Source organism: Bradyrhizobium sp. URHC0002 (assembly GCF_054059515.1).
In genome coordinates this window covers 5830216-5945558 of record NZ_JBSSCF010000001.1, presented here as the reverse complement: position 1 = coordinate 5945558, position 115343 = coordinate 5830216, and the positions used below count along the sequence as shown (strand labels likewise).

Here is a 115343-nt window from a genome sequence, read left to right as displayed (position 1 = left end):
AAAATAACCGCGGCGTTCCTAGCGAGGTTCGACAGGACCGCCAGCTCCTGCGGCTCATAGCTGCCGTCTAGAAACGCGATGTTCGGCGCCGTACGGACGTCTTCCGGATCCCAAACGAATTGTGCGCCATTGGCTAGCTTGAGCTTCAGTTCGTCCGCGTCGATCTCGATGGCTGCGATGGCTCCGTTGCCAACCATTGGCTGCAATTGCCGCAGTTGCGCGGCTTTCTGGGAAGCTTGCCGCCAGAACGTGTTGCGGTCTAGTCGCCCCTCGGCACGCTCGACCTTCAGGTCGTTGATTGCGATCGGCGACGGCGCGCTTGCGACGGGGAGGGGGTTGGTGATCGAAGCAAAATTCACCCGCTCTCGTTCGATCACCAGGGGCCGTTTTCGCACCTGCGAATGGATCGCGACGATGTACTCACCGATGAAGCCGAGCACGAATAGGAAAATGCCGGAAAAGAACGCCACCATCATCGTCAGCAGTGGAATGCCGGGTGGAGCGAATTCCCGATAGTGAACGGCGCTGAAGATGAACAGGATTACCGTCGCCAGCACGCTGAGCGCCGCGATGACGAAACCTCCGGCGAGAACCAGCCGCATCGGCACGTTGCTGAAGGAGATGATCCCGTTCAGGCCCTGCTCGACCAGACGGACCAAGGTCGACGAGGAGACACCGTGGCGACGGCGGGTCCAGGTATAGGGAACGCCGGTTGCCTTGAAGCCGCAATAGGCGATCATGCCGCGGACGAAGGGAAAGTGGTCGTCCATCTTGATGACGTGTTCAGCCACCGCGCGGTCGATCAACTGGTATTCGCCGACGTTCTCAGGGACGAAGAACGGAGAGAACGAGTTGACGAGACGGTAGAAAACCTTGCGGCTGGCGCGCAGCAGCCACGCTTCCTCGCGCTGTTGCCGGATGCCGTAGACGACTTCGTAGCCTTCCTCCCACAGCCGGACGAAATCGACCATGACGGCCGGAGGATCCTGCAGATCTGCCGCCAACATCACCACCACTGCGTCGCCTGAAGCCGCGGTAAGGCCGTTGAAGATATTGGCGAACGCACCGAAATTGCGCGAATTGACGATCAGCTTGACGCGCCCGTCCCGCTCGGCAATCGCGCGGACTTTGCCGACGGTATCGTCCGCCGACGAATTGTCGCAGAAGATGTGCTCGTAGTCGTACCTGCTGAGTGGGCCCTCGAACAGGGCACGTACCTGGGCATAGCATTCGTCGACGTTAAGTTCTTCGTTATAGCAGGGCGTTACAACACTGATCTTGCGCATGTCGATGGTCCGGATGGCGGTGGCTGGCGCTTGCCCGAACACGACGGGCGCATCAGTCAGAAACTAAAGGAAGTGAGGTCGCTCAATAGCGACGACGGAAGCAGGCCATCATGATCGGCGCATCGAGGCCGGCCTGGGATAGTCCACAAAGCGGTTTCCTGCCGCGTAATCCTCATCGTCGAGATATGGAAATTGATCGTTGATGGGACGGCCCATTTCGAGTTTCGGCTCGATCAGGGTGTGTTCGCTCAGGATTACGTCAATCACGATCGGCCCGCCCGAAAACAGGTTTGGGTCGAGCTGATCGACGCGCTCGATACGGGCATAGCGCAAGCCGTAAGCTGCCGCCAATGCCCCGAAATCAGGAAAGCTGAGGCCGTCGCGGGAGGCCGTGTAGCGGCCCTGCATGTAGCTGTCCTGGAACTGTTTGATGATCCCGTATGACCCATTGTTCATCACAACGATCGCGACATCGAGATTGTTATGCTTGATCGTTTGTAGTTCCTGTATGTTGAGGTGAAAGCCGCCATCGCCGTTGTACGAGACGACCTGACGGTCGGGACAGGAGATCTTGGCGCCGATCGCCGCCGGAAGCGCATATCCCATCGGCGAGTTACCGCCCGGATTGAACAATGTGTGCTTCTTGACGCGGAACGACTGATACAACCAGCAGATCGCAGCACCGGTGTCGCCGATCACGATGGCATCCTCGGCAACGATCTCGTTCATGCGACGCACGACATCGTAAGGCGACAGCGAATTCAGCCGCGCGGCGGAGGTGCTGATCTCCTTGCCGTAATGGCGTTGCTTCATCTCGGCGACGTAATCCGTCCATTGATTGTTGGTGGGCGGAATCGAGATGCCGCGGAGCACCGCGGGCAATCCTGTGAAGTCGAGGTGAGAGACGCGGTAACCCTCGTTGCGATACTTGATGAGCTCTTCCTGGTCGACATCAACTACGTGGACGGTCGCACCGACCGCGAAATTGGCGGCGTTTCCGGACCGCTGGCGGTTGTCCAGCCGGCTTCCGAGCACAATTACAGTATCGGCGTTCTGCAGCACGAAATTGGCGCCGCGATTGCCATAAACCCCGATTTGCCCGACGAAACCGGGATGCTTGTGGTCGAAGAAGCCTAGTCCCGCCCAGCTCGAAACGAACGGTAAACGCGTTTTTTGCAGCCAGTCGGCTACCTCACGTTCGATTCCCGCAAGCCCGATGCCTGCACCCCACAGGACCACCGGACGCTTTGCGGCCGCAAGAGTCTGACTCAGTTCCGCGGTCGCTTTCGAGGGCGAGTCTGCCTGGATCGGCAGTTGCTGCGGCAGCAAGATATCGCCATCGATTTCGGCCTGCTGGATATCCATCGGGACATCGATCAGGACCGGGCCCATCCGACCCGAGATCGCCAGCGAGAATGCCTTGGCCATTTCCTTTCGCAGCTCATCGCCGCTTGTCACCATGACGGCGTATTTGGTGATCGGTTTCACCATGTCGACGATCTTGGTCTCTTGGAAACCGGCCTGCCGAACGTTGGCGCCGTGAACGGCGCTACTCTCGCGCTGATTCACCTGACCAGTGATGTGCACCGATGGGATCGAATCGAAATAGGAGCAGGCGATGCCGGTGATGAGGTTGGTCGCGCCGGGCCCCGACGTTGCCATAGAAACGCCGACCCTTCGGTTAACGCGCCAGCGCGCGTCGGCAGCCATCGCCGCTGCCTGCTCATGTTGAAAGCAGGTGTAGCGCAGTCCCGGATGCTGCGCGACCGCATCGATCATGAAAGCACAGGCGCCGCCGGTCATCAGGAATATGTGGTTGCTTCCGACCCGCGAGAGAAATTCGGCGATATACTGGGCCCCCGTCATGACATTTGCCTCACCACCGCGTCAGCGAGCCTGCGCGAGGCAGAACTCGCTGATGACCTCGAGCACATAATTGACGTGTTCCTCGCCAAGACCCGGATAGACTCCGATCCAGAACGTCTGGTTCATGATCCTGTCGCTGTTGGCAAGCGAGCCATGGGTCCGGAAGTTGCGGTCCTTCATGTATGGCTGGCGCACCAGATTGCCGCCAAACAGCAGTCGCGTGCCGATCCTGCGATCGTTAAGGTGATGCACTAGATCGTCCCGTTTGAACGGAGCGTCGTCACGAACGGTAAGCACGAATCCGAACCAGGAGGGATCGCTGTTGGGCGTTGCCTCCGGAAGCACAAAGAATTGTTCCAGCGGCCTTAGTCCATTCTTCAGCAAATCGAAATTCCGGCGTCGCGCGGCTATGAAGTCATCGAGATGTTCGAGCTGCGCGAGGCCGACGGCCGCCTGCATATCGGTGATCTTCAAATTGAAGCCGAGATGACTGTAGATGTACTTGTGGTCGTAACCGTAGGGCAGGTCGCCGAGCTGCCAATCGAAGCGTCGCTGACAGGTGTTGTCTTTGCCGGGCTCGCAGTAACAGTCGCGGCCCCAGTCGCGAAACGTTTCCATGGCGCGCCGCAGCGCCGGATGGCTGGTAAACACCGCGCCGCCTTCGCCCATCGTGATGTGATGGGCCGGGTAGAAGCTCAATGTGCCGACTTCCCCGAACGTACCAACATGGCGGCCGTCGAACGTGGCACCCAGCGCATCGCAACAATCCTCGATAAGCCACAGGTTATGCTTCTTTGCGATCGCAGAGAGCCGGCCGGCGTCGAACGGATTGCCCAGCGTGTGCGCGACCATGATCGCCCTGGTGCTGGGCGTGATGGCCTCCTCGACCAGATCCGGAATGATGTTATAGGTCGGAATATCGACGTCGACAAAGACGGGAACCATGCCTTGCGTGATCGCGGGATTGACCGTCGTGGGAAATCCCGTCGCTGCGGTAATGACTTCGCTGCCGGGCGCGATCCGGCGCTCGCGAAGCAATGGCGATGTGAGAGCGGAGAACGCGACGAGATTGGCGGAGGAGCCGGAGTTCACCGTCATGGCGTACCGCGCGCCCACTCGTTTCGCGAGGCTCGTCTGGAACTGGTCGTTGAACCGGCCTGCGGTCAGCCAGAAATCGAGCGCCGAATCCACCAGCGATTTGACGTCGCTCGAGTCGAAAACGCGGCCGGAGACGGGAACGGCTGACTTTCCTCCGACGAACGGCTTCGTCGCATGCGCAAGGTCGGAATACTGCCCGACCAGATCCATGATCGATGTCCTGAGATTTTCCAGTGTCTCGTGGTCCGGCTGGACCGGCGATGGTGCGGAGGTCATACGAAGCGTTTCTGGTTGGATTCTGATTGTTCACTGTAGGAATGGCCGGCTGCCCGGTTCGTCGCATGTTCCAGAACGTAGTCGATCTGATCAAGCGAGAAGTCTCGAAGGTCGTCGCCGCGCACAGCAGCCTTATACCAGTTGACGGTGAGTTCCAATCCGAGTGCCAAATTCAGGTGCGGCGTCCAGTTCAGGCGCGTGCGGGCCTTGTGACAGTCGAGCTTGAGATAGGCGGCCTCGCGCACGTGCGGCCCGCCGTCTACCTCCCATCGCGCGCCGTCGCCCCACGATTTCAAAAGGCGCTCTACGATCTCGCGTACCGTCACCTCGCTCTCGGCACCGGGACCGAAGTTCCAGCCGCCGGCGAAGCTGTCGTCTTCGCTCAGTTTTTCCACCAGCAATAGATAGCCGAGCACCGGATCCAGAACATGCTGCCAAGGCCGCACCGCATCCGGATTTCGAATCCGTAGTGGATTGCTATCGAGGAATGCCTGCATGGCGTCCGGTACCAGACGGTCGCGCGCCCAGTCCCCGCCGCCAAAAACGTTACCCGCGCGAGCCGTCGCGACGCGGGCCGTATCGGACGCTTGATAAAAGCTACGCCGGTAAGCGTCGGTTACCAGTTCGGCGCAGGCCTTGCTGTTGCTGTAGGGATCACTGCCGCCAAGGCGATCATCCTCGCGAAACCCTGCTTGATGTGCGTGGTTCTCATAGCACTTGTCGCTGGTAACGATCAGGATTGCCCGGAGAGAGGAAAGATCGCGGGCAGCCTCCAGCAGGTTCACGGTCCCCATGATGTTGGTTGCAAAGGTCTCGACCGGTTCGGCGTAGGACTGACGCACCAGCGCCTGCGCGGCCATATGAATGACGATGTCAGGCCGCGCCTTCGACAGCGCTTCGCGCAAGGCATGAAGGTCGCGTATGTCGGCGACGCAATGGTGGACGTCACCGGCAATGTTGGCTGCCACGAAAAGCGATGACGGGTGAGTTGGCGGCAGGGCATATCCGTGGACCTCTGCGCCAAGCCGCTTCAGCAGCAGGGCGGTCCATGCCCCCTTGAACCCGGTGTGCCCAGTAAGGAAAACCTTCTTGCCACGCCAGAAGCTGGCATTGATCACCAGATCCTCCATTGGGCGCGACCATTCACCCATTCTTCCTCGAGGAAGTTGCGGTCGCGCAGCGTGTCCATCGGGTGCCAGAAACCGTGATGGACGTAGGCGCCGAGCTGCCTTTCCTGCGCGAGTTGCTCCATGGGTTCACGCTCCCAGATGGTCGCATCGCCATCGATATAATTCTTGACGTCGGGCGATAGCAGGAAGAACCCGCCATTGATCCAGCCGCCGTCCTCGTTGGGCTTCTCCTTGAAGCTGGTAACGCAGGTGCCGTCGACTGCAATCGCACCGAACCGCTTGGCCGGGCGAACTGCGGTGACGGTGGCCTTGGAGGGGTGGGCTTGATGAAACGCGATCAGGGCGGGCAGGTCGATGTCGGCGACGCCGTCCCCATAGGTGAGCGCGAAGAACGGATCATTCTCCACATACGGGATCGCGCGCTTGATGCGTCCGCCGGTCTGCGTCGCTTCGCCGGTATCGATCAACGTCACGCGCCATGGCTCCGCGGTCTCGCGATGGACCTCCATGCGATTTTCCGCGAGATGCAGGGTGACGTCGGACATATGGAGAAAATAGTTCGCGAAGTATTCTTTGAGCAGGTAACCCTTGTAACCGAGGCAAATGATGAAATCATTGTGCCCATAGTGACTGTAGATCTTCATGATGTGCCAGATAATTGGCTTGCCGCCGATCTCCACGAGCGGCTTTGGCTTCACGGTCGTTTCTTCGGAAATTCGCGAGCCCAGGCCGCCCGCTAGAATTACCACCTTCATTTTCAAAATTCTCGGAGCGTGTTTGTTTTCGCGGGCAAAGAAGGCCCAGCATTGGCGTTTGGGAATTCGCTGCGCATCGGGTCGAGACTTTCGACACCAAACCATCAAGTTATACATCATTCAACCTAAGAATGATCGGTGCAAGCACTTGATTTTCTAACAGGCTTGGGGTTTCTGGCGATCTGCGTCGCGGCGGGTGGGCCAGCCTCGGGAGCAGCTAAGGACTCTGCGATGGGTTCCCATCAATTCGCGGCTCAAGACCGCCAGCGTACGCTGTTTGCACGCTTCGCCGAGGCTGGCGCGTGGATATTGGCTTGTTTGGTTCCGGCTGCATTTCTAGCTCGCCTGTTCGGACTGACGTTCTACGCGATTCCGGAATCAGATGATTTTTGCCTGTCCTACCTCAACGCGACAAGCGGTTTCGTCGAAACCACCCGGATCTGGTATCTGAGCGCGGTCGGGCGCGTCGTTCCGCTGCTTCTCATTCAAATCCCCAATGCGATTAGCGATGCCTCAGGCATCGATTATTTCCTTAGTTACACGGCAACATTGGCCGCTTTCGAAATATGCTTCGCAGCCGCTGTGATGCTGGTGGCGTTCCGGCTCTGGCCGCAGGCGAAGCCGTGGCAAAATGTTTTTATGGCAGCGGCGTTGCTGGCAACGATTCTGACCCGGCTGCCGAGCCTTCGAGAAATGCTTTATTGGCTGCCGGGGGTGGCGTGCTACACGCTGCCCGGTGCTATCGTTGCTATCGTGCTTGTGGAGTTTGCTCGGGCCGCCGAGGATGATACCCAGATTGGCCCTCGCACGACGTCTATGCTGGCAATCGCCAGCTTTATTGCGTCGTTGTGCAATGAATTCACTCCGGCTTGGCTGATTGGCCTGTTGCTCTGTTCGCTGATCTTTCGCGCGATGTTCCGCCAAAACCTCCAGGTCGGAACACACGCGATCGTTGGCGTCGCCGCGTTGCTGGGTTTCCTGATCATGTTGTTCGCTTCAGGCAATGCCGTTCGCATGGCGCAGTTTCCCTTGGCCGGCAATATCGAGCGTTCGATCAGCGAGGCCTACGTCCACTCAAGATCATATTTCAGACTCCTCTTTTTGGGGTGGCCGGCGTGGCTGGCCGTCGTTGCGGTTTTCAGCGCATCGCAGCCGGAGGCAGTCAAGGTCTCGGGCACGAAACGGCTGCTTCTGGCCGTGCTGGTCCCAATTTTTTGCCTTGCCTGCGGCTATCTAGCCCATTTTGTGGCTCAATATTCGACCGGCAGTGTATTGGCGACGCGCGCACAAAATCAGGTGCTAATGTTGCTTGTTGTCGGATCGACGATTGGCGTCGCGGCGCTGTCTCGGGCAATTCGCTTCGCGAGGCCGTTTCCGATGGCATCTTCGCGCAGGTCTTATTCGGCAGTGACTGCAATCTTGCTGGGTACACTCCTGGTACTGCCGCTCTACTACAGCCCAACAATGAAGCTCCTGCGATCGGAGCGGGATTCTTTGCGTATCTTTTGGCTGGAAAGCATGGCGCGCCATGCGCAACTGAGCCTGTCAACCGAAGCCGATATCATGGTCGCGAAGCACAGTGCTTTGCCGTCAGCGTTGTCGGGCGAAGATGTCCATGACGATCCCGGGAGGTTACCCAATGACTGCATCGCTCGATTCTACGGAAAGAGAACTGTCAAATTGGCAATTCCGAAGGAGACAGTTGCCGACGTAGTTCCTCTGATTGCCACACTGATCCGCGAGGTCCGCGCCAAGCAGGGCGCGTCGCAAGGTCAAGACTTAGTGCCACCGCCGATACTTAGCCGCGGTCAAAATTTATCGCCTCTGTTGGGGCGCATTGTGTTGACGCGATCGATGGGCACCAGCATGTTGGATTTCTATTCTTTACCGACAAACGTCTGTCGCGAATTGCTTTTCGAAGTGAGCAAGCTTGAGGGAGTTTTACGAGTCGCAGGCTCGGGACGATCCGCAGACGAAAAGATCGCTCCGATAGGTCGGGATGTTTCGGAACGAAGCTGTTCGGGGGATGGAACGTTCGCGAGAGTGATTCTGGACACGGCGCCCTGAATTCGGCCGCATGGCTGGTGGTGTTTCCTCGCGCTCAGCCCTGCAGCAGCCCCGCCGACTCTCGGTGCTGTCCTGTTTGGGAAATCGCAACCAAAGCGTCCTTAAAGGACGCCTTCTTCAGGCTGACATCGGCGAGCCGACCGATGCCCATCTTTTCCTGCTTTCCTGCCCACTGGTAATTCACGACCCAGCTCCGGCCGCCGATGCCAGTAACGCGGAGATAGAGCCCGCCGCCGTCGCAATGCGCGCCGTCGGGGAGGGACTGGAGTTTTCCCGGGGGTTCAGGGCTTGCCTCAGCGGCGATGCAGGAGCCGCAACACTTGGGATGCATTTCGGGCATCACCCGTTTGGGTGAGGGGGCGCCTTCATTGATGCCAGCTCTTGCTGAAAGGCGCGCGCCTATTCCAGAACCTGAAGCCTGGTTCGAGGAAAACGACCCGGAAGCTAACGCTGGTTTTGGTCGCCGCCTTCTTCGTGAGATCGATTTCGCGGCTCATCGCTTAGCTTAGGCCGGTGGATACGAGTGTTATATTGGCCTTAGGGGAGGGTTGCGAGGCCCTGCGCTATCGATTTAGGCTGTCACCATTGGCTCAAGAGGAGATTGGTCAGTGGCGATAGGTACTGTTAAGTGGTTTAACCCGACGAAGGGATATGGATTCATTCAACCCGACAACGGCGGCAAGGATGTCTTCGTGCACATCTCGGCCGTCGAAAAAGCGGGACTGAGTAACCTCAATGAAGGTGCCAAGGTGAGCTATGAAGAAGTGAGCAACCGTGGCAAGACGTCCGCCGAAAATCTGAGAGTCGGATAAAATCAACTCCGTCGGCTCGCCGGAATCTGAAACAGGAAACGGCCCCAGATTAGAATCTGGGGCCGCCAACCTGGAGGCAGGTTTTCATCCAGCCCTGAGGGCCGACAGCGAAGCGTCGGCTTGACCAGCGGAAGCGTCCCACTGGACGCTTGCCGCAAGGGGTCGTGGATTGCCCACTACACTATTTTGAAGACCAGACACGGCAACAACAGCCGGGCCGGCCTGCTTTGTCATACCCGGAGCTCTGGCGGGGTAATCCCTTCGACAGAAAAGCTCAGTGGAATTTGACGCCGATCAAGTGCTCAGTTCGCCATATCACCTTGCACACGCATCTTGAGCGATCAGCAACGATCAGAAGGGTAAATTGCGCCGGGATGCCCCGTGGGCTGACAACCTCCAGCGATGCCCCGGTGTCGGACTGGCTACGAATGAGACAGGCGATCGTGCGCCCGTTGAACTCGATGCTTCCAGACTTCAAAGCGCTTCATTCCAACTCGGCATTACCTCGTCTACCGCAATCCGAACGCACTGTCGGTTCGCCAGCGAACAAAGCGTTGGCCGAAGCGCGCCCCGCGTTTGACCCGCGAAACTCATCGGGGACGGAGGTAGCCAAGCTCTCCAGATTTGATTGCTCTTCTGTCAAGCGTTTTTGGACAAACTGCCGTTCAAGTTCTGTCAGGCTGGTCTGCAATAGGTTGCGATAGCGTTGAATATTACTGCGATGGGTACGCAAGCGAGCCAACTGTTGATCAATCATCTATCGTCGTCCTTTGACGAGTGGGTTTATTTTCTTGCTTAAGGCCACAAGGCTGGCCGAGCGGAACATCTTCGCTCGGCGGCAGTGGCATTTCCCGGCCGGCTCCTAAAATGCCGGCTCACTAAGTCTGTCGCAGGTTCGTGACGCTTTGATTACAAGAGGCGAGCAGGGCGCTGGGGCCGTTTTGATTTCTGAAGCGAGGACAGTAACGCTCAGGCAATAAATAGCCGCAGGCATTGGCGCGCTGCGGCTTTAGCCGGGCAAATATTCCAATTCATGGGTGAAATTGACGAACCGCCGGCTCCGGCTTCCAGAAACTGATCCAAACATGGATATCTGAGGAGTCTTGTTTTCCATTTCGCCAACGGAACTGCGCAAGTGTTGCCGCCATGCAATAGGAAATGATCAGAGCGTTCAACCTACGCTGATCATTTATAGCTTTGAGAGTTAGGCTGGCATTCGATGCAACCTCGGACGACGCTTCGGCCGGCGGTGAGTGGGTTAGCACTCACAAAACGAGGCGGGCCATCCTACGCAACCGCTTTGACTCGGGATTCTCCCGGGAAATGTTGGGCGCAAATAGTTCCTATGTCGAGCTGGGTATGGTCCTGGATATTGTTAAATAGTTCGGCGAGGCAATTTTTGAATGCATATAGCGAGGCTGGCGTAATCGAAAGCCGCGCCGATAGCCAAGGAACGAGATCGTTCTCCAGCCAATCGTGACAATTCTCTCGCTAGCTCTGCAGCGACCTTTGACAACGAAAGACAGTTGAACTGATACGGCAGTTTCACGATCGGAGCAGGCATCGTCCACGTCCTCGATTTTGAAGACCACCGAGCATCTCGTGCAGAACAAAGCACGAAGCGGCCGTGCACGATCCGTGTATCATCGACAAGGCGGGACTAAACGGGAAAGCCTGAAACTAAGGGTTTTCTTCAAGACGAGGTGAGACCCAGAAAGCGCAGGAACAGAACGCGTAAAGCATTGAAAAACCTGGCGATCCCAGCAGGATTCGAACCTGCAACCCACGGAGTAGAAATCCGTTACTCTATCCAGTTGAGCTATGGGACCGTCGGGGCAGTGACCGCCCGTGGTGTCAGCCTTATAGGCTTTCCTTATCTAGCACTGCCAATATGAAAAATCCGCTGCCCCGCCAAGTCGGTCGAACCGATTTCCTCAACTTCGCGACTAAGGCAGACGGTGGGCCATAGCCTATGGTCCGCCCCTGACATAAAGCCAGCCACCGGCACCCCCGCCGGGCGGGTCGGCCGGGACCGTTTGGACTGCCAGCGCCATGCATGCGACCTATTCGCAAGCCGTTTCGACCGTCATCAGTCCGTCACCTTTTCGCGCATTTTTCGACGTTACGCGGCTGATGTCCGCGGCAAGGAGCCCATCATGATCGGTTTGGTTCGCGCCACTGTGATTTGCGCCACGCTGGCGCTTGGCCTGACGGCGGCAGGCGCCGCGGACAAGGCGTTCAAGCGCGACGAGCTGGCCGATTCGGCCGTCAAGCTGGAAGCGCAGATCAAGAGCGAGGCGGGGCCGGTCGCCAAATCCTCCGCAACCCTGCGGGGCGACGCCGACGCCGCTTTCAGGCGCGCCGATTTCCGCGTCGGCCTGCAGATCCTCGGGCAGATCGCCGCCACCACGCCCGAAGACGGCGCCAATTGGCTCAGACTCGCCAAAACCATCTTCCAGATCCGCGCCGCCAGTTCCAGCGAACAGACCTTCCTGTACGAGCGCGCCTCGACCGCGGCCTACATCGCCTATCAGCGCGCCGGCAACCAGGCCGAGGAGGCCGATGCCCTGGCCGTGCTGGGCCGGGCGATGTCCGAACGCAAGCTGTGGCGTCCGGCGCTGGATAGCTTGCGGCTGTCGCTCGATATGCGCGAGGTTGCCGAGGTCCGCGGCCAGTACGAGAAGATGCGCGACCAGCACGGCTTCCGGCTGCTGGATTATACCGTGGATTCCGACGGCGCTTCGCCGCGCGCCTGCTTCCAGTTCTCCGAGGACCTCGCCAAACGGGTCGACTTCGCGCCTTTCCTGGCGCTGGCCGGCACCGACAAGCCGGCGCTGACGAGTGAGGGCAAGCAGCTCTGCGTCGACGGGCTGAAGCACGGCGAGCGCTACAACATCAATCTGCGCGCGGGGCTGCCGTCCACCGTCAAGGAGTCCTTACCGAAATCCGCCGAGTTCAACATCTATGTGCGCGACCGCAAGCCGTTCGTGCGCTTCACGGGACGCGCCTATGTGCTGCCGCGGACCGGCCAGCGCGGCATCCCGCTGGTCAGCGTCAATACGCCGTCGGTGAACGTCAACGTGTTCCGGATCGGCGACCGTAATCTGATCAATACGGTGGTGGACAGCGATTTTCAGAAGACGCTCTCCAGCTACCAGCTCTCGGATTTGGGCAACGAGCGCGGCGTAAAAGTCTGGACGGGCGAACTTGCGACCGCCTCGACGCTGAACCAGGACGTCGTGACGGCGTTCCCGGTCGACCAGGCGCTCGGCGATCTGCAACCCGGCGTCTATGTGATGACGGCGTCGGCCAAGGGCCCCGGCAGCGGCGACGATGACGGCTCGCTGGCGACGCAATGGTTCATCGTGTCAGACATGGGGCTGACGGCGTTTTCGGGTAATGACGGCATCCATGTGTTCGTCAATTCGCTGGCCTCGACGGAGGCGGTCGCAAAGGCCGAAGTGCGGCTGGTCGCGCGCAACAATGAGATCCTCGCCACCCGCAAGACCGACGATGCCGGCCATGTGCTGTTCGAGGCGGGACTGGCGCGCGGTGAGGGCGGGCTGTCGCCGGCGCTTTTGACAGTCATGAGCGACAAGGCGGACTATGCCTTCCTCAGCCTGAAGACCAATGCCTTCGACCTCACCGACCGCGGCGTATCGGGGCGGGTGGTGCCGGCAGGCGCCGACGCCTTCGTCTATGCCGAGCGCGGCGTCTACCGGTCGAACGAAACCGTCTATCTGACCGCGCTGCTGCGCGACGGGCAGGGCAACGCCATGTCCGGCGGGCCGCTGACGCTGGTGATCGAGCGGCCCGACGGCGTCGAATTCCGCCGCGCCCAGCTCCCCGACCAGGGCGCGGGCGGCCGCTCTCTTGTCCTGCCGCTCAATTCCGCGGTCCCGACCGGCACCTGGCGGGTGCGGGCCTTTACCGACCCCAAGGGTTCGTCCGTCGGCGAGACCACCTTCATGGTCGAGGACTACATCCCCGAACGGATCGAGTTCGACGTCTCGGCCAAGGAGAAGATGATCAAGGCTGAGACCCCGGTTGAACTGAAGGTCGCCGGCAAGTTCCTCTATGGTGCCCCGGCCTCGGGCCTGCAGCTCGAGGGCGACATGCTGGTCGCGCCTGCGGCCTCCGGGCGGCCGGGTTATCCCGGCTACCAGTTCGGCGTGGCGGATGAGGAGACCGCCTCCAACGAGCGCACCCCGATCGAGAACCTCCCCGAGGCCGACGCCAATGGCGTTGCGACCTTCCCGGTGTCGCTGGCCAAGGCGCCGACGTCCACCCGTCCGCAGGAGGCCCAGATCTTCATCCGCATGGTGGAGACGGGCGGCCGCGCCGTCGAGCGCAAGCTGGTGCTTCCCGTGGCGCCTCAAGCGGCGCTGATCGGCATCAAGCCGCTATTCGCTGACAAGAGCGTCGCCGAGGGCGACAAGGCCGAGTTCGACGTCGTGTTCGTCGGTCCCGACGGCAAGCAACTGCCGCGCGATGGCCTGCGCTACGAATTGCTCAAGATGGAGTCGCGGTACCAGTGGTATCGCCAGAACTCGTCCTGGGAATATGAGCCGGTCAAATCGACCAAGCGTGTCGCCGACGGCGACCTGACGCTGACATCTGACAAGGCGGCGCGGGTGTCGGTCGCGCCGCAGCCGGGCCGCTACCGCCTCGATGTCAAATCGACCGAGGCGGACGGACCGGTCACGTCGGTGCAGTTCGACGTCGGCTGGTACTCCGACGGCAGCGCCGATACGCCGGACCTTTTGGAAACCTCGATCGACAAGCCGGAATACGCGTCCGGCGACACGATGGTGGTGTCGGTCAATGCCCGTACCGCCGGCAAGCTCACCATCAACGTGCTCGGCGACCGGCTGCTGACGACGCAGACCCTCGACGTCAAGGAAGGCACCCAGCAGGTGAAGCTGACCGTCGGCAAGGACTGGGGCACCGGCGCCTATGTGCTCGCGACGCTGCGCCGTCCGCTCGACGCGGCAGCGCTGCGGATGCCGGGACGTGCGATAGGGCTAAAATGGTTCGGCATCGACAAGAAGACGCGCACGCTGCAGGTCGCGCTGTCGCCGCCGCCTCTGGTTCGGCCCGGTACGGCGCTGAAGATCCCGGTCAAACTCGGCGTGCTCAATCCCGGCGAGGACGCCAAGATCGTGGTGGCTGCCGTCGATGTCGGCATTCTCAACCTGACCAACTACAAGCCGCCCGCGCCGGATGACTACTATCTCGGCCAGCGCCGCCTCACGTCCGAAATCCGTGACCTCTATGGGCAATTGATCGACGGCATGCAGGGCACGCGCGGCCAGATCCGGACCGGCGGCGATTCCGCCGGCGCCGAGCTGCAGGGCTCGCCGCCCACGCAAAAGCCGCTGGCGCTCTATTCAGGGATCGTCACGGTCGGCGCCGACGGATCAGCGGAAATCAGTTTTGACATTCCGGAATTCGCCGGCACCGCGCGGGTCATGGCGGTGGCGTGGAATTCGACCAAGCTCGGCCGCGCCGCCATCGACGTCACGGTGCGCGATCCCGTGGTGCTGACGGCGACGCTGCCGCGCTTCCTGCTCAACGGCGACAAGGGCACCATGAGTTTCGATCTCGACAATGTCGAGGGTGCGCCCGGCGATTACAGCATCAGCGTGAAAACGTCGGGACCGGTGAAAGTGACGGGCAATCCAACCACCACTGTCAAGCTCGCCGCCAAGCAGCGGACCTCGATGGCGTTGGCGCTCGACGCCGGCGGCGCGGGTACCGCCAATCTCGATGTCGACATCAAGGGGCCGAACGGACTGACGCTGGCCCGGCACTATGCGCTCGACGTCAAGGCGGCGACGCAGGTGCTGGCGCGGCGCTCGATCCGAACGCTGGCAAAGGGTGAGAGCCTGACGCTGACGCCGGACATGTTCTCCGACCTGGTGTCGGGCACCGGCAGCGTGTCGCTGTCGGTCGGCCTGTCCACCGCGCTCGATGCGGCGACCATTTTGAAGGCGCTGGATCGCTATCCGCACGGCTGTTCCGAGCAGATCACCAGCCGCGCGATGCCGCTGCTCTATGTCAACGACCTCGCGGCCGGCGCGCATCTGGCGATGGATACCGCGGTCGACCAGCGCATCAGGGATGCGATCGACCGGCTGCTGGCCCGCCAAGGCTCGAACGGCTCGTTCGGCCTGTGGTCGGCCGGTGGCGACGATTCCTGGCTCGATGCCTACGTGACCGACTTCCTGACCCGCGCCCGCGAAAAGGGATTTGCGGTGCCGGACGTGCTGTTCAAGAACGCGCTCGATCGCATCAGGAACTCCGTGGTCAACGCCAACGAGCCGGAAAAGGACGGCGGCCGCGATCTGGCCTACGGCCTCTATGTGCTCGCCCGCAATGGCGCGGCGCCGATCGGCGATCTGCGCTATCTCGCGGACACCAAGCTCTCCAATCTCGCCACGCCGATTGCGAAGTCGCAGCTCGCGGCGGCGCTGGCCTTGGTCGGCGACAAGACGCGGGCGGAGCGGGTCTATGGGGCAGCGCTCGATGCGCTGGCGCCAAAGCCCGTGCTCGAGTTCGGCCGCACCGACTACGGCTCGGCGCTACGCGATGCGGCGGCGCTGGTCTCGCTCGCCAGCGAAGGCAACGCGCCGCGGGCGACGCTGACGCAGGCCGTCCAGCGGGTCGAAGTGGCGCGGGGGCTTTCGCCCTACACCTCGACGCAGGAGAACGCGTGGCTGGTGCTGGCCGCGCGTGCGCTGTCGAAGGAAACGCTGGCGCTGGATATCGATGGCACGCCTGCCAAGGCTGCCGTGTACCGGAGCTACAAGGCCGATGCGGTGGCCGGCAAGCCGGTCAAGGTCACCAATACCGGCGATGCGCCGCTGCAGGCGGTGGTCTCGGTGTCGGGTTCGCCTGTTACCCCGGAGCCCGCAGCCTCCAACGGCTTCAAGATCGAGCGCAGTTACTTCACGCTCGACGGCAAGCCCGCGGACGTCACCAAGGCCAAGCAGAACGACCGCTTCGCGGTGGTGCTGAAGATCACCGAGGCCAAGCCGGAATACGGGCACATCATGGTGGCCGACTATCTCCCGGCCGGGCTCGAGATCGACAACCCGCATCTGGTGTCGTCGGGCGATAGCGGCACGCTGGACTGGATCGAGGATGGCGAGGAGCCGGAGCATACCGAGTTCCGCGACGACCGCTTCACGGCGGCCATCGACCGCGCCAGCGACGACAAGTCGGTGTTCACCGTGGCCTACATCGTTCGCGCGGTTTCTCCCGGCAAATACGTGCTGCCGCAGGCCTATGTCGAGGACATGTACAACCCCTCGCGCTACGGCCGCACCGGCACCGGCTCGGTCGAGGTGCGTCCGGCGAAATGAGCGAGAGGGCAACCATAGCGCCGCCTGCGCCTCGCCGAGCGCGCTGGCGGACGATCAGAACGGCGGTGGCGATTTCGGCCGCCGCCTTCTTGATCGTGGCCGGCAGCTTCGCTGCCTGGGTGGTCTCGCTCGGGCCGTTGCCGCTGGAAGAGGCGCGAAAAGTTTCCACCACGATCGTCGACCGCAACGGCAAGCTGCTGCGGGCCTATGCGATGGCCGACGGCCGCTGGCGGCTGCCGGTCGATGCGAAGACCGCGGTCGATCCCGGATATCTCAAGCTGCTGCTGGCGTATGAAGACCGCCGGTTCTGGTCGCATGGCGGCGTCGATCCGCTGGCGCTCGGGCGCGCGGCGCTGCAGTTCGGCACCAGCGGCCACATCGTTTCCGGCGGCTCGACCATTACGATGCAACTGGCGCGGCTGATCGAGCCGCGGCGCGAGCGCTCGGTGTACGCAAAACTGCGCCAGATGGTGCGCGCGGTTCAGATCGAACGGCAACTGAGCAAGGACGAAATCCTCGATCTCTATCTGGCGCTGGCGCCGTTCGGCGGCAATCTCGAAGGCATCCGCGCCGCATCCATCGCCTATTTCGGCAAGGAATCGAAACGGCTTTCGCTTGCGGAGGCCGCATTGCTGGTCGCGCTGCCGCAATCGCCGGAACGCCGCCGGCTCGACCGTTATCCGGAAGCGGCCCACGCCGCGCGCGACCGCGTGCTGGCCCGGATGGTCGAGGATGGCGTGGTGTCGAAAGATGACGGGGCGCAGGCCAAGGCAGCCGCGGTGCCGCGGCTGCGCAAGCCGATGCCGATTCTGGCGCCGCATTCCGCCGATGCCGCGATGGCGACGGTGAAGGATGCGCCGCTGATCAAGCTGACGCTGGATTCGGCCTTGCAGAAAACGCTGGAAGTGCTGGCGCGCGACCGCGCGGTGGCGCAGGGGCCGAACATTTCGGTCGCGATCATCGCGGTCGACAATGAAAGCGGCGACGTCTTGGCCCGCGTCGGCTCGTCGGATTATTTCGATGAGCGCCGCGCCGGACAGGTCGACATGACGCGCGCGGTGCGTTCGCCGGGCTCGACGCTGAAACCATTTATCTATGGGCTCGCCTTCGAGGACGGCTTTGTGCATCCCGAGAGCCTGATCGACGACCGGCCCATTCGTTTCGGCTCCTACGCGCCGGAAAATTTCGACATGACGTTCCAGGGCACGGTGCCGGTGCGCAAGGCGCTGCAACTATCATTGAACGTGCCGGCGATTGCGCTGCTCGACCGCGTCGGCTCCAGCCGGCTGTCGTCGCGGCTGAAGCAGGCCGGCGGCAACCTCGTGCTGCCGAAGGATGAAGCGCCGGGCCTTGCGATGGGCCTTGGCGGCGTCGGCATCACCTTGCAGGATCTGGCGCAGCTCTATACCGGGCTGGCGCGGCTCGGCGCGGCAAAGCCGCTGCGCGAGATCATGCTGGCCAATGACGACCGCGAGCCGATGCGGCTGATGGACCAGGCCGCGGCCTGGCAGGTCGGCAACGTGCTGCTCGGGACGCCGCCGCCGGAAAACGGCGTGCACAACAAAATCGCGTTCAAGACCGGCACCAGCTACGGCTATCGCGATGCATGGTCGGTCGGTTTCGATGGCCGCATCACGATCGGCGTGTGGGTCGGACGTCCCGACGGCGCACCGGTGCCGGGCCTGGTCGGCCGCATCGCCGCCGCGCCAATCCTGTTCGACGCGTTTGCGCGCACCGGAAAGATCCCGGCAGCGCTGCCCAAGGCGCCAAAGGGGGCGTTGATCGCCGGCAATGCCAAGCTGCCGCTGCCGTTGCGGCGCTTCCGTCCTGTCGGCGAACTGATCCGCACCGGAAACGATCAGACGCCGCGCATCCAGTTTCCGCTGAACGGCTCGCGGATCGATGTCGATCGTTCAGGCGGCGGGCAGGCCGCACCGATGCCGGTCAAGGTTGCCGGCGGCGTGCTGCCGCTGACCGTCATGCTGAACGGCGCTTCTGTCGGCGAAATCGACGGCCGGCGCCAGCGCCTGGTTGACCCGCCCGGGCCCGGTTTCGCCCGCCTGACGGTGATCGACGCGACGGGGGCGGCCGATACCGTCGTGATCCGGATACAGTGACGAAAAAGCGTCCAGCGACCACAGGTTAGGCTGTTCTGTGGTGTTGTTTGCAGTGCGGTTTCATCGTATGCGAACAAGATGGTTGAAACCTTGCAACCCCCACGCTTCGGAGCGGGCCAACAGCCTGTAAAACCTACGCATTCCAGCCGCAGGCTGGCCGCGGCGTTCGATTACGCGACCGCGAGCCACTTTCGCGCCATCGTGTTCCTGGTGCTCTGCGGCATCGTGCTTTTCCTGCCCGGCTTCTTCAATATTCCGGCGATCGACCGCGACGAGGCGCGGTTTGCGCAGGCGACCAAGCAGATGGTCGAAAGCGGCGATTTCGTCGATATCCGGTTCCAGGACGACGTCCGCTACAAGAAGCCGGTCGGCATCTATTGGCTGCAGGCCGCCGTGGTCGAAACCGCCTCGTCGCTCGGCCTGCCGCGGGCGCAGTTGCGCATCTGGCTCTACCGGATTCCCTCCCTGATCGGCGCCATCGGCGCGGTTCTCCTGACCTACTGGGCGGCGCTCGCCTTCGTGACTCGGCGCGGGGCGGCGCTGGCGGCGCTGATGATATGCAGTTCAGTCCTGCTCGGCGCCGAGGCCCGGCTGGCCAAAACCGACGCGATGCTGCTGTTGACCGTGGTTGCCGCGATGGGAGCGATGGCGCGGGTCTATCTGTCCTGGCAGCGTGGCGAGGATCCGGCGCGTCCGCCCTGGAGCGCGCCTGCGATCTTCTGGACTGCGCTGGCCGGCGGCATCCTGCTCAAGGGGCCGCTGATCCTGATGTTCGTCGGCTTGGCCATCCTGGCGCTCGCGATCCTCGACCGCTCGGCGGCATGGCTTTGGCGGCTGCGTCCGGTATGGGGCCTGATGTGGACGCTGGTGCTGGTGCTGCCATGGTTCGTCGCGATCTTCTGGCGGGCGGGCGAGGCCTTCTTCTCCAATTCACTCGGCGGCGACATGTTGAGCAAGCTTGGCGCACAGGAATCCCACGGCGCACCGCCCGGCCTCTATCTGCTGCTGTTCTGGGTCACGTTCTGGCCGGGTGCCGCGCTGGCGGGGATGGCGGCGCCGGCCGTGTGGCGCGCGCGGCGCGAGCCCGGCGCGCAATATCTGCTGGCGTGGCTGGTGCCGTCCTGGATCGTGTTCGAACTGGTGTTGACCAAGCTGCCGCATTACGTGCTGCCGCTGTATCCGGCGATTGCGATCCTCACTGCCGGGGCGCTGGAGCGTCGCGTGCTGTCGCGTTCGTCCTGGCTGACACGCGGTGCGGCCTGGTGGTTCGTGGTGCCGGTCGGCGCGGCCGTGATCGCCGTCATCGGCGCCATCAAGCTGACGCACTATCCGGCGTTTCCGGCCTGGCCGTTCCTGGCCGGGGCCATGATCTTCGGTCTGGTCGCGTGGTGGATGTTCGAGGACAGCCGCGCCGAGCGCTCGCTGTTGAATGCGGTGGTCGCGGCGATGTTCCTGGCGATCGGAATCTACGGCATCGTGATGCCGTCGCTGACGACATTGTTTCCGAGCGCCGAGGTCGCGCGCGCGCTTCGCAACGTGGTCTGCGTTGGGCCAAGGGCCGCAGCAGCCGGCTTTCACGAGCCGAGCCTGGTGTTCATGACCGGCACCGGCACGCTGCTCACCGACGGATCGGGCGCGGCGGATTTCCTAGGCCAAGGCAGTTGCCGTTTTGCGCTGGTGGAATCGCGCACCGAGCGCGCCTTCGTCCAACGCGCCGAAGCCATCGGGTTGCGCTACAACGTGGCGAAGCGGATCGAGGGCTATAATATCTCGCAGGGAAAGGCGGTCTCGATCGCCATCTTCCGCTCGGAAGGCACGGAGTAAGATGTCCACAAATTCCGTGGCCACCGAATCCCAGAATTATGCTTCGCGCTTCGTGAAGCTGGCGTGGTTGTCGCTGACGCAGCTCGTGCGCTCGCCGTCGCATTCGCGGCGCGCCGAGGCGGCGCGGCGGGCGGCACGACACGTGTTGTGGCTGTCGGCTGGCCTCGGTGCCGCGATCATCGTGCTGATGTACGCGATCGACGCGTGGGAAATAGCCCAGATGCCGAAACGCGGCACGCCGGCGCTGTGGTGGATCCGCATTCTCACCGATTTCGGCAAGGACGAATATGTGCTGACGGTACTGGCCGGATTGCTGATCGCGGTTGCCATCGTCTCGCCGGCCTTGCGCGGCATCCAGCGCTCGCTGTTGCTTGGTCTTGGAACGCGGCTGCAGTTCATTTTCTGCGCGGTCGCCGTGCCCAATCTGGTCACCGAAGTGCTGAAATATTGCGTCGGCCGCGGCCGTCCGTTTGTCGGTGGCGAGGCCAATGCCTTTCACTTCTCGCACTTCGCAGGCAACCCGGCCTATTACAGCTTTCCGTCCGGCCACGCCACGACCGCCTTTGCGCTGGCTTTCGCCGTGTCGGTCATCTGGCCTCAGGCACGCCTTGCGATGGCCGTCTATGCCATCTTCATTGCGGCGACCCGTCTGGTGCTGGTCGCCCACCATCCGAGCGACGTGGTAGCCGGTGCGCTGGTCGGGATCGTCGGCGCGATGTTCGTGCGCTACTGGTTTGCGGCCCGCAGGCTGGGGTTCGCGATCCAGCGCGACGGCAGCATTGTGTCCCTTGTCGGGCCTTCGTCCGGACGCCTCAAAAGGGTTGCCCGCGGCGCTTTGGCCCCATAAAAGCGGACGCCGCCCGACGGCCCCGATATGCCCGGTTCCGGGTTCTCCCAAACCAACCAGACGAGTGCCGATTTGACACCTTCCGACACTGATGCGGTCGCCGTTTCCATCGTTGTGCCGGTGCGCAACGAAGCGGAGAACGTCGCGCCGCTGGTTGCGGAAATCGTTGGCGCGCTCGATGGCCGCTGGGCCTACGAGATCATCTATGTCAATGACGGCTCGACGGATGCGACCGCCGGACGGCTGGTCGACCTGATGAAGCAGCACCGTCAGCTCCGGCAACTCAAACACGACCATTCTTCCGGGCAATCGGCGGCGGTGCGCAGCGGGGTGCGGGCCGCGCGCGGCGCCATCGTGGCGACGCTGGATGGCGACGGCCAGAACAATCCGGCGTTCCTGCCGGACTTGATCGCCGCGGTCGAAAAGGGCGATGGCCGCGTCGGTCTCGCCGCCGGCCAGCGGGTGGGGCGCAAGGATACCGGTTTCAAGAAGCTGCAGTCGAAAATCGCCAACGGCGTGCGCAAGGCGATTCTTAGCGACGGCACCCGCGACACCGGCTGCGGGCTGAAGGCTTTCCCGCGCGAGGTGTTCCTCTCGATGCCTTATTTCGACGGGCTGCATCGATTCCTGCCGGCGCTGGTACGCCGCGAAGGCTTTGACATCGCCTATGTCGATGTCATCGATCGTCCGCGCCATTCCGGCGTGTCCAATTACGGCTTCTTTGACCGGCTATGGATCGGGATCATGGATCTTGCCGGCGTGTGGTGGCTGATCCGCCGCAAGAAGCCGACGCCCACTGTGACCGAGGTTCTCTGATGCTGATTCAATACGGCCAGGCGCTGGGCGATTATCTCTATGACGTCTTCGTCGCCAAGTTCGATTTCTGGCTGGCTTTCGGCCTGATCGCGCAATTGTTCTTCACCGCGCGCTTCCTGGTGCAGTGGATCTCAAGCGAACGCGCCGGACGAAGCGTGATTCCGATCGCGTTCTGGTTCTTCTCCATGGGGGGCGGCCTGATGACTCTGGTCTACGGTATCGCCAAGCGCGAGCCGGTGATCATTCTCGGTCAGTCGCTGGCCACGATCATCTATATCAGGAACATCATGCTGATCGTCAGGCATCGCGGCAAGGCGTCGAAGACGCTGGATCGGTGATCAGGAGCGGCTGGGCGCGGGTGCCGGCAGCGCGCCGACATCGTTCTCCGTCGAGCGGCGATACGCGGCCAGTTCGCCCGCGGCATCCAGCACGGGGTAGGCGACCGAGCAGATGTGCGAATGGATGCGCCTGAGGTCGCGCAGCACGTCGAGATGCAGCGAGGTGGTCTCGATGGTTTCGGGCCGGCCCTCGCGCAGGCGGTCGAGATGCCGCTCGGTCGCGGCCAGTTCGGCATTGCGCAGCGCGGCTTTCTCGGCCAGCAGCTTTCGCGCCTCGTTGACGTCTCCGGACATGAAGACGCCGAACGCGATCCGAAGCGAATCCATCGTGCGCTTGTGGAAGGCGGACAGCTCCTCGGCGCCCTCGGCCGAGAACTGGAACCGGCGCTTGATCTTCTTGGTTGCGAGCTCGCTCAGATTCTTGTCGATGATGTCGCCGATATGCTCGAGGTTGATGGCGAAGGAAACGATCTCCATCGCCCGCTGTCCCTCGCGCTCGTCGAGACTGCCGCGGGTGAGTTTTGTGACGTAGAGCTTGATCGCCTCGTCGAGGCTGTCGACGCTGTTGTCCATCTGCGAGACCTGGTCGACCAGCGCCCGGTCGTTGGTCATCATTGCCGCCATCACCTTGCGCAGCATGATCTCGACGTGATCGCCCATATGCAGGGTCTCGCGGGCAGCATCGGCCAGAGCGAGCGAGGGCGTTTCCAGCGCGCTCTCGTCGAGATAGCGCGGTCCTGACGCGTCGGCCTCCTTGACGCGCTCGGGCAGCAACGCCTTCAACAGCTTCGCCATGCCGTCGAGCAGGCCGATGAAGAGAGCTGCGGTCACGACGTTGAAGGCGACGTGGAACAGGGCAGTCGCCTTGGCGAGATCCGGCTGCCACGAGATCAGAAGGTCCGCGATCGGCTGCAGGAACGGCGCCACCAGCAGGATACCGGCAAGCCGGTTGACGAGGTTGCCCAGCGGCAGGCGGTAGCTCGCGGGATTGTCGCGGCGCGCGCCTTCGACGATTGGATTGATGGCGCTGCCGAGATTGGCGCCGAGTACGAGCGCCAGCGCCGCGTAGGGCGTGACGAAATGCGCATAGGCCAGCGACATTATCAGCAGCACGCTGGCGACAGAGGAATGCACCAGCCAGGTCACGATCGCGGCGAGCAGGATGCAGAGCACGGGATCGCCGGTGATGGCGTTCATGAACACGCGCACGCCCGGTGCGTTCTCCGCCGGCGCCAACGTATTGAGCAGGATATGCAGCGCCAGCAGCATCAGGCCGAGCCCGATAAAGACGCGGCCGATGTCCTTGATGCGCGAGCGCGGCCCGCTGCGGAAGGCGACCAGCCCGATGATGAACAGCACGGGTGCCACGGCGGAGATGTTGAACGACAGGATCTGCACGATCAGGGTAGTGCCGACATTGGCGCCAAGCATGATGGCGAGTGCAGGCACCAGGCTGACGAGCCCTTCCGAGGTAAACGAACTGGTGATCAGCGCCGTCGCGGTGCTGCTCTGGAGCAGGGCGGTCAGACCGAGGCCGGCGCCAAAGGCGGTGAAGCGGTTGCTCAGGGCTTTGGCCAGCAACAGGCGCAGATCAGCCCCGAACGCGCGCAGGATGCCGCTGTGGACCATATGCAGGCCCCACAGCAGTAGCGCGACGCCGCCCATCAAATCGAGAAGAACCAGACTTCCCATGCGCTTTTGTTTCCGCCAAATCGAGTCGAGGGGTCAGGCTATCGCCTAACGAGGGGGGATCAACCCCTTAATTTGCCGAAAATTGCACTGCGAGGCGCCGCCGCGGGCGCGTTCGAGGACCTCAGCCATCAACCAAGAGGGCCCCAGGTTCGGTAAACGGATTTCGAACGTATCAGTTACATTGCGAGCCGTTGCGATAGGCCAATTCCAACAATTCTTCGGTAAGACTGATCCACCATCGGGTGAATCACACGAGCTAGGGTCAGGGATCGACATGTATGCGAATCGTCGCAGCAGCGAACGTCGGGCGTGCAGAAGCTTTGCAAAAATACAATTCGCGACCGGCGGCCTGCCGCGCGATTGCATGATTTCCGACGTGTCGGATGGCGGTGTGAAGATCATCGCCGAATATCCCGAAATTCCTTCCGAATTTACGGTGATTTTCTCGGAGGGCAGGCCGCGTCAGTGCCGGCTGGCCTGGCGGATCGGATGCGAGCTCGGCGCGCAATTCGTCGACTAAGCTGCTCGGCTGCGCCGGCGCGGTCAGGGCGCAAGCGCCCGGCCGGCGCGTAGCGGGTCGCAGAGGTCTCCGATTACCGCAAAAGTGGGCAAACTTAACCTGAACTTAGGGTTAAGCTGTGAGTGTTCCTGGACAGTTCCCGCCGTGAGTCCAGCTACATGCGACAGAAGTTGCTCCATCCGTCCCGCCTTGCGCGGCTTCTTGCGTGCACGTCGACCCTGATCCTGGCGTTGGGGCTTGGCAGTTGCCAGACTTCGGGACTAGCAGACATTACCGGTTCGATCGACGAGAAGGCCGACGCCAGTCTCGCCAGCGACCCGCGCCGTGACGCAGAGCTCTACCAGGAGCGCTATCGCGCCAATCCGAAGGATGCCGACGCCGCGCTGAGGTACGGCAAGGCGCTGCGCGCGTCAGGACAGCGGGCGCAGGCGGTTGCGGTGCTCGAACAGGCCACCATCGCCCATCCCGGCAACAAGCTGCTGCTCGCCGCCTACGGCCGCGCGCTGGCCGACAACGGCAACTTCCAGCAGGCCTTCGAGGTGCTCGGCCGCGCCCATAGCCCCGACGATCCCGATTGGCGGCTGCTCTCGGCGCAGGGAGCGACACTGGACCAACTCGGCCGCTACGAGGAGGCGCGGCAATACTATTCGAGCGCGCTGAAGATCGTGCCCGGCCAGCCGTTGGTGCTGTCCAATCTCGGACTGTCCTACGTGCTCTCGAAAGAACTGCCCAAGGCCGAGGAGACGCTGCGCCGCGCCCATGGCCTTGCGCCGACCGATCCGCGCGTACGTGCCAATCTGGCGCTGGTGGTCGGCCTGCAGGGCCGTTTCGCCGATGCCGAAAAGATCGTGAAGGCCGACCTGCCGCCCGCCGAGGCCGCAGTCAATGTCGCCCAGTTGAAGCAGATGTTATCGCGCAAGGAAAAAGAGAACGCGCGGGCCGAGGTCGATAAGATGCCGATCGCGGCCGCCGGACGCGCCAATTAGAACGTTTCAAGCGGAGCGGGCGGCGGCTCGCGTCAGGACCAACGCCTCAAATCAAAAATCCAGAGCCCCGTTCCGATTGCATCGGAACGGAATAGGCTCAGGGCGGCAACGGCTCGGCCACTTGCCGCCGTTGCTCTTGCTCAGGCCCTGCGAGCCTTCACGCCTTGCAGTTTCTTGAGGATCGGGGCCAGGAACGAAGTCCGGGACCGCTTGGTCACGGCATGGCCGGTCAGGCGCTGTGCCATCTGCAGGAACATCGCGGTGGTGCGATGCTTGGCAGAGATCTGCGCGATCATCTGGCCGTTATTGGCGGCGGTGCCGAACATCCTTGAATCGAACGGAATGGCCGCGATCGGTTGGCTCTCGATCGCCTTGGCGAATTCGCGCGTGGATATCTCCGGACGCTTGTGCATGCCGACCTGGTTGAGGCAATAGAGCGGCGGGCGGTCGTTGGGCCGCGCCGCCTTCAGCACGTTCAGCATGTTTTTGGCGTTGCGCATGTTGGCGAGGTCGGGCTCGGCGACGATCAGAATGTCGTCCGCGCCGACCAGCGTGCGTTTGGTCCACGCCGACCATTGATGCGGGACGTCGAGCACGATGCAGGGGGTCGTCATGCGCATCGTATCGAAGATCGCATCGAACGCATCGGCGCCGAAATCATAGACCTGGTCCAATGTTGCCGGCGCCGCCAGCAGGTCGAGGCGGTCAGTGCATTTCGACAGCAGGCGCTCCATGAAGGCGGAGTCCGGCCGTTCCGGCTGGAAGACCGCATTGGCGATGCCTTGAACCGGATCCTGATTGTAATCGAGGCTGGCGGTGCCGAAGGCAAGGTCGAGATCGATCACGACGGAATCCAGCGCGAGATCGCGGGCGATCGCCCAGGCCACGTTGTGCGCGACGGTGGAGGCGCCGACGCCGCCCTTGGCGCCGACCACGGCGATGATGCGGCCGACGGCCACGGCCTCGGAGGCCGCGTAAAGACCGCATATTGCGCGCACGACGTCGATCGGCTCGATCGGTCCGGTCACGTAGTCGCTGATGCCGCGCCGCACCAGTTCACGATAGGGCGTGACGTCGTTGGCGCTGCCGATCACGACGACGCGGGTTCCGGCGTCGCAGACGGTCGCGAGTTCATCGAGGGCTTCGAGAATATCGCGGCCGGGTTCGGTCTCCAGCAAAATGACGTTCGGCGTCGGCGCCTTGTGGTAGGTCTCGATGGCGGCGGCAATGCCGCCCATGTGAACCGTAAGGTGGGCCTTGCCGAGACGGCGGTCTTCGCTCGCCGCGCGCGCCGCTGTTGCGATCGCGATGCTGACGCAAAAGGCCTGCACCGATACGCGTGGCGCCGGCGAGATGTATTCCTCGGGCTGCGCCGGCGTGTCGTCGAGTTGATCGTCTGAGTTTTGAAAGACGCGGCTGATCATTTGCCTGTATCGCTGAGTTTGGCCTTATCGGCTTCGGGATAGGTGGTCGTTGTCGTGGTGCCCTTGCGGTATTTTTCAAAGGCGATATCGCGGCGTGGCGTATAGGCGGGGCTCTCGGGGCGCGGCTGCTCGAGATCGGCAGGATTGTCGATCATCGCAGCAAGGTTGCGCTGGGTGGCGCAGCCGAAATTGTGGTACGAGCGATTTTCATTGTAGGCGACATTGTCGATATTCGGTCCGAGGTCTTGCGGCCACAGGCCGCACGGTCCGGCCACGGCCGTAATCTTCGGATAGCTGAGTCTGATCGTCGGCAGCGTACGTGGATCGTCGGGCCGGTAGTGACGCAGCGTGATGGCGCGCGAGGGCACGCCGCTGGCCATCAGCACCGACCGGATTTCCCGGAACGACGCCGCCGCCGCGCGCGCGTTCGGCGTATCGATCGGGACATCGGCGATAACAGCGCCGGTGCCTTCGCGCATCCAGGTCTGCGCCAGTCCCATGACGTCGGTGCGTTGCGACCCGGACAGGCCGCCGCGGGCATGACCGACGAACACCACGATTGAGCGGTCGGCTTCGGTCACCGCGATCGGATGACGATGGCGGTAATCTTCGGGCACGCTGGCGGTCACGATTTCCGTGCTCTGCAACGTGCAGGCGCCGAGCGCCGCCGAAAGGCCGAGCAGGGCGCCAAGTATCGGCAAGGCCTTGACGCGATAGAGCTGAATTCTCGTTGTCAATGTTCTGTCCTCGTCCCCACTCGGTGAACAGCTCTGCGTCTCAATCGATGATGAAGCCGAAATTGCCCTGCATGCCGCCGACGGGATCGACGCGGGCGGCGACCCCATAGATCCGGTTGATGCGCCCGAGCAAAGCGGACTGCGAGTCGGATGCCGGCGCAAAGCCGTCATCGGGACGCGACAGTTCCTTCTGCGCGACCGCGCGAACGACATAGGGCGTCACGATGACCATCAGTTCGGTCTGATGGTTGATGAAGTCCTGGCTCCTGAACAGCTGTCCGAAAATCGGTATCTGATCCACGCCGGGCATTCCGTTGATAGCCTGCTTGGTTTGTTCCTGGATCAGTCCCGCCATCGCAACGGAGCCGCCGGACGGAATTTCCAGCGTGGTTTCCGCGCGACGCGTCTTGATCGAGGGGATCGTTGTTCCGCCGGCACCGCCCGTCAAAGCGTTTTCGGTCGAGATTTCCGACACTTCGGTCATCACCCTCAGGCTGATCCGTCCCTCGGTCAGCACCACCGGCGTGAAGTTGAGCGAGATGCCGAATTTCTTGAAACTGACCGTCTGAACGCATTGTCCGATCGCGCCCGCCGTCGTCGTTTGGCAGGTTACGCCGGTCGGAATGGGAAATTCGCCGCCTGAAATGAATGTCGCGGACTCGCCGGAGATCGCCGTCAGATTTGGCTCCGCCAGCGTCCGCACCACGCCCGCGCTCTCCATCGCGCGCAGGGTAGCGGTGACGGATGGCAGACCAGCTTTGTTCAAAGCCGCCCCGGTCAAGCCGTTGCCGGCGACGAGCGGAGCATTGTTGGCGGTGAACGGATTGGTGTTGTTGAAAACGACCGCCGCGGTGCCGTAATTCATGCTGGCACTGAGATCGACGCCCAATTGCTTGACGATGTCGCGTCGCACTTCCGCCACGGTGACCTTGAGCATCACCTGGTCGCGGCCGCGGACGATGACCGAGTTGACAACCTTCTCGGCGCCGCCGACCAGCCGCGCCGCGATCTCGCCGGCTTGCTGGGCTTCGACCGGAGAGGATACGGAGCCGGTCAGGACGACACTGTCGCCGACGCCCTCGATCTGGACGCCGGGCAAGGTCTGCTTCAGCGCGGCGCGCACGCCGTTCAAGTCACGCTTGACCGCGATGTCGTAGGAGGCAACCTGCTGGCCGTCGGCGTCGAAGAACACCACGTTGGTCTGGCCGACCGCGCCGCCGATGATATAGGCGCGTTGCGAGGAACGAACGACGGCATTGGCGATCTTCGGGTCGGCGACCAGCACATCCTTCACGTCGCGTGGCAGGTCGACGACCACGGACTTGCCGATGCCGAGCGACAGGAAGCGCATCTTGACCGGGCCGATGGCGGAGGTCGTCACGGGATCCTTGTCGGACTCGGCCGCGACGACGGGCAGCAGCGGAGCGAGCGTCAGCGCGGCGGCGGCCGACAACAACAGGGTGCGCGCCGCTACGGTTCGCATCGCTGACTGATTTTCTCCAAACTTCATTCTGGACGTCCTTTCGGTCACTTCTGTGCCGTCGTTTGATTGGCGACCCCGTAGCGGACCACGTTGACGCTTTCGCTTCGTTTTTTAGTCTGATCCTCGGACTGGCCTTCGGCCGTCGCGTTGACGTCGGTGATGCTGCGCAGCGCGAGCGCCAGCGTGCCGCTCTGGCGCGAACGTGCCAGCGTCTCGGCCTGCTCGGGCTTCAGTTCGAGCGTGACGGTGCGGCCGACGAGGGTGTTGATGCCCTCTTTTTCCTTCGGCGCCTGATCGATCGCCAGCACACGAATGTTGGAGAGAATGATTTCCGACTGGGCGACATCGGCTCCCTTGCCGTCCGGGCTCTTTTCGCGCTTGGTGAGAATGACGTCGACGCGGTCGTTGGGCAGGATGAAGCCGCCGGCGCCGGTTTCCGGCGAGATTTCAGTCGAGATCGCCCGCATGCCGGTCGGCAGGATGGCTGCCATGAAGCCGGAGCCGTTGGCCTTGACCAGCTTCTGCTCACGGATCGGCTCGCCCGCGATGAAGGGAGCGCGCGCAATCGAACCGGCGATTTCCTTGATGGCCTCGGCCCTGCTGGCGCGGTTGACCAGATTATTGCCGGCCGACGCCGGCCAGGTCTGCCATTGCAGATCCTCGGGCTTGACTGGCTGGCCGAGCCCGATGTCGGACTTCGCGACCAGAATTTCCACCGTCGGCAACTGCGCGACCGGTTCGGCCGCGGGCTGCGATCTATCTTCCGTGCCACGGGCGAGATAGGCGGCGACAGCGCCGGCACTCAAGGCGATGATCAGAACGACGACACGTGCGATATTCATACGCTTTTACACTACTCTTACGCAGGGACGCCCCAACTGCACTGCAACGACAGCCTTCCCCGAAGGTATGACTAGGCATCAAAGGTATAAGGGAACTTGAGGCGTGAAAGTTTTGGTCGATCGAACGGCGGGATTCGCCGTCATGGTGAACGAGCGGTTATCGTTTGAAGAAAATTGTCCGCAAAAATCCGGGGATACTGCCGTGACGGCAACGCGCGGTTGATCTGGCCCGGCAGATGCAAGCGAAAGCACTCCGCTGCATCGGCCGTCGCGAAGATCAATCAAAAATCGAACAGGAATAGTCGCCCTACGCGGTGGCCTTCAGCGCCGCAAAACCGCGATCGAGATCGGCCTTGAGGTCGTCGACATTCTCCAGGCCGATGTGGAGCCGCAGCGTCGGTCCGCCGGGGGACCATTTGGTCGCGGTGCGATATTGATCGCAGTCGAACGGAATGATGAGGCTTTCGAAGCCGCCCCAGGAAAAGCCCATGCCGAACAGCTTGACGGTATCGAGCAGGGCATCGACCGCCTTTTGCGGCACCGGTTTTAGAACAATACTGAACAGGCCGGACGCGCCGGTGAAGTCGCGCTTCCAGATCGCGTGGCCCGGGTGACTTTCAAGCGCCGGATGCAGGACCGACAAGACTTCGGGGCGGGTGGCGAGCCAGCGCGCCATTTCGAGACCCGAGCGGTAATGCTGTGCGAGCCGCACCGAAAGCGTGCGGGTGCCGCGCAGCGCCAGGAAGACGTCGTCGGGACCGGCGCAGACGCCGAGCAGGCGAATACCCTCGGTGAGCAGCGGCCAGGCTTTCGCGTTCGCCGAGATCGTGCCGAACATGATGTCGGAATGGCCGCCGATATATTTGGTGGCGGCCTGCATGCTGATGTCGACGCCCTGGTCGAGCGAGCGGTGAAACAGTGGCGTCGCCCAGGTGTTGTCGTCGATGACGAGCGCGCCCCTCGCATGCGCGATTTCGGCGATGGCGGGGATGTCGGTCATTTCAAACGACTGCGAGCCGGGCGCCTCGACCAGCACCGCCTTGGTGTTGGGCTTGAACAGGCTTTCGATGGCAGCGCCGATCAGCGGATCGAAATAGCTGACCTCGACGCCGTAGCGGGCGAGCATGCCGTTGCAGAAATTGCGCGACGGCCGGTAGACGTTGTCGGTCACCAGCACATGATCGCCGGCGCTCAGCACCGAGAGCAGCGTAGTGGTGATCGCGGCGAGCCCCGATGGCGTGAGGCCGACGCCGGCACATTGCGGTCCTTCCAGCGCCATCAGCACGTCCTGCAGCGCGCGTGTGGTCGGAGAGCCGTGACGCCCATAGGAGAATTCGGCACGGTGGGCGTGGAGGTCCTCGGCGGTCGGATAGAGCACGGTCGAACCGTGGAACACGGCAGGGTTGACGAACCCCCTTTGCCCCTTGGTGTCACGGCCCGCGGTGACCAGTCTGGTTTCGGGTTTTTGCGGGTTGGACGGACCGTCGTTCGAAAAGCTCATGCGTTTGCATTATCCAAGACGTTATGCCGCAGCCACAACTTGATCGCGAAAATCCGCCGGGCGGCAGGGCAGGACCGGGTAAGTTAATAACAAGACACCGAAGAGGGCAGTCAACCCCTTGACCCGGCACGCCAGTCGTTCTGAGATGCATGCCAACTAACAGTCGCTGCAAGTTGAGGGGCCTGTCGCGATATTGATCCATTGCCCGACCGGACCGCATGTCAAACTGCACGGCCGGCGGGACGCTTTTCAGCGAGGGATCAGCGGGTTGGCCCCACAACGTCAGGCGTTGCCTAAAAAAAGATCTCCGGACGACCCCCTTGAAAGGCCTAGCCCATGAAACGCGTATCTCTGGTTGTTACCCTCGCTCTTGCCGCCGGTCTCTCGGCCCAGGCCGCCTCGGCGCAAACCCTCAAGACGGTCAAGGACCGCGGTATGCTGTCCTGCGGGGTCAGCCAGGGCCTGCCGGGCTTCTCGACTCCGGACGACAAGGGTAACTGGACCGGGCTCGACGTCGACATCTGCCGCGCGATCGCAGCCGCCATTTTCAACGACGCGAGCAAGATCAAGTTCGTGCCGCTGTCGGCCAAGGACCGCTTCACCGCGCTGCAGTCGGGTGAGATCGACGTGCTGTCGCGCAACACCACCTGGACGCTGTCGCGCGACACCTCGCTCGGCGCCAACTTTACCGGCGTCACCTATTATGACGGCCAGGGTTTTCTGGTGAAGAAGTCGCTGAAGGTGAACTCGGCGCTGGAACTCAACAGCGCCTCGGTCTGCGTCCAGACCGGCACCACCACCGAGCAGAATCTCGCCGACTACTTCAAGGGCAACAACATGAAGTATGAGGTGATCGCGTTCGCCACCGCCGACGAAAGCGTCAAGGCCTATGAATCCGGCCGCTGCGACGTCTTCACGTCAGACGTCTCCCAGCTCTACGCCGAGCGCCTGAAGGTCGCCAATCCCGCCGATCACGTCGTGCTGCCCGAAGTGATCTCGAAGGAGCCGCTCGGGCCGATGGTCCGCCATGGCGACGATCAGTGGTTCGACGTCGTGAAATGGACGCTGTTTGCAATGGTCGGCGCCGAAGAACTCGGCGTGACCCAGAAGAACGTCGACGAAATGGCCAAGTCCGACAAGCCCGAGCTCAAGCGCGCCATGGGCACCGACGGTAACCTTGGCGAACAGCTCGGCCTGACCAAGGACTGGATCATTCGCATCGTGAAGGCGACGGGCAATTACGGCGAGTCCTTCGAGCGGAACGTCGGCTCCGGCTCCAAGCTCGGCATTGCCCGCGGCCTCAATAATCTCTGGAGCAAGGGCGGTATTCAGTACGCGCCGCCGATCCGCTGATCGCAGGCAGGGGCTGCGGCGATGGCCATCGAACCCCGACAACCACCGTCGCAGCTTCTTCCCAAGCTGCAGCGGGCGCTCGGCGGCCGGGCGGGCTGGAGCGGCTTCGTGCTCCAACTGCTGTTCGTCGCCGCGCTCGCCTGGATCTCATATGAGATCGTCGCCAATGCCCGCGCCAATTTGCAGGCGCAGCGGATCACCGCGGGCTTCGGTTTCCTTGCCAACAATGCGGGCTTTGACGTCAGCCAGAGCCTGATCCCGTATTCGGGATCCGATCCGTACACGCGCGTGTTCCTCGTCGGTCTCTTGAACACGCTGCTGGTCTCGGTGATCGGCATCTTCTTTGCCACCCTGATCGGATTCATCGTCGCACTCGGACGGCTGTCGCCGAACTGGCTGCTGTCGCGGATCTCGGGCGGCTATGTCGAACTGATCCGCAACCTGCCGGTATTGTTCCAGATCCTGTTCTGGTATCTCGCGGTGCTCGCCGCACTGCCTAATCCCAGGCAGAGCATCTCGATCTTCGACAGTTTCTTTCTCAGCAATCGCGGATTGATCATACCCAAGCCGATCGGCGAGCCGGGTTTTGAGCCGTTCGTGTTGGCGTTGCTGATCGCGATCGTTGCCGCGATCGCGCTGTGGCGCTATTCCCGACGGCTATTGTTCGATAGTGGCAAGGTGATGAAGGTTTGGCCTTATGCACTGGGCCTGGTGATCGGTCTTCCGCTGCTCTCGACGCTTGTGTTCGGCGCGCCCGTAAAGTTTGAAATTCCGGTACTGAAGGGCTTCAACTTCGCCGGCGGCTCGCGCGTCATTCCGGAGTTCGTGGCGCTGACGCTGGCGCTGTCGACCTATACCGCCTCCTTCATCGCCGAGATCGTGCGCGCGGGCATTCTTTCCGTGCACAAGGGCCAGATGGAAGCCGGCTCCTCGCTCGGACTGCAGCGCGGTTCGGTGCTGCGGCTGATCGTGATCCCGCAGGCGATGCGCGTGATCCTGCCGCCGCTCACCAACCAGTACCTCAACTTGACCAAGAACTCCTCGCTGGCGGTCGCCATCGGCTATCCCGACCTGGTTTCTGTATTCGCCGGAACCACGCTGAGCCAGACCGGGCAGGCGATTGAAATCATCGGCATCACCATGGGCGTCTATCTCCTGATCTCGCTCGTCACCAGCGCGATCATGAGCTTCTATGGATGGCGGATCAGCCGGAGCATGGGCGGATGAGCGACACAACTTCATCCCATTTCGTCCGTCGGGATCTGGTGCCCGAGCGGCCCGCGCCGGTGAAGACCACCGGCTTCATCGGCTTCCTGCGCACGCGTCTGTTCAATTCGCCCACCAACATCCTGATCACCATCGTCAGCGCGCTGCTGCTGTGGTTCATCCTCGTGCCCGCACTGAAATTCTTGCTCGTCGACGCGGTCTGGACGGGCACGGACCGAACCGCCTGTTTGGCGAAAAGTCCCGGGGACGTGGTCGGCGCGTGCTGGCCTTTCATCCAGGCCAAGCTTCCGCAGTTCATCTACGGCTTTTATCCGGAGCCGGAGCGCTGGCGGGTCAATCTAGTCTTCGCTCTCGCCGCGATCCTGCTGATCCCACTGCTGATTCCGCGGCTGCCGGGCAAGGGGCCCAACGCCCTGCTGTTCTTCCTGGCACTCCCCATCCTTGCCTTCTTCCTGCTGCGTGGCGGCGGGATCGGTGGCTTCGGCGTGAGCTGGACGGCCGGGCTTCTTGCGGGCTTCAACGACAGTATCGGCGACGGCGGCAGGAAACTCGTAGCCTCCAGCGAGACGACGGCCGTCATCGGACCGCTGCTGTGGCTCATTGGCAAGCTGATCGTGCTGCTGAGCACGGCGGTTGGCTGGGTGCTGCTGCCGCTGACCTGGCTGCGTGACCAGATCCAGGCCTCCGGCCGTCCGGTTTGGGCCGACCTCCTCGCAACGGCCGTGATCGTGTCTGGCTTGCTGTTCTGGCTGGGCGGCGGCACGCGCGCCGGCTGGCGTCCGCTGGTCACGTGTCTGGCAATCTTTGCCGGCATCGGCATTGTGATCGCGGTGATGGGGCTCGACCGCGGCGGGCTTCCAGAGGTCGACACGCGGCTGTGGGGCGGGCTGCTGGTGACGCTGGTGGTGGCGGTCACCGGCATCGTCGCCTCGATGCCGGTCGGCATTGCGCTCGCGCTCGGCCGGCGGTCGTCGATTCCGCTGATCCGGATTTTCTCGATTGCCTTCATCGAGTTCTGGCGCGGGGTTCCGCTGATCACGGTGCTGTTCTTCGCAACCTATATGTTGCCGCTGTTCGTTCCGACCGGCTTCACCATCGACGGGTTGGTGCGTGCCCTGATCGGAATCGCGCTGTTTACCGGCGCCTACCAGGCTGAAAACATCCGCGGCGGCCTGCAGGCGATCCCGCGCGGCCAGGGCGAGGCGGCGAGCGCGCTCGGCCTGTCCTGGAGCAAGACCACGGCGCTGATCGTGATGCCGCAGGCGTTGCGCTACGTCATCCCGAACCTGGTCAACAGCTTCATCAGCCTGTTCAAGGATACCTCGCTGGTTTCGATCGTGGCGCTGTTCGATTTGCTCGGACAATTGCGCGCCTCGTTCTCCGATCCGGTCTGGTCGACGCCGACGACGCTGTTCACCGGCTTTGCCTTCACTGGGATGATCTATTTCGTGTTCTGCTTCGGGATGTCGCGTTACTCGCTGTTCGTCGAGAACCGGCTGAACGCCCATCGTCGCAACTGAGTACAGGACCATGACCGCAAACTCGATCGTCGGCATCAACGCGCTCAACAAGTGGTACGGCGACTTTCACGTGCTGCGCGACATCAACCTCGACGTCGCCAAGGGCGAGCGCATCGTCATTTGCGGCCCGTCAGGTTCGGGCAAGTCGACGCTGATCCGCTGCATCAACGCGCTGGAGGAATTCCAGGAAGGCCAGATCGTCGTCGAGGGCATCGAATTGGGTCCGAACCTGCGACGGGTGGACGAAGTCCGCCGCGAGGTCGGCATGGTGTTCCAGAGTTTCAATCTGTTTCCGCATCTGACCGTGCTGGAGAACTGCACGCTGGCGCCGATCTGGGTGCGCAACATCCCGAAAAAGGATGCCGAAGCGACCGCGATGAAATATCTGGAGCGGGTCAAGATCCCGCATCAGGCCAACAAATATCCCGGCCAGATGTCAGGCGGTCAGCAGCAGCGCGTGGCGATCGCCCGCGCGCTGACCATGAACCCGAAGGTGATGCTGTTCGACGAGCCGACCTCGGCGCTCGATCCGGAAATGGTCAAGGAAGTGCTCGACACCATGGTCGATCTCGCCAAAGAAGGCATGACCATGCTGGTCGTCACCCACGAAATGGGATTTGCCCGCGAGGTCGCCAACCGCGTCGTGTTCATGGACGCCGGGCAGGTGATCGAGTCCAATACGCCGCAGGAATTCTTCGCCAATCCGCAGCACGCGCGCACGAAGCTGTTCCTGAGCCAGATCCTGCGGCATTGACGCTGCCGTAGGGTGGGCAAAGCGCAGCTTGCCCACCATCGCGCAACGTGCTCGCTGATGGATGGTGGGCACGTCGCTTGCGCTCCTTTGCCCACCCTACGACGTCTAGGCTATCTCGGACGCTCTCACACCTTCTCGAACGGCACGTCGATCTCGGTGCGCTTCTCCAGCCATGCCGGCACCGGCAGGTTCTTCGAGCGCATGAACTCCGGATTGAACAGCTTTGACTGATACCGGTTGCCGGAATCGGCGAGGATCGTGACGATGGTCTTGCCGGGTCCGAGCTGCTTGGCGAGCTGGATCGCGCCGGCCACGTTGACGCCGGTCGAGCCGCCGAGGCACAGGCCCTCGTGCTCGAGCAGGTCATAGATCACCTTCACGGCTTCTTCGTCCGGAACCAGGAAAGCGTCGTCGACCTTGGCGGTCTCGATCACGGGCGTGACGCGGCCGAGCCCGATGCCCTCGGTGATGGAGTCACCCGGCGTCGATTTGGCGGTGCCATTCTTGAACAGCTCGTACATCGCAAAGCCATGCGGATCGGCGCAGGCGTTGACGATGCCCGGGTGCTTCTCCTTCAGATAGCGGCTGGTGCCGGCCAGCGTGCCGCCGGTGCCGACCGAGCAGATGAAGCCATCGATCTTGCCGCCGGTCTGCTCCCAGATCTCCGGTCCGGTGGATTCGTAATGCGCCTTGGCGTTGTCGAGATTGTTCCACTGGTCGGCAAACAACACGCCGTTCGGCTCGGTCTTGCGAAGCTGGGCGGCCAGCCGCCGCCCGACATGCTGGTAGTTGTTCGGATTGGCGTAAGGCAGCGCCGGCACCTCGATCAGCTCGGCGCCGCACAGCCGCAGCGTGTCCTTCTTTTCCTTGCTCTGTGTTTCCGGGATCAGGATCAGCGTGCGGTAACCGCGCGCGCTGGCGACGACGGCAAGACCGATGCCGGTGTTGCCCGCGGTCGATTCCACCACGAGCCCGCCGGGCTTGAGGTCACCGCGCTTCTCGGCCTCAAGGATCATCCACTTGCCCGCGCGGTCCTTGACCGACTGGCCGGGATTCATGAATTCGGCCTTGCCGAGAATGGTGCAGCCGGTCAGCTCAGATGCGCGCTTCAGCTTGATGAGGGGCGTGTTGCCGATCGCTTCGATGACGTCTTTGTTGAAGGCCATGTTTTGAAATTGCCGGTTGTTTGCCCAATCGTTAGGCGACCCTAATGGACCGCCGCAGGGCATACAAGCCAGCGCTGAAACAGGGCTGTCAGCCCGATTTCGCAAACACCACCTGACGCACGTCGATATTTCCGGACAGGAACCCCGCCTCGCAATAGGCGAGGTAATATTCCCACAGCCGCCGGAAGCGGTCGTCGAATCCCGACGGCGTCAGGTTGGGCCAGGCCGCGCGGAAATTGCTTCGCCAGATCGCAAGCGTCCTGGCATAATCTTGCCCGAAAATGCGCTCGCGGATGACGGGAACGCCGAAGCGCTCGCCGAGCGTTTTCAGGATCTGCGGCGAGGGCAGCATGCCGCCCGGAAAGACGTAGCGTTGTATGAAGTCGACTTCGCGGCGATAGGTTTGAAACAGGCTGTCCTGGATGGTGATGGCCTGGAGGCCGGCGAGGCCACCGGGCAGCAGGCGGTCGCGCAACTGTGAAAAATATTTCGGCCAGAATTGCTCGCCGACCGCCTCGATCATCTCGATCGAGGCGATCCGGTCATAGCGGTCGCGCTCGTCGCGATAGTCCTGCAGCCTGATCTCGACCTGATCGCTGAGCCCTGCATTGTGAATGCGCGCCTGGGCAAAATCGCGCTGCTCCTTGCTGATGGTCAGGCCGACGACTTTGGTGCCGTACGTCTTGGCGACGTACTCGGCAAAGCCGCCCCATCCGCAGCCAATCTCCAAAAGTTTCTGGCCCGGCCGCAGATCGATTGCCTCGGCAAGCCGGCGGTACTTGTTGTGCTGGGCCGCCGTCAGGTCTGCGGTATCGTCCTCGAACAGTGCGGACGAATAGGTCATGCTGGGATCGAGCCACGCCGAATAGAACGCGTTGCCGATGTCGTAATGCGCATAGATGTTGCGGCGGGCCTGCCGCCGCGTATTGCGATTGAGCCAGTGCCTGACGACCTGGAAGGTGCGTGTCAGCGGGTTGCCGACCAGCATGGTCTGCATCCAGTCCTGGTTGACGCAGAACAGATAGAGGAATTGCGTGAGGTCGGGCGTGTCCCATTCGCCGCGCAGATAGGCCTCGGCGATGCCGATATCGCCGCCGCGCAGCAGCCGTGAGGCGAAGCCGTAATCGTAAATCTTCATGGCGGCGGCAGGACCTGGCGCATTGCCACCCAGTCGCACAACACGGCCGTCGGCCAGCGTCACGTCGAGCGTGCCATGTCGCAGCTTTGAACCGAAGCCCAGCGCCAGCCGGACGAGGCGGGGCAATTCCGGAAACGTCGCGTCTACGGTTTCCGATGTGACCGAAATCAGCTCGGACATGGGCGATCCATCGAATGGCGGTTTACCCGGCCTCGCATGGTCAATCGACCCTGCTTCAATTCCTGGCACGGGTGGACAACGCGGGCGAAGTATAATCGTTGCCATTCACGGTCGCCAAGCCGGTATTGAGGGCTGCGTCTTTCCGCGGCACCGGCCGCGCGCCCTTCAGCCAGAGCCGCAGCGCCTCCCAATGGATCGCCGCCATGATCTTCATGGTGACCAGCGGGAGGGCGAAGAATGCGCGCAGCAGCTCCTTGGTGTTGAGCATGCGACGGCTGCCATTGAAAGTTGCAGCGAGCAGGGGGCCTTCACGGTCAGTTTCCAGAATTCGCAGTTGCACACGCTCGCCCGGCGGCAGCACGCGAAAATGGTAGCGCATCGCCATCTCGATGAAGGGCGAGACGTAGAACAGCTTGTCCTGTTGCTGCCGCACGCCGGCGTCGCTGATTTCGCCAGATAGCACCGGCAGGACGTAAGGATGGATGTCGCCAAAGGTGTTGCGCACTTCATAGATCAGCAGTGCCAGCCCACCATCGGCGCGATAGCAGAAATAGACGGAAAGCGGATTGAAGGTGTAGCCGAGCAGGCGGGGATAGCAGAGCAGCAGCACCCGTCCGCCCGTGAGGTCGATGCCGCGCTCGGCCGCGCGAAGTTGCACCCAGGCGCGCATGGATGATCCGTCCCGCCTGCCATGGTCGGCCTCATGGAAACTGTAGAGCGCCGCGCGGTTCACGCCGAACAACGCCGATTGCCGGTCTGCGTCCGCCAGCCGGTCCAGATCGATCAAGAGGCTCATCACGCGATAGCTGAAGCGATGACCCATCGGCTTCAGCCGCGCATGCATGACCTCGCCGACGTAAAGCGAGGCGGCGTTGGCGGGAGCGCCAGGTCGTTCTGATCCTGCCGGTGTTGCGCGCATGGCTACTCCGCAGCCTCCGCCAGCCCCAGCAGCGGTTGACGCCATGGCGCCACCGCGCCGAGCGCCTCGGCGACCGCAAGGCCTGATCGCAATCCGTCCTCGTGGAAGCCGTATCCGGTCCATGCGCCGCAAAACCAGGTATGTCGCCGGCCCTGAATCTCGGGCAGGCGCTTCTGGGCGGCAAAGGCCGTGGCGTTATATTGCGGATGCTCGCAGAGGTATTTGCCGAAGGTCAGCGCGGGATCGGGCGCGACCGGCGGGTTGAGGCTGACGAACAGCGGCTTGTCATGATCGATGCCCTGCAGCTCGTTCATCCAGTAGGTCACGGAGACGTCGTTATCGACGCCCCCCTGGCGCGGCCATCGCAGGAAATTCCAGGAGGCCCAGGCACGCCGGCGCTTCGGCATCAGCGCGGGATCGCGGTGCAGGTAGATCGTGTTGGGGGAATAGCCGATCGCACCCAGTATAGCGCGCTCGCGCTCGTCGGCATCCGGCAGCATCGCCAGTGCCTGGTCGCTGTGGGACGCAATCACGACGTGATCGTAGGTGTCGGTCTTGCCATGGCTGTCGTGGACGACGACGCCATGCGCCGTGCGCTCGATTGCCGTGACGGCGCAGCCAAGCCTGATCCGGTCGCGGAATGAGGCGGTCAGTTTTTCGACATAGTGCTGGCTGCCGCCCTTCACGGTGCGCCAGACCGGACGGTCATATTGCAGCAGGCGATGATTGGCGAAGAAGGCGACGAAATTTTCGGCCGGGAAGTCCAGCATCTCGCTCGACGGCGCCGACCAGATCGCAGCGCCCATCGGCGCCAGATAGTCGGTCAACAGCCGCGGCGCAAAGTGGCGCGTGCGGAAATATTCGCCGAGCGTCAGCCCGGCCAGTTTTCCGCCCGCGTAATCCTCGACGCTCTGCTGGTTGAAGGTGACGATATCGCGCAGCATCCAGAGATAGGAGGGTGACAACAGGTTGCTGGCTTGCGCGAACAATCCGCGTGCGGTCTCGAACCAGTTGTTGCCGCCGCCTTTCCACTCGAAGCGGCCGGTGTCCGCCGTCACCGCAAAACTCATGCAGCTTTCGATGGTCTCGACGCCGAGATGGGCGAACAGCGCCGTCAGGTCCGGATAGTTCAGTTCATTGTAGACGATGAAGCCGATGTCGACCGCAAGCTGAGCCCCGTCATAGTCGATGCTGACGGTATGGCTGTGGCCGCCGGGCCTGAGTTCGCGGTCGTAGACGGTGACCGGATAATGTTTCGACAAGGTCCAGGCCGCAGCGTTGCCGCTGATTCCCGTCCCGACCACCGCGACCCGCATTTTTGGCCCTCCATGGCACGCTGCGAGATACGGGGGGCTATTCCGGGAGTTTCAAATCGGCCACGGGCGGGGATTCGCTGCAGGACAGGCGAGGCGGGGCATCAGAACAGGGGAAAAGCCCCGGGAAAGCCCCATGAAATCTTCGTAAGATTTCGGCGATCCTGCGGCATCCCGACAGAGTTCCAAACCCTATAAAATAAGGGGAAGTGAGCTCTTTGCCGCCTGTTTTACGCGTCCAAACCGGCGATTGGTGAAGGGCTGCGCGGGGCTGTCCGCGCCCGAGTCGCAAGGGTAGTATGGTGCTTCGGTTCCAACGGAAGCATCACCCCGTGAACATAATGCTGGCCATCAGGAGAAGTGCTCGTCGTGCGCCGGGCCGGGATTTGCCCGGTGGAGAACGGGTGTGACCCACGGAACTGCAACTGCTGCGATCGAATGCTGGCGTGGTCTCGTCCCCGGCGGTAAGCGGCTGGCGCGATCGTTTGCGGTGCTGGGCCTTGTCGCCAGTTCTGCAGGCTGCATCCTGACCAAGGATCTTCCCGACCCCGCGCTCGACGTGCCCGAGGGCTACAAGGCAGCCCGGCTTTCGAAGCCTGCCGACGCGCCGCCGACGCTCGACTGGTGGCGCGGCTTCCGTTCCCGGGAGCTGACCGGCCTGATGGAGGAGGCCCAGACCGTCAATCTGGACATTGCGGCGGCCACCGCGCGGTTCAGGCAGGCCGATGCGCAGGCGCGGATCACGGGCGCGGCGCTGCTGCCCAGTCTCAGCGGCACCGGCCAGGAGACCTATTCCCGCACGTCCGGCTCCAGCGCCAGCGGCCTGACCAATGGCGGCCGTGAGGTCGTCAATTACTCAGCCTCGCTGAGCGCCAGTTACGAGCTGGACTTCTGGGGCAAGAACCGCGACGCCGCGCAGGCGGCCGAAGAGACCGCGGTCGCCAACCGCTTCGACCGCGACGTCGTCGCGCTGACCACGCTGACGACGGTTGCCAACGCCTATTTCCAGGTGCTAACCGCGCAGGACCGGCTTCGGACCGCGCAGCAGAACATCGCCAGCGCCGAGCGCATCCTCAACGCCATCCGCGACCGCTTCAAAGCCGGGACCGGCACCGACCTCGACGTCGCGCAGCAGGAGAGTGTGGTCGCCAACCAGCGCGCGCAGGTGCCACCGCTGAAACAGACGCTCGACCAGAACATCAACGCGCTGGCAACCCTGGTGTCGCGGCCGCCGGAATCCGTTCGGGTCAAGGGCGGGTCACTCAACCAGATCGGTTCGCCGCGGGTCACGCCCGGCCTGCCGTCGGAGTTGCTGACGCAGCGCCCTGACATCCGCCGACAGGAAGCGCAGCTTGCCTCGGCGACCGCCAATGTCGGCAATGCCCGCGCGCAGTTCTTTCCAAGTATCCAATTGACCGGGCAGGGTGGCTATCAAAGCTCGGCGCTGTCCTCGCTGTTTCAGCCGCACGCCGCCTTCTTCAGCATGGTCGGCAGCCTGACCCAGCCGATCTTCGACGGCGGCAGGATCCTCGGCAATTTCGAGTTCACCAAGGCGAAGCAGGACGAGTTGCTGCAGATCTATCGCAAGACCGTGGTGCAGGCCTTTGCCGATGTCGATAACGCCCTGTACTCGATCCGCCAGACCACGGAGAGGCTGCGGCTGCAGCGCGAAGTGGTGGCGGCATCGCGGCGGGCCTTCCAGCTTGCCGAGCAGCAGTTGCGGGCTGGAACCGCCGATATCGTAACTGTGCTAAATACGCAGACGACGTTATTCCAGGCAGAGGATTTGCTGTGGCAGGCCCAACTGGCCCGGCTGCAGGCGATCGTCAGCCTCTATCAGGCGCTGGGGGGCGGCTGGGAGCCTAGGATGGAAAGGCCGGTCGATGCTCTTTAAGCCGGATTTGAAGGACGACGCCAGGACGGCGGGCAAGCGCGTCGCGCGCGGCATTGGCCGGCGGATGGTGTCGCTGACGGTTACGCTGTTGATCCTCGGCGGGCTCGGCTATCTCGGCTGGAACGCGTTTCAGCAGAAGCAGACCGGCCGTGGCGGGCCCGGCGCACGCCCCGATCTCCCGGTGCCGGTGCTGGCGGCGACACCGCGGACGCAGGATGTCCCGGTCTATCTCGACGCCGTGGGCTCGGTCCGCGCGCTGAACACGGTGACGGTGCGCGCCCAGGTCGACGGCAAGCTGATCAAGGTGAATTTCGTCGAGGGCCAGGACGTCAAGCAGGGCGACGTGCTCGGCGAGATCGATCCCGTGATCTATCAGGCGCAGTACGACCAGGCGGTGGCGAAGAAGGCGCAGGATGAAGCCCTGCTTGCTAACCAGAAGCTCGATCTGGCGCGCTATCAGCAGCTTGCGGCATCGAACGCCGGCTCCAAGCAGCAGGCCGATACGCAGCGCGCGGTCGTGGCCCAGCAGGAGGCGCTGGTAAACGCCGACCAGGCCGCGATAGACAATACAAAGGCGACGCTCGGCTATACCAAGATCATCGCGCCGCTGTCGGGGCGCGCCGGCCTGCGACAGGTCGACCAGGGCAACATCATCCGCGCCGCTGATGTAACCGGCCTCGTCATCATCACCCAGTTGCAGCCGATCGCGGTGCAGTTCAGCCTGCCACAGCAGCAGATCGTGCGGGTCAACGCCGCCGCGGCCAAGGGCGTGCTGGCGGTGGACGTGTTCGGCAATGACGGCGTCACCGTCGTCGATACGGGGACGCTCAAGGGCATCGACAACCAGGTCGATCCGACCACGGGCACGCTGAAGCTGAAGGCCGAATTTCCGAACGCCAAGTTCCAGCTCTGGCCCGGACAATTCGTCAATGTGCGGCTGAAGGTCGAAACGATCGAGAAGGCGATCGTGGTGCCGACGTCGGCGGTCCAGCGCGGTCCTGTCGGCACTTTCAGCTATGTGATCGGCCCAGACAATATCGCGACCGCGAAGCCGGTCGTGGTGACGCAGCAGAACGAAAGCGACGCTGTGATCGCGAGCGGGCTCACGACGTCGGATCGCGTCGTGACCACGGGCTTTGCCAATTTGTCCGACGGCGCCAAGGTCCTGATCGGCACCGATGATCGGGCGCCGACCGCCGACCTCGCGCCACGCAAGCGCAGCCGCAGCCCGGATGCCAAGGCGGATTCCAAGGGCGGTCAGGGCAAGGACGGCGAGCAACGCGGCAAGCGCGAGCGCGGCGACGGCGATCAGAAGGGACAAACCGGCCCGGCACCGGCCGAGCCATCGGGCGGCGCTGCGAAGTCGCAGCCGTGATCAGCAACGCCGCACGCCTGAAATGATGAATTCGCAAGTGAGCACGCAACCATGAGCGTCTCCGAACCGTTCATCCGCCGGCCGATCGCGACCTCGCTGTTGGGGATCGCGCTGATGATCGGCGGCGCGCTCGGCTATTGGGCGTTGCCCGTTTCGGCGCTGCCGCAGGTCGATTTTCCGACCGTGCAGGTGACGACGCAACTGCCCGGCGCAAGCCCCGACGTGATCGCTTCCCTGATCACGGCGCCGCTGGAGCGCCAGCTCGGGCAGATTCCGTCGCTGTCGTCGATGCAGTCGACCTCTTCGTTCGGCGTCAGCCAGATATCGCTGCAATTCGACCTCAACCGCGACATCGATGGCGCCACCCAGGACGTGCAGGCCGCGATCAACGCGGCGGCTGGAATCCTGCCGAAGAACCTGCCGTATCCGCCGACCTACGCCAAGGTGAACCCGGCGGATGCGCCGGTCCTGACGCTGGCGCTGACGTCGGAGACGATTTCGCTGCGCGCCATGAGCGACATCGCCGACACCATCCTCGGCCAGCGGCTTAGCCAGATTTCCGGCGTCGGGCGCGTTGCCATCCTCGGCGGGCTCAAGCCCGCGGTGCGGGTGCAGGCCGATCTGGCGCGGCTCGCCGCCTACGGCATCTCGATGGAGGATCTGCGCAACGCCATCGCGGGCGCCAATGTGTCGGGGCCGAAGGGATCGCTCGACGGCGCGCAGCAGGCCTACACCATCGCCGCCAACGACCAGATTGCGGCGGCGGAGGCCTACAAGCCGATCATCATCGCCTATCGCAACGGCTCGCCGGTCACCATCGGCGACGTCGCCATCATCATCGATGGGCTGGAGAACGATCGCACCGGCGGCTGGTATCAGGGCACGCCGGCCGTGATTATCGACATCCAGCGGCAGCCCGGCGCCAACGTGATCGAGGTCGTCAGGCAGATCCGCGAGGAAATTCCCAAGGTACAGCGCGCGATCCCGGCCGGCGTCAAGCTGACCATCGTCTCCGACCGCACCGTCACCATTCGCGCCTCCGTCCGCGACGTCCAGTTCACGCTGATCCTTTCGGTGGTGCTGGTGACGCTGGTCGTGCTGCTGTTCCTGCGGTCGCTGCGCGCGACGCTGATTGCGGGCGTGGCGCTGCCGCTCTCGCTGATTACGAGCTTCGGCATCATGTATTTTTCGGGCTTCAGCCTCGACAACCTGTCGCTGATGGCGCTGACGATCGGCACCGGCTTCGTGGTCGACGACGCCATCGTGATGATCGAGAACATCGTCCGTCACATGGAGGACGGCGAGTCCGTGATGGAGGCGTCGCTGAAGGGCGCCAGCGAAATCGGCTTCACCGTGATCTCGCTGACGGTGTCGCTGATCGCGGTCTTCATCCCGCTATTGTTCATGTCCGGACTGGTTGGACGCATGTTCCGCGAATTCGCGCTGACGCTGACCATCGCGGTCGTGACTTCGGCGATCGTCTCGCTGACGCTGACGCCGATGATGTGCTCGCGGCTGCTCAAGCATGTCGGCGAGGAGATGACGGTCCCGGGGCTTGCCGCGGTCAGCCGCTTCATCGACCGCATGGTCGCGTTCTACCATCGTACGCTGTTGTGGGTGCTGCAGCGCCAGCGCGCGACACTGGTGGTGACGTTCGCGACCATCGCCGCGACGCTGTTCTTGTATGTGATCGCGCCAAAGGGCTTTTTGCCGCTGCAGGACACCGCGTCGATCACGGCGGTGACCGAGGCCGGCCCAGACGTTTCCTTTGCCGAGATGCAAAGCCGGCAGGCGGCGGCGGCCGCGGCGATCCAGGCCGATCCTGACGTCGTCGGCGTGGTCTCGGTGATCGGGGCAGGCTCGGTCAATCCGACCACCAATGTCGGGCGCCTGGTGATGACGCTTCGGCCGCGCGGCGAGCGGCACGACGACATTTCCGTCGTGGTCGACCGGCTGAAGCGACGCACCGCCGACATCCCGGGCATGACCATCTATTTCCAGCCGGTGCAGGACGTGCAGATCTCGACCCAGTCGAGCCGCTCGCAGTACCAGTATACGCTGACCGGCACCGACGCGGCGCAGGTCTCGCTGTGGTCGCAAAAGCTGGTTGCCGAAATGCGCCGGGATCCGCTGTTCCGCGACGTCTCGTCGGAAGCGCAGGAAGGCGGCTTGCGCGCCGCGCTCGACATCAATCGGCAGCGCGCCGGCCAGCTCGGCGTCAGCATCCAGGCGGTCAACGACACCCTCAATGATGCGTTTGCGCAGCGGCAGATTTCGACCATCTACGGCCAGGCCAACCAGTACCGCGTGGTGCTGGAGGCGATGCCGATGTACCAGCGCGATCCGTCGATCCTGTCAAAGCTCTATCTGCCGGGCGCGGCCGGAACCGCAGGCGCCCCCGGCGCCCAGGTGCCGCTGTCCGCGGTGGCGACGCTGACCCGCACCACCGCGCCGCTGGCGATCTCGCATCTCGCGCAGTTTCCGGCCGTCTCGCTCAGCTTCAACCTCGCGCCCGGCGAGGCCCTGGGCGATGCCGTCGAGGCGGTCAAGAAAATCGAGACCAGCATCGGCATGCCCGGCAGCATCGTCGGCGTCTATGCGGGCGACGCGGCCGAGTTCTCGAAATCGTTGGCCGGCCAGCCTTGGCTCATTCTGGCGGCGATCGTCACGATCTACATCGTGCTGGGCGTGCTGTACGAGAGCTACATTCACCCGATCACCATCCTCTCGACGCTGCCGTCCGCCGGCGTCGGCGCCATTCTGGCGCTGATGCTGTTCGGGCAGGACCTGTCGGTGATCGGCCTGATCGGCATCATCCTGCTGATGGGCATCGTCAAGAAGAACGCGATCATGATGATCGACTTCGCGCTGGAGGCGGAGCGGCATCAGGGCATGTCGCCCGAGCAAGCCATCGTGCAGGCGTGCCTGTTGCGGTTCCGCCCGATCATGATGACGACGCTGGCCGCGTTGTTCGGCGCGCTGCCGCTGGCGATCGAAAGCGGCACCGGCGCAGAGCTACGCTTTCCGCTCGGCATTTCCATCATCGGCGGGTTGCTGCTGAGCCAGGTGCTGACGCTCTACACGACGCCGGTGATCTATCTGGCGCTCGACCGGCTCAATCGCAAAATCGAGAAGGCGGTGCCGGACCCCGGGCCCCCCGGACCGACGGTTGCCGGCGCGACCGAGGGAATGCAATAGATGGCATCGATCTCGGAGCCCTTCATCCGCAGGCCGGTGGGCACCACGCTGCTGGCGATCGGGCTCTTTCTGGTCGGCATCGTCGCCTATGTCTTCCTGCCGGTCTCGTCGGTACCCAACGTCGATTTTCCGATGATCCGGGTGTCCGCCACGCGGCCCGGCGCCGATCCTTCCGTCATGGCCTCGACCGTTGCCGCGCCACTGGAACGCCGGCTCGGCCAGATCGCAGGCCTCGACCAGATCACCTCGACCAGCTCGCTCGGCACCACCAGCATCCAGCTGCAATTCTCGATCGGCCGCAACATCGATCGTGCCGCGCGCGACGTGCAGGCCGCGATCAACGCCTCGCTGGCGGATTTGCCGAGCGACCTGCCGTCGCTGCCGCGCTTCCGCAAGGCCAATCCCGCAGCCGCGCCGGTTTTCGTGCTGGCGTTGACCTCGAAGACGCTGACGACGAGCGCGATGTACGACGTCGCCGATACCGTGATCGCGCAGCGTATCTCGCAGGTGCCAGGCGTCGGCGAAGTCAATGTCACCGGCGCCGACCAGCCGGCGGTGCGGATCGCGCTGAATCCGGTGGCGCTGTCGAACGCGGGGATTGCGACCGACGACGTCCGGCTCGCGATCATCAACGCCAATCCGCTCGGGCCGGTCGGCATCTTCAACGGCGGCCGCCAGAGCGAGACGATTTCGACCAACAAGCAGATGCGCACCGCCGCCGAATTCCGCGACATCATCGTCAAGAGCTCGGGGAACAATTTCGTCCGCCTCGCCGACGTCGCCGACGTCGAGGATTCCGTCCGCAACAGCCGCTCGATCGCCTGGTTCAACAAGCAGCCGGCCGTCCTGATCCAGATCACCAAGCAGGGCGACGCCAACGTGATCGACACGGTCGACCGGGTAAGGGCGCTGCTCCCTGATCTGAAGCAGTGGCTTCCCGGTGGCGTGGAGATCTCGACGCTGGTCGATCGCACCGGCACCATCCGCGCCAGCGTGCTCGACATGCAGTACACGCTGCTGGCGACTGCCTTCCTGGTCATGCTGGTGGTGTTCTGCTTCCTGCGGCGGCTGACGCCGACCATTGCGGCCGGCGTCTCGGTGCCGCTGGCACTGGCCGGCACCTGCGTGGGCATGTGGCTCGCCGGATTTTCGATCGACAATTTGTCGCTGATGGCGCTGGCGATCTCGGTCGGCTTCGTTGTCGACGACGCCATCGTCATGATCGAGAACATGTATCGCAACCTCGAGCACGGCATGGCGCCGTATCCGGCGGCGCTCGAGGGCGCCAGGCAGATCGGCTTTACCGTGCTGTCGATCAGCCTGTCCCTGATCGCGGCGTTTACGCCGCTGATTTTCATGGACGGAATCGTCGGCCGGCTGCTGCGCGAGTTCTCGCTGACGCTGACCTTTGCCATCGTGGTGTCGACCGTGGTCTCGCTCACGATCACGCCGATGATCTGCGCGCATTACATCAAGGAGGCGACGTCTGATCACGCGACCTGGTTCGATCGCCTGGTCGAGGGCACGCTGTCGCGCATCGTTTCTTTCTACACCTGGACGCTGCGGGCGGTGCTTGGCTTCCCGTTCCTGACCCTGCTCGTGTTCTTTGCCACCATCGCACTGACGGTGGTGCTGTATATCAAGACCCCGAAGGGTTACTTCCCGACCGACGACAGCGGTTTTGTGATCGGTGCGACGCGCGCATCCCCCGACACTTCGTTCCTGGCGATGCTCGGGCTGCAGCAGCAGCTGGCCGATATCGTGATGGCCGATCCGGCGGTCGCCAGCGTCGGCTCTTCGCTCGGTGGCACCGCCGGCCCGGGCGGCGGCGGCTCCAACCGCGGCACCATGTTCATCAGCCTAAAGCCGCCGGAGGAGCGGGCGGGCATGTCGACGGCGCAGGTGATCGATCGCCTGCGCAGGAATCTCTACAGGGTGGCCGGCATTCGCCTGTTCATGTTCGCGGCGCAGGATCTCCGCACCGGCGGACGGCAAAGCGATTCCGACTATCAGTATACGCTATCGAGCACCGACCTCGATCTGTTGCAGAAATGGGCGCCGCTGGTTGCGAAGCGCATGGAGACCGTGGAGGGCATCACCGACGTTTCCAGCGACCGCGATCCCGGCGGACTGCAATTGTCGCTGGTGATCGACCGCAAGACCGCCTCGAGCCTCGGCGTTCGTGTCCAGGACATCGACAACGCCCTGAACAACGCGTTCGCGCAGCGGCAGATCTCGATCATCTATACCCAGCGCAACCAGTACATGGTGGTGCTGGAGATCGACCCGAAATTCCAGGCTGACCCGTCCAACCTGGAGCGCATCTTCGTGGCCGGCGCCAACGATGCCCAGGTGCCGCTATCGGCTGTGGTGCGCTACCAGCGCGGTCTGTCGCCGCTGGCGGTATTTCATTCGCAATCGTTCCCCTCGACGACGGTCTCGTTCAATCTTCTGCCCAACGTGCCGCTAGAGGTCGCGACCACGAACATCCAGCGCGCGGTCGAGGAACTGCATATGCCGGAAGGTATCCGCGGCAGCTTTGATGGTAATGCCGGCGATTTCAACAAGACCAGCGGCAGGCAGCCGCTGCTGATCCTCGGCGCGCTGGTGGCGATGTATATTGTGCTCGGCGTGCTCTATGAGAGCCTTGCGCACCCGATCACGATCATCTCGACCCTGCCGTCCGCAGGCCTCGGCGCGCTGCTGGCGCTGCAGGTGACCGATACGCCGCTGACGGTGATCGCCTTTGTCGGCATCATCCTGTTGATCGGCATCGTCAAGAAGAACGGCATCATGATGGTCGATTTTGCGCTCGATGCCGAGCGCAACCGCGGCCTGTCGTCGGCGGACGCGATCTTCGAGGCGTGCCGCGTCCGCTTCCGGCCGATCCTGATGACGACGATGGCGGCCTTGTTTGCCGGCATTCCGCTGGTGATTGCCACGGGCCCCGGCACCGAGCTGCGCCGGCCACTCGGCATCACCATCATCGGCGGGCTGTTCGTGTCGCAGATCCTGACGCTCTACACGACGCCGGTGATCTACCTCCTGATCGACCGGCTGCGGCAGCGATTCCGGCCGGCGGCGATTGCCGCGCCTGCCGAATAGTTGAATTACTTGCCACGAAGCGTATAGCGGGCGGATGTCAGAACAATCCAATCCCCAGGCCGAAGCCGCCGTGGAGGCGGTTGCGGACTGTCCGCATTGCGGCAAGCCGCTGCCGCTCTGCATCTGCGACAGCGTTACGCCAGTCGAAAGCAGGACCTCGCTGCTGATCCTGCAGCACCCGCAGGAGCAGGACAGGGCGCTCGGCACCGCGCGGCTGACGGCGATGCATTTTGAGGATGCGGTCGTCAAAATCGGACTGTCCTGGCCAAGCCTGTCCAAGGCGCTGGGACGGAAAGTCGATGATCCCTCGCGCTGGGCGGTGCTGTATCTCGGTTCGGCCAAGGTCGCCGATCTCGATACCGATGCCGAGATCGTCGCGATCAACCGCAAGGGCGAGGTCGAGCCGCACCAGCGCGCCATCCTCTCCGACATCGAAGGCATCGTGCTGCTCGACGGTACCTGGAGCCAGGCCAAGGCGCTGTGGTGGCGCAACGCGTGGATGTTGAAGTGCCAGCGGGTCATTTTGGGCCCGAAACGCCCGTCGCGTTACGGCAAGCTTCGCAAGGAACCGCGTGGCGACGGCCTCTCCACCATCGAGGCCGCAGGACTGCTGCTCGCCGGGCTCGAGAAGCGGCCGGAAATTGCCGAAACGCTCAACGCCAGCTTCGATCGAATGCTGGCACGGTATCGGGAAGTCCAGGTCGAAATGCCGGAACTCGCGCCGAAGCCGAAGAAGCGGGACTATCGGCGGCGCAAGCGGGGCTGACTTCCGACATTTCAACCAGAGGGCTGTCGACGAGGTGCGCGTGTGTCGCTGGATGCCCAGTGTTGCGCCGTTACCCGCTTGGTTCCAATGCCTGCATGAAGGCATAGGTAATCCCTGTTTGCCCAGAAACAGCTGTGGACAATGGTGACAAGGTTCTTGACGGTGATAAATTCCTTAACGCCCCGCGTAACAATTTGGAGCTTAGTCGATGACTTTAAGTACAGAAATACTCACGCGTTCGCCATTGCTGAGCGTTGACGACCTTGAAGGAGAGATCGGCGACATAATCAGCAGAACGCGGCTAGGGCCCGTCCTCCGGGAAGTGTCCGATAGCCACGACCGTCCGTTGCCGAAGGGTCCGATGCCCGACTACGTCGAGCACAAGGAAGGAGTCAATCAGGTCGGCAAACTCTCGGCCGAAGCCGTGGTCCGCGAATACGACGCGGCCGTGAAAGAGATCGAAGCGCTCGGTGCCGAACTGACCGAGGCCGCCAAGAAATGTGAGGCGATGGTTGCCGGCGTTCACGCCACAGCGACCGAGATCAGGGAATTGGCGGCGAACTATCGCGAGGAAGGCAAGCGCTACTTCCTGCAGATCGAGGATTGTTCGCTGATGACATCCGAAGTCCGCAGCGTCTGCGAGGCGCTCAAGAAGAAAATCGCCGCAGGTAATGGTCTCGCCGCCTGATGTTCCGGCTTTGGCCGGTCCTGCTGGTAGCCGCGCCGTTCGTCATCGCGGCCATCAGTTGGGTTTTCTAAGCCGCACGGCCGTCACCGAGATGCAATGACGGCACGCACCAGATGGCTGGTCGGATCCGACTTGAAAGTCGGTCACGTCCGGTGACGTGCGCGACTGAAGGTTGCTGCATTATTTCCCTCGCACTATGCCGGATGCCTCGGATGCACGGCAGAAGGCGATGCGCTACTTCGAGCATTGATCGGTAGCGGCAAGTCTCCGAGAGCCATCGCGCTCGAATTGAAGCGGACGGTCGGGGGCATCCGCGCCAGGACCGCCAAGCTCGGCCTTCGGAACAACGGTCTCGGCGACAGATCCGCCGGCTGAGGCGCCGGGCCGGGCGGAACGAACCGGACTGTGTAAGTTTGCTAACCAGCGCGTAACAGGCAGCATTGCCATTGCCACGGTGATCTGCCAGAAGGTGCCCCGGCTGGCCACGTGGCGGAATGGTTACGCACGGCTCTGCAAAAGCCTTTATCCCGGTTCAATTCCGGGCGTGGCCTCCAGCCAAAAACCTGGTGCCAACCTGGATCAGAGACAAAAAATGGGCGGACATTTCTGTCCACCCATGGATATTTACAACCTCAGATACGACTTGCATCGTACGTTGCCAACGATAGCCTAAGCTATTGATGTGCTTGCTGAAAGTGTACACCTGCAAAAACCGTGTACACCAGTTCAATTCTGGTCGTGGCCTCCATCCATATAATCAATGGCTTACACCAATTATAGGAGAGGCCGCTGCAGGCTCGCTGCGATCAGCAGGCGGCGTACCAGCCCTCGGGAAACGGCACCAGCGGCCAAGGGGTCCGGTTGTCGTTGGCGGCACGCGGCGACGGATAAGAGCGCTGGGTCTGGACCACGAAATCATCCTCCGGGGCTGGCGCAATGGCCGTTTGAACGGCTTCCAGCAACAAATTGTATTCAACTTCGCTCATCGCGCTCTCCGGGGTTCCAGCGGCGATGGTCGCAAAAGGTTTTTGTTTCCAGATTGAACGGATCGCTCGAATTTTAACGATTCGGCGACCGCGGCAAAGCTGGTTACTAATGTGTTGAGTTCCCCGCACAAACACTAACCCCGCGCAAGCGGGGCGAAGTGTGAGAAAAATCACTTTTTGCAAAATTTACTTCGCGTATTCGCTGGGAGGACGCCTGCCTTGTCAAGGCGGGCTTGATCCAGGGAGAACGCGGTCATGAAGGCAAGCTTGGCGCGAAGTGCGGCACGTCTGCGTCATTCCCGCCGGGCTTTGGCGCTCGGCTTTCTGCTCACACTGATTGCGAGCGGCTCGGCCGGCGCCCAGCAAGGCACCCCCGAACAGCGCCGGGCCTGCACGCCCGACGTCTACCGCCTGTGCGCCGGCGAGATCCCGAATGCCCGGGCGATTACCGCATGCCTGCGCCGGCAGAAGTCGAGCCTGCGGCCGGCTTGTGCCGCGGTGTTCGAGCAGTAAGTCTCGACCGCTTCCCTACATTTCCAGCGCGGCCAGATTCTTCGGCAGCATGCGCTTGAACAAGGTGAGAATGCGGGCCGCTTCCTTCGCGTTCTGCGTGATCGCGTGGCGGACGGTTGCCGCGATCAGCGTCATGATCAGTTGGGAAAACGAGGTGAGGGCGGTCGTGGGCGTGTCGGGCGCGACACGCCGCAGCGCCTCGCCGAGCAACCCGGCGAGATAAACGCCGTCCTCCTCGTCGAGTTTCTGTAAGGAACGGTCGGCCTGCGTCGCCTGCCAGATGTCGCGCATGACCGGCACGTCCATGAACATCTGATAGTAACTGTCGGTAATGCGGCACAAGGCCGGATGCAGGTCCCGGGCATTCTTGACCACGGCGAGGTCGCGCCGGACGCAGTCGCGCCCGATCGCGTTGTAGCGTTCCGCGAGTGTGCCGATGATAGCGGTCTTGTCCGGAAAGTATTGATAGAGCGAACCGAACGGCACGCCGCTGCGTTCGACGACGTCGCTCATGCGAAAGGCTTCGCTGCCTTTTTCAGCCATCAGCTCGGCTGCGCTGCCGAGAATTTTCTCGAACCGCTCGCGGCTGCGCTGCTGGGTCGGGACCAGGCGCGCCAACGCGGGCGCGCCTGCTTCGGCTGCTTTCTGTCCGGATTTTCCCCTCGGCATCGGCCCTCTCACATAAAAGCGACTTGACGCTATCAATACGAGAGTTTATCGGGTTTGGCAAATACGAGATAGTCTCGTATTACGTTCCAGAAGGATTTTCCATGTCAGACCTTCCGATCCTGATTATCGGCGGCGCGGGCAAGACCGGTGCGCGCGTCAATGCACTGCTAACGGCGAGCGGCGTCCCGACGCGGCCGGTATCGCGTTCGACCTCGGTGCCGTTCGACTGGACCCGGCCCGAGACGTGGCCGGCCGCGCTGGCCGGCGTCTCGATGGCCTACGTCACCTACCATCCGGATATTGCGGTCGAAGGCGCCGCGGAGGCGATCGCCGAGTTGAGTCGGCTGGCGCGCGAGAACGGGCTGGAGCGCGTGGTATTGCTGTCGGGCCGCGGCGAGCCGGGTGCGCAACGGGCGGAGGCGGCGTTGCAGCAATCCGGCGTTCCCTGGACCGTCGTGCGCGCGAACTGGTTCAACCAGAATTTCTCCGAAGGCTATCTGCTCGACGGCGTGGTGGCCGGTGAGATCGCCTTGCCGGCGGGAGCCGTAGGCGAACCGTTCATCGACGCCGATGACATCGCCGAGGTCGTCGTCGCCGCGCTGACGGACCGGCGTCACGCCGGGAAGGTCTATGAGGTGACGGGGCCGCGCGCGCTGACTTTTGCGCAGGCCGTGGCCGAGACCGCCCGTGCCGCGGGACGGCCGGTCCACTATCGGCAAATCGGTTCGGAACAATTTGCCGACGGCATGCGGCCCCACGTGCCCGAGGAACACATCGCGCTTCTGCTCGAGTTGTTTAGCGTCGTGCTCGACGGACGCAATTCCGATGTCGCGCACGGCGTCGAACAGGCGCTCGGCCGTCCTGCGCGGGACTTTGCTGATTACGCCCGCCGAACCGCTGCGACCGGTGTCTGGAGAGCATGATCATGCTGCAGATGGTGATGGTTGGCCTGCTGTGGTTTTCCGCTGTTGGCTGCGGCCTGCTCGCCGGCCTCTATTTCGCATTCTCGACGTTCATCATGACCGCGCTTGGCCGCATCGGGCAGGCGGCAGGCATCGCGGCGATGAATGCGATCAACATAGAGATCGTCCAATCGCTGTTCATGCCGATCTTCCTGGCAACGACGGCTGCGAGCGCAGCGCTGGCGATGATCGCGGTCTTGCGCTGGGGCGAACCCGGCGCGATGGCGATGGCGGCCGGCGGCGTGCTCTATGTGCTCGGCATGTTCGTCGTCACGGTGATCTTCAACGTGCCCCTCAACAACGCGCTGGCCGCGGCCGATCCGGCAAGCCACGAGGCCGCCTCGCTGTGGGCGCGCTATCTGACGGACTGGACGTTGTGGAACCACGTGCGGACGGTTTCATCCACGGCGGCTTGCGCGCTGTTTATTGCGGCGATTGCGGCAAGGTAGGGCAGAGATGCCGACAAACAAAAGCCGCCCCGGATTAGGGGCGGCTTTCGAATTCCTGGTGTCGTAACGCCGTGTTCTTACGGATACTCTAGCCTGTGGAAAACTGTAGAGTGGCTCTTGCCGGGGCTGCTTTTCATCCCGTTCAAATTTAACCGGCCAAGGGTCGCGCCAATGCGGCCCTTTTCGATTCCATGCGCTATGACGCGCAATGGGGCGATCCCACAGTGATCCCATCGCGTGCCAGACTAGCGCCACCGCCAAGATGACAAGCATGGCGCGAAGGCGGTCCTGGCCCGGCGTAAGTCATCTGAAAGTGTCATGCGTTGGGCCGCCTATTCACTCCAAACTCGGTCGCCGCACTGCCCGCATTCAAATATATGAATGACGACACCGCTTTCGGATTCCATGATCGTTTTGAGGAGAGTGAGCCTTCCTCCGCAGAACCGGCAGTCATGGTTTGATTGGTCCTGAACGGTGGCAATCGTCTCAGCTCGAAATAGCTCCATGGCGGCCCCCCAAGGAAGAGTGGGGTACGGAGCACCGGTTTCATGAGGCGTAATGGGGCAACAATTGATGTTACCAACAGTCTAGGCGACCGTTGTGATCGATCAGTAGAGAAGGCGCTAGGCAATCGCGATCAGTTTCTCAACAAGCCTAACGGCTCGGTTAAGCGAAATGCGGTGTTCGTCCGTGTCAACGAGCGGTATCCGTTCCCTTTGGGCGGGCAGCCTCTTTGGCTCGCCCGGCTTGCCACGCATCGTAGGCCGGGGTGCCACGTCTCGGGGGCGCGTCGGCTGGCAGCCCGCCCATCCACGCTGGCATGTCCGCCACAGGGTTGCTGCCCGTGCTCGCACAACCTGCAAGCAAGCTTGAAGCGAGAATGAACACGGAAAGGCCGAGCTTCATCTGACCAGTCACCGGGATTCGAGGTGCCCAATTCCGCCAAAAATCACCCCAAGCTTGGACCCGTCGTGCCTTGAGCCGCCTTTTCAAACCCGGCGGACTTCTATTCCACAAGGCGAAGAGTCCGGCGCTTTTTCATTCGATCGAGAGCGTGGACAACCTCATCTCTATCGAGGACCGCGATGAGCCGGTGCACTATTTGCGTGGCGTCTCGTGGGCCTAGCGCGATGTATTCTCCGAGGATGCGCCTGGCATCCTCCATGGCTCGCAATACAGTCTCTTGATCCGTGTTGTTCATGGTGCGCGCCTGCTGAGCGCGGATTCAATTACATTGCTCAGCGATCGTTCCTACACGGCTCGGCCAGCTATCCAGGCGGGTACTTCCTGCGCCGGGACAGCTTTGCCGCGATCAAAACAGCAGCGACTGCAATTTGCACGATCAGGGCGATGGTATCGGTGTCCATGCCACGCCCCGGCTAAAGTGTGCAGGGAGTGTTGCAGGCAAAAAATATGGACTAATATTAGGGGAGGAGATCACTTGCTAAGTGATTGATATGGTTTGGCTCCCCGGGCTGGATTCGAACCAGCGACCATTCGATTAACAGTCGAATGCTCTACCGCTGAGCTACCGAGGAACAGGCGAACAAAGGTTCGCGAGCGGGCAGCGTATAACAAAGCCTTTCGGGCTTGCAAAGGACCAAATCACTGGCTGCGCTCCTGCTTGAGGCGGGGCCGGAAAGCCTCTGCGCTACAACAATTTGTCGCGATTTTCGCCTCCAGGGCGACGGTAGCTGGAACCCAGCCCGTGCAGTTTCGTCATACAGAAGTGTGATGGATCGAGCCGCCAATTCGACTCAATCGCCCAAAAGGCTCGGTCGTGCCGGTTTCATGGGAGCTGATTCGATGCCAGCCATTGAAGACCTGACCCGCACCGTACCTTCGATTGTTCCAAGCGACATTCCCGCCATGAGTGACGATGAATGCCTGCTTCGGCTCGCGCAAGCCATTGAGGAGCATGATACCGCGCATCTGGATGAGGTCGCGCGGCTGATCGCCCGACTCGCTGTGACGATCGAGTAGGCGGCTTCCCGCACTTCCGGCGGCGGCTCGGCAACAGGCGCCCGCATGTTGCGTTTTGCCGGCGCTTGTACCAAAGATGACCCGCTTTCAGCTCCAGTTCTCTTGCGGCCACGCCGCATGCTCTCAGGGTCTTTGCCTATGTCCGGTTTTGCGACCGCGCGCCAGAAAATGGTCGATGGTCAGGTGCGTCCGAGCGACGTGACCGATATCCGCATTCTCGATGCCATGCTGGCGGTGCCGCGCGAGGCCTTCGTTCCCGAAAACAAGCAGGCCCTGGCCTATCTGGACCTCGATCTCGATGTCAGCGAAGGCGGCGCGGCCAAGCGATTCCTGATCAAGCCGGCGGTGCTGGCGAAGCTGCTGCAGGCGGCTGAGATCAAGGGGACCGACCGCGTCCTGGTGGTCGGCTGCGCCACCGGATACGCCGCCGCCGTGATTGCCCGATTCGCCCCCCAGGTCACTGCGACCGAGAGCGATTCGGCGCTGGCGGCGAAGGCGCAGGCTAGCCTGGCCAGCAATGGCTGTGGAGACGTGACGGTCCGCCCCGCGGCGCCGGTTGATGGAGACGCGACGAAGGCGCCCTACGATGTCATCGTGCTGAACGGTGCAACCGAGATCGTGCCGGAGCAGCTCTACAGGCAATTGCGCAGTGGCGGCCGTTTGGTGGGCGTTTTTGCGACATCGCGGCCGGCGCGGGCCACCATCGTGACCGCTTCGCACGGCGATTTCGGTCACCGGACGCTGTTCGATGCCGCTGCCCCGGTACTGCCCGGCATGGAACTCGTTCCGGCCTTCGTTTTCTAGTGTTTCGCCCCGTCCACGCCCAATATTCGCCCTCCGGGGCCGGCTAAATCCTCTTCGAAATCAGAAGTGTGGCCGGATTGCCCCACGTGAAGAGTTTCGTTGGCGTTCGCTTGCTGGGTGGTTTCGTCCAGCCTGAGTGCAGAATAAGGTGAGCCGGGACTCACTTCGGGTGAAGCGACGTCTGGTTAAGGATCATGTGCGATCATGGTCATTGGCCGGCGACCAAAAATGATTGGATTGCTTGGGATGCGTGGGGTGAAGGAATTTACCGGAGCTGCGGCTTCGGCCCTTCTATTGGTATGCTTGGGCTCAACGCCCGTTTTGGCCGACACGATCGAGGCAGCGCTGGTGCGCGCCTATCAGAACAATCCGCAGCTCAACGCGCAGCGTGCGCAGGTGCGTATCACCGACGAGAATGTGCCGCAGGCGCTCTCGGGCTACCGCCCGAAGGTCGCGGTCACGGCGAGTGCGGGCTATCAATATACGGATACGCTGAGCACGCAGGGCGGCACTGCCACACAGCTCGTCAAGACCCCTATTCACGGCGCCAATCCGCCGCGCAGCGTCGGCGCGACCATCACGCAGACGCTGTTCAACGGCCAGCAGACCGCGAACAGGACCAGAGCAGCTGAGGGCCAGGTTTCCGGCGCGCGCGAAGCCTTGCGCTCACTCGAACAGGCCGTCTTGCTCAGTGGCGCCACGATCTACATGGATTATCTGCGCGATGCCGCGATCGTCGAGGTGCAGAAGAGCAACGTTCGCGTGCTAGAGCAGACGCTGAAACAGACGCGCGACCGCTTCAATGTTGGCGAAGTCACGCGCACCGACGTTGCGCAGTCGGAAGCGCAGCTCGCCGCCGGCAGGACGCAGCTCCTGACCGCGGAAGCCAATCTGGTGACGACGCGCTCGAACTTCCGACGAATCATCGGCAACGAGCCGGAAGCCCTTGCGCCGGGCTCGCCGGTCGACCGCTTCCTGCCGTCGACACTGCCGGCCGCCGTCGAACTTGGCCTGACGCTAAATCCGAACGTCACCGCGGCGATGTTCGGCATCGACGTCAGCTTTCTTCAGATCAAGGTGGCCGAAGGCGCGCTGTTGCCGTCCGTCACGCTTCAGGCCTCGGTGCAGCAGACATATGAGCAGAGCCAGGTACAATTCAGGTCGTTCGGCGCGTCCGCGATCGCGCAACTCAACGTTCCAATCTATCAGGGCGGCGCTGAATATTCGCTGATCCGCCAGTCCAAGGAAACGGCGGCGCAGCAGCGCCTCGTTCTCGACCAGACCCGTGACCAGACCCGTGCCAACGTCGTTACCGCATGGGGACAGCTGGTGGCCGGCAAGGCGCAGGTGCAGTCCGCCCAGTCGCAGGTGACGGCGTCCGAAATCGCATTGAACGGCGTGCGCGAGGAAGCCAAGGCCGGACAGCGCACCACTCTCGACGTGCTGAACGCGCAGCAGGCGCTGGTCAACGCGCGGGTCGCGCTCGTCACCGCGCAGCACGATCGCGTGGTGGCGTCGTACTCGGTTCTGAATACGATCGGACGGCTGTCGCCGCAGGTGCTCAACCTGCCGACCACGGTCTACGACCCGAGCGTCCACTATCATCAGGTGCGCGATAGCTGGGCCGGCGTTCGCACACCCGACGGCCGCTGATCTCCGAGTCAATTTCCGCACAGGCGGGATGAAATCGTCGCCCGGCGCCTGAAGCGCCGGGCACTTTGCTTGCAATCAATTGTGGCGATGACGTACCTTTTCTGGGGCGAGCTGAACGATTCGTGGCCTGCGTCTTTGCGTCTCACGGACGCGCGTCGGGGTCGTTTTGAGGGGAGCAGGACCCTGCGCGCGGTGCCGCGGGTGGGGCTTGATCTGGGGACAAGTCGGGCTTGTGCGATGAAAATCCCGGCCTGCATATCCGGAACCGGCAATTCCTTCGTGGCTTTGGTGTAAAATGGTTTCGATGTGGAGTCGGAAATGACGCAACCTGCAAAGGTCCAAGAGCCCTCGATGGAGGAGATTCTGGCGTCGATCCGTCGCATCATAGCCGACGACGAGGCCAAGCCTGCTGCTGCTGAAAAGCCGGCGAGCGCGCCGGCCGCCGCGAAGCCGGCCGTCATGAAGGATATCCCGCCGTCAGCGATTGCGCCGGCGCCGAAACCGGCTCCCCCCGCGCCGAAGCCAGCGCCTGCGCCACCGCCGCCTGCGCCCGAACCGGTCGCCAGCAACAACCAGGACGACATCGACGCGATGCTGGCGAGCCTCGACGCGGCGACGCCCGAGGCGGACATCAGGCCGGCGCAACCCGAGCCCGAAGCCGACGTGTTCGAACTCACCGATGAGATGGCATTGCCGGAGCCGGCACCGGCGGCGGCAACATTCAACAAGGTCGAACCGCAGGACGACATCGAATTTACCGAAGCCAAGGCGTCACGTCGCCAGCCGGCCTATGAGCCGCCGTTCGAGAGCGCTGCGCCAGCACGACCAATTTTATCGCATTCGACCGTCTCCGCGGTCGAATCCGCCTTCCATTCGCTGGCCAATACCGTGCTGAGCAACAATGCGCGGACGCTGGAAGATCTGGTCAAGGAAATGCTGCGGCCAATGCTGAAGTCCTGGCTCGATGACAATCTGCCGGGATTGGTGGAGCGGATCGTCAAGGCCGAAATCGAACGGGTTTCGCGCGGCGGGCGGTAACCGCGGGGCCGTTCAACCGGCCACAATTTGGCGACTTGAGCCGTTCCAGCCGGCACGACTGCGGCCTCCACCCCCTGAGATGGGCGTTGTCAGGTTGACTTGCGGCGCTGTGGCGGCTTTCTAGGGGCGGCCCGGCGCCGATCGCATCCAAACCGGGCGCTACCACGTTGATTTAATTTACGTTCTTTGAGCGGACCGGCGACGGATTTGCTCAAGAGCGCCCCCACCATCCCAGTTGCAGTGCCATGATCGAGAAAAACTACCAGCCCGCCGATATCGAAAGCCGCATGTCCCGGATCTGGGAGGAGAGCGGCGCGTTCAAGGCCGGCCGCCCGGAACGGAAAGACGCCGCGCCGTTCACCATCGTGATCCCGCCGCCGAACGTGACGGGCTCGCTGCATATGGGCCACGCGCTGAACAACACACTGCAGGACATTCTCTGCCGCTTCGAGCGCATGCGCGGCCGCGACGTGCTGTGGCAGCCCGGCACCGACCACGCCGGCATCGCGACCCAGATGGTGGTCGAGCGGCAATTGATGGAGCGGCAGGAGCCGGGCCGGCGCGACATGGGCCGCGCCAAATTCCTCGAACGCGTCTGGCAGTGGAAGGCGGAGAGCGGCGGCGTCATCGTCAATCAGTTGAAGCGCCTCGGCGCGTCCTGCGACTGGTCGCGCGAACGCTTCACCATGGACGAGGGGTTGTCGCGCGCGGTCGTGAAGGTGTTCGTCGAACTGCACCGCGAAGGCCTGATCTACAAAGACAAGCGGCTGGTGAACTGGGACCCGAAACTGCTCACCGCGATCTCCGATCTCGAAGTGCAGCAGGTCGAGGTCAAGGGCAATCTCTGGTATCTGCGCTATCCGATCGAAGGCAAGACGTTCAGCCCCGACGATCCCTCGACCTTTGTCGTCGTGGCGACGACGCGGCCCGAGACGATGCTCGGCGACACCGCCGTTGCCATCCATCCGGACAATGAACGGATCGGGCACCTGATCGGCCAGCACGTCATCCTGCCACTGGTCGGCCGCCGCATCCCGATCATCGGTGACGACTACGCCGATCCCGAGAAGGGATCCGGCGCGGTCAAGATCACCCCGGCGCATGACTTCAACGATTTTGAGGTCGGCAAGCGGCATGGCCTGCCACAGATCAACGTGTTCGATCGCGAGGGCTGCATGGCGCTCGTCGACAACGAGGATTATCTGCGCGCATTGCCTGAAGGCGCAAGCCAGCTTGCGGAAGAGCTGCACAACGTCGACCGCTTCTCCGCGCGCAAGACGATCGTGGCGCGGCTGGAGGACTTTGGCTTCCTGGAAAAGATCGAGCCGAACACGCACATGGTGCCGCATGGCGACCGCTCCGGCGTCGTGATTGAGCCCTATCTGACCGACCAGTGGTATGTCGACGCCAAGACCATGGCGCAGCCGGCGATCGCGGCCGTGCGCTCGGGTGCGACCGAGTTCGTGCCGAAGAATTGGGAAAAGACCTATTTCGAGTGGATGGAGAACATCCAGCCCTGGTGCATCTCGCGCCAGCTCTGGTGGGGCCACCAGATCCCGGCATGGTACGGACCCGACGGCAAGGTGTTCGTCGCCGAGACCGAAGAGGAAGCCGTCGGCAACGCGCTCGGCTATTACGTCGAGCAGGAAGTCATCACGGAAGAGCAGGGGGCCGAGATGGCCCGCGATCCGTCGAAGCGCGAAGGATTTATTATCCGCGATGAGGACGTGCTCGACACCTGGTTCTCGTCGGGGCTGTGGCCGTTCTCGACGCTCGGCTGGCCGGACGACACCAGCGAAGTGAAGCGCTATTACCCGACCAACGTCCTCGTCACGGGGTGGGACATCATCTTCTTCTGGGTCGCCCGGATGATGATGATGGGCCTGCACTTCATGAAGGACGCGCCGTTCTCGACCGTCTACATCCACCGCCTGGTTCGCGACGAGAAGGGCGCGAAGATGTCGAAGTCGAAAGGCAACGTCATCGATCCCCTGGGCGTCATCGACGACTTTGGCGCGGACGCGCTGCGCTTCGCGCTGGCGCGCGGCGCGGCCCAAAGCCACGACATCAAGCTGTCGCCGCAGCTCGTCGAAACCAATCGCAATTTCGCGACCAAGCTCTGGAACGCCTGCCGTTTCGCCGAGATGAACGGCTGCGCGCAGCCCGCGGGCTTCGATCCGACAGCGGCAAAGGAGACGCTGAACCGCTGGATCGCGCATGAAACGTCGCGCGCCACGCGCGAGGTGACCGAAGCGATCGAGGGCTATCGCTTCAACGATGCGGCGAATGCGATCTACCGCTTCGTCTGGAACGTCTATTGCGACTGGTATGTCGAACTCGCAAAGCCCGTGCTGATGGGCGAGGAGGGCGCGGCGAAAGCCGAGACCCGCGCCATGACCGCCTGGGCGCGCGACGAGATCCTCAAGCTATTGCACCCGTTCATGCCCTTCATCACCGAAGAGCTCTGGGCGGTGACGGCGAAGCGCGACGGCCTGCTGGTGCTTGCCGAATGGCCGCGCAAGGCGAGCTCGGTGACCGCCGAACAGATCGCTGCGATGGCGCTGGCAGGACCTGGTGACCCGCTGATCGCGCCTGTGATGGCCGCACTCGACGCCGGCGATTTCAGCGACCCCGCGGCCGAGGCCGAAATCGGCTGGGTGGTCGATCTCGTCACCGCCATCCGCTCGTTGCGCTCGGAAATGAACATCCCGCCGGCCACGTTGATCCCGCTGGTGCTGTCGGGTGCGTCCACGGAAACCAAAGAGCGCGCACAGCGCTGGAACGACACCGTGAAACGCCTGGCGCGTCTGGCGGATATTTCTTTCGCCGATCGACCGCCGGAAGGCGCGGTGCAGTTGCTCGTGCGCGGCGAGGTGGTGGCGCTGCCGCTGAAGGGCGTCATCGACCTCTCCGCCGAAAAAGCCCGGCTCGACAAGGAAATCGTCAAAGCCGACGCCGACATCAAGCGCGTCGACGCCAAACTCTCCAACGAGAAATTCGTGGCGAATGCGCCCGAGGAGATCGTAGAAGAGGAAAAGGAAAAGCGCGAGGCGGCGGTTGAGCGGAAGGCGAAGATTATCGAAGCACTGGAGCGGCTGAAGAACGCGTCGTAGCGGAGCCTCAGCAATCCATCGTCCCGCGAGGTATGGATTGCTTCGTCGCTCCAGCGCAAGATTGCTTTGCAATTTTGTCGTGAGTTCCTCGCAATGACGGCTGAGGCAATCTCGGTCATGTTCGGGGACTGATTAATGCTGGACCACGTCTCCATCACGGTTTCAGATTTCGCCGCAGCCGAGCGCTTCTATGACGCGATCATGAACGCGCTCGAAATCGTCAAGGTCGGCCGCAGCGACCGCTGGCTCGGCTATGGCGAGCGGGCCGACGCTGACCATCCGGATCGTGTCTACATCGCCATCTACAGGGGTGCGAAACCGGACGAGGCCACCAGCCGGCATTGGTGCTTCAAGGCCAAGTCGCGAAGCGAGGTGGACGCGTTCTGGCACGCGGGTATCGCCGCCGGCGGCGCCGACGACGGGCCACCCGGCCTGCGCCACTATCATGCCGCTTATTACGGTGCGTTCCTGCGCGATCCCGACGGCAACAAGGTCGAGGCGGTTTGCCATCGCGCCATCTGAAGCGGCTGCCGATAGTGCGCGAATTGCGGTGACGGTGCACTCCGTCCGCCGCCAGCGAAGCGGCAATTTGCGTAACCTACTTGACGCGCCATTGAGCTTTCAGGTTGCCGGCAGTGGCGCTGCGCGGAGACCGCGGACCAGCCCTGCTGGACTGCACCTTAGGTCATCGAGGCCAGACAAGTTCTGGCCGGTGAACGTCAAGAGACCTGGTCTGCTCTCGGCGGCCAAATTACCCTCAGCAGGCGCTTTGAGGAGCCTTGCGTAGCAAGGCGCCGCGAAGGATGCTCACAACCTCTGCTCATCAAAGGATCTGTCATGCCTGTCGACGCCAACTCCGCCACTGACCGCCTCATGCGCTTCCTCGCCGTCGAAGGCGTGACCGGAAAGGAGGCCGCGATAGGGCGCGAGCTCAGTGCGGCGCTGCAAGAAAGCGGCGTGCCGGCGGACGCGATCCGCCTCGACGACGCCAACACGCGCATTCCTGTGCCGACGGAGACCGGCAACCTCATTGTCGATCTGCCCGGTCGCGGCGCGCTGCACAACCAGCCGCGGATCATGTTCATGACGCACATGGACACCGTGCCGCTGTGCGCCGGAGCGAAGCCGAAGCTGAGGGGGCGTAAAATCGTCAATGAGGCGAAGACCGCGCTTGGCGGCGACAACCGCGCCGGCTGCGGCGTTCTCGTCACGCTGGCGGCCGAGCTTGCAAAGCAGAAGCTTGATCATCCGCCGATCACGCTCCTGTTCTGCGTGCGGGAGGAGAGCGGGCTATGGGGGGCGCGCCACGTCAGGACGGCGGATCTCGGCTCTCCGGTCATGGCCTTCAACTACGACGGCGGCGCTGCCTCCAATGTCACCATCGGCGCCGTCGGCGCGGATCGCTGGCAGGTCGAGATTTTCGGCCGCGCCTCGCATGCCGGCGTCGCACCGGAGCGCGGCATCAGTTCGACCATGATCCTTGCGCTCGCGCTCGCCGACGTGAAGGCCGGTGGCTGGTTCGGCAAGGTGGTGAAGGGCAAGCGGCAGGGCACGAGCAATGTCGGCCCCGTCACCGGCGGTGACGGCCGGCCGGCCGGAGACGCCACCAACGTCGTCACCGACTATGTGCACGTGCGCGGCGAAAGCCGTAGCCACGACAACAAGTTCTTCAAGGAGATCACCAAGGCCTACAAGGCGGCATTCGAGAAGGCCGCAAAGCGCGTCAGGAACAGCGATGGCAAGTCGGGCCGCGTCAAGTTCAAGGCCGAGACCGACTATTATCCGTTCCGCATGAAGGAAAGTCTGCCCGTGGTCAAGCGCGCGGTCGCGGCCGTGTCCGGCATCGGTGGGGTGCCGACCATCCGCGCCGCGAATGGCGGGTTGGATGCAAACTGGATGGTCCGCCACGGTGTTCCGACCGTGACCTTCGGCGCAGGGCAGAACGAGCCGCACACGATCGACGAGTGGATCAATCTCGACGAGTACGACCGGGCGTGTGCGCTCGCGGTACAGCTTGCAACGATGCGATAAGAGGACGGAAAAATCACGCTGCTTCAATTTGAATAGGGTATTCTGAACATGTCGACGCTCAACCCGCATGGCGCGTGCTTGCAGTGGAAGCCGGAATTGATCTGGCTGAATGCCGTTTCCGACGCCATCCTCGCCGGCGGCTTCTTTGCAACCGCGTTCGTCCTCGGTCTCTTCGTGTGGCGGCGCCGCGACCTCATGTACCGCGGCGTGTTCGGGATATTCGCCATCTTCGTCGCGGTCTGCGGGATGACCCGCCTGCTGGCGATCCTCACTCTGTGGGTGCCGGCCTACGACATCGAAGGCCTCACCAAAGGCTTCCTGGCGCTGATATCGCTCGGAATCACGGCGGCACTGCTGCTGTCGCTGCCGCGGATCCTGGTGCAGCCGTCACGCACGCAACTTGCGCAAGCCAATGCGGCGCTTGAGGAGGAAATCCGACACCGGCGCAAGGCCGAGGCCATGGTCAAGCGTTTTCAGGAGATCGAGGCCAACGAGACCCAGGTCCGGCAAGCGCAGAGGATGGAAGCCATCGGCCAACTCACCGGTGGTGTGGCGCACGACTTCAACAACATTCTGACCGTGATCACCGGGACCATCGAAATCCTCAGCGAGGCGGTCAAGGATCGTCCGCATCTCGTCCAGATCACCGATATGATCAGCGCCGCCGCGGCGAGGGGAGCCGACCTGACGCGGCATCTGTTGGCCTTCGGCCGTCGGCAGCCGCTGCAGCCGCGCAACACTGACGTCAACGCCCTGGTCATCGATGCCGCGCGGTTGCTGCGACCGACACTCGGCGAACAGATCGAAATCGAATCGATGCTGGCGCACGATTCCGCTCCGGCCCTGATTGATCCCAGTCAGCTCTCGACTGCGATCCTCAACCTCGCACTGAATGCGCGTGACGCCATGCCGAACGGCGGCAAGCTGACGCTCGAAACCAGGAATATCGTGCTCGACGAGCGCTATCCCGGCATGACCAGCGAGCTCAAGCCGGGCAACTACGTCATGATCGCGGTGAGCGACACAGGGGAGGGAATCCCCGGCAGCCTGCTCGACAAGGTGTTCGAACCGTTCTTCACCACCAAGGAGGTCGGAAAGGGATCGGGGCTGGGTCTCAGCATGGTCTACGGTTTCGTCAAACAGTCGAACGGACATATCAAGATCTACAGCGAAGAGAGCCACGGCACCACCGTGAAGCTCTATCTGCCGGCGGCGGCGGGTGTCCCGGACGCGCTGGCCGCCGAGGCTGGCATCTCGGGAGGCGAACACGGCGACGAATCCATCTTGATCGTCGAGGACGACGCGTTGGTCCGCGAATACGTCGTGACGCAGATCAGCCGTTTCGGGTACCGCACCATGGCCGCCGGCAATGCCGCCGAGGCGCTGGCCATCATTGACGGTCCGGAACGCTTCGATCTGCTGTTCACCGACGTGATAATGCCCGGCGGACTAAACGGCCGTCAGCTCGCGACCGAGGCGCTGAAACGACGCCCGGAACTCAAGGTGCTTTATACGTCCGGTTATACGGAGAACGCCATCGTGCATCATGGCCGCCTCGATGCCGGCGTGCTGCTGCTGCCGAAGCCTTACCTCAGCTCCGATCTCGCGCGGATGATCCGGACCGCGCTGGCATCGTGAGCTTTTGCGGATGGGGAGGCGCGCCCCGGCATGTCTCAAATGTGCCAATAGCCGATTTGACGCAGCGGCAATGCACGGCCCGTAAAATTGACCCCAAATCAGGACAACCCTGCATTATTGGGTAATCACTTGGCAAACTTCGGCCATTAAAAACGCTTGCCCTTCGCAGCGCGACCTCGAAGTGTCGGTACTACGCGACGCAACGAGCGCGCCAGTTCATGGGATCGGTCTTATCTTGAGGGAACGAACGAAAATCCATCGCGTGACAATCATCGTCATTGCCTCGGCTTTGACTTTAGCTATTGGCTTCTTTGTGTACCGAAATGTTGTTGGCGTTTGCAACGCGCAGGGAAGATATCTCGACGATGCGGAGATGATCCGCCAAGCAATCCTTTACAGTCTACAAAAGCCTCCTCACGAACGCGTACCACCCCCAGATGTCATCCAATACCGCTCTGTCGCAGAGTTCATGGACCGAAACCGTGACTGTTGCATCATTCATCGCCATGACCGGGGTGAGTTTGAAAACGTCTTGGCAGATCGATGGGTACGCATATTCGGGTGGTACGTCCTCGTTGTAGATCTTTGGTATCAATACAAGGAAGCCGCACCGGATAACTTTTACGAAGCGTCCATCGCGATGAACGCGTGTGGACAGTTCGTGGAACGGCATGTTTCGCTGAACTCGCGTCCTAGGGTGCCAATAGAGAAGTAGATGACGATAGGTCTTGGGCCTTCGCGTCGGTTTGACCGGATCACGGCGACTTCCGGTCTACCCCGGCGAACGGACACTTTCAGGATAGGCGGGCAAGTCTCAAAAGTGCGATAAGCGGACCCGCTGTGGGATGGCCGCTACAAGGCTTCTGCTTCCAGAACGGCGCCTTGCCTTTCGCCGCTGGTAGAGCGTCGAGATGTTCGGTACCGGCCAGGTGATAGGCCGTGATATCGATGGAACAGCTTCGAAAACGCCGCCGCTGTCTCGTAACCGACCCGGCTGGCAATTCGTGCGATGGGTTCATCGCTGGTTTCCAGCAGGAACGCCGCTTCCGCCATCCGGCGTTCGATCACATAACGGTGCATGGACTGGCCAACGAGCTTGGTAAAACGCGCCGAAAATACCGAGCGGCCGAGCCCGACGCGTTGGCCAAGGTCGCTCAGCGTCCAGGGCCGCTCCGGGTTTTCGTGAATCAGCTTGAGCGCTGGTCCGATATGCGGATCAGATATGGCCCCGAGCCAGCCCCCTTGTCCGGGACTGAGAGACGCGATCCAGCTTCGGAGCACCTCGACAAAGAGCACTTCTGTCAGTCGTGAAAGCGCGACGCGCTGCCCAGGACGCTCAAGCGCGGACTCGCTGACCATGCGGCGCAGGATGGCTTCAAGCCAACCACCGTCCGCCGTTGGCTTCAGCAGGAGCACGGGCGGGAGTAGCTCCAGCACGCTGCCAAACAGCGGTCGTGAGACCGTGAAATTGCCGCAGATCATGGTCGAGAGCGGCTTTGCACGGGTGCCGTGACGAACGACGCCAAGAAGCGGCGACGATCGATCGATATCGATAATCCGCAAAGGCTCGGCCCGGCGATCCGAATAAAACACATGGGGCTCTCCGCGTGTGATGACGACAAAGTCGCCCTCGGTCATCTGGATTTCCTTTCCCTGTTCGAGCGCGAGGGTCGCCGAGCCCTGACTGAGGTAGTGAAACAGGGCGTAAGGGCGCTGCGGCAACTCAAGATGCCAGGGATGGCCGAGCTCGAAATGAAAGAGCAGCGTCCCGCCGAGACGAACGCGATCGAGCACTTGGGCGAGGATGTCCATGCCGCCGAGATTAGACCGGTGGACGATTGGACACAACATCCGGACGATTGATCTCTATCGTCCGAAAGGTCGGCAAACTAGGTCATGTCGCGGCGGGCCGACGTCACGTGCGGCAACCATCTCGCCGACGGCAGATGGAAGAACCGCGACCTTACTGGAAACGCCTGTCCATTCCGCCGGACCGTGTTCGTCCGACATGCCCATAGGAACAATCAATGCGAAATATCCTTCTCTCAGCCGCTACCGTACTCCTGGCCGGATCGACATTGGTCGGCTCCGCCCATTCCGCCGATCTGCCCAAGGGAGCAGCCCACAACATCGTGCTCGTGCACGGCGCTTTCGTGGACCAGACGAGCTGGCAGCCCGTTGCCGATATTCTCTCGAAGAAAGGCTACAACGTCACGCTCGTGGAAAATCCGCTCACTTCTCTCGCGGCTGACGTCGATGCCACCAAACACGCGCTCGCGAAGCAGGATGGCAGGACCGTTCTGGTCGGCCACTCGTGGGGCGGCGTGGTGATCACGCAAGCCGGCAACGACCCCAAGATTTCAGCGCTGGTTTATGTTTCCGCCTTCGCGCCGGAGGTCGGTGAATCCCTGGCGTCGCTGGCAAAGGCTGGCCCGCCGACCGAAGGTGGCAAAGCGATCCATCCCGACGCGAAGGGCAATCTGTACATCGATCCCAAGGTGTTTCCGTCGGCCGTCGCGGCTGACCTTCCTCCGGAAATCGCTGAGCACCTCGCCAACTCGCAGCTTCCGTTGAATCACGTTGCGTTCGAAGCCCCCGTCGACATTGCGGCCTGGCATGACAAGCCGACCTTCTATGTCATCAGCACGAAGGACAAAGTGCTGGCGCCCGAGGCCCAGAAGTCGTTCGCAGCCAGGATCAAGGCTCAGACGACGGAAGTCGCCGGCAGCCATGCCTCGCTCGTCGTCCACGCGAAGCAAGTCGCCGAGGTCATCGAAAAGGCCGCACTCGCAAAGTGACGATACCGCTCCCGGCGCTTTCGCGTCGGGAGCGCGCACGCTCGCTCCGAGGAATACAGATCGCACCGGACTGCGATAGCGAAAGCTAGTCAAAGCCGCGGAAGCGCCAGCGACATCCTAGAGCAAGGTCTCGATCGCTGCGCCATCGGTCCCCCCACTCGATATCTTATACCAAGCATCCGGAGGATGACATGAATCAACTAGACATCGCTAGCCGGGAAGTCGCCACGCTCGAAACGGCGCCGACCCGTTACATCGAAGGCCGCGGGATCCGCTTCGCTTATCGCCGCCTCGGTCCCGTTACCGGAACGCCGCTGGTTCTGCTGCAGCACTTCTCGGGCAATATCGATGCGTGGGACCCCGCCGTCGTCAACGCTCTCGCCACCGACCGCCCAGTCATCGCATTCGACAACGCTGGGGTTGGTCGCTCGACCGGCCAAACGCCTGACAATATCGCAGCGATGGCAAGAGATGCGGTCGCCTTCATCAAGCTGCTCGGCTTTTCTGAGGTCGACCTGCTGGGCTTTTCTCTCGGCGGCTGCGTCGCCCAACAGATCGCCGCCGAGCACGAACGGCTGGTCCGGAAGCTCATTCTCGTCGGCACCGCGCCGAAAGGCGGAGAGCAACATTTGTTAGCAGTGCTGCAGGAGGCGTTTTCTCAAACCGATGCGCCTGATCCCCGCCTGCCGCTGTTTTTCACGAAGTCGTCCGCTAGCCGGTCGTCCGGCTTGGCCTTCCTGAAGCGGGCGAAGGTGCGCAAGGATGATCGGGACACTGACAACGGCAGCGCGGTCACCGATCCGCAGGCCAAGGCGCTGATCACCTGGTGCGCCACACCTGATCCCGGGCACGCGATTCTGCGCGCGATCCGCCAACCCGCCCTTGTGGTCAGCGGCAGCCACGACACCATGCTGCCCGCGAACAACGCCTACGCAATGTTCAAGGAACTAAGCAACGCTCAGCTGGTCCTCTATCCCGATTCAGGGCACGGGGCCCTGTTTCAGTACCACGAGATATTCGTCAGCCACGTCCGGACCTTCCTGGAAGCGCATCCCGCGGCTGCATAATCCCGGCGCGTTCAGACGCCGTCGGACGCGCTCAGAGTGGTTACGGAGGACAAAATGACAATCGCTAAAGTCGACGTGGAACGCTTCAGCCTCACGAGCGCAAAACCATTCGAGGCTATTGTGGCCGCCATCAAGTCTGCGATCGGTCAGCCTGACATGGTCAACTTTTTCAAGGAGACGAGGGCGACAAATTCCTTCCCGGATTTGGAGCGCGTTGTACAACGCGGCCTCGGTCGAACGAACCTTATGCTCTTCGCGGAATTCGACCTGGGCGACATTTTGCGTCGCGAAACTGGATCCGCGACGCCCAAGATCATACGGCTTGTGGTCGGCAATCCACTCATCATGAAGGAAATGGTCAAGCACGTGCCCGATGCTGGATCCTACGCTCCAGTCACGTTGCTCGTTGATGAGCGTCCCGATGGCGTTCACGTCTCTTATGACAAGATGGAGAGTTATCTGTTGCGTTATGGCAGCTCGGAAGCCCTTGCCGTCGCCCGAGCTCTCGATACGAAAATCACCAACTTGCTACGCGAATGCACAAGCTGAAACGTCCTGATGACGTCTTCGGCTGAGGGAAGTGGGTAATTCATACCAATCGCGGAACGCGACGGGCGTTGTCATGACGCGAGCCAGGCGTTGAAAGGGACATTTTTGCATGTACAAGAAACTTCTTGTCACTCTCATCGCCTCGGTTCTTTCCAGCGGCGCTGCCGTATCTGCTCCCGCCGCCAGGAAAGAGCCGCTGGATGCTGCGACCCTCAGCGCGATCAAATCGAAGTTCGGCAAGCTGATGGAATTGGCCAACAAGCACGATTTCAAGGCTCTGCATGAGATGTTCTGGCAATCGCCCTCGACTCTCTTGGTGGCCAAGAGCGCGATCCAGTCCGAGGGGAACTGGGCCGGCTTTTGGGGCAACGAGGCGATTGATCAAAAGCTGCATGATATCGGCAGCTCCGGTCCGGTCGTGCTCGAGCCAGATTATTCGAAGCTCAGGGTTGTCGGCCTGACCCGCGACGTCGCCGAGTCCTACGTGCCGATGAACATCACGGTCTCTTATGCGGGGCAGGATGGAACAGCCAGGCCGTTTCTAATGATCATCAATTGGCTTCGCGTCGGGAAGGACTGGAAGGTCGCTTCCGAAATCATTCTGCCTGTACCGCCCGTATCCGCCGCGAAGGGCTAGAAAGTGCACCCAAGGCAGACATTGGCTGCTCTTCCTATTCAGCGGTCACAGACCGTAGCCCGCACTCCTATAACCTCCCGAACTCAGCCAGGGCTCTGATGACCAACGGCATGAACTCATTGCCGCCGCCGTGGCCGGCGTCCTCAAGAACATGCAGCCTGGTGGTCGTCCATCGTTTGTGCAGGTGCCAAGCCGTGGACAACGGTCCGCTGACGTCGAAACGGCCGTGGATCAGAGCGCCGGGAATGCCGTTCAATCTCGAGGCGTCGCGGATCAATTGATCCTCCTCGAGAAATGCGGCGTGGCGCCAATAGTGAGTGACCAGCCGGGCAAATCGTAGTCGAAACTCCGCGTCATCAAACAGGGGATTTGGCTGATGTCCCGGTGTGAGCGAGACGTGCGCATCCTCCCACGTGCACCATGCCTGCGCCGCTCCATCGCGAACGGTCTCGTCGGCATCAGCAAGCATGATCGCGTAAGCATCGACGAGCGGGATGTTGCGCAGATGCTGGGGGACAGCCTCGGAAAAGCGTTCCCATTCCTTTGGAAAGATTCGCCTGACGTCCTCCGTGATCCACTGCACCTCTGCGCGTGATGTTGTGGTCACAAATCCGAGTACCATCGCTTTCACTCGTCGCGGATGAGCGTGTGCGTAGGCAAGACCAAGCGTGGTTCCCCAGGACAGGCCCAGGATGATCCAGCTTTCGATATCGAGCAGATCGCGCAGCCTCTCGATGTCTGCGATAAGGTGGGAGGTGGTGTTGCTCGTCAGGTTTGAGCTCAATTGACTTGCGAGTGGAAGGCTGCGGCCGGAGCCACGCTGATCGAACAGCACAGCCTTGTGGACGTTCGGATCGAAAAATCTTCTCTGACCAATAGAGCAGCCCGTGCCTGGACCGCCATGCAGGAAAAGCGCGGGCTTGCCCTTGGGATTGCCGCAACATTCCCAGTAGATCTGGTGGCCATCCCCCACATCCAGCAATCCGTTCTCGTATGGCTCGATAGGCTGGAACTGAGCCATCGCTTACTCCTGAGGTGGGCATTACGGGCGGTCGCCGTCGTGCAACCAACGCTGCACCGGCCTCACTTCACCTTGTCCTGCGACACGTCCATGATCATTCGCGCGGACAAATAAAGGCGCGGCACGATTGACTCCAGCTTGACGTATTCGGCGTCGTTCGAGTGAGCGCCGTAGCTGCTCAGGCCAAAACCCTCGATGACGGGGGCGGTGGCCTTCAGCGCGGCGAAGGCGGCGTCGGTGCCGCCGCCGGTGGCGACGTCGAGCACCTTCAACGGCAACCCCAATTCCTGGTAGATGGCGGTGCCGTGGGCGGCCAGACGGCGCGAGGCGGGCGTAGCTTCCAGCGGCGGGCGGCGCATCTCGAACCGGAGCTGCACCTTGGCCTCGGGAAGCCGTTGCGTCTTCACGCGTTGCTGCAGCGTGGCTTCCAACTCGGTGAAATCGGATACTTTCAGCGCCCTTGCGTCGCCTTGCGCGGTGGCCTGTGCGGGGATCACGTTGCGGTTGGTGCCGGCCTGCGAGACCGTCCAGTTCAGGCTCAGGCCCTGGTCGCGCCGCGACAGGTCGCTCAATTGCAGCACCTGGTGGGACAGCTCGACCAGCGCGTTCACGCCCTTGTCCGGCGCGGAGCCGGCGTGCGAGGCCTTGCCGTCCACCGTTAGGTACGCCGCGCCGATGCCGCTGGTGGCGAGGCGCAGGCGGCCGTCCTCACCGCCGCCCTCGTAGGAGAACACAGCGTCGTGCGCGCCGGCCATGCGGGTGATGGTGCTGCGCGAGCCCGGCGAGCTGATCTCCTCGTCGCCGTTGATCAGCACGGTCAGCGTGCCGTAATCCCGGAACTTCAGGGTTTGCAGCATCGCTATCGTGTGCAGGATGAGGGCTACGCCCTGCTTGTCGTCGGCGATGGCCAGCCCATAGGCGCGCTCGCCGTCAATGCGGAAGGGCTGGTCCTTCAGCATGCCGCTCAGATAGACGGTGTCCATGTGGGCGATCAGCATGATCTTCTTGGCGCCGGTCCCCTTGAATTCGGCGTGGACCATGGCCCCCGGCTTCTCTGGCGTGTCGTCCATCCGGTAGATGTCGGTCGGCTCAACGATCTCGACCTTGCCGCCCAGCCGGGTCAAACGTTCGCCGATCAACGCCGCCAGCCGGGCCAGGCCCTCGGCGTCCTTGCTGCCGGATTCGATGTTCACGAGATCGCGCAGCGTGTCGAGCAGCGGGGCCTTTTCCTGTTGCGCCAGTTCGTGGATGCGAGCGTCCGGCGCGGCCCGCGAGGGCAGGGCCGACAAGGCGAGGGCGCAGGCGGCGATACAGGTCAGTGGGAAATGCCGGGGGAATCGGGCGGGACGCGACATGGTGGTCCTTTCAAATGACGGCCTGATTATAAACGTGCCTCAGCGAAGCTCACCCCATGGAATTGCGGCGCATCACCATAATTGTAATTCGTGAAGCCCTATCTTTTACCCACCGCACCCGGCATTCCCTGCGCCCTCTGATTTCTGGAGGGACATCGGACGTACAACCTCGGACGTAGTGCGTCGCGAGAATGCCGACACGCAACTAATCGTCATCGCCCGGCTTGACCGGGCGACCCAGTATTCCAGAGACGTCAATGATTAAATCGATAAGCCGCGGCGTACTGGATCACCCGCCTTCGCGGGTGACGACAGTTGTTGATGTTCGCACAGCCGGGCCGTCAAAACGGCTTGCTCAAAAACCTCGATCCCTTCAACCCGTAGCGCCATGGCAGATCGGCCGCTTTTGTAATTCCGATCCGCACGCCGGCGACGATCTCGGGTTTGCCGGGACGCGCATGCAACGCGAACGGCGGCTGATCCAGCGGCAGTTCGCTGTGCTTGATGGTGATTCCAAGCGCCTCGCAGAGCTTGCCGGGCCCCGAACACAGCGCGCGCTCCTCCTGCAGGCCGCGGCGGCGGCGCATCGCGGGTAGGCCGTGGGTCGGCTGCAGCGCGCGGATCAGCACGGCGCTGGCCGAGCTTTCCTTTTCGCAGACGAAATTCACGCACCAGTGGATGCCGTAGGAGCGGTAGACGTAGGTAAAACCGGGCGGGCCGAACATCACGAGGTTGCGCGGCGTCGGCCCATTGAAGGAATGCGCGGCCGGATCGGTGTGATGGTACGCCTCGACCTCGGTGATGATACCGCCGACGCCATTGACCAGGAGCGTCGCCCCAATCAGGTCGGGCGCGACCTCGTGCACGCTGCGGCCAAAAAACGAGCGTTTCAGCGGCTTGCCGAGGCGAGGGGCGGCGGCATCGGCCGGCTTCGGATTTGGAGCCATTTTCAGGTGGGAATCACGGAGGAACAGGTGAAAACTGGCAATATGTTGCACGTTTCTGCTAGGTTCGGCGAGCCAGATTGGCGGTCTCCCGCAATCGGGATTGCGGCCTCTCGCAACCGGGGTTGCCGCGATGGGTGACAAAGATTAGCTAGATGTTCTCGCCATAACCGGACTCAACATGGTCGTCCTCGTCGATACCGTCTCCGTCAATCAGGTGCGCCCGCGTCACCCCGAAAAGGTGAACCGGCCGGATGCGCTGTCGCCGCCGAAACCGGACTGGATCAGGGTGCGCGCGCCGAACACGCGCGGCTATGCCGACACCCGCAAGATCGTGAAGGAGAACGGCCTCGTCACGGTGTGCGAGGAGGCCGGCTGTCCGAATATCGGCGAGTGCTGGGACAAGAAGCACGCCACCTTCATGATCATGGGGGACACCTGCACGCGGGCTTGCGCATTCTGCAACGTCAAGACCGGCATGCCCGGCGCGCTCGACATTTTGGAGCCGGAACATGTCGCGGAAGCGACCTTCAAGCTCGGACTTGCTCATGTCGTGGTGACCTCGGTCGATCGCGACGATCTCGCCGATGGCGGCGCGGAGCATTTCGCGCAGACCATCCGCGCCATCCGCGCGCGCTGCCCGACCACGACCATCGAGATTCTGACGCCGGACTTCCTGCGCAAGGAAGGCGCGCTGGAAGTGGTGGCGGCGGCCAAGCCCGACGTGTTCAACCACAATCTGGAGACCGTGCCGGCGCGCTATCTCAGCGTTCGCCCGGGCGCACGCTACTTCCATTCGATCCGGCTGTTGCAACGGGTCAAGGAGATCGATCCGACCATCTTCACCAAATCCGGCATCATGGTCGGGCTCGGCGAGGAGCGCCACGAGGTGCTGCAGGTGATGGACGATCTGCGCTCGGCCGAGGTCGACTTCCTGACCATCGGCCAATATCTGCAGCCGACCCGCAAGCATCACGCCGTGATGCGCTACGTGACCCCGGACGAGTTCGCGGGCTACGAGAAGGTCGCCTACACCAAGGGTTTCCTGATGGTGTCGGCCAGCCCCTTGACCCGCTCGTCGCACCACGCGGGCGAGGATTTTGCCAAGCTGCAGGCGGCGCGCCTCGCACGGGCCCGCTAGCCTCGGATCGAACCAATGCAACGCGTTCTTGTCATGGGATCGTCGGGGTCCGGCAAGTCGACATTTGCGCGACGGCTGTCTGACATGACAGGCCTTCCCTTCGTGTCGCTGGATGCGTTGTTCTGGAAGCCCGGCTGGGTCGAATCCGACAAGGCTGAGTTTCGCGAGCGCTTGACCGAGGTGGCACTCCAGCCGCGCTGGATCATGGACGGGAATTTCGCCTCGCATCTGGTCGAACTGCGCCGCGACGCCTGCGACACCGTGGTCTGGTTCGACCTGCCGCGCAGGACCTGCATGCTCGGCATCATCAAGCGGATCGCCGGCAGCTATGGCCGGGTTCGCCCGGAAATGGCCGAAGGCTGTCCGGAAAAGATCGACTTCAAATTCCTTCACTACGTCTGGACCTATCGCCGGCAACAGCGGCCAAAGCTCCTGGACTATTTTGGGGGGATGCGCGCCGATCAATCGCTGGTTTGCTTCACCGCCCGGACCCAGGCGAACGACTATCTGAATGAAATCGCGCGCAAGCAGAACCGGGCGAGTATCCACTGATGCCGCGCTTTTCCAGCAAGCGCCGGGTCCATCACACCGCGTCGCAGATGTTCGATCTGGTCGCCGACGTCGAGCGCTATCCGGAATTCGTGCCGCTGTGCCAGTCGCTGAGGATACGCCAGCGCACGTCGAGGGGAGACGGCACTGAAATCATCGTCGCCGACATGACCGTGTCGTTCAAGGTGGTGCGGGAATCCTTTACCAGTCGGGTGACGCTGGACCGGCCGAACCTGAAGATCATGGTCGAATATCTGAAGGGCCCATTCAGCAATCTCGAAAACCGCTGGACCTTTGAGCCGAAATCCGAAACCGACTGCGATGTCGGGTTCTTCCTGTCCTACGAATTCAGGAGCCGGATGCTGGCGATGCTGATGGGAACGATGTTCGACACCGCGTTCCAGCGTTTCGCTGCGGCCTTCGAGAAGCGTGCGGATGCGGTTTACGGTAAAGCCGGGGCGGGACCAGCCAAGACCTAGCTAGCTAGACATCCGCGAGGTCGGCGCGGTCGGCCAGGCGTTGCGCGGCGTTGTCATAGTGCTTGCGGGCCTTGTCGCGTGCCGCGGCGGGATCGCCGCGCTTGATGGCCTCGACCAGGCGCGCCTGCTCCTCGATCGCGACGGCGGCGAGTTCGGTTGCCTTGGTGTTCTTGACGGCGACCGAGTGAAGTTTTTCGGCAATCTGGCCGTCGATCATCACGATGAAATTGAGCGCGTGCTCATTGTCAGCCACCTTGGCGATGACGTGGATCAGCTGACGCTCGGCCTCGAAATGACGCTCGGCGCCGTGCTCGCGATCGCCGATCGCCTCCCGCATCTCCTTGAGAATGGCCTCCATGCGGGCGATGTCGCGGTTGGAGCGCGCCAGCGCCGCATCCGCCGCGGCCTCGATGACGACGCCATTGCGCAGGCGCAGCAGTTTCAACAGTTCCTTGCGCTTCTGGAAGCAGGCGGGGCTGATCCGAAAAGCCGTGCGTTCTTGCGGCTGGGCGATGAAGGCCCCGACGCCGACGCGGCTCTGGACGACGCCGTCGTATTTGAGTTGCGAGATCGCCTCTCTCACCACCGTCCGCGCCACGCCGAATTCGGTCGCCAGCGCTTGTTCGGACGGCAGGCGATCGCCCGGCCGGAGTTCGCCCGCAAGTAGAGCGCCGGTCAGGCTGGTGACAATCTCCTCCGGCAAGGAAGGACTTCGCTCGAGGGATTTGAATTTCACCGGATGGTCCTGTCCAGATGTCGCCGCCGGCTGACCCGCCATCGCGATCCGCGCCAGCGGGCAGGCATATCCAAACAAGGCAGGCGGCGCAATTGATTAAATCAGGTTGTCAGACAGCCTGTGAGCATGGTAGCCGAGCCGGAAAAAATGACGGGGCGGTGGAGCTACGCTGCCCAACCGAATGCCCGAAATCCCTGAGGGCCGTCAAACCATAACGGAAGGCCTGAGATGACGACATTTGAACGCGTTGGTTTTATCGGCCTCGGCGGGATGGGGCGAGGGTTGGTGAAGAACCTCGTCGCCAAGGGCGTGGCGGTCACCGCCTATGACCTCAATCCAGCCGCTGTGGCGGCCGCCAAATCGCTTGGCGCCACCGCTGCCAAGAGCGTTCAGGAAGTTCGCGATAGCTGCCGCATCATCATGATTTGCGTCAATGAAGCCGAGGATGTCGAAGCGTTGATGATTTGCGGCGATGGGCTGCTGGCCGGTCCGGCGGCGGGGTTCATCATCGTGGACCACACCACTGGCAGCCCGCAGATGGTCGCAAAGCTCGATCGCATGGTGCGCGCGGCCGGCGGGCGTTACGCCGAGGCGCCGATGACGCGGACCCCGAAACACGCCGATATCGGCAAGGTCAACGTGCTGTTCGGCGGCGAGCGCGACCTTCTCGACGACCTCAGGCCATATTTCGACCTCTATGCCGAAAACATCTTCCACATCGGCCCGCTGGGGCACGCCATCCGCATCAAGCTCATTCACAATTACATCGCCTTCGCCAATGTGGCGGCGTGGTGCGAGGGATTTGCGCTTGCTGCGAAGGATGGGCTCGATCTTTCCCAGGTGATCGGCATCATCTCGGCCGCCGGCGCCAAAAGCGGCATGCTCGATCTCTATGGCCAGGCGACCCTCGATGGCGACTTCACCCCGCTGATGTCGCTGGCGAACGCCCGCAAGGATGTCCGCTACTACGCGCGCTGGCTGGAGGAGGCGGGCCTGCCCGGGTTCATGGCGGAGGCCGTGCACCAGACCTACCGGCAGGCGGCGCTGCTGGGGCACGACGGCGAGTCCTGCACCGCCGTCATCAAGGCCTATGAGGCCGTCACCGGGGTGGAAGCGCGAGTGGCACCGAAAGAGCAATAACGAGAACAAGGAAGAACATGAGCGGCGGCATATCTGACCTTGCAGGAAAACCGGTTGCTGGTGCCCACGCCATTCATTAAGCCGGTCCCAAATCCGTAAATCCCATAGCGGAAGGACGAGGCAATGGACGCAAATCTTCGAACCGGTGGCCATATTCTGATCGAGCAACTGGCCCTGCACGGCGCTGACACCGTGTTCGGCGTGCCCGGCGAGAGCTTCCTGGCCGCGCTCGACGGCATGTACCAGAGCCAGCGCGTGCGGTTCATCAACGCCCGGCACGAGGGCGGCGCCACCATGATGGCGGATGCCTATGGCAAGCTGACGGGCCGCCCGGGTATCGCGTTCGCCACGCGCGGACCCGGTGCCACCAATGCGTCCGCCGGCGTTCATGTCGCATTTCAGGACTCAACGCCCATGATCCTTTTGCTGGGGCAGGTCGGACGCGACATGATGGAACGCGAAGCGTTCCAGGAAATCGACTATCGGCTGATGTTCGGGCCGATGGCGAAATGGGTCGCCCAGATCGACGATGCGCGGCGGATTCCGGAGTTCATCTCGCGCGCCTTCTTCACCGCGACCTCGGGCCGTCCCGGCCCGGTCGTGCTGGCGCTGCCCGAGGACATGCTCACCGATACCGCCGAGGTGCCGGATGCACCACCCTATACTCCGCTTCCGATCGCGCCTGACGACGGCGCCCTGCGGCAGTTCCATGCGTTGCTTTCGGAGGCGAAGAAGCCGTTCGTGATCGTCGGCGGCGGCGGATGGAGCGATCAGGCACGCCGCGATCTCGAGGCGTTTGCGGCAGCGCATGAAGTGCCCGTCGGCGTCTCGTTCCGCTGCCAGGACTATTTCGACAATCTGCATCCCTGCTATGGCGGCCATATCGGCATCGGGCTCGATGCAAAGATCGCCGAGCGGATCCGCACCAGCGACATGGTGATCGCGCTCGGCGCGCGGCTGGGCGAGGCCACCACGGGCGGCTACACGCTGTTCGATATTCCGAAACCGAGACAGCCGCTGGTTCACGTCTATCCCGATCCGGAAGAGATCGGCCGGGTCTATTCGCCGACGCTCGGCGTGGTCGCGAGCAGCGCGGCCTTTGCGGCCGCGATCAGGCGGCTGGAGCCGAAGCATCAATCGCGCGCCGACCACGTCAAGGCGGCGCATGCCGACTATCTCGGATTCGCCGAGCCGACGCGCTCGCCCGGCGACGTGCAGCTTTCGCAGATCGTCCGCGGTCTGAGCGATCGCTTGCCCCACGACACCATCATCTGCAACGGCGCCGGCAATTATGCCGTCTGGGTGCACCGGTTCTGGCGCTATCGGCAATACCGCACCGAACTGGCGCCGACCTCGGGCTCGATGGGCTACGGCCTGCCGGCGGCGGTGGCCGCCAAGCTGCAGCATCCCGAACGCACCGTCATCTGCTTTGCCGGCGATGGTTGTTTCCAGATGACGGGCCTCGAGTTCATGACGGCGGTCGAAAACCGGCTGCCGCTGATCGTGATCGTCTGCAACAACGGCATGTACGGCACGATCCGCATGCATCAGGAACGCGAGTATCCTGGCCGCGTCTCCGGCACCGATCTCGCCAACCCCGACTTCGCCGCGCTGGCGCGGGCCTGCGGCGGCTTTGGCGCCCATGTCGAGCGGACCGAGGATTTTGCCCGCGCTTTCGACGAAGCCGTGGCAAGCGGACTTCCGGCGATCATCGAGCTTTCGATTAGCCCGGAAGCGTTGACGCCGGCAGCGTCGCTCAGCGAAACCCGCGCCAAGGCGCTGGCGGCGCAAAGGTAATTGCCAGGGCTTAAGCCCGCGTCGGCCGGCGTCGCTTGACGGCGCTGCGCCGTGGCGTTCGCGCCACCCGTGGACGCAGCCGGCTCATGGTCTCACGCCGCGGCTTTGTCGGAGGCTGCGGACCCCGCGCCAACTCCATCAGCATGCGCAGCGCCTCCACGACGGAGCGCTGGCGCACGGTGGTGCGGCCGATGGCGCCGAAACGGAATTCGCGGTGCAGGATCTTTCCGTCGCGCGAGGCGACCGCGAAATGGACCAGGCCGACCGGCTTGCCCGGCGTAGCGCCGCCGGGGCCTGCAATGCCGGTAATGGATACCGCGAGATCAACGCCGGCTTTTTCCAGGGCGCCGATTGCCATCGCGGTTGCGGTTTCCTTGCTGACCGCGCCGAAGGTCGCAAGCGTCGTCGCCTTGACGCCGAGCATCGCGCGCTTGGCGTCGTTGGAATAAGTGACAAAGCCGCGATCGATCACGTCGGATGAGCCGGGAATGTCGGTGAGCGCGCCGGCGACAAGGCCCCCGGTACAGGACTCCGCCGTCGCAATCGTCAACTTGCGCATCCGGCATAGGTCGAGCAGCGAGCGGGAGAGGGCGCGGGCGTCGCTGCCGCTCATGGCTTACTCGCTCCAGGGCAGGCGGATGGTGGCGCTCGCGGTCGCGGCGATGCCTTCCTCGCGGCCGGTAAAGCCGAGCCGTTCGCTGGTCGTTGCCTTGACGGCGACGCGCGAGATGTTGAGGCCGGTGATCTCGGCAATGCGGGCGCGCATGACATCGCGCAGCGGTCCGATTTTCGGGCGCTCGCAGATCATCGTGACTTCGAGATTGGCGATCCGGCCGCCGCGCGCGGTGACGCGGTCGACGGCATATTTGAGGAACTTGTCGGACGCAGCGCCCTTCCACTGCGGATCGCTGGGCGGAAAGTGCGAACCGATATCGCCGTCCGCCAGCGCGCCGAGGATGGCGTCGACCAGGGCATGCAAGCCGACGTCACCGTCGGAATGAGCGAGAAAGCCGCGTGTATGCGGCACGCGCACGCCGCAGAGCATCAGATGATCGCCGTCGCCAAAGGCGTGCACGTCGTAGCCGGTGCCGGTTCTGATGTCGCCGAGCTGGGCGGCGAGGCGGGCTTCCTCGCGGACAAAATCTTCAGGCGTCGTCAGTTTCATGTTCGCAGGATCACCTTCAAAGGTCGCTACCGTCAATCCCGCCCATTCGGCGAGGGCCGCATCGTCGGTGAAATCGCTGCGGCCATCGCGCGCGGCGCGGCGATGGGCATCGAGAATCACATCGAAGCGAAACGCTTGCGGCGTCTGCGCGATTCGCAGCCGTGCACGTTCGGGTGTGGCCTCGACGTCACCGGTATCGCTGACTTGCTTGATCGTGTCTGTGACCGGGATCGCAGGGACCGCCGCGCCGGTGCGGCCGGCGGCATCGATCGCGCGCGAAATCACCGCAGGCGTCACGAAAGGCCGCGCGGCGTCATGAATCAGGACGATGTCGGGCTTCTCCGCCGCCAGCGCCTCAAGACCGGCATGCACCGAAGCTTGACGTGTCGCGCCGCCATTGGTGGGCGGCTGATGGCGCAGTCCCGCGACAGCCGCGTTGAAGATCGCGGCATCATCGGGATTCACCACCGGCTGCACAGCAAACACGTCCGGATGCCGGCAAAATGCCTCCAGGGCGCGGAAGATCACCGTCTGTCCGCCGATCTCGCGATATTGCTTGGGTCCTCCTGCGCCGGCGCGAAGCCCGCGTCCGGCTGCGACGAGGATGGCTGCGGTGCGCTCAGGTCTGGGCATCTGGACTCAAATACGAACGAATCGGGGTTGAGGGGGAGGGGCTCGGGCCACGCTGGCGCACAGCCCTTACCATGCTGAATACGGAAAATAGAGTGATTCCCATCACCTGTGGGAAAAGCGGTTTTTGTTGCAGTGCACTTGCACAAATGATAGATCTGTCTAAAGTGTAGGCAAGAAGCTTGACTGCCCAAGATTTGTGCTCACAATATGCGCCGACGGTTGCAATGAAGCCGCCGCCCTAACCAAGAGAACGACGTGACCGGCCCGGAAAGTTCACGCCCTAAGCCGTTGAAAATAGGCGAGATTGCTGTCGCCAACCGGGTTCTCCTGGCGCCGATGTCCGGCGTCACCGATGCTCCCTTTCGACGGCTTGCCGCCACCCTCGGCGCCGGACTGGTCGTCTCGGAGATGACCGCCAGCGACGAACTCGTGCACGGCAGGCCGATGTCGCTTCTGCGCTGCGAGACAGCTGGTGTCGGAGCGCACGTTGTCCAGCTCGCGGGTTGCGAGGCGCACTGGATGGCGGAGGGCGCTCGGGTCGCGGAAGCGGCCGGCGCCGACATCATCGATATCAATATGGGCTGTCCGGCGCGTCATGTCACCGGCGGTCAATCCGGCTCGGCGCTGATGCGCGATCTCGATCATGCGCTCAAGCTGATCGAAGCCACGATCGCGGCGGTGAAAGTGCCGGTGACGCTGAAGATGCGGCTCGGCTGGGACGATCGCTCGCTCAACGCGCCCGAACTGGCGCGCCGCGCAGAACAGGCCGGCGTGCAGATGATTACCGTACACGGGCGCACGCGTTGCCAGTTTTACAAGGGCGTCGCCGATTGGACCGCTGTGCGCGCGGTCAGGGATGCGGTCTCGGTGCCGCTCGTCGTCAACGGCGACATCACTTCATTCGAGAAGGCGGTCCAGGCGCTCGAAGTGTCCGGGGCGGATGCCGTGATGATCGGGCGCGGCGCGCAGGGCCAGCCGTGGTTGCCGGGGCAGATCGGCCGCCAGCTCGAAACCGGGCAGGCGGAGACGGCACCGTCGCTCGCCGAACAACTCGCGCATGTGCGCGCCCTCTACGACGAAGTCTGCAGCCATTACGGGCTGCGCATCGGGCTCAAGCACGCGCGCAAGCATCTCGGATGGGCCCTGGAGGTCGCGGCCCAGTGCAGCCGTGCACCCGCCGAGACGCTGAAAGGCTGGCGGCAAAAGATTCTGACGTCGGAGGATCCGCACCGGGTGCACCGATCGTTGCAGGACGCATACGACGATTTTGCATGGAGTGCTGCCGCATGACGTCAGCCGCAGAACATCGCCGCGCGGTGCCCACCGACGGCGAGGCCATCCTCAACGCGCTGCCCAATCCGGTGCTGCTGGTGGCGCCCGACGGCCGCATCGTCGACGCCAACATCGCCGCTGAATCCTTCTTCGAAATCTCGACGCAATTTTTGCGGCGACAGTCGCTGAAGGAACTGGTGCCGTTCGGCAGTCCGCTGCTGGCGCTGATCGATCAGGTGCGCTCAAGTGGCTCACCGGTCAACGAATACAAGGTCGATCTCGGTACGCCCCGCATCGGCGGCGACCGCCAGGTCGATCTGCATGTCGCCCCGCTCACCGAACGGCCCGGCCATATCGTCGTGATGCTGCAGGAGCGCACCATCGCCGACAAGATGGACCGGCAGTTGACGCACCGGAGCGCGGCGCGCTCGGTGATCGCGCTGGCGGCGATGCTGGCGCATGAAATCAAGAATCCGCTGTCCGGCATCCGTGGCGCGGCGCAATTGCTGGAGCAGGCGGCCTCATCAGAAGACCGCATGCTGACGCGGCTGATCTGCGACGAGGCCGACCGCATCGTCACCCTGGTCGACCGCATGGAAGTGTTCGGTGACGACCGTCCGGTGGCGCGCGGACCGGTCAACATCCATTCCGTGCTCGACCACGTCAAACGGCTGGCGCAATCCGGCTTCGCCCGCAACATCCGCTTCGTCGAGGAATACGATCCGTCGTTGCCGCCGGTGCTGGCCAACCAGGATCAGCTCATTCAGGTGTTCCTCAATCTCGTGAAGAATGCCGCGGAGGCCGTCGCCGATCTCGGCTCGGACGCAGAAATCCAGCTTACCACCGCCTTCCGTCCCGGCGTCCGCCTGTCGGTGCCAGGCAAGAAATCGCGGGTGTCGCTGCCGCTCGAATTCTGCGTCAAGGACAACGGTTCCGGCGTGCCGGAAGACCTGTTGCCGAACCTGTTCGATCCCTTCGTGACCACGAAGCAAACCGGCAGCGGGCTCGGCCTGGCGCTGGTTGCCAAGATCGTCGGCGATCACGGCGGCATCATCGAATGCGAATCGCAGCCGCGGAAGACCACCTTCCGCGTGCTGATGCCGATGTTCAATCCAGCCAAACAGTTCGACCAAAGCAACCGCGACGGCGTTCCGGGTACGCTGCCGCCTGCCTCACAGGACGCAAGATGAGGAATAACGATGCCCGCAGGTAGCATTCTCGTTGCAGACGACGACACCGCCATCCGCACGGTTCTCAACCAGGCTCTTTCACGCGCCGGTTATGAAGTTCGGCTGACCGGAAATGCCGCAACGCTGTGGCGCTGGGTAAGCCAGGGCGAGGGCGATCTCGTCATCACCGACGTGGTGATGCCCGACGAGAACGCGTTCGATCTCTTGCCGCGGATCAAGAAGATGCGGCCGAGCCTTCCCGTCATTGTTATGAGCGCCCAGAACACGTTCATGACGGCGATCCGGGCCTCCGAGCGCGGCGCCTATGAATATCTGCCGAAACCGTTCGACCTGAAGGAGCTCATCACCATCGTCGGCCGCGCATTGGCCGAGCCGAAGGAGCGGGTGGCAAGCGCGGTCGACGAAGGCGAATTCGATTCGATCCCGCTGGTCGGCCGCTCGCCGGCGATGCAGGAAATCTACCGGGTGCTGGCGCGGCTGATGCAGACCGACCTCACGGTGATGATCTCCGGCGAGTCCGGCACCGGCAAGGAACTGGTCGCCCGCGCGCTCCATGACTACGGCAAGCGCCGCAACGGCCCGTTCGTCGCCGTCAACATGGCGGCGATCCCGCGCGACCTGATCGAATCCGAATTGTTCGGCCACGAGCGCGGCGCGTTCACCGGCGCCAATACCCGCGCTTCGGGCCGGTTCGAACAGGCCGAAGGCGGCACGCTGTTTCTCGACGAAATCGGCGACATGCCGATGGAGGCGCAGACGCGACTGCTGCGCGTGCTGCAGCAGGGCGAGTACACCACCGTCGGCGGGCGCACCCCGATCAAGACCGACGTTCGGATCGTGGCGGCGAGCAACAAGGATTTGCGCATCCTGATCCAGCAGGGGCTGTTCCGGGAAGATTTGTTCTTCCGCCTGAATGTCGTGCCGCTGCGCCTGCCGCCGTTGCGGGAGCGGATCGAGGATTTGCCCGATCTGATCCGGCATTTCTTCTCGCTCGCCGAAAAGGATGGCTTGCCGCCCAAAAAACTCGACACGCTGGCGCTCGAGCGGCTCAAGCAGCACCGCTGGCCCGGCAACGTGCGCGAACTCGAGAATCTGGCGCGCCGGCTGGCTGCGCTTTATCCGCAGGACGTCATTACGGCCTCGGTGATTGATGGCGAGTTGGCGCCGCCGGCGGTCACCTCGGGCGGCAACGCGCCGATGGGCGTGGAGAATCTCGGCGGCGCGGTCGAAGCGTATCTGTCCTCGCACTTCTCCGGCTTCCCGAACGGCGTGCCGCCGCCTGGCCTCTACCACCGCATCCTCAAGGAGATCGAGGTGCCGCTGCTGACCGCGGCGCTGGCGGCCACGCGCGGCAACCAGATCCGCGCGGCCGACCTGCTCGGCCTCAACCGCAATACGCTGCGGAAGAAGATCAGGGATCTCGACATTCAGGTCTACCGGAGCGGCGGCTAGGGATAGCAGTCGCTTCCCTTCACCATAAAGACGGGTGGCGCGGCTGGGGATCGATTGCTTTAGCGGTCGGATGGCCGTGGAATTGTCGCAATTCGGCAACATTGTGATATGAATGCATCAGTTCGCGACAAGCGGACCCAAGCCCCTTTCAGATCACCGATTGCCGGAATGACCACCGCAGAGACAACCTCGGCACCATCGTTCGACCCGTCGCTTGCCGAATCCACAGGGGGAATCCTGCGGAAGTGGGTGGCGCCGTTTGCGGTTGCGATCGCGCTGCTGTCCGCATTTCTGACCTTCGTGGTCCTGAGCGGCCTGACACCGATCGAGCCGACCCGCCACGTGGTCTATTCGTTCCTGCTGATCAATGCGGCGACCATCCTGCTGTTGGTCGGCATCATCGTCCGCGAAGTCTGGCTGGTGATTCAGGCGCGGCGGCGTGGCAAGGCCGCGGCCAGGCTGCACGTCCAGATCGTCAGCCTGTTCTCCATCATCGCCGTGCTGCCGGCGGTACTGGTCGCGATCGTCGCCAACGTGACCATCGACCGTGGCCTCGACCGGCTGTTCTCAGGCCCGACGCGCGAGGTGATGGAGAACTCGCTGATCGTCGCCCGGGCCTACACCTACGAGCATGCGCAGCTGATCCGCGGCGACATCCTGGGGATGGCCAATGACATCGCCCGTGCAAGGCCGCTGTTCGACCAGGACCGCCGGTCGTTTCGCGAAGGGCTGACGATGAGCGCCACATCCCGAAATTTGCCGGGAGCCATGCTGATCGACAAGGATCGCAACATCCTGGAGACGGCGCAAACCGGCATCAAGCAGGAGTTCACGACGCCGCCGCAGGACTTTCTCAGCAACGTCAATGAAGACGAGCCGCAGATCGCAGTCTTCCCCGACGCGAACTACGTGGCGGCGGTGATCCGGCTGCGGGCCTTCAACGACACGTTCCTGTATGTGGCGCGGCTGCTCGATCCCCGTGTGGTCGCGCAGCTCAAGCAGACCGAGGCCAGCGTTGCCGAATACGCCCAGATCGAAGCCCGCCGGCTCGGCATCCAGGTCGCCTTCGCGCTGATGTTTGCGGTGATTGCGCTCACGATTCTGATGGCGTCGGTGCTGATCGGGTTGAATTTCGCCAACTGGCTGGTGGCGCCGATCCGCAACCTGATGAGCGCGGCCAATATCGTTTCGACGGGCGATCTGCATGTCCAGGTGCCGGTGCACAAGTCTGAAGGCGACCTCGCGCAGCTCGGCGAAACCTTCAACAAGATGACGGCCGAATTGCGCACCCAGCGCGACGAACTCGTGAACGCCTCCGACCTGATCGACAGCCGCCGGCGCTTCATCGAGGCGGTGCTGTCGTCGGCCAGCGCCGGCATCATCGGCGTCGACGCCTCCGGCAGCGTCGGCATCCTGAACCGTTCGGCCGAGAAACTCATCGGCCATGCCGAGTCGGAGACGCTGGACCATCCGCTGTCGGACGTGCTGCCCGAGCTCGACGACATGATGAAGACGGCGCGCGAGGGCACGCAACGCCTGGTGCAGGGCCAGATCACGATCACGCGCGACGGCCATGAGCGCAACCTGTCGGTCCGTGTCAGCGCCGAACAGACCAGCCAGTCGCGCGACAGCTACATCATCACGCTCGACGACATTACGGAGCTCGTCTCCGCGCAGCGGACATCGGCATGGGGCGACGTTGCGCGCCGCATCGCCCACGAAATCAAGAATCCGCTGACGCCGATCCAGCTTTCGGCCGAACGGATCCGCCGCAAATTCGGCAAGGTCATCATCGAAGACAAAGGTATCTTCGAACAGTGTACCGACACCATCGTGCGGCAGGTCGACGACATCAGGCGAATGGTCGATGAATTCTCCCGCTTCGCGCGAATGCCGAAACCGGTCATGGAGGGCGAGGACGTCGCCGATACCGTGCGCCAGGCGGTATTCCTGATGAAAGTCGGCCATCCCGATCTCGATATCGTGGCTGATATCAAGCAGGACCCGATCCGGGCGCAGTTCGACCGCCGGCTGATTTCGCAGGCGCTGACCAACATCATCAAGAACGCGACAGAGGCGATCGAGCAGGTGCCGCCGGAAGAACTCGGCAAGGGACGCATCGACGTCGTTGCCGCGCAGGAAAACGACGACATCGTGATCGACGTGATCGACAACGGTATCGGCCTGCCCAAGGTGAGCCGCGCGCGGTTGCTGGAGCCTTATGTGACGACGCGCCAGAAGGGCACCGGGCTCGGGCTCGCCATCGTCGGCCGCGTGCTGGAAGACCATGGCGGCCGCATCGAACTCAAGGATGCCTCCGATTTCCGGCCCGGACAGCGCGGCGCCTGGATGCGGCTGCGGTTCGCCGTGTCAGGCCATGCGCCGAAGGCGGAAGCAAAGGTGCCGTCCCCGGAGGAAAAACCGCAGGTTGACGAAACAAAAGCGTTATCGGGCGAAACCGATGAGGCGGCATCGGCGACTAATCATGAAACAAAAATCCAAGCCGCAACAGGCAGCTGACAAGACAGGTGTAACCCATGGCCAGTGACATTCTGATTGTCGACGACGAAGCCGATATTCGCGACCTCGTTGCAGGCATCCTGGAAGACGAAGGCTTCAAGACACGCACTGCGCGCGACAGCGATTCGGCTCTGGCCGAGATTGCCAACCGCCGCCCGCATCTGGTGTTCCTCGACATCTGGCTGCAGGGCTCCAAGCTCGACGGCCTGCAATTGCTCGAGCAGATCAAGAAGGATCACGCCGACGTTCCCGTGGTGATGATCTCCGGCCACGGCAACATCGAGACCGCGGTCGCTGCGATCAAGCGCGGCGCCTATGACTTCATCGAAAAGCCGTTCAAGTCCGACCGGCTGATCCTGGTGGCGACGCGGGCGCTGGAAACCTCGCGGCTCAAGCGCGAGGTGAAGGAACTCAAGCAACTGGCCCCGACCGCGAGCGTTCTCACCGGCCGCTCCGCCTGTATGAACCAGTTGCGCCAGACCATCGACCGGGCGGCCAAGGCCAACAGCCGCATTCTGATCGTCGGCCCCTCCGGTTCCGGCAAGGAACTGGCCGCGCGGACGCTGCACAATGCATCGAGCCGTACAGAAGGACCGTTTGTCGTCATCAACGCCGCTGCGATCACGCCGGAGCGGATGGAAGTCGAATTGTTCGGCATTGAGCAGTCGAACGGCGAACAGGCGCGCAAGCCGGGTGCGCTGGAAGAGGCCCACGGCGGCACGCTGTTCATCGACGAAATCGCCGACATGCCGCGTGAGACCCAAAACAAGATCCTGCGCGTGCTGGTCGATCAGACCTTTCAGCGCTCGGGTGGCACCGCCAAGATTCATGTCGACGTCCGCATCATCTCTTCCACCGCGCGTAACCTGGAGGAAGAGATCGCCGAAGGGCGATTCCGCGAGGATCTCTACCACCGGCTGTCGGTAGTGCCGATCCGCGTCCCGCCGCTGTCGGAACGCCGCGAGGACATTCCCGAACTGATCGACTATTTCATGGACCAGATATCGTCGGCGACGGGCTTGCCGAAGCGGCAGATCGGCCAGGACGCAATGGCCGTGCTGCAGTCGCATGTCTGGCCCGGCAACGTCCGCCAGCTCCGCAACAATGTCGAGCGCGTTATGATTCTGGCCGGCGGCGGTCCTGAAGCGATCATCACCGCCGACATGCTGCCTCAGGATGTGGGTTCGATGGTGCCGGCGATGCCGACCAGCAACAATGGCGAGCACATCATGGGGCTGCCGCTTCGCGAGGCGCGGGAAGTGTTCGAGCGGGACTACCTGATCGCGCAGATCAGCCGGTTCTCGGGCAACATTTCGCGCACCGCCGAATTCGTCGGCATGGAGCGTTCGGCGCTGCACCGCAAGCTCAAGGCGCTTGGGGTTGGCTGAGACTTGAGTGAATCGCATGTTCATTCGTTGGGGAATCTGCGGCTCAGCTCGGCTCGCTTTGAGCCGATCCATGCATTTGCTTTGGAATATTTATCTCTTTCCGGACTTTTACGGAGAATGGCCACTGGGTTCCTGCTAAGCGGAACGCGAACCGGCTTGCCTTAAAAGCGCGCGTACCCTCTAATCGTATTGCCGAGCGGACCGGAGGGGGATCTCAGGGGACGCCGGCAAGTCGGGGGCAGGCTCCATGAGAGAGCAACAGCCGGCTTAATAAAAAGAAACACACTGCGGGACAAAAACAATGGCGGCAGACCGCGCACAAAATCTACAAGACACCTTCCTGAATCACGTTCGTAAAACAAAGACGCCCCTAACGATCTTTCTGGTCAACGGAGTGAAGCTGCAGGGGATTGTTACCTGGTTTGACAACTTCTGCTTGCTGCTTCGGCGCGACGGTCATTCGCAACTTGTCTACAAGCACGCGATCTCGACCATCATGCCGGGGGCTCCGATTCAGTTGTTCGAAGGCGGCGAGGATGCTCCGGCTTGAGAGTGAACTGATTGGAACCCCTCAACCGTGAAGGGAACGCCGATCGTCCGAGGTCGGCGGGGGTCAAGCAAAGCGGGCGGGTAATCGTCATCGGCCCGTACTTGCGAATGCGCCGCGGCGATGCCGAGGCGCAGGCGAGTGATGTCGTGCGCGATTCCGAGGCCCGGCTGGAGGAAGCGACGGGCCTGGCGCGCGCCATCGACCTCACGGTCGCTGACACGCTGATTGCGCCGATCAACCAGATCAGGCCCGCGACCTATCTCGGCAAAGGCAAGGTCGAGGAGATCACCGGGCTGATCGCGGGCCACGACATCGAACTTGTGGTGATGGATTGCGCGCTGTCGCCAATCCAGCAGCGCAATCTCGAGAAGGCCTGGAACACAAAAGTGCTCGACCGCACTGGCCTGATCCTGGAAATCTTCGGCCGCCGCGCCAAGACCAAGGAAGGTTCGCTGCAGGTCGAGCTTGCGCATCTCAATTATCAGCGCAGCCGGCTGGTGCGCTCCTGGACCCATCTGGAACGCCAGCGCGGCGGTTTCGGATTCATGGGTGGCCCCGGCGAGACCCAGATCGAAGCCGACCGCCGCCTGATCGGTGACCGCATCACGCGGCTGGAAAACGAAATCAAGAAGGTGCAGGCGACGCGGCGGCTGCATCGCGCCGGCCGCCAGCGGGTCCCGTACCGCGTCGTTGCGCTGGTCGGCTACACCAACGCCGGCAAGTCGACGCTGTTCAACCGGCTCACGCGTGCCGACGTGCAGGCGGCCGACATGCTGTTTGCGACGCTCGACCCGACCCTGCGCGCACTGAGCCTGCCGCATGGCGGCAAGGCGATGCTGTCGGACACCGTCGGATTCATTTCCAACCTGCCGACGCAGCTCGTCGCCGCGTTTCGCGCCACGCTGGAAGAGGTGCTGGAAGCCGATATCATCCTGCACGTCCGCGACATCTCGCATGAAGATGCGGAGGCGCAGGAGCGCGACGTCGACGCCGTGCTAAGTCAGTTGGGGATCGATCCCGATGCGGGGCAGGGCGTTCTCGAAGTCTGGAACAAGATCGATCGCTTCGATCCCGAGGAACGCGAGAACCTGCGCAACATCGCCGCGCGCCGTCCGCCCGAGCGGCCGTGCTTTCTGGTCTCCGCCGTGTCAGGCGAGGGCGTGAATGAGCTATTGACCGCGATCGAGGATCGACTGGCGGCGACACGCACGACGCTCGATCTCTCGATCGATGCTTCCGACGGCGCCGGCATCAGCTGGCTTCATCGCAATGCCGAAGTCCTCAACAAGGAGCTCCACGACGGCCGCTTCGACATGACGGTGCGCGTCGACGAGACCAAGCGCGATATCGTGGTATCCAGGTTCGACGCCGTGCCGCGCGTGGCGTGAACTCGAATTCAGCGCGTGCCTTGAGCCCGGACCGACGCAGCCGCTGTTGGCTGCTTCCCACTTTTCGCCTCGTTCCACAACGCGTCCATTTCTTCCAGCGATGCGCCCTCGAGCGAACGGCCCTTCGCCGCGAGCGCATGCTCGATATAGGCAAAACGCCGTTCGAACTTGGCGTTGGTGCCGCGTAGCGCCGTTTCCGGATCGGCGCCGACATGGCGGGCGAGGTTGACCAGCGCGAACAGGAGGTCGCCGGTTTCTTCAGCGAGTTCGTCAGCGTTGCCGTTGTCCAGCGCCGCTTCGATCTCGTCGGCCTCTTCGCGGATCTTGCTGAGCACCGCGCGGGGATCGTTCCAGTCGAAGCCGACGGTGGAGGCCTTGCGCTGCAATTCCATCGCGCGCGTCAGCGCCGGCTGGCCTGCCTTGATGCCGGATAGCAGCGATTGATGCGTAGTCTCTTCCGGCGGCCGCCGTGCCGCGCGCTCGGCCTTCTCTTCGGCCTTGATGCGTTCCCAGGCGCTCTTGACGCCGGCAGGGGCGATATTGCCGTCCTTGTCGGCGAACACATGCGGATGACGGCGTATCAACTTCGTTGTAATCGCCTCGACCACGTCGCCGAAGGCAAAGGCATCTTGCTCTTCCGCCATGCGGGCGTGATAGACGACCTGCAGCAGGAGATCGCCCAGTTCCTCGCGGAGGTCATCGAAATCGCCGCGCGTGATCGCGTCCGCTACCTCGTAGGCCTCCTCGATCGTGTAGGGCGCGATCGTCGCAAAATTCTGCTCGAGGTCCCACGGACAACCGGTCACCGGCGTGCGCAGCGCCGCCATGATTTCGATGAGGCGGGAAATATCGCGGGAAGGGGTCATGGGGTTTCCGTCGCTTGGGAGAACGAGCCGCTTTATGCCGCAAGCAGCGCAGCGATCCCAGCGGAACGAACCGAAATCGGGTAATTTCCACCGGTTGGCCTCAAGGCGCGGGAATGCTAATGGCCCCTCATGAGCGACCCATCATCGTCCGAAACCGCGCTGGTGCTGTTTTCCGGCGGGCAGGATTCCACCACCTGCCTTGCCTGGGCGCTGCAGCGCTTTGCCCGCGTCGAAATGCTCGGCTTCAGCTACGGCCAGCGCCACGCGGTCGAGCTTGCCTGCCGCGACCAGCTGTTGTCGGGCATCAAATCCTTGCGGCCGGATTGGGCGGCAAAGCTCGGCGAGAGCCACACGTTGGAAATCCCGACACTGGCCGAAATTTCCGACACCGCGCTCACGCGCGATGTCGCCATTGCCATGGGCGAGGACGGCCTGCCCAACACCTTCGTGCCCGGCCGCAACCTGGTCTTTCTGACTTTCGCGGCGGCGCTGGCGTACCGGCGCGGCATCCGCCACATCATCGGCGGCATGTGCGAGACCGATTACTCCGGCTATCCGGATTGCCGCGACGAGACCATCAAGGCGCTGCAGTCCGCGCTCAATCTCGGCATGGCGAAGGACTTTGAGCTGCATACGCCGCTGATGTGGCTCGACAAGGCCTCGACGTGGAAGCTGGCGCATGAGCTCGGCGGGGCAGGGCTGGTCGACCTGATCCGCGAACACTCCCATACCTGTTACCTCGGCGAGCGCGGCGCGCAGCACGATTGGGGCTATGGCTGCGGTGAATGCCCGGCTTGCGCCTTGCGCGCGAAGGGCTGGCGGGAGTATGCGGCGTCGCAGTAATTGACGCGATGCGTCATCGCTGAACCTGACGGTTATTGGCGTTGGCTCTCACTTTCCCGAGAATTCGACCAGTCACCTGTCCCGGGTCGCGCCTTGACCTATGTCAAAGTGACGGTTCGCTGACGCGATAATTCCGACCGGCGCGCGCCTGACTTTTCGCAAGGGGACAGCATCTCACGGGAGGCTCTCCATGATGAAGATCAGTCATTTGCTGGTAGGTGCGAGTTTTCTTACTCTGGGTTGCGCTCCGGCATTTGCACAGCAAGCATCACAAACGGCACCTCCGGTTGGTTCGCCTGCCGCCACGATCACCATTCCGGGTAACCAGATCCCTCCGCCCGATCCGAAATTCGGCGGGGTGATCAAGGAGAAGGCCTCGGAGTCGACGCCATGGTGGGCGCCGCGCGTCGTGCCGCCGAAGGGCGCGCCGAACGTGCTGCTCATCATGACGGATGATCAGGGGTTCGGTGCACCCAGCACCTTCGGCGGTGTCATACCGACCCCCAGCATGGATCGGATTGCAAAGGCCGGACTGCGCTACACGAACTTCCATTCGACGTCATTATGTTCGCCGACGCGCGCCGCGCTGATCACCGGACGCAACCATCATTCGGTTGGCTATGGGGTGGTCGGCGAGATCGCAACGGGTTTCCCCGGCTACGACTCGATCATCCCGATCGAGAAAGGCACGATCGGCACCGTCTTGAAAGCCAACGGCTACGCGACCTCGTGGTTCGGCAAGGATCACAACACGCCTTCCTATCAGTCGAGCCAGGCGGGGCCGTTCGAGCAATGGCCGAATGGAATGGGCTTTGAATATTTCTATGGCTTCGTCGGTGGCGATGCGAGCCAGTGGCAGCCGAACCTGTTCCGCAATACAACGGCCATCTATCCCTTCCTCAACAATCCCGGTTGGAATCTGGAGACGGCGATGGCCGATGAGGCCATTCAGCACATCAAGCAGCTCAAGGAGGTCGCACCCGGCAAGCCTTGGCTCGTCTATTACGTACCGGGCGCCACCCATGCGCCGCATCATCCCACGCCCGAGTGGATCAAGAAGATCAGCGACATGCGCCTGTTCGACGAAGGCTGGAACAAAGTGCGTGAGAAGATCTTCGCGAACCAGAAACGGCTGGGAATCATGCCCGAGAACCCGAAGTTGACGGCGTGGCCGAAAGAATTGCCGCAATGGGATTCGCTGAGCTGGGACGAAAGGAAGCTCTTCATCAAGCAGGCGGATGTTTACGGGGCCTATCTTGCCTATGCCGATCATGAGATCGGGAGAGTGATCCAGGCTGTCGAGGACCTTGGCGAACTCGACAACACCTTGATCGTTTACATCGGCGGAGACAACGGCGCGAGCGCCGAAGGCATGCTCAACGGCACGCCGAACGAGTTTACCACCTTCAACGGCGTGCCCGTGCCGGTGAAGGATCAGCTTCTCTGGTATCCTTTCTGGGGATCCGAACGGACATTCCCGCATTTCGCGGCGGGGTGGGCGTGGGCGATGGGTACGCCGTTCAAGTGGGTGAAGCAGGTGCCGTCGCATTTCGGCGGAACGGCGCAGGGCGTAATCATGTCATGGCCCGGCCACATCGCGGACGCCGGTGGCATCCGCCGCCAGTTCCATCATGTCATTGACATCGTGCCGACCATTCTTCAGGCGGCGGGCATTTCGCAACCCGACACGATCAACGGGATCAAGCAGATTCCCATCGAGGGTGTCAGCATGACGTACACGTGGAACAGTGCGAACGCGAACGCACCTTCCACCCGCAAGACGCAATATTTCGAGATGCTGGGCAATCGCGCCATCTATCAGGATGGCTGGGTCGCGGCCACGACTCCTGCGACGCTCCCGTGGGAGCTGAGCACCAAGACGCCACCGGACGTGATCACGGGGTACAACTGGGAACTCTACAACGTCACGGACGATCCTACCCAGTCCGACGATCTCGCTTCGAAGATGCCGGACCAGCTCAAACAGCTGCAAGACGTCTTCTACTCGGAAGCGAAGAAGTACAACGTGCTGCCGCTCGACAACTCGACGCTCGCGCGATGGAATACGCCGCGCCCGAGTCTCACGGCGGGGCGCACGGAATTTACCTACTCCGGCGAATTGATCGGCACGCCGGCGAGCGCAGCGCCCAGTATCCTCAACAAGAGTTACACCATCACCGCCGAGGTCGAGATACCCCAAGGCGGTGCGGAGGGCATGGTCGTCACTCACGGCGGGCGCTTCGGTGGCTACGGACTCTTCCTGAGCAAGGGTGAGTTCGGGATAGGGCGCAGCAAGGTGGTGTTCCTCTACAACCTGCTCGATCTCAAGCGCACGGTCTGGGAGGGGCCTGAGTTGGATGCGGGCAAACACACCATCGTCTTTGACTTCAAGCCTGAAGCGCCGGGTCTGGGCAAGGGAGGTACAGGCGTGCTGTCAGTGGATGGCAAGGAAGTGACGCGCAACAAGCTGGAGCACACCATCCCGATCACGCTCCCCGAGGACGAAACCTTCGACATCGGCCAGGACACCCGGACCGGAGTGGCGCTGCTCGAGCATCGCTACGATCCTCCGTTCAAGTTCACCGGCAAGATCAACAAGCTAACCTTCAGACTCGAGCAAGAGCCGACCGTAGGAATGAAACGCTGACAGCTCGCAGTAACAATGGTGGGATGGTGAAAAACGCGCTGGCTGTTGCAGCTATCAGCGAAGCTGCCACGGGGGTGGCGTTGTTGATCGCTCCTTGGCTGGTCGGCCAGCTGTTGCTGGGAGAGCAACTTGCCGGCGTCGCAGTGCCTGTCGCACGCGTGGCCGGCATGGCGCTGATTGCCTTGGGGATCGCCTGCTGGCCCGGTCCGCCACTCGCAGGCTTGCTGACCTACAGTGTATTGGTCACGGTGTATCTGGCCTACCTTGGGTTGGCTGGGGCCTTCACCGGAATCCTCTTGTGGCCGGCGGTCGTCCTGCACGTGATCCTGACTGCGCTCTTGGCTTACAGCGTCGACGCAGCCAATGAGCCGTCGGCGCAACAATAGCTACCCGAAATCTCCCGGCGCCAGCTCGATCGGCGCACCGTGCGGCGTGCGGTCGGCGGCGTGGTCCCAGGCGTCGCGGTAGCGATGCAAGGCATCCGATGTGGTGACGCCCTTGGCGGCGACGAGCGTTTCCAGCGTGGCGAGCCAGTGCCGGTAATAGGTCTCGCCGGTGTCGGGATCGCCTGCGGCCTGCGCGTGCTTGATCTGCGCGCCGAGCGTTTCCGCCCATTCCTTCCAGGTGAAGACGCCGGCCTCGTGCAGCGCCAGCGCCATGGCGAAGGCGCGCGCCTCCCACGGCTCGCGAAATACCGGGCCGTCCTCGTCGCGGGGCACGCCGGGGACGGCAACGGCCGCCCGCATCGCCTGTTGCGGGGTCAGATTCATCACACACGCTCCAGATAGGATTCCCAGGCGTCGACGGAGACGCTGAGCGTCGGGTCGGCATCCTTGCCCCACAATTCCGGCCCGTCGAAGCGCACGGTGTAGAGCCATTGCGGGTCCTCGCCCTTGCCGAGCGAGTTGGTGTCGGGGAAGACGTGACAGCCGTGATTGAGCTCGATGGTGCCGAGATGTCCGCGGACATATTGCGGCAACCGCGTATGCGTCACCGGGTGGATGTCCTTCATCCGCACGGTCTCGCCGACGGCGAACCTCGCAGGCCGCTTCGCCTCGCGTTCGGTCGGGCCACCGCGCCGGATCGCCGGCGTAACCTCCGTTGGAGCGATCGGGGTGACGCCGGGCTTGGGCGGCGACAGCACCTTGCCGGCCTCGATCTCCTCGCGCGTCACCAGCCCGCGCTCGATCATCAGCGTTTCCAGCCCGGCCAGCCAGATCTGGAAATAACTCTTGCTGAGATAGTCCTCGGGCGGTCGGTTCTCGCGCGCAAACCGCGACATGTCGATGTTCCAGCCGCCCGGACGCGCCATTGCGACCGTCAGCGCAAAGGCGCGGCGCTCCCAGTCGCCGTGAAACACCGGCTCGTTCGGCTCAGGCACGACCGGGCCAAAGCCCTTGGCGCCGCCCATGTCGTGCGCGCCGTCCATCAGGCGGTCTCGCCTGGCTGTTTCGGCTGGCCCGTGCCGATCATGCTGTCACGGGTGACGAGGTCGGCGAGCTGCTCGGCGCTCCAGCCGTCGGTGCCCTCGGGCCGCATCGGCAGCACGAGGTAGCGGATCTCGGCCGTGGAATCCCAGACCCGGATTTTGGTGGTGTCCGGCAGCGTCACGCCGAAATCCTTCAATACGCCGCGCGGATCGGACACGGCGCGCGAGCGGTAGGGCGCGGACTTGTACCAGACCGGGGGCAGACCGAGCACCGGATGCGGGTAGCAGGAGCACAGCGTGCACACGACCATGTTGTGCTGCTCGGGCGTGTTCTCCACGACGACCATATGCTCGCCCTGGCGGCCGGAATAATCGAGTTCGGCGATCGCAGCGGTCGCGTCCTTCATCAGCCGGGCGTGATAGGCCGGATCGCTCCATGCCTTGGCGACCACGCGAATGCCGTTGCGCGGGCCGATCTTCTTCTCGTAGAGATCGATCAGGAGATCGAGGGACGTCGGATCGACATAGCCCTTCTCGGTCAGGATCGATTCCAGCGCGCGCACGCGCAGTTCGGTCTCCGACAACTCTGAATGGTCGTGATCGTGGTGGTGATGATGGTCGTGGTGATCGTGATCATGGTCGCTCATGGCGTCAGGATAGGCGCAAAATCCGGGCTATGTCGAGGCAGAGACTCTGCTAGCATTTGCCGATGGGAAGGGCAGGGTGGACGGCAATAGCGCTCGCGGCGGCCATTTTGACCTGGCTTCCGGCCGGAGAGGCGCGGGCGGCCAACGGCGCCTATGCAGTCGATGCCGCCGACATTTCCGAAGTCGGTTCATGCAAGATCGAGAGCTGGCTGTCGGCCGCGTCCAACACCGATTTTATGGCGGTCGCCAATCCATCCTGCGTGGTCAATCCATTCCAGCCTGTTGAGTTGAGCATGTTCACCAGCCGTGCGCGCAGCGATGGCGAATGGAGCAACACCCTCCAGCCGAAGGCCAAGACGAATATTGTGCCCACCGGGATCGGCAAGGTCGGCGTTTCAATCTACGCCGGCGGCTCCTTCGACGCCCTGACCGGGGAAAACCGCAGCGCCTTCGCGGTGATCCCCGCGACATACCGGCTCAGCGAGACGATGCGCATCAACGTCAACGGCGGCTGGCTGTGGGACCGCAGCGTGGATCGGCACTATCTGCTCTACGGCATCGGCTTTGACTGGAAGTTCACGGAAACCTTGCAGTGGACCATCGAAGCCTTTGGGCAGGCGGGCCAATCGGATACGCCGAGCGTGGTCCAGCCGCGGTTCCAAACCGGGGTGCGCTACCGGCCGAACGAGATTTTTTCGGTCGACCTGATCTACGGCCGCAACATCACGGGCGAAAACGCCAACTGGATCACGCTCGGCACCACGATCCGTTTCCCGGTGCCCGGCGGCAAGCCTGAGCACCATCGCACGGGCCACCTGTAAGCCGCCCTCAAACGCGTTGCGGCGCTTCCCAAGACGGCCGATTTCTGAGCTAAGGTTTCGGAAAATCAAAGGGCAGGGAGGCCGTGCGTTGGCTGATTTTGTAAAGATCGAGAAGGGCCTGGGACCGGAAGGCCGCATCGCGGTGGTGCGTTTCGACCGCGGCGACGGGATCAATGCGATGTCGCCGGAGGCGATGCGCCAGCTCACGGACGCCGCGCGAAGCTTCGAGGATGACAGCGCGACCTCGGTCGTGGTGCTGACTGGCGGCGCCAAATCGTTCACCGCGGGTTTCGACCTGAAGGATACGGAAGGCCGGTCCCGCAAGTCCATGGATCTCGGTGCGCTGCGCCGGCACCTGAAGCTTGGACCGCGGCTGACGCGGGCCTGGCAGGACATGGAACAGATCACGATCGGTGCCATCGAGGGCTTTTGCGTCGGCGGCGGCGTGGCGCTGGCGGTCGCGCTGGATTTCCGCGTGATGGCCAGAGACGCCCATATGCGCGTGCCAGAGATCGGGCTTGGCATGAACATGAGCTGGCAGAGCGTGCCGCGGATGCTGCATCTGATGGGACCGGCCCGCACCAAGCAGGCCGTGATCCTGGCCGACCAACGCATCTCGGCCGCCGAGGCCTACGAATGGCGGCTGGTGGAGGAGGTGGCTGAACCCGGCAAGGCGTTCGACGCCGCGATGGCGCTCGCCGCCAAGGTCGCTGCCCAGCCGCCTCTGTCAGTTGCGATGACCAAGCTGACGATCAATCGCCTGGCGCACGCGCTCGACGATCTGGCGAGCCACATGGACGTTGACCAGTTTGCGCTTGCAAGCATGAGCGAAGACCACAAGGAAGGCGTCGAGGCATTCCTGCAAAGACGCAAGCCGCGCTTCAAGGGCAGGTAGGATGCCGTGACGCTACCGCCAAGGCGACTTTGAGATTCTTTGGAGATAAATTTCTAATAAGATCAATGTTCTAGCCGAAGCGTATTCTAAGGCCGGTTTAAGCAAATCCGGAACCACGAGTAGACCGCCGCCGCATTCCGGGCTTGTTTTAAGAGCTACTCGGATTTTCGTGCGGAATCCGAAAAGGGTTTCCCGGCCGCGTTGGTAGGCCGATCCCGCCGGGCCGGGGAGCCCTGGTGCTGATTTCGATACAGAAGCAATGCGCGGAAGCGGCGCGTGAACGAACGGCGAAGAGACTGACCGGCTGCATCCTTCACGAGGAGGGCACGCGGGATGTTCACATTTCGAAGCTCACTCACCTTAGCGGTGATGGCGTTTATCGTCGCTCTGGCCGTGCTGCTGATCGCAATTCAGGTCCTGGCTCTTCGTTGGGCCACGCACGAAGCCGCGTCTGCCTATATGGATGCGACCAGTGCGAAGGCCCTCGGGCGCCTCCGGACCGAGCTTGCCACTATGACGTCGCTGGTACATGTGCTGGCGACCAGTTCCAGTGTCGCCGATTCAAATGAAAGAACCGAGACCGGCCGTGCGATCCCGTTATTCAAAGCCGCCCTGCAGGAACTGCCTCAGATGGATAGTGTCTATGCAGGTTTCGAAAACGGCGCCTGGTTGCAAGTACGGCGCATTGACGATCTCAGCGACGAGCAGCGCGGAAGGTTGCGTGCGACGCCTGCAGCCAACATTGCGATCAATTTGGTCCGGCCTACGCCCAGTGGCGATCTGCCGATGCGACGAATTTTCGAAGATCAGCAGGGTAACCAAGTCGGGCAGCTTGATCTATGGAAATACGGATACGACGCGCGCACGCGGAGCTGGTACCGCGAGACGGTAAAAGCCGACCGAGCGCTGGTCTCATCGCCTTATCTTTCATTCAGCATCGGCGCACCGGTGATCACGGTTAGCGCGCCCTTGCGAGGCAAAGCGTCTGGCGTCCTTGCCGCAGATCTCAAGCTCGACAGCTTCAGCGAATTCGTCCAGGCGCAACGACCTGGACCGCACGGCAGTGTCCTGATCTTCGACTCGACCGGCGCGCTCATAGCCCACCCCAATTTTGCAAAATTCGTTGTCGATGCGATGACGCATCCATCCCAACCGCAATTGCCCACCATCAAGGAAATCAACTCCGGGGTCGTGCAGGAAGCCTTGCGCAGGTCGGATGGTCGCGACCACTACGACGGAAGTGTCCGTGACGATCACGGGCGGGACTTTTTGTTCAGGGTGACAAAATTCAATCTGGGTGGGCAGTACGACGCCAACATAATGTTGCTGGCGGCCCAGGAAGACTTTGCTCAAGATGTTCGGAATCTGCAGTTCACCGGATTGATCCTCGCAATTGTCGCTAGCGCCGCTTTTATTCCGGTCGTTTGGATATTTGGCAGCCGAATGTCTCGATCCATGAGAGACATTACTGCCCAAGCAGTCAAACTCCAGACGCTGGCTGCGCCCGATCCCTCGTCAGTCACGTCGCGCATCAAGGAAATTTACGAGCTCGGCAGTGCAATGGCGCTCGCGCAGCGCGCCATTTGGTCGTTCGCGCATTTTGTTCCCAAGGAGATCGTCCAGCGGATCGTTGATGATTCCATCTCAACCGAGCTCGGCGGTGTTCGAGAGGAGATTACCGTCGTTTTCACCGACGTCCGGGATTTTACGACGATCGCAGAGTCCGCCGACCCAGACACTCTCATGCACCAAACGTCGCGATATTTTTCCGTGCTTACGGAGGCCTTCCTCGCCGAAGGCGGAACGGTCGACAAGTTCATTGGCGACGCAGTGATGGTGTTCTGGAACGCACCCAATCCACAGCCCGACCACGTCGAGCGGGCCTGCCGGGCAGCTCTTGCGGGCAGGGCGGCATGTGAGGAGCTCAACGCTCAGTTTGAAACCGAGGGTCTGAAGCCGTTCTTTACGCGGTTCGGCATCCATGTGGGGGAGGCCGTCGTCGGCAATCTGGGGTCGACGGAGCGCATGAACTACACGGCCCTTGGCAATACGGTGAATCTGGCGGCGCGCCTCGAAGGGCTGAACAAGCAGTTTGGGACCACCATTCTTGCGAGCGAAGGCGTCTATTCGCGGGTTCAGCACTGCTTCCAGTTCAAGGCCTTCGAATCGGTCATTGCCAAGGGCATGACGAAGGAAACCCGCATCTTCGAGCTGATCGGGGCCGCGACATGAAATCAATGATGCCAGGTGTGATGCGAAGGTTGTTCGGCTTGTGGCTGACGCTCGCAGTCTCTGCTGCCCACGCAGGCGAGGACACCATCAAAATCGGAATTCTCCATTCCTTGTCAGGCACCATGGCAATCAGCGAGGCGGCGCTCAAGAATACCGTTCTCATGCTGATAGCGGACCAAAACAAGAAGGGCGGTCTGCTCGGACGGAAGCTGGAGCCGGTCGTTGTTGATCCCGCGTCGGATTGGAACCTCTTTGCGGAAAAGGCCAGGCAGCTACTCTCGAACGATAAGGTCGCCGTTGTGTTCGGGTGCTGGACCTCCGCCTCGCGCAAGTCCGTACTGCCGATTTTCGAGGAATTGAACGGCTTGCTCTTCTACCCCGTGCAGTACGAGGGTGAAGAAAGCTCGCGTAACATTTTCTACACGGGAGCGGCGCCCAACCAGCAGGCGATTCCGGCCGTTCGATATCTGAGCAGCAATGAGGGAGGCAAGGTTCGCAGATGGGTTCTGCTCGGTACCGACTACGTCTACCCGCGCACGATCAACCGAATCCTAACCGCGTATCTTGCCGCAGATGGCGTGTCGCCGGATGACATCATGACGATCTATACGCCGTTCGGTCATTACGAATGGCGAGAGATCGTCGGGCGGATCAAGGCTTTCGGTTCGGAGGGAAAAAAGACCGCAGTCATCTCAACTGTCAACGGAGATGCAAACACGTACCTCTACAGGGAACTCGCAGCCCAACAGCTGGACGCCAACGCAATTCCGGTGATGGCTTTCTCGATCGGCGAGCGCGAATTGCTTGATGCGGACATTTTCCCGGTCGGGCACATGGCGGCCTGGAATTACTTCCAGTCGATCAAGTCAGCAGAGAACGACGCTTTCATAAAAATGTGGGCGGACTTCAACGAGCAACACGACAAAACCACGAATGATCCGATGGAGGCCACCTTCATTGGCTTCCGGATGTGGGCGCAAGCCGTCGTTCAAGCGGGCACAACCGACATAGATGCGGTCCGGCAAGCCATGTACGGTCAGAGGATCCAGGCACCGAGCGGCTTCGAGGTTGTGATGAACACCAATCATCATCTTTCCAAGCCCGTCATGATAGGCAAGATAAACTCTTCCGGGACCTTCGATATCATTTGGCGGTCGATCAATCCGGTCCGAGCCGATGCCTGGAGCAGGTACATCCCCGACAGCGCCAACCGTACGGCCGATTGGACCTTTCCCTGGGTCTGCGGGGGATGCACCGAGCCGACGTACAAGAAATGGTGAAGGATGCAGCGGACCTGGTCAGGATACCACGCAATGACGTTGACCAGTTTGCGCTTGCAAGCATGAGCGAAGACCACAAGGAAGGCGTCGCAGCGTTCCTGGAGCGACGCAAGCCGAAGTTCAGAGGGCGGTAGTTTGATGCGAGATCGCCCGGTGCGCCTGTTGAGCGCACCGGGCAATCAGCCCAACCCTTACGCCGTACGGGCTGCCCGGATCATATGCCCCCCGGGGCCGCTGTCGGGGGCGCCGGCGGGCGCGCCCAGATAGCGGACGGCCATTTGGGACATGCCGAGGTCTTCGAGATCCCCGAAGCCGTATCCGCGCAGCACCTGCGCGATCTCGTCGGGATCGAAATAGCTGAGCCAGGGTTCACCGATTTCAGCCGTGTAGGCCCCGAGCGCGACGATTTCGGCCCGCCGCTCCGGCGGATAGTTCTCCAGCGGTTCGCTATAATCGAACACCACCTCGGATTCCGGGACGCTCGCAATGTAACGCAGCGTAGCCGCTATGGCTGCTCGCCCAAGATAGGGGACGACGCCAAGCCAGATGAAGAACGCGGGGCGATCAGGATCTAAGCCGGCATCACGTAGCCCGTGACCGAGATCATCGCTTTCGAAGTCGATCGCCGCAAAGGTCAGCAACGCCGGAATAGCGAGGCCGACCTCCGACAGACGCTTTCGTTTCCACGCTTGGGTCGCGGGATGATCGACCTCGAAAACCCGCAACCCTAAATCCGAATAGGGATTGCGCAGCGCAAATGTATCGAAGCCGGCGCCGAGAACCACCGCTTGCCGCACGCCGCGTGACACGGCCGCGCCAAGGCAATCCTCGGCAAAACGGCTGCGCGCCGCCATGAAGATGCGCATGCGTTGCTGTGCCGGGTCTGCGGATAACCCCGCGATGATGGCGTCAGCACCGTCACCAAGAATGGTGCGGGCGAGGGGGTCGGAAAACACCTTGCCGCCCTCCAGTACCTGATGGGCTGCGCGATATCCTGCTGCGCCGAGGGCGGTCCGGCTTGGCTGTCGTTCGTTCATGGATTTCACCTTTGTCTGGAGGACAAGCGTCCTCAGAGGACATGCGTCCTCGTCGCAGCGCGACAACGTCGCACTGCTCAGAGGGCGTTCGAATGGATGCGAGAAGCGTTTGGTTTCGGGAAACTGGCGAAGGAAGACCGAAAGAACAACTCTTGATCGAAACTATGTTTTGTGTATATTACTTGAGCAAGGGCAGCGCTGTTCGAGTAGCATGCGCGCTTCACCTTGAACCTCCCTTTTTGAACACATCCTCTTTGTCCCTGCCGTCTTGTGGCTCACGGACTTCACCGGTTGGACATCGACAGCGTGTCAGCAGACCCGCCCGTCAACCGAGGTTTAAGGGAAGGTAGCTGCGGTCGGGGTTATCAGACGCTGGCCGCTCGGATCAGAGCCTGGTTGGCCAGCGCTCGCAACGATCATCGATCTGTAGGTTAGTCTCCCAGAAGAGACCAAGGTGCAGACGCAATTTTTTCGCACTCTTCATTCTTCATCGATGTGTTCTTCCTGATGTCGGGGAGGGAAAATTGGCGAAACGTGCAACCAAGTCGAAAGCCCGCAGCAGCAAGGCAGCCAAGCGCAAAAACTCGACCAGAAAGGTTTCCGCCAGAGCGAAGGCTTCGCCTGTCCACGAAGAAGATCACATAGATAATTGCGGTTGCGACGTCGAATACAGCGACAGCGAAGTCACGCCTGACGAAGCGTTGCCCGTCGCCCGAGGTGGCGTGGAAGGCCGACCATAGCCGCAGCACGATTTTGCGTGCTCCACGAGCAGGATTTGCGTCCTTGCGAGGAGAGGGTGATGGCCTTTTCATTGACCTGGTTACCACAAGTCCTTTTAGGCGCCGGGCTCAAAGTAGCGGAGCAGCCAGGATGGCGGACTCGAGGCCGCGGCGACGTCGGGCCGACCAAAGGTGTAATCTGCCATCACACGGCTGGCCCTAAGACAGGGAATATGCCGAGCTTGGGGGTTGTGACAAACGGAAGGCCGGATCTGCCGGGCCCGCTGGCGCAACTGTGCCTAGGGCGCGACGGCACCTATTTTGTAGTTGCGGCCGGCCGCTGCAATCACGCCGGAGTCGGGAATTGGCAAGGCATATCAACCGGCAATACCAATTTTATTGGTATCGAAGCTGAGAATACGGGGTTCGTTTCCGGGCTGAAGGCCGATCCCTGGCCGGCTGTGCAAATGGATGCCTATCGCAGAGGCGTTGCGGCGATCCTGAAGAAAATCAGGGCCAATGCAATCATGTGCTGTGGTCACAAGGAATACGCTCTACCGGTTGGCCGCAAGAACGATCCAACCTTCGATATGGATGATTTTAGATCACGGGTCAGTGCGATCATGGCCGGAACCGCTCCGGCTCATTCAATCATTCCCGCGACGGACTCGGCAAACCGCCCCACCTTGAGACGGGGTGACACCGGAAGGCTGGTTGAGACCATCCAAACGAAGGTTGGTGTGCCAGCAAATGGGACTTTCGACGCGGCTACGGAGGCTGCGGTCAGGCAATTTCAGCGTGACCATGCGCTGGTCCCGGATGGCATCGTTGGCCCCCGCACGTGGGCCTCCATCGCTGCGTAGGTTTATGGATCGGCCAGCGTGGCTCGGATGCTCACAAGTAGCGCGTCGACGCGCTTCTTGCCGAAAGCCACATTTCAGAGGCAGATAAATCGGTGAGACACATAGCCGAACCGACATCAATCATGGTCAAACCAAATCACTATAGATCGGGGCCTTTCAGGGAGAACCAATATGAAGACAGTTCAAACGATGCTCGCAGAAGCGGAAGCCGCCGTGCCCCGGATCAGCCCGGACGAAGCCAAGGGATTGCTGGGCAGGGCTGACGTGTTGTTCCTCGACGTTCGCGAGCCGGCCGAGGTGGCAACCTCCGGCAAGGTGCCCGGCGCGGTCGCCGTGCCGCGCGGCCTCGTCGAGTTCCGCGCCGATCCGGCCTCGGCGATGCACGATAAGGCCTTCGACCGTTCCAAGACCGTGGTCGCCTATTGCGCCTCAGGCGGACGTTCAGCGCTCGTCGGCAAGACCCTCAAGGACATGGGCTATTCCAACGTCCGAAATCTCGGCGGCTTCAAGGGCTGGCTCGATGCGGGTGGGGAGGTGGAAAAGGTCTGATCGGTGCGGCGGCGATAGCGGCGAACGGCCGCTATCGCTCTCCGATGCTTGTTTCTCGGAGGATCTGCAATGTCCGCGGATGGATTGATCACGGTATCAAGCAGTTTCGGTCCCGAAGAGACCATGAAGCGCCTGGAGGCCGAGGTTAGGGCCAAGGGGATGACCATCTTTGCGCGCGTCGACCACGCCGCAGGCGCCGCCGAAGCAGGACTGCCGCTGCGGCCGACTGATCTTTTGATCTTCGGCGCGGCCAAAGGCGGCACACCGCTGATGCAGGCGGCGCAGACGATCGGGATAGATCTGCCGCTGAAGGCGCTGGTCTGGCAGGACGAGGCGGGGAGGACGTTTCTGTCCTACAACGATCCGGCCTACCTGGCGCGCCGGCATGGGCTCGGAGACCACATCAAGCCCGTGGTCGACGCGATGACCGGTGCCCTGAAGGCGATTGCCGCGAAGGCGACTGATCGGCCTTGAGTGTTTAGCTGCAGAGCCACCACTGGCATTGCGGCCGCAGGCGAACTAGATGCCGTCAGGCATGGCAAATTCCGCACTCGAGACCTTCGTCGAAAGGCACCAACGGCTGTTCGTCCTGACCGGAGCGGGCTGCAGCACGAACTCCGGTATTCCCGACTATCGCGACGGCAACGGCGACTGGAAACGAACACAGCCGGTTCGGTTTCAGGCGTTCATTGCCGACGAAAAGACGCGCCAGCGCTACTGGGCGCGAAGCATGATCGGCTGGCGGCGGTTCGGGCAAGCCCAGCCCAACAATGCACATCACGCGCTGGTGCGGCTGGAAGCCGACGGCCGGTGCCAACTGCTCCTTACGCAGAACGTCGACCGCTTGCATCAGGCCGCCGGGAGCAGGGAGGTCATCGACCTTCACGGGCGACTGGACCTTGTCAGGTGCATGGCTTGCTCGACCGCGATCCGGCGTGCCGATTTTCAGGATCAACTGATCCGGCTTAACGCGGCATGGGGCCGGCTAGACGCAGCAGCGCTGCCGGATGGCGACGCCGATCTCGACGGACTGGATTTCTCAGCCTTCGCCGTGCCGTCTTGCGAATGCTGCGGCGGCACCCTCAAGCCCGACGTGGTGTTCTATGGCGAGAGTGTTCCGCGCGATCAGGTAGCGGAGGCTCAGCGGCAGTTGGAGGCAGCCGACGCCATGTTGATCGTCGGCTCGTCCTTGATGGTCTATTCCGGCTACCGTTTCGCGCTGGCTGCCGCGCAGCGCGGCATCCCGATCGCAGCGGTTAACATCGGCCGCACCCGCGCCGATGATCTGCTGGCGCTCAAGATCGAAGAGCGGTGCGAGACGGCGCTTTCATTTCTGCTTTGAGGCTACGCGTATCAGGATGCCGTTCTGCCGTTTGGCGGGCTGCAGGGCGGCTATCCCCATACCCCAGCCAGAACATCCACGATTCGCATAAGGTATATTATGGAATATCTATATGTACAATTAGATCAGATATTTAGCTCAATCTTCTAGCAAACCAAGCCAGCCTGGCGGCTGTACAGGCGTTGGTTTGGCCAAAGCAATCCTGATCCGCCAAAGCCTGTGTTGCCGCCGCGTGCGGACGCTGCAATAAGCGCGCGAGTATGTTGATGACTCGCGACCTCGGGTCCATCGCAAGAACAATAACCCTCAAGGGAGAACCCAATGAGTTTTTCACGACGCACGCTTCTCAAGGCATCCGCTGCGTCAGCGGTTTTGGGCGGCATCGGCGCGCCGCTGGTGGCGCGGGCCCAGGCGAGCGAATTTACCTACAAGTACGCCAATAATCTTCCTGACGGCCATCCCATGAACGCCCGGGCCAAGGAGATGGCGGCGGCGATCAAGGCCGAGACCAACGGCCGGTTCGACCTGCAGATCTTCCCGAACAACCAGCTCGGTTCCGATACCGACATGCTGAGCCAAATTCGTTCGGGCGGCGTCGAATTCTTCACGTTGTCGGGGCTGATTTTGGCGACGCTGGTGCCGGCGGCGTCGATCAGCGGCATCGGCTTTGCGTTCCCGGACTACGACACGGTCTGGAAGGCCATGGACGGGGGCCTGGGCGCCCATATCCGTGGCGAGATCACCAAGTCCAATCTCGTGGTCATGGACAAGATCTGGGACAACGGCTTCCGCCAGACCACGGCGTCGACCAAGCCGATCAACGGCCCGGAAGATCTCAAGGGCTTCAAGATCCGCGTGCCGGTGTCGCCGCTGTGGACGTCGATGTTCAAGGCATTCGATGCAGCGCCCGCCTCGATCAATTTCAGCGAAGTCTACTCCGCGCTGCAGACCAAGATAGTCGAGGGACAGGAAAATCCGCTGGCGATCATCTCGACGGCGAAGCTGTATGAAGTTCAGAAGTTCTGTTCGCTGACCAACCATATGTGGGACGGCTTCTGGTTCCTGGCGAACCGCCGCGCCTGGGAAAAGCTACCCGAGGATGTCAGGACGATTGTCGCCAAGAACATCAACGCGGCGGCCATCAAGGAGCGCGAGGACGTCGCCAAGCTGAATGCCGGGCTGCAGCAGGAACTGGCCGGCAAGGGCCTGACCTTCAACCAGCCCAACGTGGCGCCGTTCCGCGAAAAACTCCGCTCCGCGGGCTTCTACGGGGAATGGAAAGGTAAATATGGCGACCAGGCGTGGGAGCTGCTCGAGAAGTCCGTCGGCAAGCTGTCCTGAGCACAAGTGAGGGGCCGTCGTGGCTCATGCCGAACTGAGCGACGTGGTTGGCGGAGAGGTGGGGCAGCCCCCTCGCCGCCGTTCACTGCTGGCCTCGATCGAACATGCGCTGGGAATGCTGGTCGAGGTTCCGGCGGCGCTGCTGGTCGTCGCCGAAATCGTCATCCTGTTTGCCGGCGTGGTGGCGCGCTATGCCCTGCACCAGCCGCTGATCTGGTCGGACGAACTGGCCTCGATCCTTTTCCTGTGGCTCGCCATGCTGGGGGCCGCGGTCGCATTCCGCCGCGCCGAGCACATGCGGATGACGGCGGTGGTCGCCAGTGCGAAGCCGGCCATGCGTGCCTATCTCGATCTGGTGGCGACCTCGGCTGCGCTGGCATTTCTGCTTCTGATTGCCTGGCCAGCCTGGGAATACGCCTACGAAGAAAGCTACATCACCACGCCGGCGCTGCAGATCACCAATAGCTGGCGTGCCGCAGCGCTGCCGGTCGGCATCGGCCTGATGGCGCTGTTTGCCTTCCTGCGGCTGGCCCGATCGGGCAACGTCCGGACCATGCTGGCTGCGATCCTGTCGGTCGCACTCGTCATCGCGATCTTCTGGCTGCTCAGGGGCTCACTGAAACCGCTTGGCAATCTCAATCTGATCATCTTCTTTGTCGGCGTCGCCGGCTTCTGCGTCTTTGCCGGCGTGCCGATCGCGTTCGGGTTCGGGCTTGCGACCTATGGCTATCTGGCGCTGACCACGGGCACGCCGCTGATGGTGCTGGTCGGGCGCATGGACGAGGGCATGAGCCATCTGATCCTGTTGTCGGTGCCCCTCTTCGTGTTCCTGGGCCTCCTGATCGAAATGACCGGCATGGCGCGCGCCATGGTGGCGTTCCTGGCGAGCCTGTTGGGCCATGTCCGCGGCGGGCTGCATTACGTGCTGGTCGGGGCGATGTATCTGGTGTCAGGCATTTCGGGCTCCAAGGCGGCCGATATGGCGGCCGTGGCGCCGGTGCTGTTTCCGGAAATGAAGGCGCGGGGCGCCAAGCCGGGCGATCTGGTCGCCCTCCTCTCCGCGACCGGTGCGCAGACCGAAACCATTCCGCCGAGCCTCGTGCTGATCACCATCGGCTCGGTGACTGGCGTCTCGATTGCGGCGCTGTTCACCGGCGGCCTGTTGCCGGGCCTGGTGCTTGCAATCACGCTGTCGGCGCTGGTGTGGTGGCGTTACCGGAACGAGGATCTGCGGCACGTCACGCGGGCGAGCGGCGGCGAGATCGCCCGTGCGTTTCTCATCGCGCTGCCCGCCATCGCGCTGCCGTTCGTGATCCGCTACGCCGTGGTCGAGGGCATTGCGACCGCGACCGAGGTTTCAACCATCGGCATCGTCTATGCCTCAATCGTTGGCTACCTGATTTACGGCCTCTTGATCTACCGCAATTTCGACTGGCGGCGGATCATGCCAATGTTGATCGAGACCGCGTGCCTGTCGGGCGCGATTCTGCTGATCATCGGCTGCGCCACCGGCATGGCCTGGGGCCTGACGCAATCCGGCTTTTCGCGGACGCTTGCCGCCGCCATGACCGGCCTGCCCGGTGGTTCGGCGACGTTCATCGCGGTCTCGATCGTGGCTTTCACGATCCTGGGCAGCGTGCTCGAGGGCATTCCGGCGATTGTGCTGTTCGGGCCGCTATTGTTTCCCATCGCCCGCGCCGTGGGCGTCCACGAGGTCCATTATGCGATGATCGTTATTCTCGCGATGGGTATCGGACTATTCGCGCCGCCCTTCGGAGTGGGCTATTATGCGGCTTGCGCCATCGGACGCGTCGATCCGGCCGAGGGTATCCGGCCGATCTGGGGTTACCTGTTGGCGCTGATGGTCGGCCTGATTATCGTGGCGATCTTCCCGTGGATTTCGATCGGGTTCTTGTAAGTCAAACTTTTCAGATGGGACACAGCCGATGAGCGCAGCCCAGAACCAGTACAGCATCGGATTGGACAAGACACCGGCGAATTACGTGCCGCTGACGCCGCTCAGCTTCCTCGCCCGCAGCGCCGCCGTCTATCCCGATCACATCAGCACGGTCTATGAAGGCCGCAGCTTTACCTGGGCCGAGACCTACGAGCGGTGCCGGCGCTTTGCGTCCTGGCTCGCTGGTCGCGGTATCGGCAACGGCGACACCGTTGCGGCGATGCTGCCCAACATACCCGCGATGAATGAAGTGCATTTCGCCGTACCGATGGCAGGCGCCGTCCTGAACGCGCTGAACATCAGGCTCGATGCGCCGTCGATTGCCTTCCAGCTCGACCATGGCGGCGCGAAAATCATCCTGGTCGATCCCGAATTCTCTGGTGTGATCGCGGAAGCGCTGACGTTGATGAAGGGCCCAAAACCCTTCGTTGTCGATGTCGACGATGCGGCGTTTGCGGGCGGCAATCGGATTGGCGAACTCGAATACGAGGCGGCGGTAGCTGTGGGCGATCCGGCGTTCGTCGCAAGGCTGCCGGCCGACGAATGGGACGCGATTGCGTTGAGCTATACCTCGGGCACCACGGGCAACCCGAAGGGCGTCGTGACCCATCACCGCGGCGCCTATCTCAATGCCGTCAGCAATATCCTGGCCGGCAATCTCGGCCAGCATCCGGTGTATCTGTGGACGCTGCCGATGTTCCACTGCAACGGCTGGTGCTTTCCGTGGACGGTGGCGGCCTCCGCCGGCATCAATGTCTGCCTTCGCAAGGTCGATCCGGCGAAAATCTTCGAGCTGATCCCGCAGCACGGCGTCACCCACATGTGCGGCGCGCCGATCGTCTACAACACGCTGATCAACGCACCCGGCGCGCCCAAGGGCAAGGCCGCGCGTCCCGTGGTTGGACTGATCGCGGGCGCCGCGCCGCCGGTGGCCGTGCTCGAAGGCGCCGAAAGCATCGGCGTCAAGCTGACGCATGTCTACGGGCTGACCGAGGTCTACGGCCCCGCCTCCGTCTGCGCCGAGCAGCCGGGTTGGGACGAACTGCCCGCCGACCAGCGCGCCCAGATGAAGCGCCGGCAGGGCGTGCCCTACCCGCTCGAGGAAGCCGTCACCGTGCTCAACCCCGAGACCATGCAGGAGGTGCCGCGCGATGGCGAAACCATCGGCGAGGTGATGTTCCGCGGCAATATCGTGATGAAGGGGTATCTGAAGAACGAGAAGGCAACGCAAGAAGCCTTCGCCGGCGGCTGGTTTCACACCGGCGATCTCGGTGTGCTCGACGAGCACGGCTACGTCATCATCAAGGACCGCTCCAAGGACATCATCATCTCCGGCGGCGAGAACATCTCCTCCGTCGAGGTCGAGGACGTCCTCTACAAGCACCCGGCCGTGCTGTTTGCAGCCGTGGTCGCCAAGCCCGACTCGAAATGGGGCGAAGTGCCCTGCGCCTTCGTCGAATTGAAAGACGGTGCCAAGGCGACGGAGGCCGAGATCATCGCCTTCTGCCGCGGCCACATGTCCGGCTTCAAGACCCCGAAGGCGGTGGTGTTCGGCGTGATCCCGAAGACATCTACGGGCAAAATCCAGAAGTTCCTCCTGCGCAACCAGGTGGATTCGGCGAAAGCGATTTCGGCTTAACGGTGATCATGGGTTTACTGAAGTATTATGCCTTCTCTCAGATGACCGGGGTTATGGGTCCCGGCCTGCGCCGGGACGGCGGACGCTTTTGAATCGACAGGAACAACGATCGCGGGACGGCCCACAGGGCTATCGCAACACCATCATCGCGGCGTCCTGCCTCGGGCTGGTCTGGTTCGGCGACACCATTATCTACATCGTGCTCCCGCTCTATGCGTCAACCTTCGGGTTCGACGCGTTCACGGT

General features: G+C 62.7%; 94 protein-coding genes, 3 tRNA genes and 2 pseudogenes (2 of these 99 only partly in view). 66 read left to right on the top strand and 33 right to left on the bottom strand.

Annotated elements, in window-relative coordinates; genetic code table 11:
- The 5 genes from ACVWVY_RS28995 to rfbF form a co-directional block, all read right to left on the bottom strand.
- Window positions 1–1286: the 5' portion of an FkbM family methyltransferase gene (locus ACVWVY_RS28995; protein WP_456629574.1), read on the bottom strand. It extends 661 nt beyond the left edge of the window; only the first 1286 of its 1947 coding nucleotides appear in the window; its start codon is at window positions 1284–1286; the stop codon falls past the left edge of the window.
- A 108-nt stretch (window positions 1287–1394) separates the two neighbouring features.
- Window positions 1395–3152 (bottom strand): thiamine pyrophosphate-binding protein, encoded by a 1758-nt coding sequence (locus tag ACVWVY_RS28990; protein ID WP_456629573.1) that lies wholly within the window; start codon window positions 3150–3152, stop codon window positions 1395–1397.
- Window positions 3153–3173: 21 nt separating this feature from the next.
- Window positions 3174–4526 carry a lipopolysaccharide biosynthesis protein RfbH gene (rfbH, locus tag ACVWVY_RS28985; RefSeq protein WP_456629572.1) on the bottom strand — a complete coding sequence of 451 codons (1353 nt, stop codon included), beginning with the start codon at window positions 4524–4526 and terminating at the stop codon, window positions 3174–3176.
- Window positions 4523–5677 carry a CDP-glucose 4,6-dehydratase gene (gene rfbG / locus ACVWVY_RS28980; RefSeq protein ID WP_456629571.1) on the bottom strand — a complete coding sequence of 385 codons (1155 nt, stop codon included), beginning with the start codon at window positions 5675–5677 and terminating at the stop codon, window positions 4523–4525. The genes rfbH and rfbG overlap by 4 nt, the downstream gene beginning before the upstream one ends.
- Window positions 5641–6411, bottom strand: a complete 771-nt coding sequence (gene rfbF / locus ACVWVY_RS28975; RefSeq protein WP_456629570.1) for a glucose-1-phosphate cytidylyltransferase — start codon at window positions 6409–6411, stop codon at window positions 5641–5643. Before rfbF ends, rfbG begins: the two co-directional genes overlap by 37 nt.
- Window positions 6412–6549: 138 nt before the next feature.
- Here rfbF and ACVWVY_RS28970 point away from each other — a divergent pair, with 138 nt between their 5' ends.
- On the top strand, window positions 6550–8478 hold the full coding sequence (locus ACVWVY_RS28970; RefSeq protein ID WP_456629569.1) for a DUF6056 family protein: 1929 nt from the start codon (window positions 6550–6552) through the stop codon (window positions 8476–8478).
- 34 nt (window positions 8479–8512) lie between these two features.
- Here the strand turns inward: ACVWVY_RS28970 and ACVWVY_RS28965 are convergent, their stop codons facing one another.
- Complete coding sequence (locus ACVWVY_RS28965) at window positions 8513–8809, bottom strand: Arm DNA-binding domain-containing protein (RefSeq protein ID WP_456632334.1); 297 nt, start codon at window positions 8807–8809, stop codon at window positions 8513–8515.
- A 277-nt stretch (window positions 8810–9086) separates the two neighbouring features.
- On the opposite strand from ACVWVY_RS28965, the gene ACVWVY_RS28960 reads away from it, so the two are divergent.
- Window positions 9087–9290 carry a cold-shock protein gene (locus tag ACVWVY_RS28960; protein ID WP_456629568.1) on the top strand — a complete coding sequence of 68 codons (204 nt, stop codon included), beginning with the start codon at window positions 9087–9089 and terminating at the stop codon, window positions 9288–9290.
- 484 nt (window positions 9291–9774) lie between these two features.
- On the opposite strand, the gene ACVWVY_RS28955 is transcribed toward ACVWVY_RS28960, so the two are convergent.
- Together ACVWVY_RS28955 and ACVWVY_RS28950 are read right to left on the bottom strand one after the other, a co-directional pair.
- Complete coding sequence (locus tag ACVWVY_RS28955) at window positions 9775–10047, bottom strand: hypothetical protein (RefSeq protein WP_456629567.1); 273 nt, start codon at window positions 10045–10047, stop codon at window positions 9775–9777.
- A gap of 995 nt (window positions 10048–11042) precedes the next feature.
- Window positions 11043–11119: transfer RNA gene (locus ACVWVY_RS28950), tRNA-Arg, on the bottom strand.
- A 327-nt stretch (window positions 11120–11446) separates the two neighbouring features.
- Between ACVWVY_RS28950 and ACVWVY_RS28945 the strand changes: the two genes are divergently transcribed.
- The 6 genes from ACVWVY_RS28945 (at window position 11447) to ACVWVY_RS28920 (ending at window position 22599) form a co-directional block, all read left to right on the top strand.
- Complete coding sequence (locus ACVWVY_RS28945) at window positions 11447–16657, top strand: alpha-2-macroglobulin family protein (protein ID WP_456629566.1); 5211 nt, start codon at window positions 11447–11449, stop codon at window positions 16655–16657.
- Window positions 16654–18774: a penicillin-binding protein 1C gene (gene pbpC / locus ACVWVY_RS28940; protein ID WP_456629565.1), complete on the top strand. Its 2121-nt coding sequence runs from the start codon at window positions 16654–16656 to the stop codon at window positions 18772–18774. Before ACVWVY_RS28945 ends, pbpC begins: the two co-directional genes overlap by 4 nt.
- A 78-nt stretch (window positions 18775–18852) precedes the next feature.
- Window positions 18853–20598 (top strand): ArnT family glycosyltransferase, encoded by a 1746-nt coding sequence (locus tag ACVWVY_RS28935; RefSeq protein ID WP_456629564.1) that lies wholly within the window; start codon window positions 18853–18855, stop codon window positions 20596–20598.
- Between the two features lies 1 nt (window position 20599).
- Window positions 20600–21445 (top strand): phosphatase PAP2 family protein, encoded by an 846-nt coding sequence (locus ACVWVY_RS28930; RefSeq protein WP_456629563.1) that lies wholly within the window; start codon window positions 20600–20602, stop codon window positions 21443–21445.
- A 27-nt stretch (window positions 21446–21472) separates the two neighbouring features.
- Window positions 21473–22261, top strand: coding sequence for a glycosyltransferase family 2 protein (locus ACVWVY_RS28925; RefSeq protein WP_456629562.1), 789 nt, complete (start codon window positions 21473–21475; stop codon window positions 22259–22261).
- Complete coding sequence (locus ACVWVY_RS28920; protein WP_456629561.1) at window positions 22261–22599, top strand: lipid-A-disaccharide synthase N-terminal domain-containing protein; 339 nt, start codon at window positions 22261–22263, stop codon at window positions 22597–22599. The genes ACVWVY_RS28925 and ACVWVY_RS28920 overlap by 1 nt, the downstream gene beginning before the upstream one ends.
- Here the strand turns inward: ACVWVY_RS28920 and ACVWVY_RS28915 are convergent, their stop codons facing one another.
- Window positions 22600–24291 carry a Na/Pi cotransporter family protein gene (locus ACVWVY_RS28915; RefSeq protein ID WP_456629560.1) on the bottom strand — a complete coding sequence of 564 codons (1692 nt, stop codon included), beginning with the start codon at window positions 24289–24291 and terminating at the stop codon, window positions 22600–22602.
- A 274-nt stretch (window positions 24292–24565) separates the two neighbouring features.
- Between ACVWVY_RS28915 and ACVWVY_RS28910 the strand changes: the two genes are divergently transcribed.
- Both ACVWVY_RS28910 and ACVWVY_RS28905 read left to right on the top strand, forming a co-directional pair.
- Window positions 24566–24811 (top strand): PilZ domain-containing protein, encoded by a 246-nt coding sequence (locus tag ACVWVY_RS28910; protein WP_108519442.1) that lies wholly within the window; start codon window positions 24566–24568, stop codon window positions 24809–24811.
- Between the two features lie 158 nt (window positions 24812–24969).
- Window positions 24970–25797, top strand: coding sequence for a tetratricopeptide repeat protein (locus ACVWVY_RS28905; RefSeq protein WP_456629559.1), 828 nt, complete (start codon window positions 24970–24972; stop codon window positions 25795–25797).
- 140 nt (window positions 25798–25937) lie between these two features.
- On the opposite strand, the gene ACVWVY_RS28900 is transcribed toward ACVWVY_RS28905, so the two are convergent.
- The 5 genes from ACVWVY_RS28900 to metC form a co-directional block, all read right to left on the bottom strand.
- Window positions 25938–27221, bottom strand: a complete 1284-nt coding sequence (locus ACVWVY_RS28900) for an AAA family ATPase (RefSeq protein ID WP_456629558.1) — start codon at window positions 27219–27221, stop codon at window positions 25938–25940.
- Window positions 27218–27958, bottom strand: coding sequence for a CpaD family pilus assembly protein (locus ACVWVY_RS28895; RefSeq protein ID WP_456629557.1), 741 nt, complete (start codon window positions 27956–27958; stop codon window positions 27218–27220). The genes ACVWVY_RS28900 and ACVWVY_RS28895 overlap by 4 nt, the downstream gene beginning before the upstream one ends.
- A 40-nt stretch (window positions 27959–27998) precedes the next feature.
- Entirely contained in the window at window positions 27999–29468 is a 1470-nt protein-coding gene (locus ACVWVY_RS28890) for a type II and III secretion system protein family protein (RefSeq protein WP_456629556.1), read from the bottom strand.
- Window positions 29469–29485: 17 nt separating this feature from the next.
- Entirely contained in the window at window positions 29486–30283 is a 798-nt protein-coding gene (gene cpaB / locus ACVWVY_RS28885; protein ID WP_456629555.1) for a Flp pilus assembly protein CpaB, read from the bottom strand.
- Window positions 30284–30590: 307 nt separating this feature from the next.
- Window positions 30591–31784, bottom strand: a complete 1194-nt coding sequence (gene metC / locus ACVWVY_RS28880) for a cystathionine beta-lyase (RefSeq protein ID WP_456629554.1) — start codon at window positions 31782–31784, stop codon at window positions 30591–30593.
- A gap of 336 nt (window positions 31785–32120) precedes the next feature.
- Here metC and ACVWVY_RS28875 point away from each other — a divergent pair, with 336 nt between their 5' ends.
- Genes ACVWVY_RS28875 through ACVWVY_RS28860 form a run of 4 tightly spaced genes read left to right on the top strand, consistent with a single transcriptional unit; the run spans window position 32121 to window position 36638 of the window.
- A complete protein-coding gene (locus ACVWVY_RS28875) occupies window positions 32121–33137 on the top strand; it encodes an amino acid ABC transporter substrate-binding protein (protein WP_456629553.1) in 1017 nt (338 codons plus the stop codon).
- Between the two features lie 21 nt (window positions 33138–33158).
- Window positions 33159–34364, top strand: a complete 1206-nt coding sequence (locus ACVWVY_RS28870; protein WP_456629552.1) for an amino acid ABC transporter permease — start codon at window positions 33159–33161, stop codon at window positions 34362–34364.
- Window positions 34361–35884, top strand: a complete 1524-nt coding sequence (locus ACVWVY_RS28865) for an amino acid ABC transporter permease (RefSeq protein ID WP_456629551.1) — start codon at window positions 34361–34363, stop codon at window positions 35882–35884. Before ACVWVY_RS28870 ends, ACVWVY_RS28865 begins: the two co-directional genes overlap by 4 nt.
- Before the next feature lie 10 nt (window positions 35885–35894).
- Window positions 35895–36638: an amino acid ABC transporter ATP-binding protein gene (locus ACVWVY_RS28860; protein WP_456629550.1), complete on the top strand. Its 744-nt coding sequence runs from the start codon at window positions 35895–35897 to the stop codon at window positions 36636–36638.
- Between the two features lie 125 nt (window positions 36639–36763).
- On the opposite strand, the gene ACVWVY_RS28855 is transcribed toward ACVWVY_RS28860, so the two are convergent.
- The 4 genes from ACVWVY_RS28855 to ACVWVY_RS28840 all read right to left on the bottom strand — a co-directional run bounded on the left by ACVWVY_RS28855 (window position 36764) and on the right by ACVWVY_RS28840 (window position 41357).
- Window positions 36764–37804 (bottom strand): cysteine synthase A, encoded by a 1041-nt coding sequence (locus ACVWVY_RS28855; protein WP_456629549.1) that lies wholly within the window; start codon window positions 37802–37804, stop codon window positions 36764–36766.
- A gap of 88 nt (window positions 37805–37892) precedes the next feature.
- Window positions 37893–39122 (bottom strand): class I SAM-dependent methyltransferase, encoded by a 1230-nt coding sequence (locus ACVWVY_RS28850; RefSeq protein WP_456629548.1) that lies wholly within the window; start codon window positions 39120–39122, stop codon window positions 37893–37895.
- A gap of 55 nt (window positions 39123–39177) precedes the next feature.
- On the bottom strand, window positions 39178–40041 hold the full coding sequence (locus tag ACVWVY_RS28845; protein WP_456629547.1) for a DUF1365 domain-containing protein: 864 nt from the start codon (window positions 40039–40041) through the stop codon (window positions 39178–39180).
- A gap of 2 nt (window positions 40042–40043) precedes the next feature.
- Complete coding sequence (locus tag ACVWVY_RS28840; RefSeq protein ID WP_456629546.1) at window positions 40044–41357, bottom strand: NAD(P)/FAD-dependent oxidoreductase; 1314 nt, start codon at window positions 41355–41357, stop codon at window positions 40044–40046.
- Window positions 41358–41787: 430 nt separating this feature from the next.
- Between ACVWVY_RS28840 and ACVWVY_RS28835 the strand changes: the two genes are divergently transcribed.
- From ACVWVY_RS28835 to ACVWVY_RS28805, 7 genes are all read left to right on the top strand, one after another.
- Entirely contained in the window at window positions 41788–43248 is a 1461-nt protein-coding gene (locus ACVWVY_RS28835; protein WP_456632333.1) for an efflux transporter outer membrane subunit, read from the top strand.
- Window positions 43238–44623, top strand: coding sequence for an efflux RND transporter periplasmic adaptor subunit (locus ACVWVY_RS28830; protein WP_456629545.1), 1386 nt, complete (start codon window positions 43238–43240; stop codon window positions 44621–44623). Before ACVWVY_RS28835 ends, ACVWVY_RS28830 begins: the two co-directional genes overlap by 11 nt.
- A gap of 51 nt (window positions 44624–44674) precedes the next feature.
- A complete protein-coding gene (locus tag ACVWVY_RS28825; RefSeq protein WP_456629544.1) occupies window positions 44675–47821 on the top strand; it encodes an efflux RND transporter permease subunit in 3147 nt (1048 codons plus the stop codon).
- On the top strand, window positions 47822–50926 hold the full coding sequence (locus ACVWVY_RS28820; protein ID WP_456629543.1) for an efflux RND transporter permease subunit: 3105 nt from the start codon (window positions 47822–47824) through the stop codon (window positions 50924–50926).
- A gap of 34 nt (window positions 50927–50960) precedes the next feature.
- Window positions 50961–51692, top strand: coding sequence for a tRNA-uridine aminocarboxypropyltransferase (locus tag ACVWVY_RS28815; protein WP_456629542.1), 732 nt, complete (start codon window positions 50961–50963; stop codon window positions 51690–51692).
- 361 nt (window positions 51693–52053) lie between these two features.
- Window positions 52054–52380 carry a hypothetical protein gene (locus ACVWVY_RS28810; RefSeq protein ID WP_456629541.1) on the top strand — a complete coding sequence of 109 codons (327 nt, stop codon included), beginning with the start codon at window positions 52054–52056 and terminating at the stop codon, window positions 52378–52380.
- 480 nt (window positions 52381–52860) lie between these two features.
- Window positions 52861–52934, top strand: a tRNA-Cys gene (locus ACVWVY_RS28805).
- 252 nt (window positions 52935–53186) lie between these two features.
- Here the strand turns inward: ACVWVY_RS28805 and ACVWVY_RS28800 are convergent.
- Complete coding sequence (locus tag ACVWVY_RS28800; RefSeq protein WP_456629540.1) at window positions 53187–53366, bottom strand: hypothetical protein; 180 nt, start codon at window positions 53364–53366, stop codon at window positions 53187–53189.
- A gap of 255 nt (window positions 53367–53621) precedes the next feature.
- Between ACVWVY_RS28800 and ACVWVY_RS28795 the strand changes: the two genes are divergently transcribed.
- Window positions 53622–53879, top strand: a complete 258-nt coding sequence (locus ACVWVY_RS28795; RefSeq protein WP_456629539.1) for a hypothetical protein — start codon at window positions 53622–53624, stop codon at window positions 53877–53879.
- 15 nt (window positions 53880–53894) lie between these two features.
- On the opposite strand, the gene ACVWVY_RS28790 is transcribed toward ACVWVY_RS28795, so the two are convergent.
- Window positions 53895–54548 carry a TetR family transcriptional regulator gene (locus ACVWVY_RS28790; RefSeq protein WP_456629538.1) on the bottom strand — a complete coding sequence of 218 codons (654 nt, stop codon included), beginning with the start codon at window positions 54546–54548 and terminating at the stop codon, window positions 53895–53897.
- Window positions 54549–54649: 101 nt separating this feature from the next.
- Between ACVWVY_RS28790 and ACVWVY_RS28785 the strand changes: the two genes are divergently transcribed.
- Both ACVWVY_RS28785 and ACVWVY_RS28780 read left to right on the top strand, forming a co-directional pair.
- Window positions 54650–55471: an NmrA family NAD(P)-binding protein gene (locus ACVWVY_RS28785; RefSeq protein ID WP_456629537.1), complete on the top strand. Its 822-nt coding sequence runs from the start codon at window positions 54650–54652 to the stop codon at window positions 55469–55471.
- A gap of 2 nt (window positions 55472–55473) precedes the next feature.
- A complete protein-coding gene (locus ACVWVY_RS28780) occupies window positions 55474–55959 on the top strand; it encodes an anthrone oxygenase family protein (RefSeq protein WP_456629536.1) in 486 nt (161 codons plus the stop codon).
- A gap of 1463 nt (window positions 55960–57422) precedes the next feature.
- Here the strand turns inward: ACVWVY_RS28780 and ACVWVY_RS28775 are convergent.
- Window positions 57423–57497: transfer RNA gene (locus ACVWVY_RS28775), tRNA-Asn, on the bottom strand.
- Window positions 57498–57693: 196 nt separating this feature from the next.
- Between ACVWVY_RS28775 and ACVWVY_RS28770 the strand changes: the two genes are divergently transcribed.
- The 9 genes from ACVWVY_RS28770 (at window position 57694) to ACVWVY_RS28730 (ending at window position 68934) form a co-directional block, all read left to right on the top strand.
- Window positions 57694–57942, top strand: a complete 249-nt coding sequence (locus ACVWVY_RS28770; RefSeq protein ID WP_456629535.1) for a hypothetical protein — start codon at window positions 57694–57696, stop codon at window positions 57940–57942.
- 138 nt (window positions 57943–58080) lie between these two features.
- Window positions 58081–58746: a protein-L-isoaspartate O-methyltransferase family protein gene (locus tag ACVWVY_RS28765; RefSeq protein ID WP_456629534.1), complete on the top strand. Its 666-nt coding sequence runs from the start codon at window positions 58081–58083 to the stop codon at window positions 58744–58746.
- Window positions 58747–58992: 246 nt separating this feature from the next.
- On the top strand, window positions 58993–60399 hold the full coding sequence (locus tag ACVWVY_RS28760) for a TolC family outer membrane protein (protein WP_456632332.1): 1407 nt from the start codon (window positions 58993–58995) through the stop codon (window positions 60397–60399).
- A 318-nt stretch (window positions 60400–60717) separates the two neighbouring features.
- Window positions 60718–61437 carry a PopZ family protein gene (locus tag ACVWVY_RS28755; RefSeq protein ID WP_456629533.1) on the top strand — a complete coding sequence of 240 codons (720 nt, stop codon included), beginning with the start codon at window positions 60718–60720 and terminating at the stop codon, window positions 61435–61437.
- Between the two features lie 245 nt (window positions 61438–61682).
- Entirely contained in the window at window positions 61683–64550 is a 2868-nt protein-coding gene (locus ACVWVY_RS28750) for a valine--tRNA ligase (protein WP_456629532.1), read from the top strand.
- Window positions 64551–64685: 135 nt separating this feature from the next.
- Window positions 64686–65072: a VOC family protein gene (locus ACVWVY_RS28745; protein ID WP_456629531.1), complete on the top strand. Its 387-nt coding sequence runs from the start codon at window positions 64686–64688 to the stop codon at window positions 65070–65072.
- Between the two features lie 315 nt (window positions 65073–65387).
- Window positions 65388–66581 (top strand): M20/M25/M40 family metallo-hydrolase, encoded by a 1194-nt coding sequence (locus ACVWVY_RS28740; protein WP_456629530.1) that lies wholly within the window; start codon window positions 65388–65390, stop codon window positions 66579–66581.
- A gap of 48 nt (window positions 66582–66629) precedes the next feature.
- Entirely contained in the window at window positions 66630–68219 is a 1590-nt protein-coding gene (locus tag ACVWVY_RS28735; protein WP_456629529.1) for an ATP-binding protein, read from the top strand.
- Between the two features lie 262 nt (window positions 68220–68481).
- Window positions 68482–68934, top strand: a complete 453-nt coding sequence (locus tag ACVWVY_RS28730; protein ID WP_456629528.1) for a hypothetical protein — start codon at window positions 68482–68484, stop codon at window positions 68932–68934.
- A 137-nt stretch (window positions 68935–69071) separates the two neighbouring features.
- Here ACVWVY_RS28730 and ACVWVY_RS28725 read toward each other — a convergent pair whose 3' ends face one another.
- Window positions 69072–70031 (bottom strand): cupin domain-containing protein, encoded by a 960-nt coding sequence (locus ACVWVY_RS28725; RefSeq protein ID WP_456629527.1) that lies wholly within the window; start codon window positions 70029–70031, stop codon window positions 69072–69074.
- 215 nt (window positions 70032–70246) lie between these two features.
- Here ACVWVY_RS28725 and ACVWVY_RS28720 point away from each other — a divergent pair, with 215 nt between their 5' ends.
- The 4 genes from ACVWVY_RS28720 to ACVWVY_RS28705 all read left to right on the top strand — a co-directional run bounded on the left by ACVWVY_RS28720 (window position 70247) and on the right by ACVWVY_RS28705 (window position 73270).
- Window positions 70247–71017, top strand: a complete 771-nt coding sequence (locus ACVWVY_RS28720) for an alpha/beta fold hydrolase (protein WP_456629526.1) — start codon at window positions 70247–70249, stop codon at window positions 71015–71017.
- Between the two features lie 191 nt (window positions 71018–71208).
- The gene (locus ACVWVY_RS28715; RefSeq protein ID WP_456629525.1) at window positions 71209–72084 is read left to right on the top strand and encodes an alpha/beta fold hydrolase; all 876 of its coding nucleotides are present in this window, start codon (window positions 71209–71211) and stop codon (window positions 72082–72084) included.
- A 54-nt stretch (window positions 72085–72138) separates the two neighbouring features.
- Entirely contained in the window at window positions 72139–72633 is a 495-nt protein-coding gene (locus ACVWVY_RS28710) for a DUF302 domain-containing protein (RefSeq protein ID WP_456629524.1), read from the top strand.
- Window positions 72634–72742: 109 nt separating this feature from the next.
- Window positions 72743–73270: a hypothetical protein gene (locus ACVWVY_RS28705; protein WP_456629523.1), complete on the top strand. Its 528-nt coding sequence runs from the start codon at window positions 72743–72745 to the stop codon at window positions 73268–73270.
- 67 nt (window positions 73271–73337) lie between these two features.
- Here the strand turns inward: ACVWVY_RS28705 and pip are convergent, their stop codons facing one another.
- From pip to ACVWVY_RS28690, 3 genes are all read right to left on the bottom strand, one after another.
- Complete coding sequence (gene pip, locus ACVWVY_RS28700) at window positions 73338–74291, bottom strand: prolyl aminopeptidase (protein ID WP_456629522.1); 954 nt, start codon at window positions 74289–74291, stop codon at window positions 73338–73340.
- Window positions 74292–74353: 62 nt separating this feature from the next.
- Window positions 74354–75646: a M20/M25/M40 family metallo-hydrolase gene (locus ACVWVY_RS28695; RefSeq protein WP_456629521.1), complete on the bottom strand. Its 1293-nt coding sequence runs from the start codon at window positions 75644–75646 to the stop codon at window positions 74354–74356.
- Between the two features lie 341 nt (window positions 75647–75987).
- On the bottom strand, window positions 75988–76593 hold the full coding sequence (locus tag ACVWVY_RS28690) for a DNA-3-methyladenine glycosylase (protein ID WP_456629520.1): 606 nt from the start codon (window positions 76591–76593) through the stop codon (window positions 75988–75990).
- Between the two features lie 178 nt (window positions 76594–76771).
- Between ACVWVY_RS28690 and lipA the strand changes: the two genes are divergently transcribed.
- The 3 genes from lipA to ACVWVY_RS28675 are packed head-to-tail and all read left to right on the top strand — an operon-like array spanning window position 76772 to window position 78759.
- On the top strand, window positions 76772–77731 hold the full coding sequence (lipA, locus tag ACVWVY_RS28685; RefSeq protein ID WP_456629519.1) for a lipoyl synthase: 960 nt from the start codon (window positions 76772–76774) through the stop codon (window positions 77729–77731).
- Window positions 77732–77746: 15 nt separating this feature from the next.
- Window positions 77747–78283, top strand: a complete 537-nt coding sequence (locus tag ACVWVY_RS28680) for a DNA topology modulation protein (protein WP_456629518.1) — start codon at window positions 77747–77749, stop codon at window positions 78281–78283.
- On the top strand, window positions 78283–78759 hold the full coding sequence (locus ACVWVY_RS28675) for a type II toxin-antitoxin system RatA family toxin (RefSeq protein ID WP_456629517.1): 477 nt from the start codon (window positions 78283–78285) through the stop codon (window positions 78757–78759). The genes ACVWVY_RS28680 and ACVWVY_RS28675 overlap by 1 nt, the downstream gene beginning before the upstream one ends.
- A 4-nt stretch (window positions 78760–78763) precedes the next feature.
- Here ACVWVY_RS28675 and ACVWVY_RS28670 read toward each other — a convergent pair whose 3' ends face one another.
- Window positions 78764–79495, bottom strand: a complete 732-nt coding sequence (locus tag ACVWVY_RS28670; protein ID WP_456629516.1) for a FadR/GntR family transcriptional regulator — start codon at window positions 79493–79495, stop codon at window positions 78764–78766.
- A 228-nt stretch (window positions 79496–79723) separates the two neighbouring features.
- On the opposite strand from ACVWVY_RS28670, the gene ACVWVY_RS28665 reads away from it, so the two are divergent.
- On the top strand, window positions 79724–80635 hold the full coding sequence (locus tag ACVWVY_RS28665; RefSeq protein WP_456629515.1) for an NAD(P)-dependent oxidoreductase: 912 nt from the start codon (window positions 79724–79726) through the stop codon (window positions 80633–80635).
- 123 nt (window positions 80636–80758) lie between these two features.
- The gene (locus ACVWVY_RS28660; protein ID WP_456629514.1) at window positions 80759–82432 is read left to right on the top strand and encodes a thiamine pyrophosphate-binding protein; all 1674 of its coding nucleotides are present in this window, start codon (window positions 80759–80761) and stop codon (window positions 82430–82432) included.
- A gap of 10 nt (window positions 82433–82442) precedes the next feature.
- Here the strand turns inward: ACVWVY_RS28660 and ACVWVY_RS28655 are convergent, their stop codons facing one another.
- Both ACVWVY_RS28655 and ACVWVY_RS28650 read right to left on the bottom strand, forming a co-directional pair.
- On the bottom strand, window positions 82443–83045 hold the full coding sequence (locus tag ACVWVY_RS28655; RefSeq protein WP_456629513.1) for a CinA family protein: 603 nt from the start codon (window positions 83043–83045) through the stop codon (window positions 82443–82445).
- Window positions 83046–83048: 3 nt separating this feature from the next.
- Window positions 83049–84230, bottom strand: coding sequence for a bifunctional 2-C-methyl-D-erythritol 4-phosphate cytidylyltransferase/2-C-methyl-D-erythritol 2,4-cyclodiphosphate synthase (locus ACVWVY_RS28650; protein ID WP_456629512.1), 1182 nt, complete (start codon window positions 84228–84230; stop codon window positions 83049–83051).
- Between the two features lie 288 nt (window positions 84231–84518).
- On the opposite strand from ACVWVY_RS28650, the gene dusB reads away from it, so the two are divergent.
- The 7 genes from dusB to hflX all read left to right on the top strand — a co-directional run bounded on the left by dusB (window position 84519) and on the right by hflX (window position 93990).
- On the top strand, window positions 84519–85520 hold the full coding sequence (dusB, locus tag ACVWVY_RS28645) for a tRNA dihydrouridine synthase DusB (protein ID WP_456632331.1): 1002 nt from the start codon (window positions 84519–84521) through the stop codon (window positions 85518–85520).
- On the top strand, window positions 85517–86692 hold the full coding sequence (locus ACVWVY_RS28640; protein ID WP_456629511.1) for a two-component system sensor histidine kinase NtrB: 1176 nt from the start codon (window positions 85517–85519) through the stop codon (window positions 86690–86692). The genes dusB and ACVWVY_RS28640 overlap by 4 nt, the downstream gene beginning before the upstream one ends.
- Before the next feature lie 9 nt (window positions 86693–86701).
- Window positions 86702–88144, top strand: coding sequence for a nitrogen regulation protein NR(I) (gene ntrC / locus ACVWVY_RS28635; protein ID WP_456629510.1), 1443 nt, complete (start codon window positions 86702–86704; stop codon window positions 88142–88144).
- 168 nt (window positions 88145–88312) lie between these two features.
- Window positions 88313–90664 (top strand): ATP-binding protein, encoded by a 2352-nt coding sequence (locus ACVWVY_RS28630; protein ID WP_456629509.1) that lies wholly within the window; start codon window positions 88313–88315, stop codon window positions 90662–90664.
- Between the two features lie 17 nt (window positions 90665–90681).
- Window positions 90682–92052 carry a nitrogen assimilation response regulator NtrX gene (gene ntrX / locus ACVWVY_RS28625; RefSeq protein WP_456629508.1) on the top strand — a complete coding sequence of 457 codons (1371 nt, stop codon included), beginning with the start codon at window positions 90682–90684 and terminating at the stop codon, window positions 92050–92052.
- A 301-nt stretch (window positions 92053–92353) separates the two neighbouring features.
- Window positions 92354–92602, top strand: coding sequence for an RNA chaperone Hfq (hfq, locus tag ACVWVY_RS28620; protein WP_006020546.1), 249 nt, complete (start codon window positions 92354–92356; stop codon window positions 92600–92602).
- A gap of 11 nt (window positions 92603–92613) precedes the next feature.
- The gene (gene hflX, locus ACVWVY_RS28615; protein ID WP_456629507.1) at window positions 92614–93990 is read left to right on the top strand and encodes a GTPase HflX; all 1377 of its coding nucleotides are present in this window, start codon (window positions 92614–92616) and stop codon (window positions 93988–93990) included.
- Between the two features lie 8 nt (window positions 93991–93998).
- Here the strand turns inward: hflX and mazG are convergent, their stop codons facing one another.
- Window positions 93999–94856 (bottom strand): nucleoside triphosphate pyrophosphohydrolase, encoded by an 858-nt coding sequence (gene mazG / locus ACVWVY_RS28610; protein ID WP_456629506.1) that lies wholly within the window; start codon window positions 94854–94856, stop codon window positions 93999–94001.
- Window positions 94857–94985: 129 nt separating this feature from the next.
- On the opposite strand from mazG, the gene queC reads away from it, so the two are divergent.
- From queC to ACVWVY_RS28595, 3 genes are all read left to right on the top strand, one after another.
- Window positions 94986–95699 (top strand): 7-cyano-7-deazaguanine synthase QueC, encoded by a 714-nt coding sequence (gene queC / locus ACVWVY_RS28605; protein ID WP_456629505.1) that lies wholly within the window; start codon window positions 94986–94988, stop codon window positions 95697–95699.
- A 193-nt stretch (window positions 95700–95892) separates the two neighbouring features.
- On the top strand, window positions 95893–98346 hold the full coding sequence (locus ACVWVY_RS28600) for an arylsulfatase (protein ID WP_456632330.1): 2454 nt from the start codon (window positions 95893–95895) through the stop codon (window positions 98344–98346).
- A gap of 26 nt (window positions 98347–98372) precedes the next feature.
- The gene (locus tag ACVWVY_RS28595; RefSeq protein ID WP_456629504.1) at window positions 98373–98732 is read left to right on the top strand and encodes a hypothetical protein; all 360 of its coding nucleotides are present in this window, start codon (window positions 98373–98375) and stop codon (window positions 98730–98732) included.
- Here ACVWVY_RS28595 and ACVWVY_RS28590 read toward each other — a convergent pair whose 3' ends face one another.
- Genes ACVWVY_RS28590 through nthA form a run of 3 tightly spaced genes read right to left on the bottom strand, consistent with a single transcriptional unit; the run spans window position 98733 to window position 100422 of the window.
- Window positions 98733–99116: a nitrile hydratase accessory protein gene (locus tag ACVWVY_RS28590; RefSeq protein WP_456629503.1), complete on the bottom strand. Its 384-nt coding sequence runs from the start codon at window positions 99114–99116 to the stop codon at window positions 98733–98735.
- Window positions 99116–99775 (bottom strand): nitrile hydratase subunit beta, encoded by a 660-nt coding sequence (gene nthB / locus ACVWVY_RS28585; protein WP_456629502.1) that lies wholly within the window; start codon window positions 99773–99775, stop codon window positions 99116–99118. The genes ACVWVY_RS28590 and nthB overlap by 1 nt, the downstream gene beginning before the upstream one ends.
- Window positions 99775–100422 (bottom strand): nitrile hydratase subunit alpha, encoded by a 648-nt coding sequence (nthA, locus tag ACVWVY_RS28580; protein WP_456629501.1) that lies wholly within the window; start codon window positions 100420–100422, stop codon window positions 99775–99777. Before nthA ends, nthB begins: the two co-directional genes overlap by 1 nt.
- 62 nt (window positions 100423–100484) lie before the next feature.
- On the opposite strand from nthA, the gene ACVWVY_RS28575 reads away from it, so the two are divergent.
- From ACVWVY_RS28575 to ACVWVY_RS28555, 5 genes and pseudogenes are all read left to right on the top strand, one after another.
- Window positions 100485–101243, top strand: coding sequence for a hypothetical protein (locus ACVWVY_RS28575; RefSeq protein WP_456629500.1), 759 nt, complete (start codon window positions 100485–100487; stop codon window positions 101241–101243).
- An 88-nt stretch (window positions 101244–101331) separates the two neighbouring features.
- Window positions 101332–102138: an enoyl-CoA hydratase/isomerase family protein gene (locus ACVWVY_RS28570; RefSeq protein WP_456629499.1), complete on the top strand. Its 807-nt coding sequence runs from the start codon at window positions 101332–101334 to the stop codon at window positions 102136–102138.
- Between the two features lie 333 nt (window positions 102139–102471).
- The gene (locus ACVWVY_RS28565) at window positions 102472–104370 is read left to right on the top strand and encodes an adenylate/guanylate cyclase domain-containing protein (RefSeq protein WP_456629498.1); all 1899 of its coding nucleotides are present in this window, start codon (window positions 102472–102474) and stop codon (window positions 104368–104370) included.
- Window positions 104367–105650, top strand: coding sequence for an urea ABC transporter substrate-binding protein (gene urtA / locus ACVWVY_RS28560; RefSeq protein WP_456629497.1), 1284 nt, complete (start codon window positions 104367–104369; stop codon window positions 105648–105650). Before ACVWVY_RS28565 ends, urtA begins: the two co-directional genes overlap by 4 nt.
- A 35-nt stretch (window positions 105651–105685) precedes the next feature.
- A pseudogene (locus ACVWVY_RS28555) lies at window positions 105686–105784 on the top strand (enoyl-CoA hydratase/isomerase family protein); the annotation flags it as partial.
- 57 nt (window positions 105785–105841) lie between these two features.
- Here the strand turns inward: ACVWVY_RS28555 and ACVWVY_RS28550 are convergent.
- Window positions 105842–106687 carry a class I SAM-dependent methyltransferase gene (locus tag ACVWVY_RS28550; RefSeq protein WP_456629496.1) on the bottom strand — a complete coding sequence of 282 codons (846 nt, stop codon included), beginning with the start codon at window positions 106685–106687 and terminating at the stop codon, window positions 105842–105844.
- A gap of 524 nt (window positions 106688–107211) precedes the next feature.
- Here ACVWVY_RS28550 and ACVWVY_RS28545 point away from each other — a divergent pair.
- The 9 genes and pseudogenes from ACVWVY_RS28545 to ACVWVY_RS28505 form a co-directional block, all read left to right on the top strand.
- Window positions 107212–107427 (top strand): hypothetical protein, encoded by a 216-nt coding sequence (locus ACVWVY_RS28545; protein ID WP_456629495.1) that lies wholly within the window; start codon window positions 107212–107214, stop codon window positions 107425–107427.
- Between the two features lie 59 nt (window positions 107428–107486).
- A complete protein-coding gene (locus ACVWVY_RS28540; protein WP_456629494.1) occupies window positions 107487–108269 on the top strand; it encodes a peptidoglycan recognition protein family protein in 783 nt (260 codons plus the stop codon).
- 171 nt (window positions 108270–108440) lie between these two features.
- Window positions 108441–108818, top strand: coding sequence for a rhodanese-like domain-containing protein (locus ACVWVY_RS28535; RefSeq protein ID WP_456629493.1), 378 nt, complete (start codon window positions 108441–108443; stop codon window positions 108816–108818).
- Between the two features lie 69 nt (window positions 108819–108887).
- Entirely contained in the window at window positions 108888–109292 is a 405-nt protein-coding gene (locus ACVWVY_RS28530; RefSeq protein WP_456629492.1) for a DUF302 domain-containing protein, read from the top strand.
- 61 nt (window positions 109293–109353) lie between these two features.
- Window positions 109354–110160, top strand: coding sequence for an NAD-dependent protein deacetylase (locus ACVWVY_RS28525; protein ID WP_456629491.1), 807 nt, complete (start codon window positions 109354–109356; stop codon window positions 110158–110160).
- A 321-nt stretch (window positions 110161–110481) separates the two neighbouring features.
- Window positions 110482–111501: a TRAP transporter substrate-binding protein gene (locus ACVWVY_RS28520; RefSeq protein WP_456629490.1), complete on the top strand. Its 1020-nt coding sequence runs from the start codon at window positions 110482–110484 to the stop codon at window positions 111499–111501.
- A gap of 19 nt (window positions 111502–111520) precedes the next feature.
- Window positions 111521–113419, top strand: coding sequence for a TRAP transporter large permease (locus ACVWVY_RS28515; protein ID WP_456629489.1), 1899 nt, complete (start codon window positions 111521–111523; stop codon window positions 113417–113419).
- Window positions 113420–113447: 28 nt separating this feature from the next.
- Window positions 113448–115097, top strand: a complete 1650-nt coding sequence (locus ACVWVY_RS28510) for an acyl-CoA synthetase (RefSeq protein WP_456629488.1) — start codon at window positions 113448–113450, stop codon at window positions 115095–115097.
- Between the two features lie 88 nt (window positions 115098–115185).
- A pseudogene (locus ACVWVY_RS28505) lies at window positions 115186–115343 on the top strand (hypothetical protein) (its annotated part continues 118 nt past the right edge of the window); the annotation flags it as partial.

Bases quoted from the DNA above. Each gene is read 5' to 3' on its own strand.
- ACVWVY_RS28990 (WP_456629573.1), bottom strand. From the start codon at position 3,152: ATGACGGGGGCCCAGTATATCGCCGAATTTCTCTCGCGGGTCGGAAGC.
- rfbH (WP_456629572.1), bottom strand. From the start codon at position 4,526: ATGACCTCCGCACCATCGCCGGTCCAGCCGGACCACGAGACACTGGAA.
- rfbG (WP_456629571.1), bottom strand. From the start codon at position 5,677: ATGGGTGAATGGTCGCGCCCAATGGAGGATCTGGTGATCAATGCCAGC.
- rfbF (WP_456629570.1), bottom strand. From the start codon at position 6,411: ATGAAGGTGGTAATTCTAGCGGGCGGCCTGGGCTCGCGAATTTCCGAA.
- ACVWVY_RS28965 (WP_456632334.1), bottom strand. From the start codon at position 8,809: ATGCATCCCAAGTGTTGCGGCTCCTGCATCGCCGCTGAGGCAAGCCCT.
- ACVWVY_RS28955 (WP_456629567.1), bottom strand. From the start codon at position 10,047: ATGATTGATCAACAGTTGGCTCGCTTGCGTACCCATCGCAGTAATATT.
- ACVWVY_RS28945 (WP_456629566.1), top strand. From the start codon at position 11,447: ATGATCGGTTTGGTTCGCGCCACTGTGATTTGCGCCACGCTGGCGCTT.
- pbpC (WP_456629565.1), top strand. From the start codon at position 16,654: ATGAGCGAGAGGGCAACCATAGCGCCGCCTGCGCCTCGCCGAGCGCGC.
- ACVWVY_RS28935 (WP_456629564.1), top strand. From the start codon at position 18,853: ATGGTTGAAACCTTGCAACCCCCACGCTTCGGAGCGGGCCAACAGCCT.
- ACVWVY_RS28930 (WP_456629563.1), top strand. From the start codon at position 20,600: ATGTCCACAAATTCCGTGGCCACCGAATCCCAGAATTATGCTTCGCGC.
- ACVWVY_RS28925 (WP_456629562.1), top strand. From the start codon at position 21,473: ATGCCCGGTTCCGGGTTCTCCCAAACCAACCAGACGAGTGCCGATTTG.
- ACVWVY_RS28920 (WP_456629561.1), top strand. From the start codon at position 22,261: ATGCTGATTCAATACGGCCAGGCGCTGGGCGATTATCTCTATGACGTC.
- ACVWVY_RS28915 (WP_456629560.1), bottom strand. From the start codon at position 24,291: ATGGGAAGTCTGGTTCTTCTCGATTTGATGGGCGGCGTCGCGCTACTG.
- ACVWVY_RS28910 (WP_108519442.1), top strand. From the start codon at position 24,566: ATGTATGCGAATCGTCGCAGCAGCGAACGTCGGGCGTGCAGAAGCTTT.
- ACVWVY_RS28905 (WP_456629559.1), top strand. From the start codon at position 24,970: ATGCGACAGAAGTTGCTCCATCCGTCCCGCCTTGCGCGGCTTCTTGCG.
- ACVWVY_RS28900 (WP_456629558.1), bottom strand. From the start codon at position 27,221: ATGATCAGCCGCGTCTTTCAAAACTCAGACGATCAACTCGACGACACG.
- ACVWVY_RS28890 (WP_456629556.1), bottom strand. From the start codon at position 29,468: ATGAAGTTTGGAGAAAATCAGTCAGCGATGCGAACCGTAGCGGCGCGC.
- cpaB (WP_456629555.1), bottom strand. From the start codon at position 30,283: ATGAATATCGCACGTGTCGTCGTTCTGATCATCGCCTTGAGTGCCGGC.
- metC (WP_456629554.1), bottom strand. From the start codon at position 31,784: ATGAGCTTTTCGAACGACGGTCCGTCCAACCCGCAAAAACCCGAAACC.
- ACVWVY_RS28875 (WP_456629553.1), top strand. From the start codon at position 32,121: ATGAAACGCGTATCTCTGGTTGTTACCCTCGCTCTTGCCGCCGGTCTC.
- ACVWVY_RS28870 (WP_456629552.1), top strand. From the start codon at position 33,159: ATGGCCATCGAACCCCGACAACCACCGTCGCAGCTTCTTCCCAAGCTG.
- ACVWVY_RS28865 (WP_456629551.1), top strand. From the start codon at position 34,361: ATGAGCGACACAACTTCATCCCATTTCGTCCGTCGGGATCTGGTGCCC.
- ACVWVY_RS28860 (WP_456629550.1), top strand. From the start codon at position 35,895: ATGACCGCAAACTCGATCGTCGGCATCAACGCGCTCAACAAGTGGTAC.
- ACVWVY_RS28855 (WP_456629549.1), bottom strand. From the start codon at position 37,804: ATGGCCTTCAACAAAGACGTCATCGAAGCGATCGGCAACACGCCCCTC.
- ACVWVY_RS28850 (WP_456629548.1), bottom strand. From the start codon at position 39,122: ATGTCCGAGCTGATTTCGGTCACATCGGAAACCGTAGACGCGACGTTT.
- ACVWVY_RS28845 (WP_456629547.1), bottom strand. From the start codon at position 40,041: ATGCGCGCAACACCGGCAGGATCAGAACGACCTGGCGCTCCCGCCAAC.
- ACVWVY_RS28840 (WP_456629546.1), bottom strand. From the start codon at position 41,357: ATGCGGGTCGCGGTGGTCGGGACGGGAATCAGCGGCAACGCTGCGGCC.
- ACVWVY_RS28830 (WP_456629545.1), top strand. From the start codon at position 43,238: ATGCTCTTTAAGCCGGATTTGAAGGACGACGCCAGGACGGCGGGCAAG.
- ACVWVY_RS28825 (WP_456629544.1), top strand. From the start codon at position 44,675: ATGAGCGTCTCCGAACCGTTCATCCGCCGGCCGATCGCGACCTCGCTG.
- ACVWVY_RS28820 (WP_456629543.1), top strand. From the start codon at position 47,822: ATGGCATCGATCTCGGAGCCCTTCATCCGCAGGCCGGTGGGCACCACG.
- ACVWVY_RS28815 (WP_456629542.1), top strand. From the start codon at position 50,961: ATGTCAGAACAATCCAATCCCCAGGCCGAAGCCGCCGTGGAGGCGGTT.
- ACVWVY_RS28810 (WP_456629541.1), top strand. From the start codon at position 52,054: ATGCCCGACTACGTCGAGCACAAGGAAGGAGTCAATCAGGTCGGCAAA.
- ACVWVY_RS28800 (WP_456629540.1), bottom strand. From the start codon at position 53,366: ATGAGCGAAGTTGAATACAATTTGTTGCTGGAAGCCGTTCAAACGGCC.
- ACVWVY_RS28795 (WP_456629539.1), top strand. From the start codon at position 53,622: ATGAAGGCAAGCTTGGCGCGAAGTGCGGCACGTCTGCGTCATTCCCGC.
- ACVWVY_RS28790 (WP_456629538.1), bottom strand. From the start codon at position 54,548: ATGCCGAGGGGAAAATCCGGACAGAAAGCAGCCGAAGCAGGCGCGCCC.
- ACVWVY_RS28785 (WP_456629537.1), top strand. From the start codon at position 54,650: ATGTCAGACCTTCCGATCCTGATTATCGGCGGCGCGGGCAAGACCGGT.
- ACVWVY_RS28780 (WP_456629536.1), top strand. From the start codon at position 55,474: ATGCTGCAGATGGTGATGGTTGGCCTGCTGTGGTTTTCCGCTGTTGGC.
- ACVWVY_RS28770 (WP_456629535.1), top strand. From the start codon at position 57,694: ATGGATCGAGCCGCCAATTCGACTCAATCGCCCAAAAGGCTCGGTCGT.
- ACVWVY_RS28765 (WP_456629534.1), top strand. From the start codon at position 58,081: ATGTCCGGTTTTGCGACCGCGCGCCAGAAAATGGTCGATGGTCAGGTG.
- ACVWVY_RS28760 (WP_456632332.1), top strand. From the start codon at position 58,993: ATGCGTGGGGTGAAGGAATTTACCGGAGCTGCGGCTTCGGCCCTTCTA.
- ACVWVY_RS28755 (WP_456629533.1), top strand. From the start codon at position 60,718: ATGACGCAACCTGCAAAGGTCCAAGAGCCCTCGATGGAGGAGATTCTG.
- ACVWVY_RS28750 (WP_456629532.1), top strand. From the start codon at position 61,683: ATGATCGAGAAAAACTACCAGCCCGCCGATATCGAAAGCCGCATGTCC.
- ACVWVY_RS28745 (WP_456629531.1), top strand. From the start codon at position 64,686: ATGCTGGACCACGTCTCCATCACGGTTTCAGATTTCGCCGCAGCCGAG.
- ACVWVY_RS28740 (WP_456629530.1), top strand. From the start codon at position 65,388: ATGCCTGTCGACGCCAACTCCGCCACTGACCGCCTCATGCGCTTCCTC.
- ACVWVY_RS28735 (WP_456629529.1), top strand. From the start codon at position 66,630: ATGTCGACGCTCAACCCGCATGGCGCGTGCTTGCAGTGGAAGCCGGAA.
- ACVWVY_RS28725 (WP_456629527.1), bottom strand. From the start codon at position 70,031: ATGGACATCCTCGCCCAAGTGCTCGATCGCGTTCGTCTCGGCGGGACG.
- ACVWVY_RS28720 (WP_456629526.1), top strand. From the start codon at position 70,247: ATGCGAAATATCCTTCTCTCAGCCGCTACCGTACTCCTGGCCGGATCG.
- ACVWVY_RS28715 (WP_456629525.1), top strand. From the start codon at position 71,209: ATGAATCAACTAGACATCGCTAGCCGGGAAGTCGCCACGCTCGAAACG.
- ACVWVY_RS28710 (WP_456629524.1), top strand. From the start codon at position 72,139: ATGACAATCGCTAAAGTCGACGTGGAACGCTTCAGCCTCACGAGCGCA.
- ACVWVY_RS28705 (WP_456629523.1), top strand. From the start codon at position 72,743: ATGTACAAGAAACTTCTTGTCACTCTCATCGCCTCGGTTCTTTCCAGC.
- pip (WP_456629522.1), bottom strand. From the start codon at position 74,291: ATGGCTCAGTTCCAGCCTATCGAGCCATACGAGAACGGATTGCTGGAT.
- ACVWVY_RS28695 (WP_456629521.1), bottom strand. From the start codon at position 75,646: ATGTCGCGTCCCGCCCGATTCCCCCGGCATTTCCCACTGACCTGTATC.
- ACVWVY_RS28690 (WP_456629520.1), bottom strand. From the start codon at position 76,593: ATGGCTCCAAATCCGAAGCCGGCCGATGCCGCCGCCCCTCGCCTCGGC.
- lipA (WP_456629519.1), top strand. From the start codon at position 76,772: ATGGTCGTCCTCGTCGATACCGTCTCCGTCAATCAGGTGCGCCCGCGT.
- ACVWVY_RS28680 (WP_456629518.1), top strand. From the start codon at position 77,747: ATGCAACGCGTTCTTGTCATGGGATCGTCGGGGTCCGGCAAGTCGACA.
- ACVWVY_RS28675 (WP_456629517.1), top strand. From the start codon at position 78,283: ATGCCGCGCTTTTCCAGCAAGCGCCGGGTCCATCACACCGCGTCGCAG.
- ACVWVY_RS28665 (WP_456629515.1), top strand. From the start codon at position 79,724: ATGACGACATTTGAACGCGTTGGTTTTATCGGCCTCGGCGGGATGGGG.
- ACVWVY_RS28660 (WP_456629514.1), top strand. From the start codon at position 80,759: ATGGACGCAAATCTTCGAACCGGTGGCCATATTCTGATCGAGCAACTG.
- ACVWVY_RS28655 (WP_456629513.1), bottom strand. From the start codon at position 83,045: ATGAGCGGCAGCGACGCCCGCGCCCTCTCCCGCTCGCTGCTCGACCTA.
- ACVWVY_RS28650 (WP_456629512.1), bottom strand. From the start codon at position 84,230: ATGCCCAGACCTGAGCGCACCGCAGCCATCCTCGTCGCAGCCGGACGC.
- ACVWVY_RS28640 (WP_456629511.1), top strand. From the start codon at position 85,517: ATGACGTCAGCCGCAGAACATCGCCGCGCGGTGCCCACCGACGGCGAG.
- ntrC (WP_456629510.1), top strand. From the start codon at position 86,702: ATGCCCGCAGGTAGCATTCTCGTTGCAGACGACGACACCGCCATCCGC.
- ACVWVY_RS28630 (WP_456629509.1), top strand. From the start codon at position 88,313: ATGACCACCGCAGAGACAACCTCGGCACCATCGTTCGACCCGTCGCTT.
- ntrX (WP_456629508.1), top strand. From the start codon at position 90,682: ATGGCCAGTGACATTCTGATTGTCGACGACGAAGCCGATATTCGCGAC.
- hfq (WP_006020546.1), top strand. From the start codon at position 92,354: ATGGCGGCAGACCGCGCACAAAATCTACAAGACACCTTCCTGAATCAC.
- mazG (WP_456629506.1), bottom strand. From the start codon at position 94,856: ATGACCCCTTCCCGCGATATTTCCCGCCTCATCGAAATCATGGCGGCG.
- queC (WP_456629505.1), top strand. From the start codon at position 94,986: ATGAGCGACCCATCATCGTCCGAAACCGCGCTGGTGCTGTTTTCCGGC.
- ACVWVY_RS28600 (WP_456632330.1), top strand. From the start codon at position 95,893: ATGAAGATCAGTCATTTGCTGGTAGGTGCGAGTTTTCTTACTCTGGGT.
- ACVWVY_RS28590 (WP_456629503.1), bottom strand. From the start codon at position 99,116: ATGAATCTGACCCCGCAACAGGCGATGCGGGCGGCCGTTGCCGTCCCC.
- nthB (WP_456629502.1), bottom strand. From the start codon at position 99,775: ATGGACGGCGCGCACGACATGGGCGGCGCCAAGGGCTTTGGCCCGGTC.
- nthA (WP_456629501.1), bottom strand. From the start codon at position 100,422: ATGAGCGACCATGATCACGATCACCACGACCATCATCACCACCACGAT.
- ACVWVY_RS28575 (WP_456629500.1), top strand. From the start codon at position 100,485: ATGGGAAGGGCAGGGTGGACGGCAATAGCGCTCGCGGCGGCCATTTTG.
- ACVWVY_RS28565 (WP_456629498.1), top strand. From the start codon at position 102,472: ATGTTCACATTTCGAAGCTCACTCACCTTAGCGGTGATGGCGTTTATC.
- urtA (WP_456629497.1), top strand. From the start codon at position 104,367: ATGAAATCAATGATGCCAGGTGTGATGCGAAGGTTGTTCGGCTTGTGG.
- ACVWVY_RS28550 (WP_456629496.1), bottom strand. From the start codon at position 106,687: ATGAACGAACGACAGCCAAGCCGGACCGCCCTCGGCGCAGCAGGATAT.
- ACVWVY_RS28540 (WP_456629494.1), top strand. From the start codon at position 107,487: ATGGCCTTTTCATTGACCTGGTTACCACAAGTCCTTTTAGGCGCCGGG.
- ACVWVY_RS28535 (WP_456629493.1), top strand. From the start codon at position 108,441: ATGAAGACAGTTCAAACGATGCTCGCAGAAGCGGAAGCCGCCGTGCCC.
- ACVWVY_RS28530 (WP_456629492.1), top strand. From the start codon at position 108,888: ATGTCCGCGGATGGATTGATCACGGTATCAAGCAGTTTCGGTCCCGAA.
- ACVWVY_RS28525 (WP_456629491.1), top strand. From the start codon at position 109,354: ATGGCAAATTCCGCACTCGAGACCTTCGTCGAAAGGCACCAACGGCTG.
- ACVWVY_RS28520 (WP_456629490.1), top strand. From the start codon at position 110,482: ATGAGTTTTTCACGACGCACGCTTCTCAAGGCATCCGCTGCGTCAGCG.
- ACVWVY_RS28510 (WP_456629488.1), top strand. From the start codon at position 113,448: ATGAGCGCAGCCCAGAACCAGTACAGCATCGGATTGGACAAGACACCG.